The 112,893-nt window shown below is 65.5% G+C and carries 109 protein-coding genes, 1 other RNA gene, 1 pseudogene and 1 riboswitch (2 of these 112 only partly in view); of the genes and pseudogenes, 41 read left to right on the top strand and 70 right to left on the bottom strand.

All coding sequences use genetic code 11. The annotated features are described in order from the left end of the window. From murC to rsmI, 13 genes are all read right to left on the bottom strand, one after another. On the bottom strand, positions 1–108 hold the 5' end (the start) of the coding sequence (gene murC / locus AX284_RS02350; RefSeq protein WP_017640706.1) for a UDP-N-acetylmuramate--L-alanine ligase. The gene continues 1,308 nt to the left of window position 1, outside the view; the window shows 108 of its 1,416 coding nt (coding positions 1–108); its start codon is at positions 106–108; the stop codon falls past the left edge of the window. Between the two features lie 34 nt (positions 109–142). Then, positions 143–1,213: an undecaprenyldiphospho-muramoylpentapeptide beta-N-acetylglucosaminyltransferase gene (gene murG / locus AX284_RS02355; protein ID WP_017640707.1), complete on the bottom strand. Its 1,071-nt coding sequence runs from the start codon at positions 1,211–1,213 to the stop codon at positions 143–145. Further along, positions 1,203–2,402 carry a putative lipid II flippase FtsW gene (ftsW, locus tag AX284_RS02360; protein WP_026083805.1) on the bottom strand — a complete coding sequence of 400 codons (1,200 nt, stop codon included), beginning with the start codon at positions 2,400–2,402 and terminating at the stop codon, positions 1,203–1,205. The genes murG and ftsW overlap by 11 nt, the downstream gene beginning before the upstream one ends. Next, positions 2,402–3,745 (bottom strand): UDP-N-acetylmuramoyl-L-alanine--D-glutamate ligase, encoded by a 1,344-nt coding sequence (gene murD, locus AX284_RS02365; protein ID WP_017640709.1) that lies wholly within the window; start codon positions 3,743–3,745, stop codon positions 2,402–2,404. Before murD ends, ftsW begins: the two co-directional genes overlap by 1 nt. Before the next feature lie 5 nt (positions 3,746–3,750). After that, positions 3,751–4,833 (bottom strand): phospho-N-acetylmuramoyl-pentapeptide-transferase, encoded by a 1,083-nt coding sequence (gene mraY / locus AX284_RS02370; RefSeq protein ID WP_017640710.1) that lies wholly within the window; start codon positions 4,831–4,833, stop codon positions 3,751–3,753. Beyond that, positions 4,833–6,200, bottom strand: a complete 1,368-nt coding sequence (locus AX284_RS02375) for a UDP-N-acetylmuramoyl-tripeptide--D-alanyl-D-alanine ligase (RefSeq protein WP_068383385.1) — start codon at positions 6,198–6,200, stop codon at positions 4,833–4,835. The genes mraY and AX284_RS02375 overlap by 1 nt, the downstream gene beginning before the upstream one ends. After that, complete coding sequence (locus AX284_RS02380; protein WP_068383387.1) at positions 6,193–7,662, bottom strand: UDP-N-acetylmuramoyl-L-alanyl-D-glutamate--2,6-diaminopimelate ligase; 1,470 nt, start codon at positions 7,660–7,662, stop codon at positions 6,193–6,195. The genes AX284_RS02375 and AX284_RS02380 overlap by 8 nt, the downstream gene beginning before the upstream one ends. After that, on the bottom strand, positions 7,659–9,353 hold the full coding sequence (locus AX284_RS02385) for a peptidoglycan D,D-transpeptidase FtsI family protein (protein ID WP_371099783.1): 1,695 nt from the start codon (positions 9,351–9,353) through the stop codon (positions 7,659–7,661). The genes AX284_RS02380 and AX284_RS02385 overlap by 4 nt, the downstream gene beginning before the upstream one ends. 59 nt (positions 9,354–9,412) lie before the next feature. Next, positions 9,413–9,706, bottom strand: a complete 294-nt coding sequence (ftsL, locus tag AX284_RS02390) for a cell division protein FtsL (RefSeq protein WP_017640714.1) — start codon at positions 9,704–9,706, stop codon at positions 9,413–9,415. Further along, positions 9,703–10,644 (bottom strand): 16S rRNA (cytosine(1402)-N(4))-methyltransferase RsmH, encoded by a 942-nt coding sequence (rsmH, locus tag AX284_RS02395; protein WP_017640715.1) that lies wholly within the window; start codon positions 10,642–10,644, stop codon positions 9,703–9,705. Before rsmH ends, ftsL begins: the two co-directional genes overlap by 4 nt. 2 nt (positions 10,645–10,646) lie before the next feature. Next, positions 10,647–11,102 (bottom strand): division/cell wall cluster transcriptional repressor MraZ, encoded by a 456-nt coding sequence (mraZ, locus tag AX284_RS02400; RefSeq protein ID WP_007162063.1) that lies wholly within the window; start codon positions 11,100–11,102, stop codon positions 10,647–10,649. A gap of 289 nt (positions 11,103–11,391) precedes the next feature. Continuing rightward, positions 11,392–11,747, bottom strand: an RNA gene (gene rnpB, locus AX284_RS02405) — RNase P RNA component class A. Between the two features lie 61 nt (positions 11,748–11,808). After that, positions 11,809–12,651 (bottom strand): 16S rRNA (cytidine(1402)-2'-O)-methyltransferase, encoded by an 843-nt coding sequence (gene rsmI / locus AX284_RS02410; RefSeq protein WP_371099784.1) that lies wholly within the window; start codon positions 12,649–12,651, stop codon positions 11,809–11,811. A 124-nt stretch (positions 12,652–12,775) separates the two neighbouring features. Here rsmI and AX284_RS02415 point away from each other — a divergent pair, with 124 nt between their 5' ends. From AX284_RS02415 to AX284_RS02430, 4 genes are read left to right on the top strand one after another with little or no spacing between them, the layout of a single operon-like run. Continuing rightward, positions 12,776–14,563, top strand: a complete 1,788-nt coding sequence (locus tag AX284_RS02415) for a penicillin-binding protein activator (protein WP_068383389.1) — start codon at positions 12,776–12,778, stop codon at positions 14,561–14,563. Continuing rightward, on the top strand, positions 14,560–14,934 hold the full coding sequence (locus AX284_RS02420) for a YraN family protein (RefSeq protein ID WP_017640719.1): 375 nt from the start codon (positions 14,560–14,562) through the stop codon (positions 14,932–14,934). The genes AX284_RS02415 and AX284_RS02420 overlap by 4 nt, the downstream gene beginning before the upstream one ends. A 32-nt stretch (positions 14,935–14,966) precedes the next feature. Continuing rightward, positions 14,967–15,560: a phosphoheptose isomerase gene (locus tag AX284_RS02425; RefSeq protein ID WP_007162067.1), complete on the top strand. Its 594-nt coding sequence runs from the start codon at positions 14,967–14,969 to the stop codon at positions 15,558–15,560. Beyond that, on the top strand, positions 15,557–16,129 hold the full coding sequence (locus AX284_RS02430) for a BON domain-containing protein (RefSeq protein WP_017640720.1): 573 nt from the start codon (positions 15,557–15,559) through the stop codon (positions 16,127–16,129). Before AX284_RS02425 ends, AX284_RS02430 begins: the two co-directional genes overlap by 4 nt. 61 nt (positions 16,130–16,190) lie before the next feature. Here the strand turns inward: AX284_RS02430 and AX284_RS02435 are convergent, their stop codons facing one another. Further along, positions 16,191–16,427, bottom strand: a complete 237-nt coding sequence (locus AX284_RS02435) for a DUF2171 domain-containing protein (RefSeq protein WP_017640721.1) — start codon at positions 16,425–16,427, stop codon at positions 16,191–16,193. A 148-nt stretch (positions 16,428–16,575) separates the two neighbouring features. On the opposite strand from AX284_RS02435, the gene AX284_RS02440 reads away from it, so the two are divergent. Continuing rightward, positions 16,576–17,232, top strand: coding sequence for a sulfite oxidase-like oxidoreductase (locus tag AX284_RS02440; RefSeq protein ID WP_064307901.1), 657 nt, complete (start codon positions 16,576–16,578; stop codon positions 17,230–17,232). A gap of 7 nt (positions 17,233–17,239) precedes the next feature. Here AX284_RS02440 and AX284_RS02445 read toward each other — a convergent pair whose 3' ends face one another. Then, positions 17,240–17,644, bottom strand: a complete 405-nt coding sequence (locus AX284_RS02445) for a hypothetical protein (protein WP_017640723.1) — start codon at positions 17,642–17,644, stop codon at positions 17,240–17,242. Further along, on the bottom strand, positions 17,641–18,861 hold the full coding sequence (locus AX284_RS02450; RefSeq protein ID WP_017640724.1) for an N-acetylmuramoyl-L-alanine amidase: 1,221 nt from the start codon (positions 18,859–18,861) through the stop codon (positions 17,641–17,643). Before AX284_RS02450 ends, AX284_RS02445 begins: the two co-directional genes overlap by 4 nt. Positions 18,862–19,139: 278 nt before the next feature. On the opposite strand from AX284_RS02450, the gene osmE reads away from it, so the two are divergent. From osmE to AX284_RS02500, 11 genes and pseudogenes are all read left to right on the top strand, one after another. After that, positions 19,140–19,478, top strand: a complete 339-nt coding sequence (gene osmE, locus AX284_RS02455; protein WP_017640725.1) for an osmotically-inducible lipoprotein OsmE — start codon at positions 19,140–19,142, stop codon at positions 19,476–19,478. A gap of 192 nt (positions 19,479–19,670) precedes the next feature. Next, a complete protein-coding gene (locus AX284_RS02460) occupies positions 19,671–20,192 on the top strand; it encodes a hypothetical protein (RefSeq protein WP_017640726.1) in 522 nt (173 codons plus the stop codon). 230 nt (positions 20,193–20,422) lie between these two features. Continuing rightward, on the top strand, positions 20,423–22,258 hold the full coding sequence (gene ilvD / locus AX284_RS02465) for a dihydroxy-acid dehydratase (protein WP_064307899.1): 1,836 nt from the start codon (positions 20,423–20,425) through the stop codon (positions 22,256–22,258). A gap of 473 nt (positions 22,259–22,731) precedes the next feature. Further along, positions 22,732–23,925, top strand: a complete 1,194-nt coding sequence (locus tag AX284_RS02470; RefSeq protein WP_231356057.1) for a maltoporin — start codon at positions 22,732–22,734, stop codon at positions 23,923–23,925. Positions 23,926–23,988: 63 nt separating this feature from the next. Continuing rightward, on the top strand, positions 23,989–25,017 hold the full coding sequence (locus AX284_RS02475; RefSeq protein ID WP_064307898.1) for a sugar ABC transporter substrate-binding protein: 1,029 nt from the start codon (positions 23,989–23,991) through the stop codon (positions 25,015–25,017). Positions 25,018–25,115: 98 nt separating this feature from the next. Then, the gene (locus AX284_RS02480) at positions 25,116–26,198 is read left to right on the top strand and encodes an ABC transporter permease (protein ID WP_064307897.1); all 1,083 of its coding nucleotides are present in this window, start codon (positions 25,116–25,118) and stop codon (positions 26,196–26,198) included. Continuing rightward, positions 26,198–26,965 (top strand): ATP-binding cassette domain-containing protein, encoded by a 768-nt coding sequence (locus tag AX284_RS02485; protein ID WP_085984308.1) that lies wholly within the window; start codon positions 26,198–26,200, stop codon positions 26,963–26,965. Before AX284_RS02480 ends, AX284_RS02485 begins: the two co-directional genes overlap by 1 nt. A 242-nt stretch (positions 26,966–27,207) precedes the next feature. Next, positions 27,208–28,176, top strand: a pseudogene (locus AX284_RS12220) (cache domain-containing protein); the annotation flags it as partial. 144 nt (positions 28,177–28,320) lie between these two features. Then, positions 28,321–29,034, top strand: coding sequence for a methyl-accepting chemotaxis protein (locus tag AX284_RS12225; protein ID WP_371099785.1), 714 nt, complete (start codon positions 28,321–28,323; stop codon positions 29,032–29,034). 113 nt (positions 29,035–29,147) lie between these two features. Continuing rightward, entirely contained in the window at positions 29,148–30,506 is a 1,359-nt protein-coding gene (locus tag AX284_RS02495; protein WP_064307895.1) for a nucleobase:cation symporter-2 family protein, read from the top strand. Between the two features lie 120 nt (positions 30,507–30,626). After that, positions 30,627–30,827, top strand: a complete 201-nt coding sequence (locus AX284_RS02500) for a hypothetical protein (RefSeq protein WP_068383394.1) — start codon at positions 30,627–30,629, stop codon at positions 30,825–30,827. On the opposite strand, the gene AX284_RS02505 is transcribed toward AX284_RS02500, so the two are convergent. Together AX284_RS02505 and AX284_RS02510 are read right to left on the bottom strand one after the other, a co-directional pair. Next, entirely contained in the window at positions 30,824–31,318 is a 495-nt protein-coding gene (locus AX284_RS02505) for a DUF523 domain-containing protein (RefSeq protein ID WP_068383397.1), read from the bottom strand. The two genes, AX284_RS02500 and AX284_RS02505, sit on opposite strands and share 4 nt — an antisense overlap. Before the next feature lie 220 nt (positions 31,319–31,538). Next, positions 31,539–32,171, bottom strand: coding sequence for a 2OG-Fe(II) oxygenase (locus tag AX284_RS02510; protein WP_064307892.1), 633 nt, complete (start codon positions 32,169–32,171; stop codon positions 31,539–31,541). A 178-nt stretch (positions 32,172–32,349) separates the two neighbouring features. On the opposite strand from AX284_RS02510, the gene AX284_RS02515 reads away from it, so the two are divergent. After that, positions 32,350–33,087, top strand: coding sequence for a DUF2059 domain-containing protein (locus tag AX284_RS02515; RefSeq protein ID WP_017640739.1), 738 nt, complete (start codon positions 32,350–32,352; stop codon positions 33,085–33,087). Positions 33,088–33,093: 6 nt separating this feature from the next. On the opposite strand, the gene AX284_RS02520 is transcribed toward AX284_RS02515, so the two are convergent. Beyond that, the gene (locus tag AX284_RS02520; protein WP_017640740.1) at positions 33,094–34,032 is read right to left on the bottom strand and encodes an alpha/beta hydrolase; all 939 of its coding nucleotides are present in this window, start codon (positions 34,030–34,032) and stop codon (positions 33,094–33,096) included. A 182-nt stretch (positions 34,033–34,214) separates the two neighbouring features. Here AX284_RS02520 and AX284_RS02525 point away from each other — a divergent pair, with 182 nt between their 5' ends. From AX284_RS02525 to AX284_RS02540, 4 genes are read left to right on the top strand one after another with little or no spacing between them, the layout of a single operon-like run. Further along, positions 34,215–34,685: a MarR family transcriptional regulator gene (locus tag AX284_RS02525; RefSeq protein WP_017640741.1), complete on the top strand. Its 471-nt coding sequence runs from the start codon at positions 34,215–34,217 to the stop codon at positions 34,683–34,685. A gap of 3 nt (positions 34,686–34,688) precedes the next feature. Then, positions 34,689–36,143, top strand: a complete 1,455-nt coding sequence (locus AX284_RS02530; RefSeq protein WP_064307891.1) for an efflux transporter outer membrane subunit — start codon at positions 34,689–34,691, stop codon at positions 36,141–36,143. A 16-nt stretch (positions 36,144–36,159) separates the two neighbouring features. Further along, positions 36,160–37,371: an efflux RND transporter periplasmic adaptor subunit gene (locus tag AX284_RS02535; RefSeq protein ID WP_068383401.1), complete on the top strand. Its 1,212-nt coding sequence runs from the start codon at positions 36,160–36,162 to the stop codon at positions 37,369–37,371. A gap of 54 nt (positions 37,372–37,425) precedes the next feature. After that, positions 37,426–38,952 (top strand): DHA2 family efflux MFS transporter permease subunit, encoded by a 1,527-nt coding sequence (locus AX284_RS02540; protein WP_017640744.1) that lies wholly within the window; start codon positions 37,426–37,428, stop codon positions 38,950–38,952. Positions 38,953–38,960: 8 nt separating this feature from the next. Here the strand turns inward: AX284_RS02540 and AX284_RS02545 are convergent, their stop codons facing one another. The 3 genes from AX284_RS02545 to AX284_RS02555 form a co-directional block, all read right to left on the bottom strand. Next, the gene (locus tag AX284_RS02545; protein ID WP_017640745.1) at positions 38,961–39,335 is read right to left on the bottom strand and encodes a c-type cytochrome; all 375 of its coding nucleotides are present in this window, start codon (positions 39,333–39,335) and stop codon (positions 38,961–38,963) included. Next, positions 39,332–40,144, bottom strand: coding sequence for a bifunctional DNA-formamidopyrimidine glycosylase/DNA-(apurinic or apyrimidinic site) lyase (mutM, locus tag AX284_RS02550; RefSeq protein ID WP_068383403.1), 813 nt, complete (start codon positions 40,142–40,144; stop codon positions 39,332–39,334). The genes AX284_RS02545 and mutM overlap by 4 nt, the downstream gene beginning before the upstream one ends. 162 nt (positions 40,145–40,306) lie before the next feature. Continuing rightward, complete coding sequence (locus AX284_RS02555) at positions 40,307–41,131, bottom strand: HDOD domain-containing protein (RefSeq protein ID WP_173149192.1); 825 nt, start codon at positions 41,129–41,131, stop codon at positions 40,307–40,309. A 220-nt stretch (positions 41,132–41,351) separates the two neighbouring features. Here AX284_RS02555 and AX284_RS02560 point away from each other — a divergent pair, with 220 nt between their 5' ends. Beyond that, positions 41,352–41,891 (top strand): type 1 glutamine amidotransferase domain-containing protein, encoded by a 540-nt coding sequence (locus AX284_RS02560; RefSeq protein ID WP_064307887.1) that lies wholly within the window; start codon positions 41,352–41,354, stop codon positions 41,889–41,891. A 129-nt stretch (positions 41,892–42,020) separates the two neighbouring features. Here AX284_RS02560 and AX284_RS02565 read toward each other — a convergent pair whose 3' ends face one another. From AX284_RS02565 to AX284_RS02600, 8 genes are all read right to left on the bottom strand, one after another. Then, positions 42,021–42,611 (bottom strand): LON peptidase substrate-binding domain-containing protein, encoded by a 591-nt coding sequence (locus AX284_RS02565; RefSeq protein ID WP_064308565.1) that lies wholly within the window; start codon positions 42,609–42,611, stop codon positions 42,021–42,023. 88 nt (positions 42,612–42,699) lie between these two features. After that, positions 42,700–43,383, bottom strand: a complete 684-nt coding sequence (locus tag AX284_RS02570) for a PqiC family protein (RefSeq protein WP_236712132.1) — start codon at positions 43,381–43,383, stop codon at positions 42,700–42,702. Between the two features lie 109 nt (positions 43,384–43,492). Beyond that, on the bottom strand, positions 43,493–45,745 hold the full coding sequence (gene parC / locus AX284_RS02575; RefSeq protein WP_068383405.1) for a DNA topoisomerase IV subunit A: 2,253 nt from the start codon (positions 45,743–45,745) through the stop codon (positions 43,493–43,495). Between the two features lie 125 nt (positions 45,746–45,870). Beyond that, positions 45,871–47,769, bottom strand: a complete 1,899-nt coding sequence (gene parE / locus AX284_RS02580; protein ID WP_068383407.1) for a DNA topoisomerase IV subunit B — start codon at positions 47,767–47,769, stop codon at positions 45,871–45,873. Between the two features lie 7 nt (positions 47,770–47,776). Beyond that, a complete protein-coding gene (locus AX284_RS02585) occupies positions 47,777–48,385 on the bottom strand; it encodes a YqiA/YcfP family alpha/beta fold hydrolase (protein ID WP_068383409.1) in 609 nt (202 codons plus the stop codon). An 84-nt stretch (positions 48,386–48,469) separates the two neighbouring features. Further along, positions 48,470–49,276, bottom strand: a complete 807-nt coding sequence (gene cpdA / locus AX284_RS02590) for a 3',5'-cyclic-AMP phosphodiesterase (RefSeq protein ID WP_068383411.1) — start codon at positions 49,274–49,276, stop codon at positions 48,470–48,472. Positions 49,277–49,415: 139 nt separating this feature from the next. Further along, positions 49,416–49,871, bottom strand: a complete 456-nt coding sequence (locus AX284_RS02595) for a DUF1249 domain-containing protein (RefSeq protein WP_017640755.1) — start codon at positions 49,869–49,871, stop codon at positions 49,416–49,418. Next, complete coding sequence (locus AX284_RS02600) at positions 49,862–50,482, bottom strand: NUDIX domain-containing protein (RefSeq protein WP_068383416.1); 621 nt, start codon at positions 50,480–50,482, stop codon at positions 49,862–49,864. The genes AX284_RS02595 and AX284_RS02600 overlap by 10 nt, the downstream gene beginning before the upstream one ends. A 186-nt stretch (positions 50,483–50,668) precedes the next feature. Between AX284_RS02600 and AX284_RS02605 the strand changes: the two genes are divergently transcribed. Continuing rightward, entirely contained in the window at positions 50,669–51,418 is a 750-nt protein-coding gene (locus tag AX284_RS02605) for an RsiV family protein (protein ID WP_068383418.1), read from the top strand. A gap of 231 nt (positions 51,419–51,649) precedes the next feature. On the opposite strand, the gene cytX is transcribed toward AX284_RS02605, so the two are convergent. Next, positions 51,650–52,912 (bottom strand): putative hydroxymethylpyrimidine transporter CytX, encoded by a 1,263-nt coding sequence (gene cytX / locus AX284_RS02610; protein ID WP_068383420.1) that lies wholly within the window; start codon positions 52,910–52,912, stop codon positions 51,650–51,652. Positions 52,913–53,232: 320 nt separating this feature from the next. Then, complete coding sequence (thiC, locus tag AX284_RS02615) at positions 53,233–55,110, bottom strand: phosphomethylpyrimidine synthase ThiC (RefSeq protein WP_017640759.1); 1,878 nt, start codon at positions 55,108–55,110, stop codon at positions 53,233–53,235. A gap of 102 nt (positions 55,111–55,212) precedes the next feature. Then, a riboswitch (TPP riboswitch) is annotated at positions 55,213–55,339 on the bottom strand. A 109-nt stretch (positions 55,340–55,448) separates the two neighbouring features. Between thiC and AX284_RS02620 the strand changes: the two genes are divergently transcribed. Further along, positions 55,449–56,945, top strand: a complete 1,497-nt coding sequence (locus tag AX284_RS02620; RefSeq protein WP_068383422.1) for a TolC family outer membrane protein — start codon at positions 55,449–55,451, stop codon at positions 56,943–56,945. Here the strand turns inward: AX284_RS02620 and waaA are convergent. The 3 genes from waaA to AX284_RS02635 are packed head-to-tail and all read right to left on the bottom strand — an operon-like array spanning position 56,891 to position 61,203. Next, complete coding sequence (waaA, locus tag AX284_RS02625; protein WP_068383427.1) at positions 56,891–58,156, bottom strand: lipid IV(A) 3-deoxy-D-manno-octulosonic acid transferase; 1,266 nt, start codon at positions 58,154–58,156, stop codon at positions 56,891–56,893. The genes AX284_RS02620 and waaA overlap by 55 nt on opposite strands. A gap of 48 nt (positions 58,157–58,204) precedes the next feature. After that, positions 58,205–59,989, bottom strand: coding sequence for an IlvD/Edd family dehydratase (locus AX284_RS02630; protein WP_068383429.1), 1,785 nt, complete (start codon positions 59,987–59,989; stop codon positions 58,205–58,207). A 32-nt stretch (positions 59,990–60,021) separates the two neighbouring features. Then, on the bottom strand, positions 60,022–61,203 hold the full coding sequence (locus tag AX284_RS02635) for a fumarylacetoacetate hydrolase family protein (RefSeq protein WP_068383430.1): 1,182 nt from the start codon (positions 61,201–61,203) through the stop codon (positions 60,022–60,024). A 108-nt stretch (positions 61,204–61,311) separates the two neighbouring features. Between AX284_RS02635 and AX284_RS02640 the strand changes: the two genes are divergently transcribed. Further along, a complete protein-coding gene (locus AX284_RS02640; protein WP_068383434.1) occupies positions 61,312–62,259 on the top strand; it encodes a LysR family transcriptional regulator in 948 nt (315 codons plus the stop codon). 166 nt (positions 62,260–62,425) lie between these two features. Then, entirely contained in the window at positions 62,426–63,790 is a 1,365-nt protein-coding gene (locus AX284_RS02645) for an MFS transporter (RefSeq protein ID WP_068383436.1), read from the top strand. On the opposite strand, the gene AX284_RS02650 is transcribed toward AX284_RS02645, so the two are convergent. Together AX284_RS02650 and AX284_RS02655 are read right to left on the bottom strand one after the other, a co-directional pair. Further along, positions 63,787–65,073 carry an MFS transporter gene (locus AX284_RS02650; RefSeq protein ID WP_236712133.1) on the bottom strand — a complete coding sequence of 429 codons (1,287 nt, stop codon included), beginning with the start codon at positions 65,071–65,073 and terminating at the stop codon, positions 63,787–63,789. The two genes, AX284_RS02645 and AX284_RS02650, sit on opposite strands and share 4 nt — an antisense overlap. A 224-nt stretch (positions 65,074–65,297) precedes the next feature. Continuing rightward, on the bottom strand, positions 65,298–66,182 hold the full coding sequence (locus tag AX284_RS02655; RefSeq protein WP_068383439.1) for a LysR family transcriptional regulator: 885 nt from the start codon (positions 66,180–66,182) through the stop codon (positions 65,298–65,300). Between the two features lie 83 nt (positions 66,183–66,265). Here AX284_RS02655 and AX284_RS02660 point away from each other — a divergent pair, with 83 nt between their 5' ends. The 4 genes from AX284_RS02660 (at position 66,266) to AX284_RS02675 (ending at position 69,659) form a co-directional block, all read left to right on the top strand. Continuing rightward, positions 66,266–66,598 (top strand): DMT family transporter, encoded by a 333-nt coding sequence (locus tag AX284_RS02660; protein ID WP_068383440.1) that lies wholly within the window; start codon positions 66,266–66,268, stop codon positions 66,596–66,598. Between the two features lie 78 nt (positions 66,599–66,676). Continuing rightward, positions 66,677–67,852: an FAD-dependent oxidoreductase gene (locus AX284_RS02665; RefSeq protein WP_068383441.1), complete on the top strand. Its 1,176-nt coding sequence runs from the start codon at positions 66,677–66,679 to the stop codon at positions 67,850–67,852. Continuing rightward, a complete protein-coding gene (locus tag AX284_RS02670) occupies positions 67,849–68,664 on the top strand; it encodes an aldo/keto reductase (RefSeq protein ID WP_068383443.1) in 816 nt (271 codons plus the stop codon). Before AX284_RS02665 ends, AX284_RS02670 begins: the two co-directional genes overlap by 4 nt. A gap of 98 nt (positions 68,665–68,762) precedes the next feature. Next, the gene (locus tag AX284_RS02675) at positions 68,763–69,659 is read left to right on the top strand and encodes a metal ABC transporter ATPase (RefSeq protein ID WP_068383445.1); all 897 of its coding nucleotides are present in this window, start codon (positions 68,763–68,765) and stop codon (positions 69,657–69,659) included. A gap of 13 nt (positions 69,660–69,672) precedes the next feature. Here the strand turns inward: AX284_RS02675 and AX284_RS02680 are convergent, their stop codons facing one another. Beyond that, positions 69,673–70,416: a TIGR00266 family protein gene (locus tag AX284_RS02680; protein WP_017640772.1), complete on the bottom strand. Its 744-nt coding sequence runs from the start codon at positions 70,414–70,416 to the stop codon at positions 69,673–69,675. Positions 70,417–70,620: 204 nt separating this feature from the next. Between AX284_RS02680 and AX284_RS02685 the strand changes: the two genes are divergently transcribed. Further along, positions 70,621–72,981 (top strand): FdhF/YdeP family oxidoreductase, encoded by a 2,361-nt coding sequence (locus AX284_RS02685; protein ID WP_068383446.1) that lies wholly within the window; start codon positions 70,621–70,623, stop codon positions 72,979–72,981. Positions 72,982–73,428: 447 nt separating this feature from the next. On the opposite strand, the gene AX284_RS02690 is transcribed toward AX284_RS02685, so the two are convergent. The 3 genes from AX284_RS02690 to AX284_RS02700 form a co-directional block, all read right to left on the bottom strand. Then, complete coding sequence (locus tag AX284_RS02690; protein ID WP_017640774.1) at positions 73,429–74,016, bottom strand: hypothetical protein; 588 nt, start codon at positions 74,014–74,016, stop codon at positions 73,429–73,431. A 107-nt stretch (positions 74,017–74,123) separates the two neighbouring features. After that, a complete protein-coding gene (locus AX284_RS02695; protein WP_068383447.1) occupies positions 74,124–74,741 on the bottom strand; it encodes a LysE family translocator in 618 nt (205 codons plus the stop codon). Between the two features lie 49 nt (positions 74,742–74,790). After that, positions 74,791–75,576, bottom strand: coding sequence for a 2OG-Fe dioxygenase family protein (locus AX284_RS02700; protein ID WP_037063808.1), 786 nt, complete (start codon positions 75,574–75,576; stop codon positions 74,791–74,793). A 126-nt stretch (positions 75,577–75,702) separates the two neighbouring features. Between AX284_RS02700 and AX284_RS11655 the strand changes: the two genes are divergently transcribed. After that, a complete protein-coding gene (locus tag AX284_RS11655; protein ID WP_082731505.1) occupies positions 75,703–76,566 on the top strand; it encodes a LysR family transcriptional regulator in 864 nt (287 codons plus the stop codon). 363 nt (positions 76,567–76,929) lie between these two features. On the opposite strand, the gene AX284_RS02705 is transcribed toward AX284_RS11655, so the two are convergent. From AX284_RS02705 to AX284_RS02735, 7 genes are all read right to left on the bottom strand, one after another. Beyond that, entirely contained in the window at positions 76,930–77,238 is a 309-nt protein-coding gene (locus AX284_RS02705; protein WP_017640778.1) for a chaperone modulator CbpM, read from the bottom strand. Beyond that, positions 77,238–78,182, bottom strand: a complete 945-nt coding sequence (gene cbpA, locus AX284_RS02710; RefSeq protein WP_068383448.1) for a curved DNA-binding protein — start codon at positions 78,180–78,182, stop codon at positions 77,238–77,240. The genes AX284_RS02705 and cbpA overlap by 1 nt, the downstream gene beginning before the upstream one ends. Positions 78,183–78,246: 64 nt before the next feature. Continuing rightward, positions 78,247–79,254 carry a transporter gene (locus tag AX284_RS02715; protein ID WP_017640780.1) on the bottom strand — a complete coding sequence of 336 codons (1,008 nt, stop codon included), beginning with the start codon at positions 79,252–79,254 and terminating at the stop codon, positions 78,247–78,249. A 118-nt stretch (positions 79,255–79,372) separates the two neighbouring features. Then, positions 79,373–80,875: a lysine--tRNA ligase gene (lysS, locus tag AX284_RS02720; protein ID WP_068383451.1), complete on the bottom strand. Its 1,503-nt coding sequence runs from the start codon at positions 80,873–80,875 to the stop codon at positions 79,373–79,375. A 111-nt stretch (positions 80,876–80,986) separates the two neighbouring features. Next, positions 80,987–82,082 (bottom strand): peptide chain release factor 2 gene (prfB, locus tag AX284_RS11800; protein ID WP_153015305.1). Its coding sequence is split into 2 segments (ribosomal slippage): positions 80,987–82,009 and positions 82,011–82,082, totalling 1,095 coding nucleotides; the frame shifts between segments, so codons are not numbered across the junction. A gap of 100 nt (positions 82,083–82,182) precedes the next feature. Next, on the bottom strand, positions 82,183–83,805 hold the full coding sequence (locus tag AX284_RS02730; RefSeq protein ID WP_068383453.1) for an MFS transporter: 1,623 nt from the start codon (positions 83,803–83,805) through the stop codon (positions 82,183–82,185). A gap of 109 nt (positions 83,806–83,914) precedes the next feature. Then, complete coding sequence (locus AX284_RS02735) at positions 83,915–85,588, bottom strand: GMC family oxidoreductase (protein WP_068383455.1); 1,674 nt, start codon at positions 85,586–85,588, stop codon at positions 83,915–83,917. A 146-nt stretch (positions 85,589–85,734) separates the two neighbouring features. On the opposite strand from AX284_RS02735, the gene AX284_RS02740 reads away from it, so the two are divergent. Then, the gene (locus tag AX284_RS02740; RefSeq protein WP_017640785.1) at positions 85,735–86,637 is read left to right on the top strand and encodes a LysR family transcriptional regulator; all 903 of its coding nucleotides are present in this window, start codon (positions 85,735–85,737) and stop codon (positions 86,635–86,637) included. Positions 86,638–86,640: 3 nt separating this feature from the next. On the opposite strand, the gene AX284_RS02745 is transcribed toward AX284_RS02740, so the two are convergent. After that, complete coding sequence (locus AX284_RS02745) at positions 86,641–87,336, bottom strand: tellurite resistance TerB family protein (RefSeq protein WP_068383457.1); 696 nt, start codon at positions 87,334–87,336, stop codon at positions 86,641–86,643. Positions 87,337–87,527: 191 nt separating this feature from the next. Here AX284_RS02745 and AX284_RS02750 point away from each other — a divergent pair, with 191 nt between their 5' ends. Beyond that, the gene (locus AX284_RS02750) at positions 87,528–87,998 is read left to right on the top strand and encodes a nuclear transport factor 2 family protein (RefSeq protein WP_017640787.1); all 471 of its coding nucleotides are present in this window, start codon (positions 87,528–87,530) and stop codon (positions 87,996–87,998) included. A 39-nt stretch (positions 87,999–88,037) separates the two neighbouring features. On the opposite strand, the gene AX284_RS02755 is transcribed toward AX284_RS02750, so the two are convergent. The 14 genes from AX284_RS02755 to AX284_RS12230 all read right to left on the bottom strand — a co-directional run bounded on the left by AX284_RS02755 (position 88,038) and on the right by AX284_RS12230 (position 100,542). Next, a complete protein-coding gene (locus AX284_RS02755) occupies positions 88,038–89,141 on the bottom strand; it encodes an NADH:flavin oxidoreductase/NADH oxidase (RefSeq protein ID WP_017640788.1) in 1,104 nt (367 codons plus the stop codon). 68 nt (positions 89,142–89,209) lie between these two features. Then, positions 89,210–90,931, bottom strand: a complete 1,722-nt coding sequence (recJ, locus tag AX284_RS02760; protein ID WP_068383458.1) for a single-stranded-DNA-specific exonuclease RecJ — start codon at positions 90,929–90,931, stop codon at positions 89,210–89,212. Then, entirely contained in the window at positions 90,931–91,470 is a 540-nt protein-coding gene (locus tag AX284_RS02765) for a YaeQ family protein (RefSeq protein WP_007160963.1), read from the bottom strand. The genes recJ and AX284_RS02765 overlap by 1 nt, the downstream gene beginning before the upstream one ends. A gap of 275 nt (positions 91,471–91,745) precedes the next feature. Beyond that, the gene (thrC, locus tag AX284_RS02770; RefSeq protein ID WP_068383460.1) at positions 91,746–93,155 is read right to left on the bottom strand and encodes a threonine synthase; all 1,410 of its coding nucleotides are present in this window, start codon (positions 93,153–93,155) and stop codon (positions 91,746–91,748) included. A gap of 46 nt (positions 93,156–93,201) precedes the next feature. Then, entirely contained in the window at positions 93,202–94,506 is a 1,305-nt protein-coding gene (locus tag AX284_RS02775; protein WP_007160961.1) for a homoserine dehydrogenase, read from the bottom strand. A gap of 63 nt (positions 94,507–94,569) precedes the next feature. Further along, positions 94,570–95,295, bottom strand: coding sequence for a thioredoxin fold domain-containing protein (locus AX284_RS02780; protein WP_068383462.1), 726 nt, complete (start codon positions 95,293–95,295; stop codon positions 94,570–94,572). 62 nt (positions 95,296–95,357) lie between these two features. After that, complete coding sequence (gene xerD / locus AX284_RS02785) at positions 95,358–96,248, bottom strand: site-specific tyrosine recombinase XerD (RefSeq protein WP_068383463.1); 891 nt, start codon at positions 96,246–96,248, stop codon at positions 95,358–95,360. After that, on the bottom strand, positions 96,245–96,658 hold the full coding sequence (locus AX284_RS02790) for an acyl-CoA thioesterase (protein WP_007160958.1): 414 nt from the start codon (positions 96,656–96,658) through the stop codon (positions 96,245–96,247). Before AX284_RS02790 ends, xerD begins: the two co-directional genes overlap by 4 nt. A 65-nt stretch (positions 96,659–96,723) precedes the next feature. After that, positions 96,724–97,074, bottom strand: coding sequence for a 50S ribosomal protein L19 (rplS, locus tag AX284_RS02795; protein ID WP_068383465.1), 351 nt, complete (start codon positions 97,072–97,074; stop codon positions 96,724–96,726). A 42-nt stretch (positions 97,075–97,116) separates the two neighbouring features. After that, a complete protein-coding gene (trmD, locus tag AX284_RS02800) occupies positions 97,117–97,854 on the bottom strand; it encodes a tRNA (guanosine(37)-N1)-methyltransferase TrmD (RefSeq protein ID WP_068383467.1) in 738 nt (245 codons plus the stop codon). A 3-nt stretch (positions 97,855–97,857) separates the two neighbouring features. Beyond that, entirely contained in the window at positions 97,858–98,394 is a 537-nt protein-coding gene (gene rimM, locus AX284_RS02805; protein ID WP_064307868.1) for a ribosome maturation factor RimM, read from the bottom strand. A gap of 5 nt (positions 98,395–98,399) precedes the next feature. Next, positions 98,400–98,648 (bottom strand): 30S ribosomal protein S16, encoded by a 249-nt coding sequence (rpsP, locus tag AX284_RS02810; RefSeq protein ID WP_017640797.1) that lies wholly within the window; start codon positions 98,646–98,648, stop codon positions 98,400–98,402. 250 nt (positions 98,649–98,898) lie between these two features. Further along, positions 98,899–100,278 (bottom strand): signal recognition particle protein, encoded by a 1,380-nt coding sequence (gene ffh, locus AX284_RS02815; RefSeq protein WP_007160953.1) that lies wholly within the window; start codon positions 100,276–100,278, stop codon positions 98,899–98,901. Positions 100,279–100,455: 177 nt separating this feature from the next. Beyond that, on the bottom strand, positions 100,456–100,542 hold the full coding sequence (locus AX284_RS12230) for a hypothetical protein (RefSeq protein WP_108582491.1): 87 nt from the start codon (positions 100,540–100,542) through the stop codon (positions 100,456–100,458). Positions 100,543–100,699: 157 nt separating this feature from the next. Between AX284_RS12230 and AX284_RS02820 the strand changes: the two genes are divergently transcribed. Continuing rightward, positions 100,700–101,500, top strand: a complete 801-nt coding sequence (locus AX284_RS02820) for a cytochrome C assembly family protein (protein WP_017640798.1) — start codon at positions 100,700–100,702, stop codon at positions 101,498–101,500. Between the two features lie 188 nt (positions 101,501–101,688). Beyond that, complete coding sequence (locus AX284_RS02825; RefSeq protein ID WP_064307867.1) at positions 101,689–102,993, top strand: MFS transporter; 1,305 nt, start codon at positions 101,689–101,691, stop codon at positions 102,991–102,993. A gap of 58 nt (positions 102,994–103,051) precedes the next feature. Here AX284_RS02825 and purT read toward each other — a convergent pair whose 3' ends face one another. The 3 genes from purT to AX284_RS02840 form a co-directional block, all read right to left on the bottom strand. After that, entirely contained in the window at positions 103,052–104,233 is a 1,182-nt protein-coding gene (purT, locus tag AX284_RS02830; protein WP_068383469.1) for a formate-dependent phosphoribosylglycinamide formyltransferase, read from the bottom strand. A gap of 21 nt (positions 104,234–104,254) precedes the next feature. Further along, entirely contained in the window at positions 104,255–104,452 is a 198-nt protein-coding gene (locus AX284_RS02835; RefSeq protein WP_068383470.1) for a DUF1289 domain-containing protein, read from the bottom strand. A 265-nt stretch (positions 104,453–104,717) separates the two neighbouring features. Continuing rightward, a complete protein-coding gene (locus AX284_RS02840) occupies positions 104,718–105,305 on the bottom strand; it encodes a CoA pyrophosphatase (RefSeq protein WP_068383471.1) in 588 nt (195 codons plus the stop codon). A gap of 127 nt (positions 105,306–105,432) precedes the next feature. Here AX284_RS02840 and AX284_RS02845 point away from each other — a divergent pair, with 127 nt between their 5' ends. Together AX284_RS02845 and AX284_RS02850 are read left to right on the top strand one after the other, a co-directional pair. Beyond that, complete coding sequence (locus tag AX284_RS02845) at positions 105,433–105,987, top strand: NUDIX hydrolase (RefSeq protein ID WP_064307865.1); 555 nt, start codon at positions 105,433–105,435, stop codon at positions 105,985–105,987. 130 nt (positions 105,988–106,117) lie between these two features. Continuing rightward, positions 106,118–106,591: a L,D-transpeptidase family protein gene (locus AX284_RS02850; protein ID WP_371099786.1), complete on the top strand. Its 474-nt coding sequence runs from the start codon at positions 106,118–106,120 to the stop codon at positions 106,589–106,591. A gap of 163 nt (positions 106,592–106,754) precedes the next feature. Here AX284_RS02850 and AX284_RS02855 read toward each other — a convergent pair whose 3' ends face one another. Genes AX284_RS02855 through AX284_RS02870 form a run of 4 tightly spaced genes read right to left on the bottom strand, consistent with a single transcriptional unit; the run spans position 106,755 to position 110,206 of the window. Then, a complete protein-coding gene (locus AX284_RS02855) occupies positions 106,755–107,909 on the bottom strand; it encodes an ABC transporter ATP-binding protein (RefSeq protein WP_068383473.1) in 1,155 nt (384 codons plus the stop codon). Positions 107,910–107,919: 10 nt separating this feature from the next. Further along, positions 107,920–108,579, bottom strand: coding sequence for an ABC transporter permease (locus tag AX284_RS02860; protein ID WP_068383475.1), 660 nt, complete (start codon positions 108,577–108,579; stop codon positions 107,920–107,922). A 4-nt stretch (positions 108,580–108,583) separates the two neighbouring features. Next, the gene (locus AX284_RS02865; RefSeq protein ID WP_068383477.1) at positions 108,584–109,486 is read right to left on the bottom strand and encodes a glycine betaine ABC transporter substrate-binding protein; all 903 of its coding nucleotides are present in this window, start codon (positions 109,484–109,486) and stop codon (positions 108,584–108,586) included. 9 nt (positions 109,487–109,495) lie between these two features. Then, the gene (locus AX284_RS02870; protein ID WP_017640809.1) at positions 109,496–110,206 is read right to left on the bottom strand and encodes an ABC transporter permease; all 711 of its coding nucleotides are present in this window, start codon (positions 110,204–110,206) and stop codon (positions 109,496–109,498) included. A gap of 782 nt (positions 110,207–110,988) precedes the next feature. On the opposite strand from AX284_RS02870, the gene AX284_RS12125 reads away from it, so the two are divergent. The 3 genes from AX284_RS12125 to AX284_RS02880 form a co-directional block, all read left to right on the top strand. After that, entirely contained in the window at positions 110,989–111,120 is a 132-nt protein-coding gene (locus AX284_RS12125; RefSeq protein WP_017640810.1) for a hypothetical protein, read from the top strand. 319 nt (positions 111,121–111,439) lie between these two features. After that, positions 111,440–112,486, top strand: a complete 1,047-nt coding sequence (locus AX284_RS02875; RefSeq protein WP_068383478.1) for a glycoside hydrolase family 5 protein — start codon at positions 111,440–111,442, stop codon at positions 112,484–112,486. 294 nt (positions 112,487–112,780) lie between these two features. Continuing rightward, on the top strand, positions 112,781–112,893 hold the 5' end (the start) of the coding sequence (locus AX284_RS02880; protein ID WP_017640812.1) for an acyltransferase family protein. It continues 1,063 nt past the right edge of the window; the window shows 113 of its 1,176 coding nt (coding positions 1–113); its start codon is at positions 112,781–112,783; its stop codon lies beyond the right edge, outside the window.

Genomic DNA, 112,893 nt, shown 5'->3' on the forward strand with positions numbered 1-112,893 from the left:
GAGGTCCGAACCCGAGACTTCATAGCCCAGGTTCAGCAGCACCTCGGCGATGCCGCACATGCCGACGCCGCCGATACCGACGAAGTGGATGCGCCGGATGCTGCGCATGCGCCGAACCTCGGCCTGAATGGCACTTTGCGACTTAACCACGGGCAACCTCCAGACAGGCGTCGACGACTGCACGGGTGGCATCGGGTTTGGCCAGGGCACGGCTGCGAGCGGCCATGCCGGCAAGACGTTCGGGATGCATCAGGACCTCGGTAAGCTGCGCGGCGAGATCCGCCGGGCGGGTGGAATGTTGCGGCAGCACCACACCGGCACCGGCGCGCTCCAGGAAGCGCGCATTGCTGGTCTGGTGGTCGTCGATGGCGTGCGGCAGGGGGATCAGCAGCGCCGGCAGACCGGTGGCGGTCAGCTCGGCGACGGTCAGGGCACCGGCCCGGCAGATCACCAGATCGGCCCAGGCATAGGCGGCGGCCATGTCGGCGATGAAGGGCTGGACATCGGCCTCCACGGCGACGTTGGCGTAGCGCTCGGCGGTCACCTCGGCATGCTGGCGGCCGGCCTGGTGGCGCACATTGGGTCGCAGGCCCGCGGGGAGCTGGGCCAGGGCGTCGGGCAACAGCTTGTTGAGCGGCTCGGCGCCCAGGCTGCCGCCCAATACCAGCAGGTTGGCGGCGCGCTCTTCCAGCGGCGCACGGGTCACCGGAGCGAAGAGTTCGGCGCGCACCGGATTACCGGTGGACAGGCGTTTGGCGGACGCCGGAAAGGTGTCGGCAAAGCCTTCGCAGACGCGGGCGGCCATGGGCACCAGCAGGCGGTTGGCGGTGCCGGCATGGGCGTTCTGTTCATGGATCACCAGTGGGATGTTGCACAGCTTGGCGGCCAGGCCACCGGGACCGGTGACGAAGCCACCCAGGCCCAGCACGCAGACCGGCTTGAGCCGGCGCATGAGACCCATGGCCTGCATGAGGGCGCCACTGAGTTGCAGCGGTGCCTTCACCAGAGAACGCAAGCCCTTGCCGCGCAGTCCGGTGACCGGAATGTGGTGCAGGCTGATGCCGGCCTTGGGCACCACGTCGTTCTCGATGCCGCGCGGCGTACCCAGCCAATGCACGGTATAGCCGCGGGCTTCGAATTCACGGGCGCAGGCCAGGGCCGGGAAGACGTGCCCGCCGGTGCCGCCGGCCATGATGAGGACGTTAGCGGACATCGGCGAAATCCTCTTCGGTGAATTCCACATCCTCGGTATCGACCAGCGTTCGTCTCTCCCACTCGATGCGCAGCAGCAGACCCATGCTCACGCAACAGATCACCAGGGAGCTGCCGCCATAGCTGAGGAAGGGCAGCGTCAGCCCCTTGGTCGGCAGCAGGCCGACGTTCACGCCGATGTTGATCAGGAACTGGCCGATCCACAGCATGGACAGGCCATAGGCCACATAGGCCGAAAAGAACTGCTTGGACTGCTCGGCCCAGTGACCGATGAACAGACCGCGCACGCAGACGAAGAGGAACAGCCCGACCGTGGCCATGGCACCGATCAGCCCCAATTCCTCGGCCAGCACGGCGAAGAGGAAGTCGGTATGGGCCTCGGGCAGGTAGAACTGCTTCTGGATGCTGTTGCCCAGGCCGAGACCGGTCCAGCCGCCACGGCCGAAGGCGATCAGTGCCTGGGTCAGCTGGTAGCCGGAACCGAACTGGTCGGCCCAGGGATCGGTAAAGGTGATCAGTCGCTGCATCCGGTAGGACTGGGTCTGCACCAGGACGAACACCGCGAACACGGCCAGGGCGACCATCAGCATGAAGCGGAACAGGCCGACACCGCCGAGGAACAGCATGGCACCGGCGGCGCCCATCATCACCACGGTGGCGCCGAAGTCGGGCTCGCGCAGCAGCAGCATGGCCATCGGCAGCAGAACGATGAAGGGCTTGAAGAAGCCGGCCCAGGTGTGGCGCACCTCATGCTGACGACGGACCAGGTAACCAGCCAGATAGAGCACCACGAAGACCTTGGCGATCTCCGAGGGCTGCACGTTGAAGATGCCGAAGCCGATCCAGCGCAGGGAACCGTTCACCTCGCGACCGATGCCAGGCACCAGCACCGCTATCAGCAAGAGGAAAGCGATGATCAGCAACGGAAAACCGAAGCGCTGCCAGGTGGCCATGGGAATCAGCATCACCACGCCGCAGGCAACGAAGCCAATGGCCAGGTAGACCAGGTGGCGATACATGAAGTACAGCGGATTGCCGGACTGGGCCGCGGCCACTTCCGAGGAGGCCGAGGTCACCATCACCAGGCCGAGGCCGAGCAGCAACAGGCAGCCGGCCAGCAGCGGGAAATCCAGGTCGATGCCGTGGCGGCTGGCCAGCGGCGAGGGATAGGGACGCAGCAGGCTGAGGATCATGACAATGCTCCTACGGCCTGGGCGAACAACCGTCCGCGCTCTTCGAAATTGCGGAACATGTCGAGGCTGGCGCAGGCCGGCGACAGCAGCACGGCATCGCCCGGCTGGGCCAGCTGGCGGCTTTCATTCACCGCCTCGTCCAGGGTAGCGACGCGCACCTGTTGCACGGTGGCCGGCAGGATCTCGGCGATCCGCGCCGCATCGCGGCCCAGCAGCACCACGGCGCGGCAGTGGCGCGCGATGGGCTCGCGCAGGGCGCTGAAATCGGCCCCCTTGCCGTCGCCACCGGCGATCAGCACCAGTTGCCCGGCGATGTCGTCACCCAGGCCTTCGACCGCCGCCAGGGCAGCGCCGACGTTGGTGGCCTTGGAATCGTTGTAGTAGTTGACCCCCGCGACCTCGCCCACCCACTGGCAGCGATGCTCCAGCCCCGGGAAGGCGCGTAGCGCCTCCAGCATGGGCGCCAGCGGCAAGCCGGCAGCCTGACCCAGCGCCAGTGCGGCCAGGGCATTGCTGTGGTTGTGGGTGCCCCGGATCTTGAGTTCCTCGACATCCAGCAGGTTGTCGAAGGCCAGCGCCAGATAGCGATGGCCCTCCTCCTCGCGAATGCCGAAGGCACGGAAATCCGGACGTCCCAGGCCAAAGGTCAGGCAGGGCACGCCCTCGCCGATCAGCGGCCGCGACAGCGCATCGTCGCGATTGACCACCACCTGGCGGGCGCCGCGGAAGATGCGGTGCTTGGCCTGGTGATAGGCCGGCATGCCGCTGTAGCGATCCATATGGTCTTCGCTGAGGTTGAGCACCGTGGCCACCTCGGCGTCGAGCCGCTCGCAGGTCTCCAGTTGGAAGCTCGAAAGCTCCAGCACATAGAGTTCGACGTCGTCGGCCAGCAGATCCAGCGCCGGAGTGCCCAGGTTGCCGCCCACGGCGACGCGCTTGCCGGCGCGCCGGGCCATGTCGCCGACCAGTGTGGTGACGGTGCTCTTGGCGTTGGAGCCGGTGATGGCGACGAGGGGTGCCTTGGCGTGACGCACGAACAGATCGATGTCGCCGGACAGCCGCACGCCACGGGCAGCGGCCTCTCGCAGCGCCGGCGTTTCCAGGGCCAGACCGGGGCTCACATAGAGTTCGGCCGCGCGGCAGAGGAAGTCGGCATCCAGCTCACCGCAACGCACCTCGATCCCGGGATACTGGGTGCGCAGCGTTTCCAGTTCCGGCGGCTGTTCCCGCGTGTCGGCCACGGCAAAGGGCACGCCCCGGCGCGCGAGAAAGCGCACCAGCGACATGCCACTCTTGCCGAGGCCGACGACGATACGGAACTGGTCGGAAGCGATGAGCACTGCGATTACCTCAGTTTCAGGGTGGCGAGACCGAACAGCACCAGGATCACGGTGATGATCCAGAAGCGCACGATGACCCGCGGTTCGGGCCAGCCCTTCAATTCGAAATGGTGGTGGATCGGCGCCATGCGGAAGACGCGCTTGCCGGTCAGCTTGAAGGAGGCGACCTGGATGACCACCGAGAGGGTCTCCATGACGAAGACGCCACCCATGATGAACAGCACCACTTCCTGGCGGACGATCACGGCGATGGTGCCGAGAGCGGCGCCCAGCGCCAGGGCGCCGACGTCACCCATGAAGACCATGGCCGGATAGGTGTTGAACCAGAGGAAGCCCAGACCCGCCCCGATCAGGGCGCCGCAGAAGACGATCAGCTCGCCGGAGCCTTCCACATAGGGAATCAGCAGGTAGTCGGCGAATTTCACGTTGCCCGACAGGTAGCAGAAGATGCCCAGGGCGCCGCCGACCATTACGGTGGGCATGATCGCCAGGCCGTCGAGGCCATCGGTGAGGTTGACCGCGTTGCTGGAGCCGACGATGACGAAATAGGTCAGCACAACGAAGAAAATCCCCAGCGGGATTTCGATGTTCTTCAGCAGCGGCAGGATCAAGGTGGTTTCGATTGGGGCCTTGGCCGTCATGTAGAGGAAGATCGCCGCCCCCAGGCCGAACACCGATTGCCAGAAGTACTTCCAGCGACTGGGCAGGCCCCGGGAGTTCTTCTCGATCACCTTGCGATAGTCGTCGACCCAGCCGATGGCGCCGAACAGGAAGGTCACCCCCAGCACGGTCCAGACATAGCGGTTGTGCAGATCGGCCCACAGCAGGGTGCTGATGCCGATGGTGGTCAGGATCAGGGCGCCGCCCATGGTGGGAGTGCCGGATTTGGACAGGTGCGACTGGGGGCCATCGTTGCGTACGGCCTGGCCGATCTGGCGGATCTGCAGGGTGCGGATCATCCAGGGGCCGAGCCACAACGACAGCATCAGGGCGGTCAGAACGCCCAGAATGCCGCGCAGGCTGAGGTATTGGAAGACGGCGAAGCCCTTGTAGAACTGTTGCAGGAACTCCGCCAACAGCAGCAGCATCAGTGTTTCTCCTCGGTGTTGAGAGCGCAGAGCGCGGCGACGACCTTGTCCATCGCGGCGCTGCGGGATCCCTTGATCAGCAGGGTGGTTCCGGCCCGGTCCTCGTCCGCCAGGGCCTCGATCAGTTGTTCGCGATCGGCGAAATGTCGGGCCTCGGCGCCATAGGCGCGGGCCGCATGGGCCATCGAAGGACCGACGCTGTAGAAGGCGTCCACCTTGCCGCGGGCATGCTCGCCCACGTCGCGATGGCCCTGTTCGGTCCATTCGCCCAGCTCGGCGATGTCGCCCAGGACCACCACCCGACGGCCCGGCAAGGCAGCCAGCAGATCGATCCCGGCCTTCACCGAGGCGGGGTTGGCGTTGTAGCTGTCGTCGATGACCTGGGCGCCGCGCTGGCTGGTGCGGGTCAGGGTGCGACCCTGGACCGGTGCCGCTGTGGCCAGGCCACGGGCGACGGTGGTCAGGTCCAGGCCCAGGCTGAGGGCGGCCGCGGCGGCGGCCAGGGCATTGCCGACGTTGTGGGCACCCAGCAGTTGCAGGGTGATGCGTACGTCGTCTTGGGCAGTGTGCAGGGTGAAGCTCGGACGACCTTGGCTATCCAGGCTAACCTCGGTGGCGCGGACATCGGCGCGGGCATCCAGGCCGAAGGCGATGACTTGGCGCCCGGCCGCACGGCGTTGCCAGGTCTCGAAGGCGGCGTCATCGCGGTTGAGCACCACGGTGCCCGCCTCGCCCACGCCTTCGATGATCTCGCCCTTGGCCTCGACGATACGATCGACGCCGCCGAACTCGCCCACATGGGCCTGGCCGGCGTTGGTAATGATAACGACATCCGGGCGTGTCAGGCTCACGGTATAGGCGATGTCCCCGACGTGGGAAGCGCCCAGCTCGATGACGCCGAAGGCGTGCTCGGCGGCCAGTTGCAGCAGGGTCAGGGGTGCGCCGAGTTCGTTGTTCAGATTGCCTTGGGTGGCCAGCGTGGCACCCTGCTGACGCAGGATGGCGGCGAGCAGTTCCTTGACCGTGGTCTTGCCGCTGGAGCCGGTCACGGCGGCGAGCTTGCCTTGGAACAGATCACGATTGAAGGCGCCGAGGCGACCCAACGCCAGGCGGGTGTCGGCTACCACCAGTTGGGGCAGATGAACCTCGGGCACGGCGCGCTCCACCAGGGCTGCCGCGGCGCCCTGGGCGGCCACGTCGGCCAGATAGGCATGACCATCAAAGCGCGGCCCGCTCAGGGCAACGAAGAGTTGTCCGGCCACGGCCTTGCGACTGTCGGTGCCGACGCCATCGAACAGGGCATCGGCGCCCAGCAGGTTGCCGGTCAGGGCCTCGGCCACTTCGGTGAGGGTGAAGGATCTAAGCATGCTGTCGCTCCCAGGCGGTCAGGGCCCGCTCGGCCTGGTCGAGATCGGAAAAGGGATGGCGGACACCGGCGATTTCCTGGTAGGGCTCATGGCCCTTGCCGGCCAGCACCACGATGTCCTGGGCGGTCGCCGCGGCCACGGCCTGGGCGATTGCCACCTCGCGCCGGCCGGCGAAGCTCACCTGCTCAGGCTGCGCGAAGCCCGCGCGAATGTCGGCGACGATGGCGGCCGGATCCTCGGTACGGGGGTTGTCGTCGGTCACCACCACCTGGTCGGCCAGGCGCTCGGCCACCGCGGCCATCTCCGGCCGCTTGCCGCGATCGCGATCGCCGCCACAGCCGAACACGCAGACCAATCGACCCTGGGCACCGACATGGGGCCGCAGGGCAGTGAGCACCTTGTCCAAGGCGTCGGGGGTATGTGCATAGTCCACTACCACCAGCGGCCGCCCGGCGCCGCCCAGGCGCTGCATGCGTCCGGCCGGGCCCTGCAGCTGCGGGAGGATGGCAAGGATGGCGTCGAGGCCATGCCCCAAGCCCAGCAGCGCACCGATGGCGGCCAGCAGATTGCTCAGGTTGAAGAGTCCGATCAGCTGGCTGCGCAGCTCGCCGGTGCCCTGGGCGGTGGCCAGCTGGGCGCGCACGCCGTGGTCGTCGAACTGGACAGCCTGGCAATAGATGCTGGCAGCCGGATCGCTCAGGCTGTAGGTCAGGGTCGCTGCCGGGCTGGGGCGAGCTGCCAGCTCTCGGCCAAAGGCATCATCCAGATTGAGGACGCGGGTGCCGAGCCCGGGCCAGGCGAACAACTGGGCCTTGGCTTCGCCATAGGCGGCCATGGTGCCGTGGTAATCGAGGTGGTCACGGGATAGATTGGTGAAGACCGCGACCTTGAAGGCCAGCGCTGCCACCCGGCCCTGGACCAGGCCGTGGGAAGAGACCTCCATGGCCACGCTGGCGGCGCCACCGGCGGCCAGTTCGGCCAGGGTCGCCTGTAGCTTGAGGGGGTCCGGGGTGGTGTGGCGGCCTTCGGCGAGGGCGCCATGGAAGCCGTTGCCCAGGGTGCCGACGATGCCGCAACGCTGACCGAGCAGATCGCAGGCCTGGGCGATCAGCTGGCTGACACTGGTCTTGCCGTTGGTGCCGGTGATGCCGACCAGCGCCAGGCGCTGGCTGGGTTCGCCATGGAAACGACCAGCGATGGCGGAAAGCTTGCCGGCCAGACCTTCGACGGCGATCAGCGGGATGTCCAGGTTCGGCAGCGCGGGAGCGTCCTTCACCTCGTAGGCGATGGCTGCGGCACCCCGTTCGGCGGCACTGGCGATATGGGTACGGCCATCGCTGTGCAAGCCGGGAATGGCGAGGAACAGCGAGCCCGGCCGAACGTCGCGACTGTCCAGCGCCAGGCCGTCGATGTCGACGGCAGCGCTGGCCTCAGGCAGGAGTTCGGTCAGCAGACGGCTCATCGATCACGCTCCCCGACCAGCAGCGGCTTGGCGGCAGCCTGGGCCTGGGCCTGTTGCACCGGCAGCGGCTGCAGATTGTCCGGCTGGATGTTCATCAGGCGCAGAGCGCCGGACATCACGCGGCTGAACACCGGCGCCGACACCACACCACCGTAGTAGCCGCCCTTGCTGGGACGGTCGATCACCACTACCGCGGCCAGGCGCGGATTGCTGGTGGGGCCGAAGCCGGCGAACAGCGAGCGATAGGAATTTTCGGCATAGCCCCGGGTACCGGTGCTGGTCTTGCGCGCGGTGCCGCTCTTGCCGGCGACGTGGTAGCCCGGCACCTGGGCGCGGAAGGCACCACCGGGAGCTTCCACGACCTGTTGCAGCATGCCTTGCAGGGTCTTGGCGACGCGCTCGTCCACCGCCTGGTCGCTGGCCGGAGCCTTATCCAGGCGCACCATGGATAGCGGTACCGAGCGCCCGTCGTTGGCCAGCACCGAATAGGCATGGGCCAGCTGCACGGCGGTCACCGCCAGGCCGTAGCCATAGGACAGGGTCGCGGTCTCGGCCGGACGCCAGGTGCGGTGGTTGGGCAGATTGCCGACCCGCTCGCCGGGGAAGCCCAGACCGGTGTCCTGGCCGAGGCCGACGGCGCGCATGGCGTTGTAGATGTTCTCGCCACCGACATCGAAGGCGATCTTGCTCATGCCGACGTTGCTGGACTTGATGAGGATGCCGGTCAGGTCCAGGGCGCCATCGCTGTGGGAGACGTCCTTGATGGTGTAGCGACCGATCTGCAGCGAACCGGGATAGACGTTGACCTTGTCGGTGGGCTTCCAGCGACCGCTGGCGAGCGCCGCGGTCATGGAGATCGGCTTCATCACCGAGCCGGGCTCCATGACGTCGATCATCGCCCGGTTGCGCATAGCGGCCGGTTCGAGGCTGCGTCTGTTGTTGGGGTTGTAGGTGGGCATGTTGACCATCGCCAGGACTTCGCCGGTCTTGACGTCGACGATGGTGAGGCTGCCGGCCTCGGCTTCGAACTGGGTCAGGGCATTGCGCAGCTCGCGGGCAGCGAGATACTGCAGACGCAGGTCGATGGACAGCGCCAGGGTATTGCCCGGCTTGGCGTTCTTGGCGACCTGCACATCGCGGATCAGCCGACCGCGACGATCCTTGACCACCTGGCGACGACCCGGCACGCCGGACAGCCATTCGTTGAAGGCCAGTTCGATGCCTTCGCGGCCGTGATCGTCGATATCGGTGAAGCCGACCACATGGGCCGCCACCTCACCCGCCGGATAGAAACGCCGAAATTCCTCGATGTCGTAGACACCGGGAATCTTGTGCGCCTTGACCTGGCTCATCACCGCTTCGCCCTGCTCGGGCGTCAGGCCGCGGGCCAGGTAGAGAAATTCCTTGCTGGCGTTCTGCTCGATGCGTTTGGCCAGTTCCGCACGCGGCTGGCCGACGGCATCGGCCAGGGTCGGCCAGCGATCCTCGGCGCCCAGCAGCTCCTTGGGATTGATCCACAGGGTGGTGACCGGCGTACTCACGGCCAGGGGTTCGCCATTGCGATCGGTGATCAGGCCACGGTGCGCCGGGATAGGAATGGTGCGCACGCTGCGCGCATCCCCCTGCCCCTTGAGAAAGGCCCGGTCGATCACGTGCAGATCGACGATGCGCCAGATGATGGTGCCGACCATGACCAGCAACAGCCCGATAATCAGGCTGAAGCGCCAGGGCAGGCGCGCGATCAGGCCTTTCACGGATTGACCATCCGGATTTCGGTCGGATCGGGAATGCGCATCTGCAGCTGACCGCTGGCCAGGGCCTCGACGCGGCTGTGGGCGGTCCAGGTGCTCTGCTCCAGCAGCAGCCGACCGTACTCGGCCTGGGCCTTGTCGCGGATGGCCATCTCGCCATAGAGGGTATTGAGCAGCTGGCGATTCCAGTGGGCGCTATAGGCCACGGCTACCGCCGACAGCAGCACGCCAGCGAACAGCACCAGCATGACGCTGCTGCCCAGGGGCAGTTTCTTGACGAAGAGCCGGCTCATTTCAGCTTCTCGGCAACGCGCATCACGGCGCTGCGGGCGCGGGGATTGGCGGCCAGTTCGGCTTCGCTGGCATAGACCGGCTTGCCCAACAGGCGCAGCGAAGGCTCGAAGACCGTGGCGCGGATCGGCAGGTCGCGCGGCAGCTGGTCGGCCTCGCCCTTGGCCAGTCGGCGCATGAATTGCTTGACGATGCGATCTTCCAGGGAGTGGAAGCTGATCACCACCAGCCGGCCACCCACCGCCAACTGCTCGTAGGCGGCCTGCAGGCCCTGCTCCAGATCGCTCAGTTCGCGGTTGATGTAGATACGCAGCCCCTGGAAGGCGCGGGTGGCGGGATGTTTGCCCTTTTCCCAGGCCGGATTGGCCTCGGTGAGCACCTTGGCCAGATCACCGGTGCGTTCGAAGGGCTGGATCTCACGACGCTGCACCACGGCGCGCGCCATGCGCTTGGCGAAGCGCTCTTCGCCGAATTCCTTGAACACCTGGGCGATATCGGCCTCGGCAGCCGTGGCGATCCAGGCGGCGGCGCTCTGCCCCCGGCTCGGATCCATGCGCATGTCCAGGGGACCGTCCTGCATGAAGCTGAAACCGCGCTCGGGATCGTCGAGCTGGGGCGAGGAGACGCCCAGATCCAGCAACACGCCATCGACCTGGCCGGACCAGCCACGGCTGACGAGTTCATCGCCCAGCTCGGCGAAGCTGCGCTGGACGATCTCGAAACGCGGATCTTCCGCGGCCAGGGCCTGGCCGGCAGCGATCGCCTGGGGGTCCTTGTCGAAACCCAGCAACCGCCCTTCCCCACCCAGCAGGCGCAACGCGGCCCGGCTGTGTCCGCCGCGGCCGAAGGTGCCGTCCAGATAACGGCCGGCAGGCTGGATCGCCAATGCCTGTACGGCCTCGTCCAGGAGAACGGAGACGTGGTGGAAGACTGGGTTCATGGTCACAGGATCAAATCGCGCATTTCATCCGGCATACCGCCGGGTTCCTTAATCGCCAGGAGATCCGCGTCGCACACGGCACTCCAGGCATCCTCATCCCATAACTGGAACTTGTTGAGCTGCCCGACCAGCATCACGCGCCGGTCCAGCTTGGCGTATTCACGCAGGCGCGGCGGAACCAGGAAACGGCCACTGCCGTCGAGCTCCAGATCCACCGCATTGCCGATCAGCAAGCGCTGCAAGCGGCGAGTCTCCTCGCGTAGCGAGGGCAACTGCCGCAGCTTGCTTTCGATGATTTCCCATTCCGGGAGTGGATAGACGCAAAGGCAGGGGTCGACGGCATCGATCGTCACGATGAGCTGGCCGGCACAACGCTCCAGCAGCTCGTCACGATACCGGCTCGGCATCGCGGCGCGCCCCTTGGCGTCGAGACTGATGGCGTTCGCTCCCCGGAACAATTTCGCGTCCTCTAATAGGCTGTCCTTGCCATTAAATCCCACTTCGCCCCACTTCGTACCACCGGCCGCCACTATATTGAGGAGGGCCGCTTTCAGTCAAGGTAAGCGAGGGGGTTCCCAGGCCGCGTGGGACGCGGATTTCGAGCAAATTGCACGAGTTCACGACCAAGACGAACGACATCGATTTCCGACAAACGGAAATGAAGTCAATTGATTGGCTCAATTGATTAAAGTGATGTCTTAAGAAGAGGTCTCAGACCCCAGGCGTAGAGGCCCGGGAGGGAGGGAGTGCGAGAGCCGACCTGTAAGCCGGGTTCTGTCGAGGACAGTCATTCCTCTGGGACAACCATCGCTGATTGCCTCTAGCGACCTACCCGAATCCAGCGCGGGCCACGCCTATGGATTCCTATTTGGTCTTGCTCCAGGTGGGGTTTACCTAGCCACGAACTGTTGCCAGCCGTGCGGTGCGCTCTTACCGCACCTTTTCACCCTTACCGGCGCTTGCGCGCTTAGGCGGTTATTTTCTGTGGCACTTTCCGTAGGCTCACGCCTCCCAGGCGTTACCTGGCACCTCGCCCTATGGAGCCCGGACTTTCCTCCCTCGCGACCCTTGCGGATCACGACAGCGACTGCCCGGTCGGCTCTCGCGGCGCAAGGGTATAGAGACTGGGGGCGGATAACAAGGAAAGATGCCCACTAATTCGCCCTACTCGCCCTTGCGCTCCAGCGCTAGCTGGTAGAGCAGGTTCTTGCGCGCGCCGGTGATCTGGGCGGCCAGGGCGGCGGCGCGCTTGACCGGCAGCTCGGCCAGCAGCAGATCGAGGATGCGCAGGGTTTCGGCATCGACCTCGGCGTCTTCCGGCGCGGTCCAGCCGGCCACCAGCAACACGCATTCGCCGCGCTGCTGATCCAGATCCTCGCGAATCCAGGCCTGCAGCTCGCCCGCGGGCAGGCCGCGCAGGGTCTCGAAGGTCTTGGTCAGCTCGCGCCCCAGCACGATGTGCCGCTCGGGCCCGAAGATGCTCACCATGTCGGCCACGCAGTCGTCGAGGCGATGGGGCGCCTCGTAGAAGATCAGGGTGCGCGGGTCTTCGCGCAGGGCCGCCAGCCGCCCCTGCCGGCCCACCGCCTTGGCTGGCAGGAAGCCCTCGAAGCTGAAGCGGTCCGAAGGCAGCCCGGCCGCCGACAGCGCCGCGATCAGCGCGCAGGCACCGGGAATCGGCGAGACCCGGATGCCCTGGGCGCGCGCGGCGCGCACCAGGTGAAAGCCCGGATCGGAAATCAGCGGCGTGCCCGCATCGGAGATCAGGGCGACGTCCTCTCCCGCCAGCAAGCGGGTGATGAAGCGACCTCCGGCATCGCGCTCGTTGTGGTCGTGACAGGCGGCAAGTGGCGTTTCGATACCGAAATGGCGCAACAGGCGCGCCGAATGACGGGTGTCTTCGGCGGCGATCAGGGCCACGTCGCGCAGGACCTTGAGGGCACGGGTGGTGATGTCGTCCAGGTTGCCGATGGGGGTGGCAACCACATAAAGAGTACCCGGCGAAATCATGATGAAACCTGACGGACTGGAAATAGCCCAACAGTGTACGCCGCTCTCGCCCTCGGCGTTCGCAGCGCCTGGGTGCTGTGAGACAATCGCCCCTTTCCGAACTCTGCTCAGGAACCACCGCATGAAGTTCCGCCTGCGTCCGCTGATCTGCGCCACCGCCTTCGCCCTGCTCGCCGCCTGCAGCAGCTCGCCCACCACGAGCAGCCTCGGGGCATTGCCTCAGCCCAGCCAGGCCAGCATCGAGCAACTGCTGAACCAGGCCGGCTCCAGTCAGTCCGAGCAGGCCAATCTGCTGCGTCTGACCGCCGCGGACAAGGCCTATGCCCAGCAGAACGCCCGCGAAGCGCGGCAGATCCTGGGCTCCATCAATCTGGAAGGCTTGAAGCCGGCGCAGCAGATGTTCGCCCAGACCTTGCTGGCCCAGCTCGATCTGCTCGACAAGCAGCCGGCCCAGGCGCTCAAGCGTTTCGACCATCCCAGCTTCGCCCAACTGGGCGAATTGCCGGCTCAGCAGCAGATCCGCAGCGGCCTGACCAAGGCCGAGGCCCAGGCCGCCAATGGCCAGCCGCTCGCCGCCGCCCAGGAGCGCATCTTCCTGGGGCCGCTGCTCGAAGGCGATGCCGCCCACGACAACCGCGAGCAGATCTGGCAGCTGGTGACCAGCCTGTCGGATGCGCAACTGCGCCAGAGCGTGAAGGATGCCGATCTCAATGGCTGGCTGGCCCTGGCCGCCATCACCCGCGGCAACCTGGCGCTGGACCAGCAATTGTCGGCCATCGAGGAATGGCAGCAGCAGCACCCCGGCCATCCCGCCGCGCGCAATCTGCCCGATGACCTGGAACGCCTGAAGACCCTAGCGCGCGAGCCACTCAATCGCGTCGCCCTGCTGCTGCCCCTGCAGGGCCAGCTCGCCGGCGTCTCCCGCGCGCTGCAGGACGGCTTCATGGCCGCCCGTTACGAGGCCCTGGCTGCGGGCCAGACCGCCCCGGCCGTGACCGTCTACGACAGTACCCAGATGGGCTCGCTGGACGCCTTCTACCGCCAGGCCCAGGCCGCCGGCATCCAGCTGGTGGTCGGCCCGTTGGAAAAGAATCTGGTCAAGCAGCTGAGCGATCGCCCGCAATTGCCGCTCAACACCCTGGCGCTGAACTATGGCGACAGCCAGGGCGCCCAGCCGCCGCAGCTCTTCCAGTTCGGCCTGGCCGCCGAGGACGAGGCCCGTGAAGCCGCCCGCCGTGCCTGGGCCGATGGCAAGCGCAGCGCCGGTGCCATGGTGCCCCAGGGCGACTGGGGTACCCGCGTGCTGGCCGCCTTCCAGAACGAGTGGCAGCAGTTGGGTGGTCGCCTGGTCGCCGCCGAGCGCATCGGCCAGCCGGTCGAGATCGCCAACCGCATCACCAGCCTCCTGCAGATGCGCCAGGGCATGGACTTCATCTTCCTCGCCTCGACGCCGGCGCAGGCCCGCCAGATCAAGCCGATCCTGGTCTACCAGAACGCCCGCGATCTGCCGGTGTACGCCACCTCCAACCTCAACAGCGGGGTCAACGAACCCGGCGTCAACCAGGATCTCAACGGCATCCTGTTCTGCGAAACGCCTTGGCTGCTGGACCCGAGCAATCCGCTGCGCGCCAAGATCACCGCCCAGTGGCCCCAGGCCGGCACCAGCATCGGTCGCCTCTATGCCATGGGCGCCGATGCCTACCTGCTGGCGCTGCACCTGCAGCAGCTCAAGGCCCTGCCCAACTCCGAGCTGCCCGGCCTGTCCGGCAATCTGAGCGTGGCGCCCGATCAGCGTGTAATGCGTCACCTGCCCTGGGCGGAATTCCGCAACGGCGTGGCCCAGCCGCTGCCAGCCAACAATGCACCGCTGCCCACCACCAGCGTGCCGGCCTCGCTCAGCACGCCGTGAAGCAGGCCCCGCACCTCCAGCGCGGCAAGCAAGGCGAGGACCGTGCGCTGCAGTTCCTGCAGACGCACGGTCTGCGCCTGATCGCCCGTAACTGGCGCTGGCGTGGCGGTGAGCTCGATCTGGTCATGCTCGACGGCGATACAGTAGTATTCGTCGAGGTACGCGCCCGCAGGCACACCGCCTGGGGCGGCGCCGCGGAAAGCATAGATGCCCGCAAGCGGCAGCGACTGGTCAACAGCGCCGCCCTCTTTCTGCAATCCGAAGCGCGCTGGGCCAAGCGGCCCTGTCGTTTCGACGTGATCGCGATCGGCCCCGGGGCCGACGCATCCCCTCAGGCACTCGAATGGATCAAACAGGCCTTCGAGGCCTGAGGCCCTCCACAGCACAGGTCAAAGATATCGCGATGGACACCCACGCCCGCATCCAGAAACTCTTCCGGGACAGCATCGAAACCAAGCGTCAGGCCATGGAAGTCCTGATTCCGCATATCGATCTGGCCAGCCAGGTCATGGTCGCGGCCCTGCTCAACGAAGGCAAGATTCTCACCTGTGGCAATGGCGGTTCCGCCGGCGACGCCCAGCATTTCTCCTCGGAACTGCTGAATCGCTTCGAGCGCGAGCGGCCCAGCCTGCCGGCCCTGGCCTTGACCACCGACACCTCGACGCTGACTTCCATCGCCAACGACTACAGCTACAACGAGGTGTTCTCCAAGCAGATCCGCGCTCTCGGTCAGCCCGGCGACATCCTCCTGGCCATCTCCACCAGCGGCAACTCGGCCAACGTGATCCAGGCGATCCAGGCCGCTCACGACCGCGAGATGACCGTGGTCGCGCTCACCGGCCGCGATGGCGGCGGCATGGCCTCGCTGCTGCTGCCCGAGGACGTCGAGATCCGCGTACCCGCCAAGGTCACCGCCCGCATCCAGGAAGTGCACCTGCTGGTGATCCACTGCCTGTGCGACCAGATCGATCAGCAACTGTTTGGAAGCGAAGAATGAAGAAGGCTCCTCTGCTCGCCATCCTGGCGCTGTCCTTTGCGGTCGCCGGCTGCAGCAACGTGGTCACCGCCAGCCGCGACAAGCCCATCGACGACAACCGCGGCACCCGTACCCTGGGCAGCACCGTCGACGACGCCCTGATCGAGACCAAGGCCGCGGTCAACATCTCCAAGGCCAATGCCGACCTGGCCAGCTCGCACATCGTGGTGGTGAGCTACAACGGCGTGGTACTGATCGCCGGCCAGACACCGCGCGCCGATCTCAAGGCCCAGGCCGAACAGGCGGTGCGCAGCGTGCAACGGGTCAAGACGGTGCACAACGAACTGCAGGTGACCGGTAACTCCTCGCTGCTGGCGCGTAGTAACGATTCCTGGCTGACCACCCGCATCAAGACCCAGATGTTCGCCGACCAGGACATCCCAGGCTCGCGCATCAAGGTGGTCACGGAAAACGGCATCGTCTATCTCCTGGGCCTGGTGACCCAGCAGGAAGCCGCCCATGCCGTGCAGCTGATCCAGAGCGTCTCGGGTGTGCAGCGCATCGTCAAGCTGTTCGAATACATCAACTGATCCCTATTCGCCGCCCAACAAAAAGCCCCGCAATGCGGGGCTTTTTGTTGGGCGGCGTGCCTTAGGCGGCCTGCCACTCGCTTTCGGCTTCGTCGCGGGTCTTGGACAGGCGTACCTGGCTGCCTTCCACGGACTGGACCCAGCTCAGCGGAATGTAGTGATGCTTGCCATCGGCGTCCTGATCGCGCTTGGTCAGCTTGATGCGATCGGCGCCCTCCATGTGGTCGACGGTGCCCACGTGCTGGCCGTCCGAACCGACAACTTCCGCATGCTCTTTGATCTGGGTTGCATCTACCATGGTGGTTCTCCGGCAGGTTAAGAAAAAGGAGGCGCCTCTCTGAGTGCCTGCAGGATAGGAGGCGTGAGCAGCCGTCTGGGTTCGGCCTGTGCCGACGAAAGGCCATCATTGAGGTCAGAAGCCCGAGAACGGCGAAGAGGATCCACCGATGAGCGACGAGCCAAGCAAGCTGACCCGTTCCAAGGAACGCTGGGCCCAGGAAGGCCGCTTCCTCACCGGCCAGGGCGCACGCCCGGACAGCGAACGCCTGCCGCCCGGCCAGCATCGGGTCAGCAACTGGCCGGTCCTGGATCTAGGGGTACGCCCGGAAGTCAGCCAGGAACGCTGGCAACTGGCGGTGACCGGCGCGGTCGGCAAGACGCTGCGCTGGAACTGGGAGACCTTCGCGGCGCGGGCGACCACCCAGGCCATCAGCGACATGCACTGCGTCACCACCTGGTCACGCTATGACAATCACTGGATCGGCCTGCCGGTAAGCGAACTGCTGGACGAGGTACAGCCGCGGGACGAAGCGACCCATGTGCTCCTGCACAGCTACGACGGCTACATCACCAACCTGCCGCTGGCCGATTTCGCCGCACCTGGCGCCATGCTGGTGCACAGCTGGGAAGGCCAGCCGCTGACCGCCGAGCACGGGGGCCCGGTGCGGGCGCTGATCCCGCACCTCTATCTGTGGAAGAGCGCCAAGTGGCTCAGGCGTATCGACTTCCGGGTCGGCGACACGCCTGGCTTCTGGGAGATGCGCGGCTATCACGACCGGGGCGACCCCTGGCAGGAGCAGCGCTACTCCGACGACGACGCCTGAGGCTCTCTCAGCGTGCGGCGGGGGCCAACTGCAGCTCCACCGGATCGCCGGGGTTGAGACTGCGGATACGGAATTCGTCGCGGGTGAGACCGAGGATTTCCGTGGGATAGGTGATGCCTTCCTCGATCAGATTCAGGCCCTTCTCGGTGCGCGTCCAGCGGCCCAGGGAGGGCTGGCTGCTCGGCGAGGCCATCACCAGGGTGCCATCGCTGAGAAAGACATAGAGCATTCCCGGCTCGATGCTGTTGCTGGTCTTGATCTGCCAGACCTTGTTGACGAAGCCTTCCTGGGCACTGCCCTGCTTGTCGCCACCGCCCTGCCCGTAGCCGATCAGCCCGGCCACGACACAGAGCGCGCCTATCACCAGCACCACCACGCGCCAGTAACGACGCGCCTTGTCTTGCAAACTCATGTCACTCCTTGGGTGTTCTTGAGGCTGGCCAGGTAGGTGCCCAACGGCGGGCGCTCCTGGAAATAGCCATGCAGTCCGGCAAAGATCGAATCGGCCAGCTGCTTCTGGTGGCGACTGTCGAGCAAGCGCCGGCAGTCGCGATCATTGGAAATGAAGCCCGTCTCGACCAGGATTGAGGGGATGTCCGGCGATTTGAGCACAGCGAAGCCCGCCTGCTCCACCCGTTTCTGGTGCAGGTTGGTGATGTTCGCCAATTGCCCCAGCACCTTGTGGCCCAGGTCCAGGCTCGAGGAGATGGTGGCGTTCATCGACATGTCCAGCAGCACGCCGGCCAGCATGGGATCGCGGCCCTTGAGAATCTCGTTGGCACCGATCAGGTCGACGTTGTTCTCGCTGTCGGCCAGGAAGCGCGCCGTGGTGGAGGTCGCGCCTCGCTCCGACAGGGCATAGACCGAGGCCCCATAGGCCGTACGTCGCGGTGCGGCATCGGCGTGCACCGAGACGAACATGTCGGCGTTGTAGCTGCGGGCGACCTCGACCCGCTTGCGCAGCGGCACGAAGAAGTCGTCGTTGCGCACCAGCTTGGCCTTGAAGCCCTTCTGCAGGTTGATGCGCCGCGCCAGATTCTGCGCCACGATCAGGGCGATGTCCTTTTCCCGATCACCGCGGGCGCTCAGCGCACCGGGATCCTTGCCACCATGCCCGGCATCGACCACCACCATGATGTCGCGCCCCGTGGCCAGGCCCTTGCCACGCTTGACCTCCAGCGGCGGCTCGGCGTCGACCGGCTTGCGTGCGGCCACTGCCGGCGTCCCGGCGCGCTTGAGATCGAGCACCAGGCGGTTGGACGCGCCCTCGCCCGGGCCGAGGATGAAGCTCTCCATCTCCACCGGATGGGCCAGCTCCAGCACCACCCGGGTGTCCTGGGCGCCATAGCGGGCGCTGCGCACGGCGCGCACCGGCGACCCCTGCAGGGCGAGGTGGTTGAGCACCGCGGGCGCCTGGGTATCGGCGAGATCGAGAATGATGCGATCCGGCGCCACCAGGGTAAAGGTCTTGTAGCGCACCGGTCCGGTGAGATCGAAGACCAGGCGGAGCTTCTCAGCGTCCTGCCAGGCCCGGGCACCCTTGAGTTGCTGCCGGGCGGCAAACGCCGGCAACCCGACGGGCAAAGTCATGCCAGCCAGGATCAGATTGAGCAGACGACGGCGATTCATGGGGTCCTCGCGAGAAACGAGAAACGGCTAGGAAGTTACAACATAACGCTAAAGATCGCCTGCCGACTGGCCCCTGTCAACTGCCATTCGGACAAAATATTCCTTAGAAAACGAGGGCATAGCGTTCGTTTGCAGAATCAGCTTTAGATACAGTCACTTGCCGCTCTCGCGAGCCGACCGTCAAAGGCGCGAACGGCGAGAAGTGCGACGGAGAGCGAATTTATCGGCGCCGTCATCGTCGAAGTGTCAGGCACTTCCGCCTTTGAAGGGATCACACCATGAACAAGAAGATTGCAGTCGCGACCGCCCTGCTGGCCGGCACCGTGCTGGCGGGCTGTTCCTCGGTCAAGAACACCGCCGACTACACCGTGGGTCGCGTGGAATTTCGCGAGCAGCCGCTGGTGAAGCAGGTGGAAAAGGGGATGGCCAAGGCTGACGTCCTGCGTATCGGCGGCACCCCGTCGAGCACCTACACCCGCAAGTATCGTCCGGGTACCTGCAACAACTATGTGCTCAACAAGGACGGCAAGGAGCAGGTCTATTCGATCGGCTTCGACAGCATGAACCGCGTCGACAGCAAGGACTTCGAGACCTGCGAAAGCGCCGACCGCGCCTGATCGGGGATCTGACCGGCCAGCCAGGCCGGGTGTCCTGACGGACGCTGGCGGCGTCTGATGGACAGGATCGGCGAGCGGCAGCACCCTAAGCCCTCGCCATCCATGAACGTTGCGCCGACGTCCTGCACTGCGGATCGACGCAGGCACGGCCAGCGCCGCCAGGCTCTACCCATCGTTCCAAGGAATTCAGGCATGTCCAGACGTCACCTCATACTCACAGCTGCGGTGCTTTCCCTGACTGGCTGCGGTGGCTATGACTACAGTTGCGATGCGGCCAAGACCGCCGAACTGGTTCGTCAGCAATACGCCCAGACCATCAACGAGATCTATGCGGACGACATCGCCGCTGGCCAGCCCGCGCTGGAGGCCAACCAGATCTCGCTGGTCGACATCAAGACCCAGGAAGAACCCTCAGACAGTGGCGAAGCAGGCTTCTATACCTGCAATGCGACCGTCGAGGCCACCTGGCCCAAGGCCGCTCTCGAACGCCTGGCTCCGGCCGCCGCTCAATTGGCCAGCGTGGGTGCCATCCTCGAAAACGGCCACCTGCGCCATGCGCTCAGCTACGAGTCCTCGCTGGAAGGCAGCGACAAGCAGCGCGTCGACATCACCCTGCCCGAAGCCGTGGACCTGAGTCTCAAGACCCTGGCCGGCCAGGAACCGATGGACGAATACCTGGAAGACGCTCCCGACGGCGAACAGGAAGCGCCCTGATCCACCGGCGCCCGCGCTGCTGTGCAGTGCTGGCGCCCGGGTGTATGATCCGGATTCCCCTCCGCCAGCATCCTCCGGCGGGTTCGTGAGCCCCGGCACCCCTGTGGAGATCCCGCATGGCGTCGTTGCCCTCCGGCCCGGCAATCGTCACTTCGCGTTTGCACCGTGCCTCGTCCGCGCTCACGATGACCAGAACCGTGACCTAGAAAGCCGCCTCGGAGAGACGCTTCATGCCTGACTATCGCTCGAAAACCTCCACCCAGGGCCGCAACATGGCGGGCGCCCGAGCGCTCTGGCGCGCCACCGGGATGAAGGACGAAGACTTCAAGAAACCCATCATCGCCATCGCCAACTCCTTTACCCAGTTCGTGCCGGGCCATGTCCATCTCAAGGACTTGGGCCAGCTGGTCGCCCGCGAGATCGAGAAGGCTGGCGGCGTGGCCAAGGAATTCAACACCATCGCCGTGGACGACGGCATCGCCATGGGCCACGACGGCATGCTCTATTCGCTGCCGAGTCGCGAGATCATCGCCGACGCCGTGGAGTACATGGTCAATGCCCACTGCGCCGACGCCCTGGTGTGCATCTCCAACTGCGACAAGATCACCCCCGGCATGCTGATGGCCGCTCTGCGCCTGAACATCCCGGTGGTGTTCGTCTCCGGCGGTCCCATGGAAGCCGGCAAGACCAAGCTGGCCAGCCACGGCCTGGACCTGGTCGACGCCATGGTCATCGCCGCCGACAGCTCGGCCAGCGACGAGAAGGTCGCCGAATACGAACGCAGCGCCTGCCCCACCTGTGGCAGCTGCTCGGGCATGTTCACCGCCAACTCCATGAACTGCCTGGTCGAGGCCCTCGGCCTGGCCCTGCCCGGCAATGGCTCGACCCTGGCTACCCACGCTGACCGCAAGGAACTGTTCCTGCAGGCCGGCCGCACCATCGTCGACCTCTGCCGTCGCTACTATCAGGAAAACGACGAGTCGGCGCTGCCGCGCAACATCGCCTGCCATGCGGCCTTCGAGAACGCCATGACCCTGGACATCGCCATGGGCGGCTCGACCAACACCATCCTGCACCTGCTGGCCGCCGCCCAGGAAGCCGAGGTGGACTTCGATCTGCGCGACATCGATGCCCTGTCGCGCAAGGTGCCGCAGCTGTGCAAAGTGGCGCCGAACATCCAGAAGTACCACATGGAAGACGTGCATCGCGCCGGGGGCATCTTCAGCATCCTGGGCGAACTGGCCCGTGGCGGTCTGCTGCACACCAACCTGCCCACCGTGCACAGCCGGACCCTGGGCGAAGCCATCGAGCAGTGGGACATCACCCTGACCCAGGACGAGGCGGTGAAGACCTTCTTCCGCGCCGGTCCCGCCGGCATCCCGACCCAGGAAGCCTTCAGCCAGGCGACTCGCTACGACACCCTGGACGATGACCGCGCCGAGGGCTGCATCCGCAGTGTCGCGCACGCCTATTCCCAGGAAGGTGGTCTGGCCGTGCTCTACGGCAACATCGCCCTGGACGGCTGCGTGGTGAAGACCGCCGGCGTGGATGAATCCATCCATGTGTTCGAGGGCAATGCCAAGGTCTTCGAGAGCCAGGACGCCGCGGTGCGCGGCATCCTCGCCGACGAGGTCAAGGCCGGCGACATCGTCATCATCCGCTACGAAGGGCCCAAGGGCGGTCCGGGCATGCAGGAGATGCTCTACCCCACCAGCTACCTGAAGTCCAAGGGCCTGGGCAAGCAGTGCGCCCTGCTCACCGACGGTCGCTTCTCCGGTGGCACCTCGGGCCTGTCCATCGGCCACGCCTCTCCGGAAGCTGCAGCCGGTGGTGCCATCGGCCTGGTGCGGGATGGCGACAAGGTGCTCATCGACATTCCCCAGCGCAGCATCAACCTGCTGGTGAGCGACGAAGAGCTGTCCCACCGCCGCATCGAGCAGGACAAGCTGGGCTGGAAGCCGGCACAACCCCGTGCCCGCCGCGTGACCACGGCGCTCAAGGCCTATGCGCTGCTGGCCACCAGCGCCGACAAGGGCGGCGTGCGCGACAAGGCGCTGCTGGGCTGACCGTTACTGCGAGGCGATGGCAGCTGCCGTCGCCTCGCAGCACTGCTCCATCACTCCCCTCTACTCTCCACGCTCTATTTCACCCCTCTAGCTACGCTCTCTCCTCGCCACTCCGCCTGCCCCTGCCTTCCTTACAGCCTCCGCGCGGGTAACCCCCATTCCAGAGGGGTTCCACAGTTGCTTGGCTTGCTAATTTTGTAGAAGCGCAACCTGTGATTCAGCTCACACCTCGCGATTAGCGAGCCGCTAGGCCGTTGAGTGATCAAAGGCTACCCTCCGTCTGCCGCTGAATTGATTCAGCGATAAGTTTGTAGTCAGGTTGAGCCCCAATGGTCACACCTATGCTGATCTTCCGCTGGAGCACGGCGGGTCAGGTGTAGGCCAGGCACGCGTCACACAACAACAATAAACAGGGAACATAAATGAATAAGAAAAAGGCTATGCCCTTGGCCAGGGTTTCGGTCGCCTCCTTGATGAGCACCCTCCTGCTGATTCCTTCGGCACACGCCCTGGAAACGATCGGGTACTTCCGTACCGGGCTCGGCGATTCCTCCGGTTCCGATTCCATGCGCTGCTTCAAGCTGCAGGGCGCGCAGTCCAAGTACCGCCTGGGCAACGAGTGCGAACAGTACGGCGAACTGGCACTCAAGCAGGACGTCCTGACCCTCAACGACGGCTCGGCAGTCGGCGTATACGGCATGGGCAGCTTCTTCAACCGCTACGACCGCACCCCGACCTTCAACGGGGACAATGGCGAGATCCGTGCCGTCCAGGCCTATGCCTACTGGAACAACATCGCCGCGCTGAACGGCGGTAATCTCTGGGCCGGCCGCCGTTACTACAAGCGGAACGACATCCACATCTCCGACTTCTTCTACTGGAACCAGAGCGCCACCGGCGGCGGTATCGAGGACGTCAACATCGGCGGTCTCAAGTACAGCCTGGCCTTCTCGCGCAAGGACAACCAGAACCAGAAGGACTTCCAGAACCGCCTCGACTTCAACGTCGCCGGTTTCAACACCAACCCCAATGGCTCGCTGGAGATCGGCGTCAGCTACCTGGACAAACCCACCAACCAGCCCAACGCCAACAGTGGTGTAGCCGTGACGCTGCAGCACAAGCAGGCCAACTTCATGGGCTGGGGCGGCGTGAACACCTTTGCCGTACAGCGCGGCCAGGGCCCGGGCACGGCGCTGGGCAGCACCGGCGATCCGACCCTGAGCAGCGCCGACGTCTCCTATCGCGTCGTCGACTTCTTCGACTGGCAGATCAGCCGCTACTGGGGTGGCCAGATCGCCGCGGTCTACCAGAAGGACGAACGTCCCAACGGCAATGACCTGCGCTGGACCTCGCTGGGTGGCCGTCTGGTGTACGGCATCACCGACCAATTCAAGTTCTCCACCGAACTGGGCCATGATCAGGTGCAGGCTCCCGGCGGCACCCGCAAGCTGACCAAGCTGACCCTGGCGCCTACCTGGTCGCCCAAGGGCCCGGAATTCAAGACCCGTCCCGAATTCCGCCTGTTCTACACCTATGCCGCCTGGAACCGGGCAGCTCAACAAGCGGCCGACGACTTCGACGCCGGCTCCGCGCTGTCGAGCACCGGCACCTTCGGCAACGATCTGCACGGCTCCAACATCGGCTTCCAGATCGAGCAATGGTGGTAACAGCTTCACCGCGACCGGCGTGCTGCCGGTCGCGTTCCTGTCTCCCAACCTGAGCGCACAACAATGAAAAGAACCGTCTCCCTCGCGTCCTTCGCTGGTTGCCTGTTGGCTGCCGCCCTCGCCAGCGGCACCGCCCAGGCAGCACCCGTTTCCGCCTGCCTCATCACCAAGACCGATACCAATCCCTTCTTCGTGAAGATGAAGGAAGGCGCCAGCGCCAAGGCCAAGGAGCTGGGGATGACGCTCAAGGCCTATGCCGGCAAGATCGACGGCGACAGCGAAAGCCAGGTCGCCGCCATCGAGACCTGCATCGCCGACGGTGCCAAGGGCATCCTCATCACCGCGTCGGACACCAAGGGCATCGTGCCCAACCTGCAGAAGGCGCGTGAGGCCGGCCTGCTGGTGATCGCCCTGGACACCCCGCTGGATCCGGTGAGCGCGGCCGACATGACCTTCGCCACCGACAACCTCCTGGCCGGCAAGCTGATCGGCCAGTGGGCGCGGGAGACCCTGGGTGACAAGGCCAAGGACGCCCGGGTGGCCTTTCTCGACCTGAACGCCTCCCAGCCCTCGGTGGACGTCCTGCGCGACCAGGGCTTCATGCTCGGTTTCGGCATCGATCCCAAGGATCAGAGCCGCATCGGCGACGAGACCGATCCACGCATCGTCGGCCACGACGTGACCAACGGCAACGAGGAAGGCGGCCGCGCAGCGATGGAAAACCTGCTGCAGAAGGACCCGACCATCAACGTGGTGCACACCATCAACGAACCGGCCGCCGCCGGCGCCTACGAGGCGCTCAAGGCCGTGGGTCGCGAGAAGGACGTGCTGATCGTCTCCATCGACGGCGGCTGCCCGGGCGTGCACAACGTCGCCGACGGCGTCATCGGCGCCACCTCCCAGCAGTACCCGCTGCAGATGGCCGCGCTGGGCATCGAGGCGATCAAGACCTTTGCCGACAGCGGCAAGAAGCCCACGCCCACCGAAGGCAAGAGCTTCGTCGACACCGGCGTGAAACTGGTGACGGACAAGCCGGTGCCCGGCATCCAGTCCATCGACAGCAAGACCGCCCTGCAGAAATGCTGGGGCTGATGGCCCCTCGTCTACGCTAGAGCAGACCGATCGCCCCGCCAGCCGCGCCGGCGCGGGCGATCGCCTCTCGGCCGCTTTCCCGCTCTCAGGAGATTGCCATGAGCGATCCGACCTCGCCCTCCTCGTCCGGCCAGCCCTTCGAACAGGTGCTCAAGCACAGCGCCACGGAAGTCGCCTCCTTCGCCCGTGACGAGCGCAGCCCACTCGTCAAATTCCGTCACTTCCTGCATTCGCGCCCCTCGGCGGTCTCGCTGCTGGTGCTGCTGCTGTCGCTGGGTATCTTTGGCGCCCTGCTGGGCGGCAAGTTCTTTTCCGCCTTCGCCCTCACCCTGATCCTGCAACAGGTCGCCATCACCGGCATCGTCGGCGCGGCCCAGACCCTGGTGGTGGTCACCGCCGGCATCGACCTTTCGGTAGGCGCCATCATGGTGCTGTCCTCGGTGGTCATGGGCCAGTTCACCTTTCGCTACGGCCTGCCGGTGGAGTTGGCGATCCTCTGCGGCCTGGTGGTGGGCACCCTGTGCGGCATGGCCAACGGCTGGCTGATCGCCCGCATCAAGCTGCCGCCCTTCATCGTCACCCTGGGCATGTGGCAGATCGTGCTCGCGGCCAACTTCCTCTATTCGCGCAACGAGACCATCCGCGCCCAGGAAATCGGCGCGACCGCGCCGCTGCTGCAGGTGTTCGGCGACAATTTCCGCCTGGGGGGCGCGGTCTTCACCTACGGCGTGATCGCCCTGGTGGTGCTGGTCGCCCTGCTCTGGTACGTGCTCAACCACACCGCCTGGGGGCGTCATCTCTATGCCGTAGGCGACGATCCCGAGGCCGCGGCGCTGGCCGGGGTCAACGTCCGCCGCATGCTGATCACCGTGTACGGCCTGTCGGGGCTCATCTGCGCCTTCGCCGGCTGGGTGCTGATCGGCCGCATCGGCTCGGTCTCGCCCACCGCCGGCCAGTTCGCCAACATCGAGTCCATCACCGCCGTGGTGATCGGCGGCATCTCGCTGTTCGGCGGCCGTGGCTCCATCCTCGGCATGCTGTTTGGCGCCCTGATCGTCGGCGTCTTCGCCCTCGGCCTGCGGCTGCTGGGCACCGACGTGCAATGGACCTATCTGCTGATCGGCACGCTCATCATCGCGGCCGTGGCTATCGACCAATGGATCAGAAAGGCGGCCAGCTGATGACTACCGAACCCCTGCTGATGGCGCGCGGCCTAGTGAAGCGCTATGGCCGCGTTACCGCCCTCGACCACGCCGACTTCGACCTGCTGCCCGGCGAGATCCTCGCCGTGATCGGCGACAACGGCGCCGGCAAGTCCTCCTTGATCAAGGCCATCTCCGGTGCCCTGCGCCCGGACGAGGGCGAGATCCGCTTCGAGGGCCAGCCAGTGCAGTTCGCCTCGCCCATCGCCGCGCGGCGCGCCGGCATCGAGACGGTCTACCAGAACCTGGCGCTGTCGCCGGCGCTGTCCATCGCCGATAACCTCTTTCTCGGTCGCGAACTGCGCAAGCCGGGGCTGCTGGGCACCCTCTGCCGGACCCTGGACCGCAAGGAAATGGAGCGCATCGCCCGGGAAAAACTCTCCGAGCTAGGGTTGATGACTATCCAGAACATCAACCAGGCGGTGGAAACCCTGTCCGGTGGCCAGCGCCAGGGCGTCGCCGTGGCCCGGGCGGCGGCCTTCGGTTCCAAGGTGATCATCCTCGACGAACCCACCGCGGCGCTGGGGGTGAAGGAGTCGCGCAAGGTGCTGGAGCTGATCCTCGACGTGCGGGCCCGCGGCATCGCCATCGTGCTGATCTCCCACAACATGCCCCATGTGTTCGAGATCGCCGATCGCATCCACATCCACCGGCTGGGTCGCCGGTTGACGGTGATCGATCCGCGCGAGCATTCCATGGCCGACGCCGTGGCCCTGATGACCGGTGCCCAGACGGTGGCCGCCTAGTCGACTTCGACTGACCAGGCACCCTCCCGGGTCTTCCAGCCGGCAGTCGCCTTGGAAGACCCGGGTGGGGCCGCCTACCCAGAAGCGGATCGTCGCTTCTGCGACGAAAATCTGACCGAACGCTCAAGTTATCGCGCACTTGCACCGATAAAGCCTGAACAATTATTTCGGAGCTACACAACGTGCCTGCCTTGTCGTTGAAACAGAAACTCTCGTTGTCTGCCACCGCGGCCGTGCTAGTGGTGGGTGTAGGTCTGACGACAATCAACTTCTTCAACACCCGTGCGGCCCTCGAAGCCTCCACGATCGAACAGCTGAAGACCGTCAGCTTCGTCTTCAACGGCGGTGTCCGCCAGTGGTTCGACGGCAAGGCCGCAGCGTTGCGCGCCCTGGCGGCGGACACCCAGGAGACGAACCTTCCGGCTGCTCTCAATCAGGTCAAGCGTTCCGGCGGCTTCGACAACGTCTTCTATGCCCGCGGCGATGGCAGCCAGGTCAATGCCAATGGCGTCCAGCTGCCGCCGGACAACAACGATCCGCGCCAATGGCTGTGGTACCAGCAGGCGCAGCAGAATCCCGGCAAGGTGTTCTTCTCCATACCCACGGTGGCGGCGGCGACCAAGCAGAACGTGCTGTCCCTGGGCTGGGCGTTGCAGTCCGGTGGCAAGACCAGCGCCATCCTCGGCGCCGACGTCAGCATCGGCGACATCCTCGATCAGCTCAAGCGGGTGCAGCTGCCGGGTGCCGGTAGCGCCGTACTGGTCAACGGCCAGAACATCGTGCTGGGGCATGAAAACACCGCCCTGTTGGCCAAACCGCTCACCGAGCTCTATCCCCAGCTCACCGCGGACACCCTCCAGCGGCTGGCCCAGGCGCCCGGCGAGCGCTATGTCGAGACCGCCGCCGGCCAGCGGCTCTATGCCGCGCCCATGAATCGCGACGGCGAGACCCTGGTGATGGTGGTCGACAGTGGCGTCCTGCTGGCACCGCTACAGCGGCAACTCTGGATCAGCATCGTCATCCTGGCCGTGGTGCTGGGGGGCTCGCTGCTGCTCATCAACCTGCTGTGCAGCTATCTGCTGCGGCCGCTGGGTGTGGTCTCGAACGGTCTGCAGGTGATCGCCGACGGCCAAGGCGACCTGACCCGGCGCATTGCCGTACAGAGCAACGATGAAGTCGGCGGCCTGGCCGGCCACTTCAACCAGTTCGTGGCCAGCCTGCACGGCCTGATCGGTGGCGTGCGCCAGCATGCCCAGAGCGTGGACGCCGAATCGCAAAAGGTCCTGCAGCGCAGCGCCGCGGCTACCCAGGAGCTGGGACGTCTGCAGCAGGAGATCACCCTGGTGGCCACCGCCGTGACGGAGATGTCCTCGGCCACCCAGGAGATCGCCCGCAATGCCGAGCAGACCGCCGCGGCCATTCGCCAGTCCTCCGATAGCACCGCCCAGGGTCTGACGCTGGTGCAGACCAGCAAGGAATCCATCAACAGCCTGGCCCGGGAAGTCGACGACGCCACCCGGGTGATCGGCGAGCTGGATCACCACTCCCAGGCCATCGCCAAGGTGCTGGACAGCATCCAGAGCATCGCCGAGCAGACCAACCTGCTGGCGCTCAACGCGGCCATCGAGGCGGCCCGCGCCGGCGAACATGGTCGCGGCTTCGCGGTGGTCGCTGACGAGGTGCGGACGCTGTCGCAGCGGACCCAGGCCTCGACCCGGGAGATCAACGAGACCATCGGCACCCTGCAGCAGATGACCCGCCAGGCGGTGCAGCGCATGGACAGCAGCATGGCCATCGCCGAGCGCAGCGTCGCCGACGTGGAACGCGCCTCCAGCGCCCTGGAAGAGATCGCCCAGAGCGCCGGCGTCATCTCCGAAATGTCCCTGCAGATCGCCACGGCGGCCGAGGAGCAGACCTCGGTCACCGAGGAGATCACCCGCAACGTCATCACCATCAAGGGCCTCGGCGACACCCTGGCCAGCGGCGCCGAGGATTCGGAACGTCAGTCGCGCTCCCTGCAGCATCACGCCGCCGATCTCAATCGCGACGTGGCCCGCTTCATCCTGTAAGACGCAAGGCATAGCCGCCGCCCCCCAGGTCGGCGGCTTTCTCCAGGCCGAAGACCCTGCGCCACGGGGCGGGCATCCGGTAAGATCGACGCTTTTTCCGCGACGACTCCGCCATGTCCCAGCCTTCCCGCTCCGAACTGCTCTACGGTCCCCAGGACCGACCGCGCCCGCTGATCGCCCTGCTCGCCGCCATCCAGCACCTGCTGGCGATCATCGTGCCCATCGTCACCCCCGGTCTGCTGATCTGCCAGGCCCTCGGCGTCTCGCCGCGCGACACCAACCTGATCGTGTCCATGTCGCTGGTGATCTCGGGGATCGCCACCTTCGTCCAGTGTCGCCGCTTCGGGCCCTTCGGTGCCGGGTTGCTGATCGTCCAGGGCACCAGCTTCAACTTCGTCGGCCCGCTGATCGCCGGTGGCGCGCTGATGGTCAAGAACGGCACCCCGGTGGAAGCCGTGATGGCGGCCATCTTCGGCGTGGTCATGGCCGGTTCCTTCGTCGAGATGGGGGTGTCGCGGGTGCTGCCCTTCGTCAAGCGCCTCATCACCCCGCTGGTGACCGGCATCGTGGTGCTGATGATCGGCCTGACGCTGATCAAGGTCGGCCTGATCAGCATGGGCGGCGGCTTCGCGGCGCTGGGCAACGGTACCTTCGCCAATGGCGAGAACCTGCTGCTGTCGGGCACCGTGCTGGCCACCATCGTGGTGCTCAATCGCCTGCCGCTCCGTGGCCTGCGCAGCAGCGCCATCGTCGTCGCCCTGCTGCTGGGCTATGCCCTGGCGGCCTGGCTGGGCCGGCTGAATTTCACTGGCATGCACGAGGCCGCCTGGGTGCAGATCCCCATGCCACTGCACTTCGGCCTGGGCTTTTCCTGGTCGCTGTTCGTGCCCCTGCTGGTGATCTATCTGGTGACCTCGCTGGAGGCCATCGGCGACATCACCGCCACCAGCAAGGTCTCCCGCGAACCGGTGGAAGGTCCGCTGTGGATGCAGCGGATCAAGGGTGGCGTCTTGGTCAACGGCGCCAACTCGCTGCTGGCCGGGCTCTTCAACACCTTTCCCAGTTCGGTGTTCGCCCAGAACAACGGAGTGATCCAGTTGACCGGCATCGCCAGTCGCCATGTCGGCCTGTGGATCGCCGCCATCCTGGTCCTGCTGGGGCTGTTCCCAGCGGTGGCCGGGGTGATCCAGGCGGTGCCCGAGCCGGTGCTCGGCGGCGCGGCCATGGTGATGTTCGGCGCGGTCGCCGCCTCGGGGATCAACATCCTCGCCAGCGTCGAACTGGACAGACGCGCGCTGCTGATCATCGCCGTGTCCCTGGCCCTGGGCCTGGGCATTTCCCAGGTGCCGGAATTTCTCGCCCATATGCCTGCGGGCCTGAGAGCGGTGCTGGAATCCGGCGTCGCCACCGGCGGCCTGTGCGCCCTGCTGATGAACTGGTTCCTGCCGGAGACGCCCAAAGCCGCTGGCTAGACCGATTTTTCATCCGCGGGCTGAAGTTCCACGCGGGGGTGCCGATAGCCTGGGCAAGTCACCTGTGGACTCGCCACGATCGTCGTTTCGATCGTGAGCGACCCACCCAGCAGAGCGCCCATGATCAGCCCGGATGTTCCTGTCGTTAAGGTCCCGCTGCGCGAATATGCTGCCTTGGCGCGCGCCATGGGCGCCACCGTCTTTGCCCAGAACCTCGAGAAGCAGCCGGGCGAACTGGTCGGCTGGCGCTTTCCCAAGGGCTGCTTCGTGCAGAAGGCGTACTTCCAGATGCTGCTGGGCCGCCAGCCGGAAACGCTCTAGGGGTTACCGTCCAGCGCCGCGAGAAAGCGCTGCGCCTCGGCCAGTTCGGTCTCGTTGAAGACGGCGACCCCGGCGCGCTTCAGCGCCGCCGCAGTGACGCCCTCACCGGCTACCCGGGTGCCGCTGAAGCGGCCATCGTAGTTTTCCACATTGCCGCACGAGGGACTGCGGGCCTTGAGCACCGCCACGCGGATGCCATGGCGCGCGATCAGTTCGAGGGCGACCATGGCACCGGCGACAAAGGCGGCGCTGACGTCCTCTCCTGTCTCGGTCATGACTGGTAGCCGACCGTCCAGCACCGCCCCGCCCTGGCCGCCGGGGATCTCCGCGGGCGGACGCGGCGTGGGCAGGCCACCGGCCACCTCCGGGCAGAGGGGCACGATGCGCCCTTCCGCCTGCCAGACGCCCAGCAGATCGAAGGGGCCATGGGCACCGCCGTCATAGCGCACCCGATGCCCCAGCAGGCAGCGACTCACCAGTATCTTTTCCATGCACCCTCCCGGTCCGCCGCCAGTCTACGCCCTGGGCTTTGTCTGAAAAGTGCCTGCGCTCGGCCATGCTGCGTTAAAAATCCGCTGGGTCGCCAGCCCGGCCTAGGCGGCCCCGTCGCAATGCTCATTTACCACTCGTAAACTCGAGCGCGAGTCCGATCCGTATCCTCACGGATTTTTGCCTTGCCTAGCCTTCGCTCGGCGACTTTTCAGACAAGCCCTAAGCCTGCAGCGGATTCTCGCCACGGCGGCGGAACCAGCCGGTCAGCGACAGCCGTTCGCGAGTGGCCGGCAGCACCTCGTGGGGCAACTGGCCGGAGAGAAAGCACACCAGGCTGCCCCCCAGGGGCAGGACATCCTGCTGGCGCTGCTCATCCAGATAAAGGCGCAGCTCGCCGCCCTGCTCCGGCAACCAGGCGTCGTTGAGATAGAGCACCAGGGAGACCATGCGCCGGTCGTCGTCGCGGAAGCGATCCAGATGCCGGGCATAGAAGGCACCGGGCGGATAGAGGGCGAAGTGGCTCTCGTAGTCTTCCAGGCCCAGGAACAGGGTGCGGTTGAAGGCCTCGCGCAGGGTATCCATCAGGTGCAGGTAGCGCTGCACGCCCGGATGGGCATCGTCCGGTTCCAACCAGGCGATGTGATCGCCACGCACGCCCTCACGGATCAGCGGGCTGTCGCCACGGCCGATGCCGGCGCGCTCCAGTTCGCCGCGGGCATGGCGCAGCCGGCATTCGGCGGCCAGCTCGGCGGTGAGGTCCGGCGGCAGGAAGATGCTCTGCCGCGACCAGCCATGGCTGGCGAGATCGTCGACGATACGTTGCAGCAGGGGATGCTCGGGGTGCAGAGCCATCGCGGGAACCGTAGGAACCGGACCAGGCCGGCGGGATGCCGAGTGTAAGAGAAGTCGGCCACGGCTGCGCGCCTGCCTTGACCAGGCGACGAATGCCCGGGATGAGCGCCTCGACAGCCAGCCTGGGGTTGCCGACAATGGCGGACTTTCCGGCTCCGTGCCGCTGCCCGAGGTGTCCATGCGCGTTCTGTTCGCTTCCCTGCTTTTCGCCATCAGCCTGCCCGCCCTGGCCGACGATACGGTCAGCCTCTATCAGGCCGCAGGTTGGCCCGAGCAGCGCGGCCACTTCCGCGACGCCCTGCAGGCCGCCCAGCAGCGCTATCAGAACAGCCTGCCGCCGGCGCTCTACCAGAGCCTGGTGGACAACAGCAACAAGCGTTATACCGCCGCGGCCATCGACCAGCGGGCCCTGGCCGCGCTGCGCCAGAGTCTGCCCGCCGAAGGCCCCGCACTGCAGTTCTTCCAGTCGCCCGTCGGGCGCAAGGTGGTCGCCGCGGAAATCGCCGCCACCCGCAGCGATCAGCTGGCCAAGCATGCCAACGGCGTCCCCCAGGTGCAGGCCAGCCCGGCCCGGCGCGCCCAGGCCAAGCGCCTGGCCACTGCCCTGCCCGTGCGTGAAGCCGGCGCCGAGGTCAGCGTGGCCCTGGCGGGCCTCGCCGCCGACAGCCTGAGCTCGATGCTGCCGGGCCTGATGGGGCAGCAGCAGTCCGGCGGCATGATCGAGCAGCAGCGCCAGCGTTTCATCCAGCAGATGAATGCCGGTGACCTGGAGAACACCCTGCTCTATGTCTACCGCACTCTGAACGACAACGAACTCGGTCAGTTCGCCGACTTCGCCAGTTCGCCCAACGGCAGTGCCTACTACCGGGCCGCCGTGGCCGCGCTGCGCGCCGGTCTGGGCAGCGGCGGGCAGTAAGACGGCTCAGGCGAGACGCTCGTCCAGCCAGCGAAAGTAGCGCTGGCGCAGGGCCTCGGTCTCGTTGACCAGATGGTGCCGCGCCTCCGGCAGGCGCAAGACCTCGGGCCGGGTGAACTTGGCCTCCAGCACCCCCAGGTTGTGCCGCCAGTCGACGGTGAAATCCTGCTCGCCCTGGATCACCAGCGGGCTACGGGTACTGGCCGGCGCCCCTTCCAGTTGCGGAATCCAACGCGCCAGGGCGCCGACCCATAGGGCCGGCAGTTCCCTGGGCTGCAGGCTGTCCTGCTGCAGAAAATCGAGAAAGGCCGGATCGCCGGAATTCACCGAAAAGCGCCGCGGCAGGGCCCGCACGAAGGGCTTCACCAGCCGATAGGTCCACAGGCTCTGGCGCCAGGCGTGGGGCCTGACCAGAGGCGCCAGCAAGATCGTCTCGCCCAGCTCGGGGGCAGGCTCGCCGCGCAGCAGATAGTCCAGCAGGATGGCGCCGCCGGTGCTCTGGCCCAGCAGGTGCCAGGGCCGGGGCAGGTCCAGGCGCCGGGCCTCGGCGATCAGCGCCGTCAGGGCGGTCTGGTATTCGGCGAAGTCGTTGATGCTGGCGCGGGCGCCACTGGACAACCCATGCCCAGGCAGGTCGCAGGCCAGCACCGCCAGCTGCCGCGACAGGGCCCAGTCCACCACATGGCCATAGAGGCCCATGTGATCGTAGTAGCCGTGCAGCATCAGCAGGCTGCCCCGCGGCTCGCGCGGCCACCAGCCCTGGATGGCGAGCTGATAGCCACCGGCCGCGAGCGCGCCCAAGGCCACCGTCACCTCGGGTCGCGTCCGGCTGTCCGCCAGGCGGTAATGGGCGCGATAACCCAGGTGGTCGTCAGCCGCGGGCAGGTCGCGGTGCAGGGGCACCAGGGTCCCGCGCAGTCGGTCTAGATCGAAGGAAGAGATCATGGGTCGGTTCAAGGTGAAGTTGCCACCATGATCAGCGTCCAGACCGCCACGGGACAAGGGGCCGTCAACAGACTTTTCCAATTGTTTCAAAATGCGCAACTCTCCCCTGCGCAAAGGTGTCTGAATATTTCACTGCCTAGGCAGTATTCTGGATGCGCTTGATTGCCTGGGCAGATACTGCAATGTCACATTTCGACCGTAGCAACTTTCCATTGCGCAACTCCGTAGGTCATCTGATCCACCTGGCGAACCAATACAAGGATCGCGTGCTGGACAGCCACCTGGCGCCTTACGACATCACCGCTGCCCAGTTCAAGGTGCTGCTGCTGCTCGCTCGCGACCAGACCGACACCCCGGCCGAACTCAGCCGCTGCCTGTCCCTCGACAGCGGCGCCATGACCCGCATGCTCGATCGCCTGGAAGCCAAGGGCCTGCTGCGCCGGGTGCGCAGCCTGAGCGATCGCCGCCAGGTGCGGCTGGAGTTGACCGCCCAGGGTCAGGCCCTGAGCAGTGAACTCATGCAGATCGGCGTGGATGCCCTCAATGACCTCACCCACTGCCTGGATCGCCAGGAGCTGGATGACCTCGAACGCCTGCTGCGCCGCCTGCTCAGCCCCTCCGGCCTGCTGCCGGAGACCTCTGGAGACCTCTGACCCATGACCTTTCGCCTGCCGTTGACCGCCCTCTGCGCCGCCCTGCTGCTGGCCGGCTGCGTGTCGTCCGAAGGGCTGAACACCCAGGGGCACGCCGTGGATCCGGCCACCCTCAAGGGCGACGCCACCTTTGCCGGCGATCGCCTCTCCCCTGTCCAGTGGCCGAGCGCCGACTGGTGGACGCGGCTGGGCGATCCGCAGCTCGACAACCTGATCCGCGAGGCCCTGCGCGACAGCCCTTCGCTGCAGGAAGCCGATGCGCGCAGCCGCCAAGCCGATGCCGCGGTGCTCGCCGCCGATGCCAATCGCTATCCACAGATCGACGCCAATGCGGGCGTGACCCGCTCGCGTCTGGCGCGGCCAGACGATCCGGTCGGCCAGGGTGACCGTTACAGCACCTTGCGCCAACTCAATGTGAGCGGCAGCTACAGCTTCGACCTCTGGGGTGGCCAGCGCGCCGCCTGGGAGGCCGCACTCGGTCGCGCCCGCGCCGGTGAAGTGGATCGCCAGGCCGCACGCCTGACACTGGCCGCCGACGTCAGCCGCGCCTACAACCAGCTGGGTCTGGCCTATGCCAATATGGACGTGGCTCAGCAGGACCTGGAGCGTACCCGTGGCATGCTCGACCTGGCCCAGCGCCGGGTGGACGCCGGCCTCGACAGCGACTACCAGCTGCAGCAGACCCAGAGCCTGGAGGCCAGCGCGGCGGCGTCCCATACCGCAGCTGAACAGCAGGTGCGAACGGCCCAGATCCGTCTCGCCGTGCTGTTGGGCAAGGGGCCAGACCGTGGCGCCGAGATTCCACGGCCCAAGCTGATCGCCCCCGCCGCGGTGAACCTGCCTGCCCAGTTGCCGGTCGAGCTGGCCGGGCGTCGTCCGGACCTGATCGCCGCCCGCTGGCGGGTGGAGGCCGCGAGCAAGGACATCGTCGCCAGCAAGACCAACTTCTATCCCAACCTGGACCTGACGGTGGCCGCCGGCAGCAAGGCCATCCTCGGCGACGCCTTGCTCGGCGGTCCGGCGCGCTTTTTCAACGTCGGCCCGGCGCTGTCGCTGCCGATCTTCGATGCCGGTCGTCGCCGCGCCGATCTCGCCAGCCGCGATGCCGACTATGACCTCGCGGTGGCCCAGTACAACCGGACCCTGGTGCAGGCACTGGGCGACATCGCCGACGCCATCACCCGCCAGCGCTCGCTGGACCAGCAGATCGTCGAGCAGCAACGGGCACGGGACATCGCCAAGAGCTCCTTCGACATCGCCATGCAGCGCTATGGCGCCGGCATCGGCAACTACCTCGATGCCCTGACCGTGGAGCAGCAACTGCTGCAGACCGAACGTCAGCTGGCCAGCCTCCAGGCCGACCGCGTCGACAGCGGCGTGCTGCTGATGCAGGCCCTGGGTGGCGGCTTCCAACCGTCCAAACTGCCGCCGGCGCCCGCCGCCGCGGCCACACACTGATACCGAGAGCCCGACCATGGCCGATTCCGCCGCAACCCCCAACGACAATGCCCAGGAGCAGAAGCCGCAGCGCTCCGGCAAACGCAAATTCCTCCTGCTGCTCCTGCTGCTGATGGTGATCCTGGCCGGCGTGGGTGTCTACTGCTACCACCTGTTCTATGGCCGCTTCCATGCCGATACCGACGATGCCTACGTCAACGGCAACCTGGTGCAGATCACGCCCCAGGTCGTCGGCACCGTGACCCGCATCGCCGTGGATGATGGCGACTACGTCCGCCAAGGCCAGCCGCTGGTGGAATTCGATCCCAGCGACACCGCCGTCGCCCAGCAGAGCGCCGAGGCCAACCTGGCCAAGACCGTGCGCCAGGTGCGCGGCCTGTACAGCAACGTCGACAGCTACAAGGCCCAGGTGGCCGCCCGGCGCGTCGAGGTCGAACGGGCCCGCGCCGACTACGCCCGCCGCCAGCAACTGGCCAAGGGCGGCGCCATCTCCAAGGAAGAACTGGCCCACGCCCGCGACACCCTGGTGTCGGCGCAGAGCTCCCTGACCTCCGCCCAGCAGCAACTGGACACCAACCAGGCACTGGTGGACGACACCGAGATCGCCTCGCACCCGGACGTCAAGGCCGCCGCCGCCCAGCTGCGCCAGGCCTACCTCAACCATGCCCGCAGCACCCTGGTGGCGCCGGTCAGCGGCTATGTCGCCAAGCGCTCGGTACAGGTCGGCAGCCGCGTGCAACCCGGCGCGGCCTTGATGGCCGTGGTGCCGCTGGACCAGATCTGGATCGATGCCAACTTCAAGGAAACCCAGCTCGCCGAGATGCGCATCGGCCAGCCGGTGGAGATCCACTCCGACCTCTATGGCGACGACGTGCGCTATCGCGGCGTGGTGGAAAGCCTGGGCGTGGGCACCGGCAGCGCCTTCTCGCTCCTGCCGGCGCAGAACGCCACCGGTAACTGGATCAAGATCGTCCAGCGACTGCCAGTGCGTATCCGCCTGGAAGGCGACAACCTGGACAAGCATCCGCTGCGCATCGGCCTGTCGACCGTCGTCGATGTCGACCTGCACGACCAGGACGGCGCCCGCCTGCCCACCACCACGCCGCAGCAGCCGCGCTACAGCACCGATGTCTACGATCACCAGCTGGCCGAGGCCGATCAGCTGATCCAGCAGATCGTCCACAACAACGGTCCGGCCGCCCGCGCCGCCGGTGTCGCCAAGCGCTGACAGCCAAGGAGGCTCCCAGCGAGCCTCCCCGTCCACCCCTTCTGGTAATCCGTCATGAGCGATAACGCCTTTCGCCCGGCGAGCCTGCTGCTCGCTACGGTGGGCCTGTCCCTGGCCACCTTCATGCAGGTGCTCGACACCACCATCGCCAACGTCGCCCTGACCACCATTTCCGGCAACCTCGGGGTGAGTTCGGAACAGGGCACCTGGGTCATCACCGCCTTTGCCGTGAGCAACGCCATCGCCCTGCCGCTGACCGGCTGGATGGCGCGCCGCTTCGGTGAGGTGAAGCTGTTCATGGCCGCCGTGGTGCTCTTCGTCATCACCTCGTTCCTGTGCGGCATCGCCACCTCCATGCCGGAGCTGGTGATCTTCCGCGCCATGCAGGGTTTCGTCGCCGGCCCGCTCTACCCCATGGCCCAGACCCTGCTGCTGGCGATCTTTCCGGCGGCCAAGCGCGGCATGGCCCTGGCGCTGCTGGCCATGGTGACGGTGGTGGCGCCCATCATCGGGCCCATCGCCGGCGGCTGGATCACCGACAACTACAGCTGGCCGTGGATCTTCTTCATCAACATTCCCATCGGCATCTTCGCCACCCTGGTGGTCTGGAGCCAGCTGGGCAAGAAGCCGGAAAAGCTGGTGCACCAGCCCATCGACTACGTCGGGCTGATCCTCCTGGTGCTGGGTGTGGGCGTATTGCAGGTGGTGCTGGACAAGGGCAACGACCTGGACTGGTTCGAATCCAACCTGATCTGCCTGGGCGCGGCCTTTTCCGCCGTGGCCCTCACCGCCCTGGTGATCTGGGAGCTGACCGACAAGCATCCCATCGTCAACCTGCGGCTGTTCCGCTATCGCAACTTCAGCTTCGGCACCCTGGCGCTGGTGCTGGGCTATTCGGGCTTCTTCGGCATCAACCTGCTGCTGCCCCAGTGGCTGCAGACCCAGCTCGGCTACACCCCGGTGTGGGCGGGCCTGGCCGCGGCGCCCATCGGCATCCTGCCGGTCATCCTCTCGCCGCTGGTAGGGAAGTTCGCGCACAAGACCGACCTGCGCCTGCTGGCCGGGGGCTCCTTCCTGGTGATCGGGGCCTCGTGCTTCATGCGCGCCACCTTCAACAACGAGGTGGACTATCGCCACATCGCCGAGGTACAGACCTTCATGGGCCTGGGCGTGGCGCTGTTCTTCATGCCCACTACCAGCATCCTGCTGTCCAGCCTCAAGCCGTCGGAGCTGGCGGACGGCGGCGGTCTGGCGACCTTCCTGCGGGTGTTGGGTGGCAGCTTCGCCTCCTCCCTGACCACCTGGTTGTGGCAGCGTCGCGCCATCCATCACCATGCCCAGCTGACCGAGGACGTCACCGTCTACAGCCCGGCCACACAGCATTACCTGGACGCCCTCGGCGGGCCGTCGCAGCAGGCCTATGCCCAGCTGGACAAGGTGGTGGAAGGCCAGGCCTATATGCTCTCCACGGTGGACTACTTCACCCTGCTCGGCTGGATCTTCATGGGGCTGTTCCTGATCATCTGGCTGGCCAAGCCGCCCTTTGCGGCCAAGCCGGGGGCCGGCGGTGGCGACCACTAGGACAGGGTCTAGGGCGCGTGATGCTGGGTCTGCAGGTAGTCGGCGATGTCGCCTAGATCCTCGGCGTCACCGATGCCCCAGAATCTCATCTTGGTGCCTGGCACCTTCTGCTCGGGATCACGCAGAAAGGCCGCCAGGGCCTCGCGATCCCAGGCGAAACCGGCCTGGCGCATGGCTTCGGAGTAGTTGTAGCCGGCCAGACTGCCGGCCTGGCGGCCGAAGAGGTCGTTGAGCTGGGGGCCGAAGCCGGACTGGGCGCCGGGCCCCACCGAATGGCAGTTGTGGCAGCGCCGCAGGAAGAGATTGCGGCCGTTGTCGGCATCGGCCCAGGCCAATTCACCACTGAGCAATGCCAGCACGGCCAGCCCAGCCAGGCCCTTCATCGCTGGCACTTCCGGCAATAGACGCTGGCGCGCTGGCCCAGGCGGATCTCTTGCAGGCCCGTCCCGCAGACCTTGCAGAATTCGCCCTTGCGGCCGTAAACGAACAGCTCCTGCTTGAAATAGCCCGGCGCGCCGTCGCCGCCGATGAAGTCGCGCAGGGTGGTGCCGCCACTCTCGATGGAGCGCGCCAACACCTTCTTGATCTCGACGGCCAGGCGCTCGTAGCGCGCCCGGGAAACGCTGCCAGCGGCCCGGCGGGGATCGATGCCGGCAGCGAACAGTGCCTCGGCGGCGTAGATGTTGCCCACCCCCACCACCACGGCGTTGTCCATGATGAAGGGCTTGACCGCCATGCTGCGTCCACGCGACAGCTCGAACAGCCGACCGCCGTCGAAGGCCTCGGTCAGGGGCTCAGGGCCCAGCTTGCTGAGCAGCACATGGGCGTGGGGATCCTGGGTCCAGAGCAACGCACCGAAGCGCCGGGGATCGGTGTAGCGCAGCGACAGCCCGGATTCCAGCTCGATGTCGACGTGCTCGTGCTTGGCCGGCGGCTGGTCGGCCGGCACCAGGCGCAGGCTGCCGGACATGCCCAGGTGACCGATCAGGGTGCCGCTCTCGGCGCGGATCAGCAGGTACTTGGCCCGTCGCTCGACGGCCTCGATGCGCTGCCCGGACAGACGCACGTCCAGGTCCTCGGGTACCGGCCAGCGCAGCCGGCCATCGCGGACGATGACCCGGCGCACGCGCTGACCGACGACATGGGGCGCGATGCCCCGGCGAGTGGTTTCGACTTCAGGTAGTTCGGGCATGAGGATCCAGGAGGCTTATTCCAGAGATTTGGCTTAAAAGGCGCCGAGCGAAGGTCAGGCAAGGCGAAAAACAGCGAGGAAGCGGAGTTTACAAAGGGTAAATGAGCATTCCGAGCTGGTTTTCAACGCCGCATGGCCGAGCGCAGGCCCTTTTAACCAAATCTAGTAATTGATCCGACCGCTGCCCATCTCAAGGATGGTCTCCTTGAGCGACTCGAAGTCGTACTCGGACAGGCCGACGTGATCCAGCACCCGCGGGGCGATGGCCTGCCACTCGTGATCCTCGTCCTGGCCGCCCAGGGCGCGATAGCAGCCACAGATGTGCTCGGCCATCTTCAGCAGGGCCAACAGATTCTTGATCTGGATATCGGTGGTCGAGTCCTCGTCGAAGACCGACTGGGCGTTGTGGTGATTGGCGATGGCCTGGCCGACGTGCTCCGGCAGGCGCCAGGAGCGGGAGATGAAATAGCCCACCACGGCGTGGTTGGTGTTGAATATCCGGTTCTCCACGTCCACCACCCGCACCTGCTCGTTGACGCTGGCATAGGCCTCTTCCAGCACCGCCATGTAGTTGGGGAAGCGCTTGAGCATCAGCGGGATGCCACAGTTGTGGAACAGGCCCAGGGCATAGGCCTCGTCCGGGGTCGGGTAGCCGGTCTTCTTGGCCAGGCTCAGGCAGGTCTCGGCCACGTCTTGGGCGGTGTCCCAGAAGCGGTTGAGGATGACGATGGTCTCGTCGGTGAGCTCGCCCTTGATCGACTGGGCGTTGATCAGGTTGATGACCGACTGGCTGCCCAGCAGATTGACCGCGCGCTGGATCGAGGTGATGCGATTGCTGAGGCCGAAATACGGCGAGTTTACCAGCTTGAGCAGGGCGCCCGACAGCCCCGGGTCCTGGCCGATCAAGCGGGAGATGACCTTGAGATCGGGGCTGGGCATGAGTTGTTCGAGCTGCAGATCCACCATGATCTGCGGCTGCGGAGGAATGCTGATGCCTTGCAGAGCCTGACGGATCTGCTCCTCGGTCAGCTGAGGGGACGCTTGGGACATGGGGACTACTCTGCGATGGATGTCGCAAATTTACTCCGCGCCGTGCGCCGATGCCATCGGGCGCGACGAAGGAACTTCAGAGGGGTAAAGCGAGACGGATTTAGGAGCGCTGGCAAAAGGCTAGCCCGACCGAATTCCAACCGAGGTATCCGCAACCATGGCTACATCCCTGAACGGCAAGAAAATCGCCATCCTGGTCACCGACGGCTTCGAACAGGCCGAGCTCACCGGCCCCAAGCAGGCCCTGGAACAGGCCGGCGCCCAGACCCACATCATCTCCGCCGAGAGCGGTGAGGTGCGCGGCTGGGACGGCACCGAGCCGGCCGACAGCTTTCCGGTTGACCTCACCTTCGCCGCAGCCAATGCCGGTGACTACGACGCCGTGCTGCTGCCCGGTGGTGTGGTCAATGCCGACACCATCCGCATCGACGCGCAGGCCCAGCAGCTGACCAAACAGATCGCCGATGCCGGCAAGCCGGTGGCCGTCATCTGCCATGGCGCCTGGCTGCTGATCTCCGCGGGCCTGGTGCAGGGCAAGACCCTGACCAGTTGGCCCTCGCTGACCGACGACCTCAAGAACGCTGGCGCCACCTGGCAGAACCAGGAGGTCATCGTCGACGGTCAACTGGTGAGCAGCCGCAAGCCGGACGACATTCCAGCCTTCAATCGCGAGTTCATCAAGCTGCTGGCAGGCTGACCCTCGGAGAATGGCACTTTGATCTCATAAGACTGAACTTATGGCAAAGTGCCAGGGTCTTATCGAGTGCCCCCAAAGCACTTTTAGCCCGCCCTGCCCGGCGGGCTTTCTTTTGCCTGGCGTTTGGCCTCAAGCCTGGAAGTCACCTTGCAGATCCACCAGATGGCGGTCGATAGCGGCCAGGCGCTGACCCTGATCGCCCATGCCCAGCCATTCCAGCTTGAGGTGGGCCTCGAACGGCAGCAGGTAGGCCAACTGGTAGCCCAGGGCCTGGCGGTCGGCGACTTCACCGCCCATGTCCAGGCTGGCGACCATGGGATGCTGGGCCAGGGCCACCAGCAGCGCCATGAGATCGGCGTCGCCATCGCGCAATGGCTGGGGCTCGCTTTCGGGGAGCCACTCCACCTCTCCCACCACCAGGTGATCGGGCTGTTCTTCCTGGCTCAGCAGGCGAAAGCGCCGGCCACCTTCGATGCGGATGCCCAAGAGGCCGTTGCTCTGCTGCTGCCAATCGCGGATCAGCGCCTCGCAGCCGTAGGCGCCCAGACGATTGGGCGCCGCACCGGTCTCGCGGCCTTCGAGGATGGTCACCACGCCAAAGCTGCTGCCCCGCTTGAGGCAACGACCGAGCATGTCCAGATAACGGGCTTCGAACAGCTGCAGATCGAGGCGGCAACCGGGAAACAGGGTGGTGTTCAGGGGAAACAGGGGCAGCGTCATGCAACCTCCAGGGCTTGAGGGTCCTGCTGGATAGAACATCGAGCGCCGCCGAAGGCTCCCGCGCGGCGACGCGCGGAACCCGGCCGGATCAGAAGCGATAGACCTCGGCGCCGGTGCGAATGGGCACCACGGCTGGCAGCGTCGGCCGGGCCTGGGCCTCTTCGACGAGTTTTTTCGGCTCCTTGCGCGCCACCTCGGCCCCACGCCGGCCGCGCTGGGCGACCTTGGTGAGATCGGTGGCCAGGCGTGCGGCCAGTTGCTGCAGCAGCTCGCTCTGGGCCCGCACCTGGGCTGCGCGGTCGCCGGCATGACGCGCCTGCAGATGGACCACTTCGCTATCCAGCAGGCGGCCCTGGCCATCGCGCAGCTGCCAGCTGGCATCTAGCGCCGCAGGTGCCTGATCGCCCGCATCGAGGCGGGTCACCACCAGCTCCACGCGATACTGGGGATCGAAGCCCGCGGGTTGCTCACCCACCACCACCCGGCCGCTGTTCAGGCGACTGGCGAGTTGGCGCTGCAGCAGTTGCCGCACATTGGCATTCAGCGGTCCGGCCCAGTGATCGCCCGTGGTCTTGAGACTGCCATCGGGCTGGCGTTCCAGCAGCACGTCGCGCTGCAGATAGTCGGCCAGTTGCAGGCTTTCGATCCACACCGCAAGCCCACGCTCGCTGCTCGCCGGCGCGCGGGCGTTGCCGCCGTCGAGCTGGTAGTAGTGGCTGGGGCCGAGGCTGGCACAGCCACCCAGGCCGGCCAGCAGGCCAACGAGCGCCAACCTGGCGAGACATATCCGTTTCATCGAGGCTCTCTCTCGACGGGCACCATGGCCCGGCGAGTCCTGGTCGAAAAAATCCGGGCTATGCTAGCGGCTGACTGCAGACGGCTCAAGTTTCCACCTGCAGCGAGTCCACCCGCTGGAAGCCACGCGGCAGCTTGTTGCCGCGCCGGCCGCGCTCGGCGCGGTAGTGCTCCAGGTCGCTGCCCTTGAGGGTATAGGGTCGCTTGCCGGCCTGCAGGGTCAGGGAAGCGCCGGCCGGCACCACGGCCAGATCGACCACGTATTCCTCGCGCTTGGCGACTCGCTCGCCAGGGATGGAGATCAGCTTGTTGCCCTTGCCCTTGGCCAGTTGCGGCAGCTCGGTGATGGCGAACACCAGCAGCCGTCCCTCGTTGGTGACCACCGCGATGGAGGTGTCCTCCAGGGAAGCCACCGGCTTCGGGGCCAGCACCTTGGCGCCATTGGGCAGGCTGATCAGCGCCTTGCCGGCCTTGTTCTTGGCCTGCAGGTCCTCGCCCTTGACCACGAAGCCGTAGCCGGCATCCGACGCCAGGACATAGAGACCGCTGTCGTCCGGCAGCAACAGGCATTCGAAGCTGGCCCCCGGCGGCGGCGTCAGGCGCCCGGTCAGGGGTTCGCCCTGGCCACGCGCCGACGGTAGCGAATGGGCGGCCACCGAATAGCTGCGGCCGGTGGAATCGATGAAGACGGCGAACTGATTGGAGCGACCCAGGGCCGCCGCCTTGAAGCCATCACCGGCCTTGTAGGACAGCCCGGTCGGGTCGACGTCGTGGCCCTTGGCCTGGCGCACCCAGCCCTTCTCGGAAAGCACCACGGTCACCGGCTCGGTGGGCATGAGCTCGGTTTCGGACAGGGCCTTGGCCTCGGCACGGGCGACGATGGGCGAGCGGCGGGCGTCGCCATAGGTCTCGGCATCCTTGATCAGTTCGTCGCGGACCAGGTTGCGCAGCTTCTTGTCGCTGCCCAGCAGGGTCTGCAGGCGCTTCTGCTCCTTGAGCAGTTCGGCCTGTTCGCCGCGGATCTTCATCTCTTCCAGCCGCGCCAACTGACGCAGGCGGGTTTCGAGGATGTAGTCGGCCTGGTCCTCGGAGAGCTCGAAGCGGGCCATCAGCGCCTGCCTGGGATGCTCTTCGGTGCGGATGATGTGGATCACCTCGTCCAGGTTGAGGAAGGCGATCAGCAGGCCGTCCAGCAGGTGCAGGCGGCGCTCGACCTTGTCCAGGCGGAACTGCAGGCGACGGCGCACGGTGCCGATGCGGTAGAGCAGCCACTCCTGGAGGATCTGCCTGAGGTCCTTGACCTGGGGTTTGCCGTCCAGGCCGATGACGTTGAGGTTGACCCGGTAGCTGGATTCGAGATCGGTAGTGGCGAACAGGTGCTGCATCAGCTCGTCGGCATCGATGCGGTTGGAGCGCGGCACGATGACGATGCGGGTCGGATTCTCGTGGTCCGACTCGTCGCGCAGGTCGGCCACCATGGGCAGCTTCTTGGCCTGCATCTGGGCGGCGATCTGCTCCAGCACCTTGGAACCCGAGACCTGGTGCGGCAGTGCGGTGATGACCACGTCGCCGTCTTCGCGGCGGTAGACGGCGCGCATGCGCACCGAGCCGCGCCCGGTCTCGTAGATTTTGCGCAGGTCGGCGTGCGGGGTGATGATCTCGGCTTCGGTGGGGAAGTCCGGACCCGGCACATGCTCCAGGAGTTCGGGAATCCCGGCGATGGGATCGTCCAGCAGGCGCACGCAGGCGGCCGCCACCTCGCGCAGGTTGTGCGGCGGGATGTCGGTGGCCATGCCCACGGCGATCCCGGTGGTGCCGTTGAGCAGCAGGTTGGGCAGGCGTGCCGGCAGCACCGCCGGCTCGTTCAGGGTGCCGTCGAAGTTGGGCACCCAGTCCACGGTGCCCTGCCCCAGTTCATTGAGCAGCACCTCGGAATAGCGCGACAGCCGCGCCTCGGTGTATCTCATGGCGGCAAAGGACTTGGGGTCGTCGGGCGCGCCCCAGTTGCCCTGGCCATCCACCAGCGGATAGCGATAGGAGAACGGCTGGGCCATGAGCACCATGGCCTCGTAGCAGGCCGAGTCGCCGTGGGGGTGGTACTTACCGAGGACGTCACCCACGGTACGGGCGGATTTCTTGTGCTTGGCGTCGGCGTCCAGGCCCAGTTCGCTCATGGCGTAGATGATGCGGCGCTGGACCGGCTTGAGACCGTCGCCGATGTGCGGCAGGGCGCGGTCCATGATGACGTACATGGAGTAGTCCAGATACGCCTTCTCGGTGAAGTCGGCCAGCGAACGGCGTTCGACGCCATCCAGGCTCAGGTCGAGGGGTGCACTCATGGGAGTCCTTTGGTGTTACGTCTTTGATCGGGGGGCCCGGTCCATCGCGGTCATGGACCGCTCCTACAGGCGCTCGATACACCTGTAGGAGCAGCCCATGGCCGCGACAAGCGCAGCCAACATATTTAGAGCAGCACTTCGGCGCGATCGCCCTTGGATTCCAGCCAGCTCTTGCGATCGGCGGATCTTTTCTTGGCCAGCAGCATGTCCATCATCTCGAGGGTGGCGGGCACGTCGTCGAGGGTCAGCTGCACCAGGCGCCGGGTGTTGGGATCCATGGTGGTCTCGCGCAATTGCAGCGGATTCATCTCGCCCAGGCCCTTGAAGCGGGTCACCTGAGGCTTGCCGCGTTTCTTCTCCGCCGCCAGGCGATCCAGAATGCCATCCCGCTCGGCGGGATCGAGCGCATAGTGAACCTCCTTGCCGAGGTCGATGCGGTACAGCGGCGGCATGGCCACATAGACGTGGCCGGCGTCCACCAGCGGGCGGAAGTGCTGCACGAACAGGGCGCACAGCAGGGTGGCGATGTGCAGGCCGTCGGAGTCGGCGTCGGCGAGGATGCAGATCTTGCCGTATCTCAGGCCGCTCAGGTCGGCGCTGCCCGGGTCGATGCCGATGGCCACGGCGATGTCGTGCACCTCCTGGCTGCCCAGCACCTCGCTGCCGTCCACCTCCCAGGTGTTCAGGATCTTGCCGCGCAGCGGCATGATGGCCTGGAATTCCTTGCTGCGCGCCTGCTTGGCGCTGCCACCGGCGGAGTCACCCTCCACCAGGAACAGCTCGGATCTCATAGGATCCTGGCCGGCGCAATCGGCCAGCTTGCCGGGCAGCGCCGGACCCTGGGTGATCTTCTTGCGCTCGACCTTCTTGCCCGCCTTGAGGCGGCGGCCGGCGTTGTTGATGGCCAGTTCGGCGATCTGCTGACCCAGCTCCGGATGGGCATTGAGCCAGAGGCTGAAGGCGTCCTTGACCACCCCGGCGACAAAGGCGGCCGCCTCGCGGGAGGACAGCCGCTCCTTGGTCTGGCCGGAGAATTGCGGCTCCTGCATTTTCATCGAGAGGACGAAGGCGATGCGCTCCCAGACGTCTTCCGGGGCCAGCTTGAGGCCACGCGGCAAGAGGTTGCGGAACTCGCAGAATTCGCGGATGGCATCCAGCAAACCTTGGCGCAGGCCGTTTACATGGGTGCCGCCTTGGGCGGTGGGAATCAGGTTGACGTAGCTTTCCTGCACCGACTCGCCGCCCTCGGGCAGCCAGAACAGCGCCCAGTCCACCGCTTCCCGGGCCGAGGCCAGGCTGCCGTGGAAGGGGGCCTCGGGCAGCCGCAGGGCATCGCCCACGGTGTCGATCAGATAGGATCTCAGGCCGTCTTCGTAATGCCACTCGCTGCGCTCGCCGCTCGCTTCGTCGAGGAAGCTCACCGCCAGGCCTGGGCAAAGCACCGCCTTGGCCTTGAGCACGTGCTTCAGACGGCTGACGGAAAACTTGGGCGAATCGAAGTACTTGGGATCTGGCCAGAAGTGCACGCTGGTGCCGGTATTGCGCTTGCCGACGCTGCCGACCACGGCCAGCTCACTGGCCTTGAAGCCGTCGGCGAAGGCCATGCCGTATTCGTTGCCGTCGCGCTTGACGCGCACCTCGACGCGGGTCGACAGGGCATTCACCACCGAGATGCCCACCCCGTGCAGGCCACCGGAGAACTGGTAGTTCTTGTTGGAGAACTTGCCGCCGGCGTGCAGCTTGGTCAGGATCAGCTCGACGCCGGAGACGCCCTCTTCCGGATGGATGTCCACCGGCATGCCGCGCCCGTCGTCGAGCACCTCGAGGGAGTTGTCGGCATGCAGGATCACCTGCACCTGGCGCGCATGACCGGCCAGGGCCTCGTCCACGCTGTTGTCGATGACTTCCTGGGCCAGGTGGTTGGGCCGGGAGGTGTCGGTGTACATGCCAGGGCGCTTGCGCACCGGATCGAGTCCGGAGAGGACTTCGATGGCGTCGGCGTTATAGGCGTTCTGCGTGGCCATGGGGTCTCTATTCGAAGGTGTTGAAATCCAGCTCGCGCCAGAGCGCCGGATCGAAGCCGGCCAGCTCCAGCAGCAGCGGCAGCTGGCGATGGAAGCCCTGGAAGCCATGGTCGCCGCCCTGCTCGATACGCAGGGTGCAGGCGCCGTAGTAGCGTTCGGCGTCGCGGTAGTCGAGGGTCTCGTCGCCGGTCTGCAGCCAGACGTGGAAGCGCTCGGGATCCGCCGGCGCCGCGACTTCCAGCGCACGCATGGCCTCGACGTGGGCCTCGGTGAGGATCCAGGTCTCGCCGGTATGGTGATTGCGCTGAAGCCCCAGGTAATGCTCCATGAAGCGCCAGGGCCGGACCGCGGGGTTGATCAGCACGGCCTTGAGCCCGTGGCGCTCGGCCAGGACGGTGGCATAGTAGCCGCCCAGGGAGCTGCCGACCAGCAAGGGGGCGTCCAGCTCGGCCAGTTCGTGCTCCAGGAGCGCGAAGGCGGCATCGGCATCGTTGGGCAGCGCCGGGGCGCGCAGGCGGTCCGCCAGGCCGAGTCGGGTCATGCAGGCGGTCAGCTGCCGCGCCTTCAAAGACGCGGGTGAGCTGTTGAAACCATGGATATAGAGGATAGACGGCATCGGGCCGCTCCTACTGGATAAAAAAACAGGTAAAGAGTAACCCGTTTCGACCCGCGCGACCAAGGCAGCCGACCGGCGTCGGCGTCAGTAGCCGGCCGCGCTGTGATCCACAGTGAAGGCATGCTGTTGCAGACGCGAGACACCGGTTTCCAGGGTGCCATCGGGCAACAGGCGCAACCAGCGATAGCCCGGGGCCTGGTCGCCCGCCTTGAAATCCTCGCTGCCCGGCTCGAATTGCAGACCGGTGGACGGCGAGGCCAGCAGGCGCACGCCGTTGCGCAGCTGATCGAATTCCTGGTGGATGTGACCCCAGAGCACGACCTTGACCTGAGGATGGCGATCCAGCACGGCGAACAGCTCGTCCGGCCGGTGCAGCCCCAGGGGTTCCATCCAGCCACAGCCCACCGGGACCGGGTGATGGTGCAGGCAGATCAGCGCGGGGCGTTCGGGCGCGGCGCTCAGGGCCTCGTCCAGGGCCAGCAGCTGCGCCTGCTCCAGCTCACCGAACACGCAGCCGCGCACGGTGCTGTCGAGCAGGATGAGACGCCAGGCGCCCAGGTCGGTGACGGATTCCAAAAAATCGCGATCGCCACAGGCCTTGGCCATGGGCGCGTTCTCGTCATGGTTGCCGGCCAGCCAGCGCATGGGCGCGTCCAGCGGCCTGGTCAGCGCGCAAAAGCGCTGATAGGACGCCACGGAACCATCCTGGGAGAGGTCACCGCTGGCCAGCAGCAGATCGATGCGTGGCTGCTCCCGTACCACCTGGGCGACCACCTGTTGCAGGCTGGCCGCCGTATCGATGCCCAACAGCCGGCCATTGGCACGAGCAAACAGATGGCTGTCGGTCAGTTGGACGACGAGGGGAGCGTTGACACTATCCGGCAAACTCACCAAAGCCTCCTAGGCATAAGGGGACAACGAGCGCAGGCAGGGTGCAGAAAAGTTCCCGGGAACTTGCGTGCATGCATCACATTTTCGCAGCTTGGCGAGCGAGAGGGAAGCCGCGGCTGTCAGCGTTGCGCCCTGGTACTCATCGCTGCAGGATGGGTTCAGCCTCGTGGCCACAGGCCAGGCAGTGACTCAGCCACTCGCCGAGAAACAGATTGAGCTGGTTCTTTTCGTCAGGCTGATGCATCGCCTGGTTGGGATAGGGATAGCGTCCGAGCAGGTGCCGGGAGGCCCCGGCCGACACCACTTCCGCCATCCGCGCATCGTGATAGACCCGCACTTCCAGCTCGGGAACCGGCAGCCAGGGCAGCCCCAGTTCCTGGCGGACCCGCAGCACCGTCGTATAGGGACAGGCCTCGGTGACCTCCAGCGCCAGCACCCCCAAGGGGCGCTCGCCTTGCGACAACATGACGCGGCGCGATACCACGGCTTCGCGCATCTTGGGCAGAAGCCGCATCAGCCGCACGTAGTTGGCCTCGCACGTGGCCTGCAGGCCCGGCAGGTCAACTCGATAGCGATCTCGCAGTTTCAGCCCCATAACCCCCGTACCTCGGCGCGATTGAGCGCCAACCATTGCAGGGCGATGATTGCCGCTGCGTTATTGATTCGACCGTCGCGCACCCCTGCCAGTGCCTCGTCCAGCGACCAGACATGGACGCGAATGTCCTCGCCCTCCTCCTCCAGACCATGGACGCCACCGGCGTCCGCGGAGCTGCAGCGGCCCAGGTAGAGATAGACCTGTTCGTCACTGCCGCCGGGCGAGGGGAAGTAGGTGGAGATGGGCCAGAGCGATTGCAAGGTCAGCCCGGCTTCTTCCTCGGCTTCCCGATGAGCGACCGCCTCGACGGCCTCGCCCTGCTTGTCCACCAAGCCCGCCACCGGCTCAAGCAGCCAGGGATGAGCGGTCTTTTCCATGACGCCGACGCGAAACTGCTCGATCAGCACCACCTCGTCGCGCACCGCATCGTAGGGCAGCACGCAGACGGCATCGGGACGCACGAAGACCTCGCGCTCCAGTTCCGGGCCCAAATCACCGGAGAACTGGCGATGGCGCAGCCGGAAACGGGCCATGCGGTAGAAGCCCTGAAAGCAGATCTCGCGGCTCAGGATTTCAATGGCGGGCGCCTGGGATTCATTGGCTTCGGTCATGGGCGCTCCAGCGCTGATTGCAGGTAATCAGATCATCGTAGCGTGCCGCCTGCGTGCGTGCAGCCCCCGGCGCGCCAAGTCGCGAAAAGGACAACAAGCCGGGAAACCTGCGCCCACCCCTGGCAAACTTATGGGGCCAGACGGGTTCGAAAGCCGTCGTTCTCTGTTTCCAGGACAAGGAATCCCATGCGTATCCGCCCGCTCCTCCTGCTCGCCGGCCTGCTGCTCGGTGGTTGCCAAAGCGTCTTCGGCCCCAACCTCGACAAACCCCTCACGCCTCGCCACCAGGCCTGGGAGCACCGCCCCGCCGGCTGCCAGGGCGAAGACTGCCCACTGATCAACATCGACTACGTGGAGTTCGGCGAACCGGCGCTGGACGCCCTGGTGCAACGCCACCTGCTGGGCCTGGCCCGTGCCGAGCCGGGCGCGCCCATCCCCGCCTCGCTGGCCAGCTACGAGCGGGATTTCCTCGCCAAGGCCCAGCCGCGCTGGAGCAGCTATCTGCAGGCCAAGGTGCGCGAACAGCATGACGGTCTGGTGATCATCGAATTCTCCAGCTACCTGGCCAACGGCGGCGCCCATGGCCTGGCCGGCCGCGACTTCGTCACCTGGGATCGCCATCTCGATCGGCAGATCACCCTGGGCGACATGTTGGTGCCGGGGCAGGAAGCCGAGTTCTGGCGCCTGGCGCAGCTGTCGCGGGAGGCCTGGATGCTCAGCAACGGTGTCGGCGATGCCGAATTCCGTCAGCAGTGGCCCTTCCTCAAGACCAACAACGTGGCCCTGGACTTCGGCGCCCTGACGCTCAAGTACGACATCGGCAGCATCGCCCCCTATGCCATGGGCCATCCGGAGCTGAAGATCCCCTATCCCAAGCTCAACGGCATCCTCAAGGGCGAGTATTTCCCAGGGCGCGGGAAGAGTCGCCAGCCGTAGTCCGCTGTGTTGGGCTTCGACGGTGGAGCCGTCTCAGCCCAACCTACGGTGTCACCTCGGACCGCAACCGACGTAGGTTGGGTTGAGCGCAGCGAAGCCAACAGGCCCTATTTAGCAGCGCACCGTTGGGCTTCGACGATGGAGCCGTCTCAGCCCACCCTACGCCTGCTAGGCCAGCACACTGTTCCCGTAGGTTGGCGCTGAGCGCAGCGAAGCCCAACAGGCCGGCCCCTAAACTCGCTTCAACCCCAGCAGCGCCTGTGCGGTACCGGCCACCACGATGGCCGGCAGGGTCGCGCCCCAGGCTGGCAGCAGGGTCGGCAGCAGGTGGTAGACAGCCACGCCCAGGGCCCAGGCGATCAGGGATTCCAGGCGCAACGCCCGTACCCGCTGCGGAGCCTTGCGGCGGCGCAGCAGGAAGTGATCCACCAGCACCACGCCGAACAGCGGCGCGAACACCGAGCCGATCAGCAGCAGGAAGTGCTCGTACTGGGCCAGGGGCACCAGCAGCGCCAGCAGGGTGCAGAGGATGCCGATGGCCAGGGTCAGCTGCCAGATTTTCACCTGGGCCAGGAAACCCGTGGCCACCGCCGCCGAATGATAGGCGGCGAAGGCGTTTTCCGATTCGTCCAGCAGGATCAGCAGCAGTGGCAGGCCCAGGCCGGCCACGGCCAGGGCGCGTAGCAGAGCGTCGGCTTCACCGCCGCTGGCGAAGGCCAGGGTGTAGGCGAAGCCCAGGCCCATCAGCCAGAGGTTGCCGCAGAAATAGCCCAGCATGACGCCTCGCCCGGCGCTACGCCCGGTGCGGGCGAAGCGGGTGTAGTCGGCGATCACCGGTAGCCACGACAGCGGCATGGCCACCACCAGGTCGAAGCCCAGGGCCTGGGTCAGGGAGCCATCGCCCGGACGCTGCCAGAGCGCGGCCAGGTCGGCGCGCAGGAACAGGTCCAGGGTCAACCAGCCGCAGGCGCCCAACAGCAGCCAGATACCCCAGCGGCTGAGGAAACGGCGCACGAAGGTCAGGGGACCGGCCACCGCCAGGGCCGTGGCCAGGGCGCCGAAGACCAGGGTCCAGAGCACCGGCGAGGCCCAGCTCTGCAGGCCCCAGCTGCCCAGCAGCACACTGGCCGCCTCGCGCATCACCACCAGTTCGAAGGCACCCCAGCCGATCAGCTGGGTGATGTTGAGCACCGCCGGCAGCAGCGCGCCGCGCTGGCCGAGGCTCTGGCCCAGGGCGGTCATGCCGGCCAGGCCGGTATCGCTGCCCACCAGGCCGGCGGCCGCCAGCAGCAGCACCCCGACCCCGGTGCCGAGCACCAGCACCAGCAGGCCATCGGCCAGGCCGAGGCCGGGTGCCAGCAACGCGCCGGCCTGGGCCACCATGAGACCGATGCCGAGGGAGAACCAGAGAGTGAAGAGGTCGCGCCCGCCAAGGATGCGGCGGTCCGCCGGAACGGGGACGGTGGGGGTATAGAGGCCGGGGGCCTGGGCCATGATGGGTCTCGTGAACAAGGGGTTGAGGGCGCCCAACGTCGTTGGGTGACGCCGGGTATTGTTGGGCTTCGCTACGCTCAGCGCCAACCTACGGTGGTTTGTCTGGAACCGTAGGTTGGGTTGAGCGGCTCCATCGCCGAAGCCCAACGGTCCGGGCTCGATTTCGGCACCGTTGGGCTTCGCTGCGCTCAGCGCCAACCTACGGTGGTTTGTCTGGAACCGTAGGTTGGGCTGAGACGGTTCCATCGTCGAAGCCCAACGGTGCGGGGTCGATCTGGACAACGTTGGGCTTCGCTGCGCTCAGCGCCAACCTACGGGTGTCAGACCTGCTTGTAGATCACCCCTCCTTCGTCCTTGAAGCGCGCGGCCTGTTCCTGGAAGCCGGCCTCGATGGCCTTCTGCTCGTCGGTCAGGCCGTTCTCCTTGGCGTAGTCGCGGACCTCCTGGGTGATCTTCATGGAGCAGAACTTGGGTCCGCACATGGAGCAGAAGTGCGCCACCTTGGCCGAGTCCTTGGGCAGGGTCTCGTCATGGAAGGCGCGCGCCGTGTCCGGGTCCAGGCCCAGGTTGAACTGGTCTTCCCAGCGGAATTCGAAACGCGCCTTGCTTAGTGCGTTGTCGCGGATCTGAGCGCCGGGATGCCCCTTGGCCAGGTCGGCGGCATGGGCGGCGATCTTGTAGGTGATGATGCCGGTCTTGACGTCGTCCTTGTTGGGCAGGCCAAGGTGCTCCTTGGGCGTCACGTAGCAGAGCATGGCGCAGCCGAACCAGCCGATCATGGCGGCGCCGATGCCGCTGGTGATGTGGTCGTAGCCGGGGGCGATGTCGGTGGTCAGCGGGCCGAGGGTATAGAACGGCGCCTCGTCGCAGCACTCCAGCTGCTTGTCCATGTTCTCCTTGATCAGCTGCATGGGCACGTGGCCCGGGCCTTCGATCATGGTCTGGACGTCGTGCTTCCAGGCGATCTTGGTCAGCTCGCCGAGGGTTTCCAGTTCGCCGAACTGGGCGGCGTCGTTGGCGTCGGCGATGGAGCCCGGGCGCAGGCCGTCACCCAGGGAGAAGCTCACGTCGTAGGCCTGCATGATCTCGCAGATGTCTTCGAAGTGGGTGTAGAGGAAGTTTTCCTTGTGATGGGCCAGGCACCACTTGGCCATGATGGAGCCGCCGCGGGAGACGATGCCGGTGACGCGCTTGGCGGTCAGGGGCACGTAGTGCAGGCGCACCCCGGCATGGATGGTGAAGTAGTCCACGCCCTGCTCCGCTTGCTCGATGAGGGTGTCGCGGAACAGCTCCCAGGTCAGTTCTTCGGCGACGCCATCGACCTTTTCCAGGGCCTGGTAGATGGGCACGGTGCCGATGGGGACCGGCGAGTTGCGGATGATCCACTCGCGGGTCTCGTGGATGTGCTTGCCGGTGGACAGGTCCATCACGGTGTCGGCGCCCCAGCGGATGCCCCAGGTCAGCTTTTCCACCTCTTCCTCGATGGAAGAGCCCAGTGCGCTGTTGCCGATGTTGCCGTTGATCTTCACCAGGAAGTTGCGGCCGATGATCATCGGCTCCAGCTCCAGGTGGTTGATGTTGGCCGGGATGATGGCGCGGCCGCGGGCCACCTCGTCGCGGACGAACTCAGGCGTGATCTCCTGGGGAATGCTGGCGCCGAAGCTCTGGCCGCGGTGCTGGTTGCCGAGCAGGCCGGCGGCGCGGGCCTCCTGCAGCTTCATGTTCTCGCGGATGGCGATGTATTCCATCTCCGGGGTGACGATGCCCTGGCGGGCATAGTGCATCTGGGAGACATTGCGCCCGGCCTTGGCCCGGCGCGGCTGGCGCGCCAGGTCGAATCTCAGGGCGGCGAGGCTCGGATCGGCGAGCCGCGCCTGACCGAATTCGGACGAGAGCCCGGCCAGCAGTTCGGTGTCGCCACGCTCTTCGATCCAGCGCGAACGCACGTCCGGCAGGCCCTTGCGCAGGTCGATGCGGGCGGTCGGGTCGGTGTAGGGACCGGAGGTGTCGTAGACGAACACCGGAGCGTTCTTTTCACCGCCAAAGGCGGTGGGGGTATCGGCGAGGGAGATTTCCCGCACCGGCACGCGAATGTCGGGACGCGAGCCAGTCAGATAGACCTTGCGCGAATTGGGCAACGGCTGGGTGGACTGGCGGTCGACGCGGGTAAAGTCGGTGACGTTGTTCTGCTTGTTCATCGAGGCTCTCCTGGTGGGCGCGTTGCCGAGGGAAGAACCTGGACGAAGGGGTGGGCACGCAGGAAGACGCAAGCCCGGACGGATGGCGACCACGGAGACGAATGCGGACGCCCTCTTGTTCCCTACGCAGGTTGACGCACCGCCATGCGGCGCGCCTAGCCTGATCAGGTTCAACGGGATCCGGGACTACCCGATCTCAGCGCCTCGTAGCGCACCCCGACAAGAACGCGGTCAGTGTAAACCCAGACCGGCAGAAACTTCGACCGCTATTTCCTCTCCTATGGCGGATTCGGACGAAGTCACTACACTGGCCCGGTCCCTCAAGGAAGGCTCCCAGAATGCGAAGATTCCTGCTGCTCGCGGCACTCTGCACCACGGCCGGTCTGGCCCAGGCCCAGGTGGCCGGCAGTGGCCTGCTCGACGTCTACCGCGAGGCGCTGGACAACAACGCCGACCTGGCCGCCGAGCGCGCCGGTCTCGGCGCCCAGCGCGAAGCGGTGCCCCAGGCGCGGGCCGGTCTGTTGCCGCAACTCGGCCTTGGCGCCCAGTTCAACGACACCCACACCAGCCTGGAGCTGAAGGACAATCCCGCGCTGGGCGTCCAGGGTGGCCGCTACAGCAGCGATCGCAGCAGCCAGCTGATCCAGGCCACCCTCAGCCAGCCACTGTTCCGCGCCGACCGCTGGTTCCAGCTCAAGGCGGCCCAGGCCGCCACCGAGCAGGCCGAGCTGCAGTTTTCCGCCGCCCAGCAGCAACTCATCCTGCAGACCGCCGAGGGCTATTTCAGCGCCCTGCGCGCCCAGGACGCCCTGGCCACCGCCCGAGCCGAGGAAAAGGCGCTGTACCGCCAGCTGGACCAGTCCCGCGAGCGCTACAAGGTCGGCCTGACCGACGACACCGACGTGCTCCAGGCCCAGGCCAGCTTCGACAATGCCCAGGCCAACCGCTCGCAGAGCGAGCAGCAGGTGGCGGACGCCTTCCAGGCTCTGACCCGTCTGACCGATCGTGACTACGGCAGCATCGCCGGCATTCGCCACGACCTGCCGATCCTGCCGCCGCAGCCCAACGATGCTCGCCAGTGGGTGGACACCGCCATGCGCCAGAATCTGCAGCTGCTGGCCGCCGGCCAGGGCGTGAACGCGGCGCAGGAAACCCTGCGCCAGCGTCGCGCCGGGCACCTGCCGACGGTGGATGCGGTGGCGCGCTATAGCCACAGCGACAACGATGCGGTGAATCTGCCCAACGCCGAGCAGCTGGCGCTGTTCGGCAGCCCGGTCAACAGCCGCAGCATCGGTATCCAGGTGGAGCTACCGCTGTACAGCGGCGGCGCCACCAGCTCCCAGGCGCGTCAGGCCTACCAGCAGCTGGACCGGAGCGAACAGCAGCAGGAAAGCCTGCGCCGCCAGGTGGTGCAGAACACCCGCAATGCCCATCGGGCGATCAACACCGACATCGAGCAGGTGCGGGCCCGACGGCTGTCCATCGCCTCCAGCCAGCGCGCCCTGCGCGCCACCGAGATCGCCTACCAGGTGGGCAGCCGCACCATCGTCGACGTGCTCGACGCCCAGCGGCTGCTGTACAACGCCGTGCGCCAGTACAACGATGCCCGCTACAACTACATCCTGGATACCCTGAGACTCAAGCAGGCGGCCGGCACCCTGGCGCCCAACGACCTGCTGGCGCTGTCGGGCTATCTCGACCCCCACTACGACCCGGATCGCGACTTCCTGCCGCCGGACCTGGCCAAGACCCGCGCCGACGTCCTGCCGGCGCGCTCGGCTCAGGGCGTGAGCAATTTATCCAGTCCGGAGAGCAGGCGCTCCAGCGCGCCCTGATTGGCGGCCAACACCGCCAGACCCGCCTGCCGGCGCCGCTCGGCTTCCGCCGGTTCGGCCCAGAGTCGGGCCACGGCGGCGGCGATGGCCGAGGCTTCCGCTACTGTTTCCAGGGCGCCGGCGTCGCGCAACTGGGCAACGATGTCGAGGAAGTTGAATACGTGCGGACCGCTGAGCACCGGCACCCCCAGGGCCGCCGGCTCCAGCGGATTGTGGCCGCCACGCTCGATCAGGCTGCCACCGACGAAGGCCACGTCGGCCAGGGCGTAGAGAAACAGCAACTCGCCCATGGTGTCGCCCAGCAGGACCTGGGTCTGCGGCTGCACCGCCTCCCCCGTCGAGCGCTGGATCACGCTGAAGCCTTCGCGGCGCACCTCGGCCAGCACCTCGGGAAAGCGTTCGGGATGACGCGGCACCAGGATCAGCAGGGCATCGGGGCGGGTGGCCAGCAGTTGGCGCTGGGCCTGGAGCAGGATTTGATCTTCGCCGGCGTGGGTACTGGCGGCGATCCACACCGGGCGACGGCCCCAGCCCTGGCGCAGCGCAGCCGCGCGGGCCGGCAGCTCAGGATCGATGCGCAGGTCGAACTTGATGGAACCGGTCACCATGACCCGCTCGGCACGGGCACCGAGGGCGCGAAAGCGCTCGGCTTCCACCGGTGTCTGCACCGCCAGCCAGGCCAGTTCCGCCAGCATCGGTCCGGTCACCCCGCCCAGTTTCCCGTAGCCACGGGCGGAACGCGCGGACAGCCGGCCATTGGCCAGAGCGATGGGAATGTCGCGGCGCGCCGCCTGGTGGATGAGGTTGGGCCAGAGCTCGGTTTCCATCACCACCCCCAGGCTAGGCCGCAGGCGATCGAGGAAGCGCCCGGCCAGCCCCGGCAGGTCGTAGGGCAGATAGCAGTGGTGGACGTCGCTGCCGAACAGGGCGCGAATGCGCTCCGAGCCGGTGGGCGTCATGCAGGTCACGGTGATCGGCAGATCGGGATGGCGCTGGCGCAGGGTGCGGATCACCGGTGCGGCGGCGATGCTCTCCCCCACCGACACCGCATGCACCCAGATGCCGCCGGGCGGCACCTTTGGCAAGCCCAACGCCAGGCGCTCGCCAATGCGTTGCCGATAGGCGGGCGCCTTGCGGCCGCGCCAGAGCAGGCGCAGCAGGATGAAGGGCAAGGCCAGGGTGAAGATCAGGCTATAGAGGGTACGGTTCATGGCGGCAGAGCTTAATGAAGCCCGGTCGCCAGTGCGAGCCTGTTCACTCTAGTGCGAATGCCGCGGCACCCCGCCTTCGCGGGCGATCACCTTGAGATGCAGGGTGGCCGGTTCCAGGCAGCCGCCGGTGGAAAGTTGGCCCACCAGTTGCCGATAGAGCTCCTGCCAGGGGGTCTGGGCCGGCGGCAGATTGGGCGTCCACTCAGCGCGACGGCGCTCCAGTTCGGCATCATCCAGCAGCACATCGACGCTGCGGGCATTGAGGTCCACGCGCAACCGGTCGTTGGTCTTGAGCAGCGCCAGGCCACCGCCCACCGCCGCTTCCGGCGACATGTTGAGGATCGACGGACTGGCCGAGGTACCGCTTTGACGACCGTCGCCCAGGCACGGCAGGGAGTCGATGCCCTTCTTGATCAGCGCTGCCGGCGGGGCCATGTTGACCACCTCGGCGCTGCCCGGATAACCCACCGGCCCGGCGCCGCGGATCACCAGGATGCAGCGCTCGTCGATGTCCAGGGCCGGGTCATCGATGCGCGCGTGGTAGTCCTCCGGCCCCTCGAAGACGATGGCCCGCGCCTCGAAGCTGTTTTCCTTGCCGGGTTCGGCCAGGTAGGTCTGGCGAAAGGCCTCGCCCACCACCGACATCTTCATGATGGCACTGTCGAAGAAATTGCCGCTGAGCACGATGAAGCCGGCGCGGTGCTTGAGCGGCGCTTCGTAGGGCTGGATCACCGCGGGATCCAAGCTGGCCGCACCTTCGGCGATGGCACCGATGGTGCGCCCGGATACCGTCAGGCAGTCGCCGTGCAGGCGCCCCGCCTTGAGCAGTTCGTGGAGCACCGCCGGCACCCCGCCGGCGCGGTGGAAGCCCTCGCCCAGGTACTTGCCGGCCGGCATGCAGTTGGCCAGCAGCGGGATGTCCTCGCCCAGGCGCTGCCAGTCGTCCAGCGACAGCTCGATGCCCATGTGCCGGGCGATGGCGATCAGGTGCGGCGGGCAGTTGCTGGAAGCGCCCAGGGCCGAGGCCACCACGATGGCGTTCTCGAAGGCCTCGCGGGTCATGATCTGCGAGGGGCGGACGTCGTCCAGCACCAGCTGGCAGATGCGCTTGCCGGTGGCATAGGCCATCTGCCCGCGCTCGCGATAGGGCGCGGGGATGCTGGCGCAACCGGGCAGCGACATGCCCAGGGTCTCGGCCAGGGCATTCATCGACAGGGCCGTGCCCATGGTGTTGCAGTGGCCCACCGAAGGCGAGGCGGCGGTGGTCAGGGCCATGAAGCCCTCGTAGTCGATCTCGCCGGTCGCCAGCAGGTTGCGCGCGTGCCAGAGCACGGTGCCGGAGCCGATCAGCTCACCCTTGAAATGCCCGTCCAGCATGGGCCCACCGGACAGCACGATGGCCGGCAGGTCGGTGGTGGCCGCGGCCATCAGGCAGGCCGGCGTGGTCTTGTCGCAACCGGTGGTGAGCACCACGCCGTCCAAGGGAAAGCCGTGGAGGATCTCCACCAGGCCGAGGTAGGCCAGGTTGCGATCCAGGGCCGCGGTGGGGCGGCGACTCTGCTCGGCGATGGGATGCACCGGGAATTCCATGGGGATGCCGCCCGCATCGCGGATACCGGCCTTGACCCGCTGGGCCAGCTCCAGGTGATGACGATTGCAGGGGGTGAGGTCGCTACCGGTCTGGGCGATGCCGATGATGGGGCGACCGGACTGGAGTTCGTCGCGGGTCAGGCCGTAGTTCATGTAGCGCTCGACATAGAGCGCGGTCATGTCGGCGTGGGCAGGATCATCGAACCATTGCTGGCTGCGCAGCGGGCGTTTGGCGGAAGTCATGATGGTCTCTAGTTGTTATTAGGAAAGAGCGGTTAGCGACCCAGCAGGCCGCGGGCGGCCAGGTTGTGCATCAGAGCACCGAGGCCGAAGCGCCAGGCCGGGGCCTGGTCGCTGGTGGTCACCCTATTGTGCAGGGTTCCCAGCAGCGGGCTGGCGATGCTCACCACGTCCCCTACCTTGTGGGTGAAGCCACCGCCCGGGGCGTCGCGATCCTGGGTCGGGGCGAATAGGGTGCCGAGAAACAGCACGAAACCGTCGGGATACTGGTGGTTGGCATTGAGGGTCTGGGCGGCGAGGTCGGTGGGATCACGACTGATCTGCGCCATGGAGCTGCTGCCATTGAGGTGAAAGCCGTCTTCGCCCTGGACTTCCAGGGTCACCACACACTGGCGGACCTGGTCGAGATCGAAGGTCTCGTCGAACAGGCGGATGAAGGGCCCCAGGGCGCAGGAGGCGTTGTTGTCCTTGGCCTTGCTCAGCAGCAGGGCGCTGCGGCCCTCGATGTCGCGCAGGTTGACGTCATTGCCTAGGGTGGCGCCATGCAGGCGGCCGCGGCTGTCCGCCACCAGCACCACCTCGGGTTCGGGATTGTTCCATTGGGACACGGGGTGGATGCCGATGGCGCTGCCGCTGCCGACCGCGGCCAGCACCGGCGCCTTGGTGAAGATCTCGGCGTCCGGCCCGATACCCACCTCCAGGTATTGCGACCACATGCCCTTCTCGATCAGCAGCGCTTTGAGCGCCTGGGCGCGCGGACTGCCCGGTTCCAGGCCCTGCAGATCCGCGCCGATCACCGCCTGCACCTGCTCGCGGATGGCCACGGCGCGCCCGGCATCGCCACCGGCTTGCTCCTCGATCACCCGCTCCAGCATGCTGGCGGCAAAGGTCACTCCGGCGGCCTTGATCACCTGCAGGTCGGCCGGCGGCAGCAGGTGCAGACGTGCGGGATCGGCCTGCTCGCCACTGTTAGCCAGCAGCTCCTCAAGGCTGCCGAGGTAGCGCCCAGGAGTATCGCGCAGGGCCTGCAGCGGCGCCTCTTCCTCGAACAGGGCGCTCAGCGTAGCGAAGCGTGCCGAGATATCGAAGACGCCGTCTTCGCGCAGTACCACGGGCGAGGGACCGGCCAGCGGACCGGGCACCCAGGCACGGCCCACCAGGGTGCCGGCCAGGCCATCGGCGGGAAGGGTATTGGCAGGCGAAAGACGAAGGGGCATGGGCAGGACTCCAGGGCTGATGGGTCCAAGCTAGGCAGCCAGACTGATAAACTCAAATGGGCTTATTTCATCATTCGATAACCTGCACTTATCGCCTGGGAGGTATACGTGTCCGAGCCGTCGTTCAGCCAGATCAGCCACTGGCTCAAGTTTCGCCACCTGCTGCTGATCGACACCCTGGGGCGCACCCGCAACATGCACCTGGCGGCGCAGCAGATGAATCTCAGCCAGCCGGCCATCAGCAAGATGCTCAAGGAGCTCGAGCATCTGCTGGGCTTCGCCCTGTTCGAGCGCCAGCCACGCAGCATGCCGCCCACCGCCCTGGGCGAGCACGTGCTGCGTTACGCCCGAGTGGCGCTCAACGATGCCCGCGACTTCGCCGAGCAGATCGACAGCCTGAGACGCGGCGGTCACGGCCAGCTCAAGGTCGGTGGCATCTTCGCCGCCACGGCGGTGGCCCTGCCGCAGGCCATCGTCGCGATCAAGCAGCGCTGGCCGCTGCTGGCCATCGAGGTGGTGGAGCAGACCAGCGATCACCTGATGGAGATGCTCGACGACAAACTGCTGCACCTGGCGGTGGCACGCTTCACCGACGAAGCCCAGGCCCAGCGTTTCGACTTCCAGCCCCTGGCACCGGAGCCCTTCCGTTTCGTGGTCAACGCCGATCATCCACTGGTGGGCAGCGGCCCCGTGGGCCTCGACCAGGTGCTGGCCTGGCCCTGGATCCTCTATCCCAAGGGCACGCCCATCCGCGGGCGCATGGAGCGGGCCTTCGCCGCCGCCGGCCTGCCGGTGCCGAACAACACCATCGACACCATCTCCATGCAGACCTTTCTCCAGGTGCTGCGCGCCGGCCCCATGATCGGCATGCTGCCGGAGGCCATGGTCGAGCCCTATCTCGCCAGCGGCGCGCTCAGTGCGCTGGAGCTGCCGCTGCACCTGCCGGCGCAGGACTACGGCATCCTCACCCGCAAGGGCGAACCCCTCGGCGAGGCGGCCCAGGAGTTCGCCGCCATCCTGCTGAGCCATGCCGGTCGCGAGGAGTCCGCAGCCTAGACAGCTCGATAACGCGCCGTTATCGAATGATCCGCAAATGCCATTGGGAAAGAATCGCTCCCGCTCCTAGAGTGGCCAGGCGATCCAGACGGCCACCCTGCATCCCTGGCCGCCTTCGACCTCTTCAATAACAACAACGGGCCCCAAGGCCCCGAAGGTCATTCCCATGTTCGAGACCACCGCTCCCCAGGGCGCCGCTGGCGACGCCTTCGAAGAACGCACCTACCGAAAAGTGGTGCTGCGTATCCTGCCGATCCTGCTGCTGTGCTACATCGCCGCCTACCTGGACCGGGTCAACGTCGGCTTCGCCAAGCTGGACATGCTCGACGACCTGGGCTTCAGCAACACCGTCTATGCCCTCGGCGCCAGCATGTTCTTCTGGGGCTACTTTCTCTTCGAGGTCCCCAGCAACCTGCTGCTGCATCGCTACGGCGCGCGCTTCTGGATCGCCCGCATCATGCTGACCTGGGCGATCATCTCCATGGCGGTGGCCTTCACCCAGCCGCTGGCGCAATTCTTCGGTCTGCAGTCGAGCACCCTCTTCTATGTGCTGCGCTTCCTGCTGGGCGTCTGCGAGGCGGGCTTCTTTCCCGGGGTGATCCTCTATCTCAACTACTGGTTTCCGACCCGCCGGCAGAGTCGGGTGATGTCGGGCTTTCTCATCGCCCTGCCCTTCAGTCTGAGCTTTGGCGGCGTGCTTTCCGGCTGGCTGATGAGCAGCCTGCACAACTGGCACGGCCTGGCCGGCTGGCAGTGGATGCTGCTGGTGGAAGGGGTGCCTTCGATCATCATGGCGGTGGTGGTGTTCTGCTGCCTGAGCGACAACATTGACAAGGCGCCCTGGCTGGACGCCCGGGAAAAGGCCCTGCTCAAGCGCAACCTGGAGCAGCAGAACGCCGGCAAGGCGTCGCGCCTCAGCGAGGTGTTCTTCAATCCGCGGGTCTGGCTGCTGGTGTTCATCCTGCTGACCTTCAACACCGGCTTCTATGGCCTGGCCTTCTGGATGCCCTCGATCATCAAGAACGCCGGGGTCAGCGGCAGCCTGCAGATCGGTCTGCTCACCGCCATCCCCTACAGCGTCGCCCTGGTGGTCATGCTGCTCAACGCCCGTCATTCGGCGCGCACTGGTGAGCAGCGCATGCATGCGGCGGTACCGGCCTTCGTCGGCGCCCTGGGGCTGGTGCTGAGTGCCTGGTTCATCCACAACATCGTGCTGTCGATCTTCTTCCTCACCGTGGCCGCCTCGGGGCTGCTGGCGCTGATGCCGATCTTCTGGTCGCTGCCCGGCACCCTGCTCTCCGGCGTCGCGGCGGCGGCGGGCATCGGCATGATCAACGCCATCGGCAACCTCTCCGGCTTCACCGGCTCCATGATCACCGCGACCATGGAAACCCTCACCGGCGACATCAACAACGGCACCTATGTGCTCGGCGCCTGCCTGTTCGTCAGCGGTCTGCTGATCCTGGCGATCCCGGCGTCGATGCTGCAGCGCACGCCGACCGCCGTACCGCTCGACCTCAAGCCCGCCTAGCCCGCCTCGGGCACGGCCGCGCGCCCGGCACCCGCGGCGCGCGGTCGCCCGATCCCCAGCGCCATTACCGCCGCGACGATGCCGGTCAGCCCAGCCAATACCAGGGCCTCCTGATAGGAGCCGAAGTGCTCGCGCAGGGCGCCGGCGAGAAAGGCCGCGCAGGCGGCGCCGAGCATGTGGCCGCAGAACACCCAGCCGAACACCACCGGCGCGCTCCTTTCACCAAAGCTCTGGTTGGTCAGCTTGACCGTGGGCGGCACCGTGGCGATCCAGTCCAGCCCATAGAAGATGCCGAACAGCAGCAGCTGCTCGGGGGCGAAACCGGAGAATGGCAGGTAGATCAGCGAAAGCCCGCGCAGGCTGTAGTAGACGAACAGCAGGCGGCGCGGATCGTATCTGTCGGTCAGCCAGCCGGAGGCGGTGGTGCCCACCAGATCGAAGATGCCCATCAGCGCGAGGATCCCGGCGGCCTGCACCTGGGACAGCCCGTGGTCATGGCCCATGGCGATGAAGTGGGTGCCGATCAGGCCATTGGTGGTGAAGCCGCAGACGAAGAAGGTCAGGAACAGCAGCCAGAAATCGCGCCGGCGGCTGGCCATGGCCAGGGTGCCGAGGGTCACGCGAAACAGATTGCCCGGTGCGGTGGCGACCGGCGCCTGATAGTCCGCCGGGGCGCCATGGGGTCGCAGGCCAACATCCGCCGGCCGCTCGGGCAGCAGCCAGGCCACCAGCGGGATTAGGGCAGCGCTGGCCACGGCCACGGTCAACACCACGGTCTGCCAGCCCTCGTGACTGGCGAGATGGGCCAGCAACGGCAGGAACACCAGGTTGCCGGTGGCGGTGCTGGCCGCTAGCAGGCCCATCATCAGGCCCCGGCGGGCGACGAACCAGCGATTGACGATGGCGGCGCCCAGCACCATGGCCACGCAGCCCGTGCCCAGGCCGCTGAGCACGCCCCAGGTGGCCACCAGGTGCCAAGGTTCGCGCATCAGGGTGCTCAGGGCGGTGGCGAGGCTGATCAGGGTGAGGCCGCCGAGCAGGGTGCGGCGGATGCCGAGGGTCTGCATCAGGGCGGCGGCGAAGGGCCCGACCAGGCCGTAGAGGAAGATGCCCACGGCGGCGGCGAAGGACACGCTTTCGCGGCTCCAGCCAAAGGTCTCCTGCAACGGCAGCAGCAGTACACCAGGGGTGGACCTAACCCCGGCCGAGACCAGCAGGGCGAGAAAGATCAGCGCCAGGACGACGAAGACATAGCGCTGGCCGAGGGCGGGAGGTGTGGTCATGGCGATCATCCCGGATCGAGGAGGAATGACCTGAGTATCGCAGCGCTCGCGCCTAGGCGCTGGTCAAGCTGCCCCACGGATTCGGCCAGAATACGACTGTCATGGGAAGAGGCCATGGGCAAGCGCTGAGGCTCCGTCATGTTGGGCTTCGCTTTCGCTCAGCGCCAACCTACGGCGCTCCGCGTAGGTTGGCGCTGAGCGCAGCGAAGCCCAACACATCGATTTCAACCAATCGCCCGCAACTCTTCGGCCAGCCGTTGCGCCAGCCAGCGCGCCGCCGGCCCCGGTGCGGCGTTGCGGCGCCAGGCCAGCTCCACCACCAAGGCCGGCGGCACCCAGTCGCAGGCCAGTTCGGCGAGCAAGCCCTGGTAGGAGGGATAGCGCGCCACGTGCCGCGGCAACCAGCCCCAGCCCAGGCCGCGCATCAGCAATTCGGCGAGCAGATAGAAGCTGTCGGCGCGCCAGACCTGGGGCGCGATCTGCTCGCCACCGGGATAGGGGTTCTCCAGCGGCGCGATCAGCAGCTGACGGTGGCGGGCCAGTTCGCGCCGCCCTACCCCGCGCTGGCTGGCCAGGGGATGCTGGGCGCCGCAGGCGGTGACCTGGGCGACATCACCCAGGGCCTGGCGCTCCAGGGCCTGGGGCATGTGCTCGTGGCGAAACAGCAGGCCGAGGTCGGCCTGGTCGGTGAGCAGCTTGCGCGCCACATCGCCCTGGGCGCCGCTGGTGAGCTGGACTTCCAGGTGCGGGAAGGCCGCGGCCAGAGCGTCCAGGGCATCGAGCACTGGCTGGTAAGGCATGGCTTCGTCCAGCGCCAGGCGCAACAAGGGTTCCTGGCCGGCGCAGAGGGCCTGGGCGCGACTGTCCAGCCGCTGGCACTGGCGCAAGACCTCACGCGCCTCCTCCAGCAGCGCCAGACCGGCCGCGGTGATGACCGGCGTGCGACCATTGCTGCGCGCGAACAGCGCGACGCCCAGATCGGTCTCCAGCAGGGCGATGGCAGTGCTCACCGCCGATTGCGCCCGTCCCAGACGGCGTGCCATGGCCGAGAAACTCGCGCCCTCGGCGATGCCGACGAAGATCTCCAGCTGCTCCAGATTCCACTGCACGACCCATCTCCTCAACGGATAGGTATCAACTTTCACCTATCGCCGCACAAGGCACAATGAAGCATTCGACAGGAGAAATCATCATGAGCGGATACATCTACCTGGCCATCGCCATCGCCGCCGAAGTCGTCGCCACCACCTCCATGAAGGCCATCAGCGGCTTCAGCAAGCCACTGCCGCTGTTTCTGGTCATCACCGGCTACGGCCTGGCCTTCTGGATGCTGACCCTGGTGGTGCGCAGCATTCCCGTGGGTATCGCCTACGCCATCTGGGCCGGCCTGGGCATCGTGCTGGTCAGCATTGCCGCGGCGGTGCTCTACGATCAGAAGCTGGACCTGCCGGCCATGCTGGGCATGGGGCTGATCGTCGCCGGCGTGGTGGTGATCCAGCTGTTTTCCGGCAGCACTGGGCATTGATGAGGGGCAGGACATTACACGTAGCGTGTAAAATTCCACGTAATGTGTAATGTCCTCGCTTTCTACTAGGTCTCGTTCATGTCCCAACCCTGCTCCACCGATATCCTCATCGTCGGCGGCGGCGTCGCCGGCCTCTGGCTCAACGCCCGTCTCAGACGCGCCGGCTACGCCACCGTGCTGGTGGAGACCGGTGCTCTGGGCGGCGGCCAGAGTGGCAAGTCCCAGGGCATCATCCACGGCGGCACCAAGTACGCCCTGACCGGGATGCTCACCGGCGCCTCCGAGGCCATCGCCGACATGCCGCGGCGCTGGCGCGAGAGCCTGGCCGGCAGTGGCGAGCTGGATCTGTCCGGCGTGCACCTGCTCTCCGAGGCCCACTACCTCTGGTCGCCCGGCAGCCTGGCCGGCAACCTCACCAGCTTCTTCGCCAGCAAGGCGGTGCGCGGCCGGGTGGATGCGGTCAAGGGCGACGAACTGCCCCCGGCCCTGCGCGACCGCGCCTTCAAGGGCAAGGTCTATCGTCTGGCCGAACTGGTGCTGGACGTACCCAGCCTCGTCGCGCGCCTGGCCGAGCTGGCCGGCGACAGCCTGCTGGCCGGGCATGACCTCCAGCCCCTGCGCGAAGACGGCGAACTGACCGGCCTGGTGGTGGACGGCCAGGCCATCCGCGCCCGCCGCATCGTGCTCACCGCCGGCGCCGGCATGGCCGATCTGCTCCAGGCACTCCATCTGGAACAGCCGGCCATGCAGCGCCGACCGCTGCACATGGTGGTGGTCAAGGGCCCCATGCTCAAACCCCTCTATGCGCACTGTCTGGGTGGCGGCCCCAAGCCGCGGGTGACCATCACCAGCCACCCCACCGCCGACGGCCAGTGGCTGTGGTACCTGGGCGGCGATCTGGCCGAGGCCGAGGGCGTGGCCCGTGAGCCAGCGGCGCAGATCGCCACGGCGCGCGAGGAATTGCAGCGCCTGCTGCCCTGGATCGACTTCGACGGCGCCCGCTGGGCAACCCTGCGCGTGGATCGCGCCGAGCCGGCGCAATCCGGACTGGTGCGGCCGGACAACGCCTTTCTCGCAGAGGAAGGCCGTCTGCTGGTGGGCTGGCCGACCAAGCTGGCGCTGTCGCCGGACCTGGCCGACCGTGTCCTCGCCAATCTCGCCCGCGACGGCATCGCCCCCGGACAACACCCCACCCTGCCCGCCCATCCGCAACCGCCGGTGGCCGCGCCCTTCTGGGAGGAACTGCTGCCATGAGCCTGCGCACCCTGCACGGCCTGCACCGCCCCCTGGGTAGCACCGGCCTGGAGATTTCCCCCCTGGGCCTGGGCACGGTCAAGTTCGGCCGCGACCAGGGCGTGAAGTATCCCAATGGCTTCACCATCCCCGACGATCGCACCGCCGCCGACCTGCTCAGCCTGGCTCGCGAGCTGGGCATCAACCTGCTGGATACCGCCCCGGCCTATGGCCGCAGCGAAGAGCGTCTGGGTCCGCTGCTGCGTGGCCAGCGCCAGCACTGGGTGATCGCCAGCAAGGTCGGTGAGGAATTCGAAGGCGGACTGTCCAGCTTCGACTTCAGCCCGGCCCATACCCGCCGCTCGGTGGAACGCAGCCTGAAGCGTCTGGAAACCGACTGGCTGGACCTGGTGCTGGTGCACTCCGACGGCAACGACCTGAGCATTCTCGAAGACAGCGGCTGCTACGAGACCCTGGCCGAACTCAAGCGCGAAGGCCTGATCCGCGCCTTCGGCTTTTCCGGCAAGACCGCCGCCGGCGGCCTCAAGGCTCTGGAAACCGGCGATTGCGCCATGGTCACCTTCAACCTCAACGAAGACGCCGAGATCCCGGTGATCCAGGCCGCCGCCGCCCAGGGCAAGGGCATCCTGATCAAGAAGGCCCTGGCCAGCGGTCACGCCGTACTCGGCGCCGGCCAGGATCCGGTGCGGGCCAGCTTCGCCCGGGTGTTCGGCGAGCCCGGGGTGAGCAGTGCGATAGTCGGCACTATCGATCCCCTGCACCTGTCACATAATGTCCGTACCCTGGCCGAAGTGATCACCGCTCGGCCCTGATCCAGAGCGTTTCGCTGAACCCTTGCCTTCGTCCACTGGACGCCCTGCCCGATCGCCCGGGACGGCGCGTCCGCGGCACACTACAACAGGAGTCGGCCATGCCCCAGCTCATCGCCCGCCACAATCCCAAGGCGTTCAAGACCCTGCCCCTTTCGGTCGAGGCCAATCATGACGGCCTCACCTACCAGGCCCTCGGCCAACCGCTGAATTTCAGCGAGATGCTGGAGCGGCGCCAGCCGATCGAGATCGAGGATGCCCAGCACTTCAGTGCGAAGCTCGCCAACCTGGGCGTCTCGGTGCGCCTGACGTTGAACTGGCAGGGCCAGGACCACTGGCTGCTGGTGCGCCAGCGCCGGCCCGATCGGGGCGACGTGGTGCTCAAGCTGATCTCCGGCTATATCCCGACCCACGAACTGGCCCTGCCGCTGCTCACCGCCGTGCAGGAGGTGGCCGAGGAGTGCCTGATCGAGACGCCGCGCGGCTGGCTGGCCGGGCGCTTCGCCGACACCTGGCTACCGACGCCCTATGCCCCGGCCCTGCCCTATCGCGAGGACGTGGCCTTTCGCCTGAGCCCGCGTTCGGGGGCGGCACGGCCGGTGCGCTGCGGCAGCCTGGCGCTGCTGGAGCGTCCGCGCGCCTATGTGCACACCCCCACCGCCTCGCTGCAACTGGTCTATGACCTGCTGCTGGAGCTGCCCAAAGAGTGCAAGGCGCCAAGTCTGTTCCACGTCGACGAGAAGATCGAGAACGGCCAGCTGCTGGCGCGCCTGGCCCGCCAGCGCCCGGATCTCTATCTGGTCGCTCTGGACGACGGCAAGCCCACCGGCGAGCTCTATACCCTGTCGGTCGGCCAGCGCCTGCCGGTGTCGACCCGCGGCCTCTGGCTGTCGGAAAGCTTCGCCCGCCAGGACGGCTGGCTGGTCCACGACAGCCGCGTGCGCTGGCGCGACTGGCTGGAGCGCATGGCGCCCCAGAGCGCCCTGCAACGGGCCTAGGACACAGGGAGAACTAGTCGCCACCCGCGCGGCGTTCGCCGACACCGCCGCCGGCCGCGGCCTGAACCCGGCCGGCTAATCGCGAAAAGGGCAGCGTCTGAATCCACACGGTGCCGTGACCGCTCAGGGTCGCTAGCACCAGGCCTTCGCCGCCGAACAGCATGCTGCGCAGGCCACCGGCCAGCTTGATGTTGTAGTCGATGCCACTGGTGAAGCCCACCAGGCAGCCAGTGTCCAGGCGCAGCGTTTCGCCCCTGAGTTCCTTGCGGATCACCGTGCCCCCGGCGTGCACGAAGGCCATGCCATCGCCTTCCAGCCGCTGCAGGATGAAGCCTTCGCCGCCAAAGAAGCCGGCGCCCAGGCGCCGGGTGAAGGCAACGCCGATACGGGTGCCCTTGGCCGCGCAGAGAAAGGAGTCGCGCTGGCAGAACAGGGTGCCGCCCAGGGCTGCCAGATCCAGGGGGATCACCTGACCCGGATAGGGCGCGGCAAAGGCGACGTGGCGCTTCTCCCGGCCCTCGTTGGTGAAATGGGTCATGAACAGCGACTCACCGCCGAGCATCCGCTTGCCGGCACCCCAGAGCTTGCCGAGCAGTCCGTCGGACCCATCGCCCATACGTGCGGTGAAATCGATGTCGGCCTCCATGTAGGTCATGGCACCGGCCTCGGCGATCACCGTCTCGCCGGGATCGAGACCGATCTCCACCGCCTGCAGGGATTCGCCGAGGATACGATGGTCGAGGATATGGCTGGCCATGGTGAGCTTTCTCGGTAGCTGCGGAAGCGTCCAGCCTAGCAGTCACCGGCCGCCTTGGCGCGCCCCTTCAGGCGGGTGAACGGCGCTTCGCTGTCCGCTCGCACTCGTCGGCCCGGCAGCCAGACGGTGGAACGCCAGCCCGCTTCCAGGGTTCCCCTCTAGGTACCCGCCGGCTTCCTGTCCGGCTCAGTTCCAGAGGTGAACATGACCAAGCAATCCGCCCATTCCCCCGCTCAACCCCTGCACGGCACCCAGGAGCACGGCAGCGCCGGGGGCTGGGGTGCGCTCAATGCCGTGACCCAGCACCTGAGCCGCCAGAAGGTGTTGATGCGCGGCAACAAGGCATTGCTGACCATGAACAAGCCGGGTGGCTTCGACTGCCCGAGCTGCGCCTGGCCCGATCCGAAGACCCCGCATACCTTCGAATACTGCGAGAACGGCGCCAAGGCAGTGGCCTGGGAGGCCACCCGCAAACGCACCACCCCGGAATTCTTCGCCGCCCATACCCTGAGCGAATTGCGCACCTGGACCGACCATGACCTGGAAGACCAGGGCCGTCTCACCCACCCCCTGCGCTACGACGCCGCCAGCGACACCTACCGCCCGGTGAGCTGGGCGGACGCCTTCGCCGAGATCGGCGCCGAGCTGCGCGCCCTGGACGATCCCTGGAAGCTGGAGCTCTACACCTCGGGCCGCTCGTCCAACGAGTCGGCCTTTCTCTATCAGCTGTTCGGTCGTCTCTACGGCATGAATAATTTCCCCGACTGTTCCAACATGTGCCACGAGACCACCACCACCGCCATGCCAGAGAGCATTGGCGTCGGCAAGGGCACCCTGGACCTGGAGGATTTCGCCCAGGCCGATGCCATCTTCATCATCGGCCAGAATCCTGGTACCAACAGTCCGCGAATGATGAGCGAACTGCACGACGCCGTGCACCGCGGCGTGCCCATCGTCACCTTCAATCCGCTGCGGGAAAAGGCCCTGGTGCGCTTCGCCTCGCCCCAGGCCGTGCGCGATATGGCCTTGCCGGGCGGCGGCGTGGCCATCAGCTCCCAGTACCACCAGGTGCGTATCGGCGGCGACATGGCGGCCATGCAGGGGCTGTGCAAGGTCGTCATCGAGGCTGACGACGAAGCGCGCCGCAGCGGCGCCCCGCGCATCCTCGACGTGGCATTCATCGAACAGCATTGCGTCGGCCTGGAAGCCTTCGCCGAACACTGCCGGGGGCTGAGCTGGGAGCGTCTGGAGCGCTATTCCGGCCTGACCCAGGCGGCCATGCGGGACGCGGCTCAGGTCTACATGAAGGCCGAGCGGGTGATCGCCTGCTGGGGCATGGGCGTGACCCAACACCGCCGCGGCGGCGATGTCCTGCAGCAGATCATCAATCTGTTGCTGCTGCTGCGCGGCAACGTCGGCAAGCCTGGTGCCGGCCCCTGTCCCATACGCGGCCACTCCAACGTCCAGGGCGACCGCACCGTGGGCATCTACCAGAAGCCCAAGGAACCCTTCCTGGCGAGGCTGGACCAGGCGTTCGATTTCCAGGCGCCCCGCGAGGGCGGCGACGACGTGGTGGAGTGCTGCGAAGCCCTGCTGCGCGACGAACCCCAGGCCTTCATCGGCCTGGGCGGCAATTTCTTCCGCGCCATTCCCGACATCGACCGGGTAGCGCCCCATGTCGCCAACCTGCGCCTGACGGTGCAGATCGCCACCAAGCTCAACTGGAGCCATACCCTGCACGGTCGCAGCACCTTCCTGCTGCCCTGCCTGGGCCGCACCGAACGCGATGTCCAGGCCAGCGGAGTGCAAACCATCACCGTGGAAGACTCCATGTCCATGGTGCACGGCTCAACCGGTAGCCTGGAACCGGCCTCGCCGGAACTGCTGTCGGAGATCGCCATCGTCGCCGGCATCGCCAAGGCGACCCTGGGCGAGCGCTATCCCCATATCGATTGGGACGCCCTGGTTGGCAATTACGCGCTCATCCGCGACAAGATCGAGGCGGTGCTGCCCGAACAATTCGCCGACTACAACGCCCGTATCGAACAGCCTGGCGGCTTCCGCCTGCCCAATGCGGCCCGTGAACGGAAATGGGATACCCCCACCGGCAAGGCCAACTTCCTCTTTCCCGGCGACGTGCTGGACGAGGACGACAGCCCGCCGGATGCCGAGCATCTGCAACTGATGACGATCCGCAGCCACGACCAATTCAACACCACCATCTATTCCAATCGCGATCGCTATCGCGACATCGACGAACGCATGGTGGCCATGCTCAGCCCGGAGGACATGCGCCGCCACGAGGTGCAGGAGGGTGACTTCATCGACTTCGTCGGTGATGCCCTGGACGGCTATCCGCGTCGGGCCGGGCCCTTCAAGGTCATCGCCTTCGACGTACCGGCCGGTTGTTGCGCCGCCTACTATCCCGAGACCAACAGCCTGGCCCCGCTGGCCAACCACGACACCCGCAGCCATACCCCGGCGTCGAAGTCCTTGCCGGTAAGAATTGAAAGGCTGAGTCAGGAACAGGCGATGCAACGGCGGGGGTTGATTGCGGCGGGATAGTCCTACGCGGCTACAGATCAACTCACGGAGTTCTCTTCACGCCGCCAGAGACTCAAGGCTTCCAGAGACTTGGTAGTCCTGAGCTGATTGGTTAAGTCAACTGCACTGCCTGGCAAAAGACCAACAAGATCCAGGCTGTGATTGCTGATCCTGGATAACCCTGGCGTAAGACGCCACATGCGGTGATAAGGAGGCCGCGGCCATGCGAGGCGCTTCCGTACGCCTGTAGTCCCCTGGCCATTGATTAAGGCTCAAGGGTAGGCGCAAATGAAGAGAGGGCGGGCTCTGGCGTTGTCGTGTCCAGAAAGGTCCCCATGCCTGCCTACGCTTCGCCTTGTTTGATCTCGAAAAACCTAGTGCGAATATGAGTTAGGGACCAATCACCTGGCTTCGGTCGGGAATGAATTTTCGCACACTTACATCAGGTCTTCTGCATATCTTGCCGGCCTAACCAGAGCCTTGTTCATAAGCTTGCGAAACAAGGAGCAACGCTCTGGATGCAACTGCGTAAACAATTGCCAAGCCTGTCATCATGAATGTTAAAAACCATGCCATCGTATTAATGGAATCAGGTGCCACCAAGTTAGTGACACCAATCATGAACGCCCCATAAAGCAGCGGGATTAATGAAAGGCAGAAGGCAATTTTAACCAGCCTCTTGAACTTTAAAATAGATTCGAATTTTTCACCGCACTGCGCCACTCTGCCAGCAGCATTCAGCTTTAGCAAAGCTCGAATCAAATCATAAATTGAAGCGGCGCCACCTATAAAGCAAACCCAAGCCATAGGGTCGTTCAGCATAAACTTAGACTGAGAGCCGAAGAAATACAAAACCAAGTAACCAATGGGTGCAACCAATAGGAAAAACACAACACCATACATATCGAAGGCGACATCGATGAATTGCTTCCTACTGTCTCCGCTCAGCTTTCGACTAATACGCCAGTACATAAGCGGCGTGATCAATATCACTATCACAAAGACAAAGGCTGTAGACACCTGAACCCATTCCTTGGCATAGAAGCTTTCGAACATCAGAACCTATCCTTACAGAAATACATAGAAATTAGCATCAGGAGGCACTATTGTTCTGATACAGCATGTGCTGTCTGCCTCTGACCTGTCCGTTCGCGAACCCCGTATCACCGGAGAGTAGTAGGCATTAAAAGCATGGCGCCGAGTATCATCAGCGCGGCGCCGATGACCCTGTCTAGTACGATTTGCTTGCTAAGCATCTTCTGACGGAGCATCTCTGCAGAGAAAAAGATAGCGACGAGACTGAACCAAGCCCAGTGAGAGAACGACATGAACAGACCGTAGGCGAAGTTTGTGACAAGAGAGCTGTCAGGCTTTACCACCTGAGTGTAGGTCGACACAACGAACAGCATTGTCTTCGGATTGAGGGCATTGGTAAGAAATCCTATCCGAAAGATCGACAGTAGGCGCTCAGATGTTCCAAAGCCAGCATTGAGGTCAACTCGGTTTTTGTTAGTGAATGATTTTATACCTATATATATCAGGTAGGCTGCCCCGAGCAGCTTCATAGCGAACAGTAGGCGAGGTGACTGCACAATCAACAGGGCGATACCGAATACTGTGTAGAAGACGTGTATCTGAACACCACAAGCAATACCCAAAGCTGCTGTCAGGCCGGCCTTTCGACCGTGCAGAAAGCTGTTACGGGTTACCATGGCAAAATCGGGGCCCGGGCTGATAACTGCCAATATGGTGATCAATGCTACAGCTAGAATTTCGTTCATGTCGATCCTTTATGATGGACGAGCCTGAATGGCCCGTCCATGAACGGCTCTACTTTTTATTGAAAGTAATGACCAAGACGTCTCGGTAGGCTTCTCGTTCGGTATCGAGCTGGATAATTGGCGTTACGCCGTGCATTACCCTTTCATCATTCACGATAGCAACGTCCATAGGGTTGGTGAGCGTGAAGGCAGTCAGCCGCCTCTTTTGCCTATCGTGTATAGATGTCTCACCGTTAACGACATTAACTCGATTGATCAACATCATGAATACGAAATTTACGCCGTCACGATGTACACCTTCGGGGGTGGGCGAGGAGCTCTGGCCTGGCTTGGCGTAGATCCGAAATTGATGAACCTCAATATGCCAAGAAAAAAACGGAGTGAGTTGTCCAAATGCTTCGCAGCACAGCCTCATTGAAGCGAGGAACGCTCGATTGTTGATCGTACCCGGATCAATTGGCGAAAAGTGCCGAGCGATATCGCCGTTGAGCTGATTGTAATCCAGGCTTTGATAGTGAGGCTGATGCGGAACAAGCTCGACCGATACGCCCAAAGGGTCAGCGTGAAAAGTTGCATGCCGACGATAGCGATAACTACCGCCGTCCCTCATGTAGCCATCCTGCTCCAAGAGATTCCAGCTTTCTTGAAACGCAGTCCATTCTTCCAAAAAGTCTTCATCCTGTTCAGCTAGCAGCTTGGACGTACGCCTTGCCGGCAGGTTTATAAAATCATTTTTGGCGATATTTTTGCACAGGTCCTCAACCCCTTTACGGACGCCGGCAAAGCTGTGACTGGAACGATTGGCAGATTGAGCAAAGCTAGAGGTGCTATCCATATCACTGTCCTAGATGTGTTCATAGAAGCTTTTTTTTCCGAGTGGCTGCTGGATGATGCCTTGTTGCTTACCGAGATAAAAACGATTTAAAATCGCCTAACCTGTTCCATTTCGTTGCCGATCGCCATGAAACTGCCACCACTGAATGCTTTGCGTTTTTTTGATGTTGCAGCCAGAACCGAAAGCTTTGTGGAGGCCGCGGCTGAGCTGCATGTCACGCACAGTGCCGTGAGTAGACAGGTACGACTATTAGAGGACGATCTGGGTGTTTCCCTGTTCGACAGAAGAGGGCGATCTATATATCTGAACAAGGCTGGACGTGAGCTGAGACAGGTCACTAGTAGAATGTTCGACGAGCTCGCGCAGGTGTCAGATCGAATCCGAAACTCGGCCATGGAGAATGTTTTGACCTTGTCCTGCGAGCCCACGATAGCGATGCGTTGGCTTATTCCTAAGCTAGGGTCATTTCAATCTGCATGTCCCGATATTACTTTGCATTTGGTGGCAGCAGGCGGGGCAATCGATTTTCGACGTACCAAGGTTGATATTGCGCTCCGCCGCAATGATTTCAAATGGGATGACAGTGTCGAAGCGCTATTCATCTGCAAAGAGCGCACAGGGCCGGTAGCGGCAGGAGCTCACGCATCAAGCATTGATAATGAAGATACAGTTTTTCTCCATACGAGCTCACGCCTCAATGCTTGGCCTACCTGGGCGTCGACGGCTGGCAGATCAATAAAAAGCAAACGTAACGTAACCTACGAACACTTTTATCTCTCCATTCAGGCTGCAACTGCTGGGCTGGGTGTGGCTATAGCTTCTTTTTTGATGGTACAAGAAGATGTTGCTGCGGGACAGTTGGTGGCGCCGCATGGATTTCTCGAAGACGGATCTGCTTATTATCTTTTGTCTCCAGAACCGATTTCCGGCTGTGACAGTCGTCAGCGCTTCGCGAACTGGCTGCTAAGAGAGATCAGGAACAACGAATAAGTAGTTAAAAGACTCTATCAGGCCTTAAATCAACGCTTTCAAATGAGGGGCTGATACCACCGGCACAGTAAACATCTCGGCAGCACCATCTCAGCCGACGTGTCACATATCAGTCCCAAGGACACTGCGGTTAAGAGTCTATCTTATGTAAGAAAGGCCCCATTAGAGGCGGCCTCTGGCAATGATCGAAACTTACCTAGGCGCTGGAAACCTTACATCCGGCGTCCTCGCCCGGCCTCCGGAGAAGAACTGGGCGCTTTATTTCTTGAAGTGAGCTGAATACAGCGAAGCCCAACAACCAGACGCGGCTCCGACTGTTGGGTTCGGACGATGATGCCGGCTCAATCCACCCTACGCGGCCGGTCAGACGTCCCGCAGCTCGCCAGCGAAGCGTTCCAGGCGCCGTCGCAGCCGTTGGTTCTCCCGCCGCAGTTCTTCCACCTCATCCAAGAGGTGCAGCGCTAGAGCGGTCGCGGACCAGTCCAGGTCCAGCTCGTGGCGCAGGCGTACAGCGCGGCGGGCGCGGTGCAGGGCACCGGTGTCGAAATGCCACTCGGCCGGGCGCTTGCCGCGCTGGGGCGCTAGGATGCCGTGTTCGACGATTTCCACCACCACGGGCTCGCTCACCTCGCAGAGCACGCAGAATTCCTGCAGGACGATCAGACTGCTCATCAGACTTTCCTCCAGTCTTGGCGGGGATTGAAGGCCGCCCGCTCGGCCAGTTGGCGCCACAGCGCCTGGGTTGCTTCATCACCTTTGGGCGGCATCACCACCTTGAGCAGGGCATGCAGATCGCCCTGCCCGTTCTTGCCGGCCAGGCCCTTGCCTCGTACCCGCAGCCGCGCACCGTTCTGGCTGCCGGGCGGAATGCTCAGCATGATCTGCCCATCCAGCGTCGGCACCTGCACCTTGGCGCCCAAGGCCGCCTCCCAGGGGGCGAGCGGCACGCTGACCACCAGGTCCTGGCCATCCACGTCGAACAGGGGATGGGGCGCCAGACGGATGACCAGGTAGAGGTCACCCGGCTCCGCGCCACCGATGCCCGGCTCGCCCTGGCCTTTCAGGCGAATGCGTTCACCTTCGGTGCTGCTGGCGGGAATCTTTACGTTGAGGGTCTTGGTGGTCTCGCCGACGCGCCGGCCCAGCTCATCGCGCTGCGGCAACGAAAAGCTCAGCGGCTTGGTACTGCCGGCCTGGCTCTCTTCGAGAAACAGTGGCAGCTCCAATTCGATGTCGCGACCACGGCGAGCGAAGCCACCCTGTTGCGAGCGTCCAGCGGCGCCGAACAGGGATTCGAAGAAGTCGGAATAATCCTGGCCGAAGCCGGCATGGGGATCACTGTAGTCGGCACCCGAGCCCGGCTGCCAATCCGGCGGCACCTGGAAGCGCTCGCCCTGTTGCTGATAGAGGCGCACCTGGTCGTATTCCGCACGCTTGTGCGGATCGCGCAGGACGTCATAGGCCTCCGCCACCTCTTTGAAGCGAGCTTCGGCGTCGGCCTCCTTGCTCACATCGGGGTGGTACTTGCGCGCCAGTTTGCGGTAGGTGGTCTTGAGGGTCTTGTCGTCGACGTCGGGGGCGACGCCGAGCACCTCGTAGTAGTCCTTGAAGTCCATTGCGGTCTCCAGTGGGGGTTCCCCTAGAGACCGCGCGGTGCCTGCAACGGTTGCATGACTCTGGTCAGTCGCCGCGCTTGCGGAAGGCCAGGCTACCGGCCAGCACGGTAAAGGTCGCCACCAACGCTACCAGGATCCAGAAGCCATGGGGCGAATCGGCAAGCGGAATGCCGCCGACGTTCATGCCGAAAAAGCCGGCGATGATGTTGATCGGCAGGGCCAGCACCGTGACCAGGGTCAGGGTGAACAGGGTGCGGTTGGTCTGCTCGGCGGAGGCGGCGGCGATCTCCTCCTGCAGCAGCTTGAGACGCTCCACCAGGGCGGCGAGGTCGTCCAGCACCCGGTCGAATTCCTCAGTGGCCTCGCGCAGGGTCTGGATGTCGTCGCGGCGCAGCCAGGCGGGCGGCCGGTTGAGCAGGCGCAGCAGCGAGCCCGGTTCCAGGGCCAGCAGGCGCTGCAAACGCACCAGGGCGCGTCTCAAACTACCCAGCTCGGCGCGACTGGCGGCCAGCCGCTGGGACAGCAGCCGATCCTCGATGGCATCCACCTTGACCGTGGTGTCGCGGATGATGCCGGTCAGCACATCGGCCTGGTCGCGCAGCAGATGCACCAGCAATTCCAGGGTCGAGCCGAAGCCCTCACCCCGGCGTACCGCGTGGCGCAGGCGATCCACCGAGCGCAGCGGCTGGGCCCGGGCGGTCACCAGCAGTCCCGGTCGGGCACAGGCCCAGAGGGTGGCGACGTCCACCGAGACCTGTCCGTAGGCCAGGGTCACGTCGTTCACCACCCCGAGCAGGGTATCGTCGGCTGGCTCCAGCCGGGTCGAATGGGAACCGGCGTGCAGGGATTCGAAGAATTCCTCCGGTAGCCCCAGGTGCTCGCGCATCCAGCGCTCGGCGGCGGCATGGGCCAGGTTGAAGTGCAGCCAGCGAAAGCCACCCTCTTCCGCGTCCCAGGGATCTTCCGGCGCCATGGTCAGGGCACGCCCCGGCTGACCGGAGGTGAAATGGTAGGCGTAGAGCAGCCCCAGCCGTTCGGCGGCCGGATGCAGGGGGATCAGGGTGTTGGTCATGGCTACCTGCGGAGGGAACGCGACATCAGGGCTCTGTTAGCAGGTCCGGATGAACCTTTGATGACAGAGCCCCGAGTCAGCAGGTGCCAGCGGCGCCCTCGAAAAGGAGGCGCGGCGCTTATTGCGGACGCATGTGCGGGAAGAGGATGACGTCGCGGATCGACGGCGAGTTGGTCAGCAGCATCACCAGGCGGTCGATGCCGATGCCTTCGCCGGCGGTGGGCGGCATGCCGTATTCCAAGGCGTTGATGAAGTCGGCGTCGTAGTGCATGGCCTCGTCGTCACCGGCGTCCTTTTCCTGGACCTGCAGCATGAAGCGCTCGGCCTGGTCTTCGGCGTCGTTGAGCTCGGAGTAGGCGTTGGCGATCTCGCGGCCACCGATGAACAGCTCGAAGCGGTCGGTGACGCTGGGATTGTCGTCGTTGCGCCGGGCCAGCGGCGAGACCTCGAAGGGGTACTCGGTGATGAAGTGCGGCTGCTCCAGCTTGCTCTCCACCAGCTCCTCGAAAATCATCACCTGCAGCTTGCCCAGGCCTTCGTGGCCGAGGACCTTGGCGCCGGCCTGCTTGGCGATGGCGCGGGCCTTCTCGACGTCCTGCAGGTCTTCCGCAGTGATGTCCGGGTTGTACTTGAGGATGGAGTCGTACACCGACAGGCGCACGAAGGGCTCGCCGAAGTGGAAGACCTTGTCGCCATAGGGCACGTCGGTGGTGCCGAGCACGGCCATGGCCAGTTCGCGGAACAATTCCTCGGTGAGGTCCATGTTGTCGCGATAATCCGCATAGGCCTGGTAGAACTCGAGCATGGTGAACTCGGGATTGTGCCGGGTCGAGACGCCTTCGTTACGGAAGTTGCGGTTGATCTCGAAGACCTTCTCGAAGCCACCGACCACCAGCCGCTTGAGGTACAGCTCCGGCGCGATACGCAGGAACATGGCCATGTCCAGGGCGTTGTGGTGGGTTTCGAAGGGCTTGGCCGCCGCGCCGCCAGGAATGGTCTGCAGCATGGGCGTTTCCACTTCGAGGAAACCGCGCTCCATGAGGAAGCGGCGGATGTGGGCGATGACCTGGGAGCGCACGCGGAAGGTCTGGCGGACCTCCTCGTTGACGATCAGGTCGACATAGCGCTGGCGATAGCGCAGCTCGGTGTCGGTCAGGCCGTGGTGCTTGTCGGGCAGCGGGCGCAGCGACTTGGTCAGCAGGCGCACATCGCTCATGTTGACGTAGAGATCGCCCTTGCCGGAGCGGGCCAGGGTACCTTCGGTGGCGATGATGTCGCCCAGGTCCCAGGTCTTGACCGCTTCCAGGGTCTCGGCCGGTAGGGTCTTGCGGTCGACGTAGACCTGGATGCGCCCGCTGGTGTCCTGCAGCACCATGAAGGCGCCGCGGTTGAGCATGATGCGGCCGGCCACCTTGACCTTGATGCCCGCGGCTTCCAGCTCTTCCTTGGTCTTGTCGGCGTACTGCTGCTGCAGGTCACCGGCCAGGCTGTCACGGCGGAAGTCATTGGGGAAGGGAATGGCCTGCTGGTCACGCAGCGCGGAAAGCTTTTCCTTGCGCTGGGCGATCAGCTTGTTGTCTTCCTGTTCCTGGGCTTGGGGATCTAGGGGTTGTTCGCTCATGTCTGCTCTTTACCTGGGGTGCTGACCGTAGGAGCGGCCCATGGCCGCGATAGAGTTTTATCGCGGCCATGGCGGTGCGCCGATGCGACCGCTCCTACAGGAAATGATGGATTAAACGCCCTGCTTGAGGCTGGCTTCGAGGTATTCGTCCAGATCGCCGTCGAGCACCTTGTCGCAGTCGCTGCGTTCCACGCCGGTGCGCAGATCCTTGATCCGCGAGGCGTCGAGGACGTAGGAGCGGATCTGGTGGCCCCAGCCGATATCGGACTTGGAGTCTTCCAGGGCCTGGGAGGCGGCGTTGCGCTTCTGCATCTCCAACTCGTACAACTTGGCCCGCAGCATCTTCATGGCGGTGTCCTTGTTGGCGTGCTGGGAGCGCTCGTTCTGGCAGGCCACCACGGTGTTGGTGGGCACGTGGGTGATCCGCACCGCGGAGTCGGTGGTGTTCACGTGCTGGCCGCCGGCACCGGAGGAGCGGTAGGTGTCGACGCGCAAATCGGACGGGTTGATCTCGATGTCGATGTTGTCATCGATCTCGGGCGAGACGAACACCGCGGTAAAGGAGGTGTGGCGACGGTTGCCCGAGTCGAAGGGACTCTTGCGCACCAGGCGGTGCACGCCGATTTCGGTGCGCAGCCAGCCAAAGGCGTATTCGCCCTTGATGTGCACGGTGGCGCCCTTGATGCCGGCGACCTCGCCTTCCGACAACTCGACGATCTCGGCGCTGAAGCCGTGCTGGTCGGCCCAGCGCAGGTACATGCGCAAGAGCATGTTGGCCCAGTCCTGGGCCTCGGTGCCGCCGGAGCCGGCCTGGATGTCCAGGTAGCAGTTGTTGGGGTCCATCTCGCCGCTGAACATGCGGCGGAATTCCAGCTTCTCGAGGATGCCGCGCAGGCGCTCCACCTCGGCCGCCACGTCATCGACCGCGCTCTGGTCTTCCTCTTCGGCGGCCATTTCCAACAGGTCGTTGGCATCCGCCAGGCCGCCGTTCAGCTCGTCCAGGGTACCGACCACCTGGGCCAGCAGCGCGCGCTCGCGGCCAAGGTTCTGGGCGTATTCGGGCTTGTTCCAGACAGCGGGGTCTTCGAGCTCGCGCTCGACTTCGACGAGACGATCCTTTTTCAGATCGTAGTCAAAGATACCCCCGAATGGTCTCGGTGCGGCTGGAGAGGTCCTTGATGCTGGTGACGATCGGGTTGATTTCCATGGGGGAAACACTCGCGAGAAAAGCTGTGGAAAAGCTCGCGAGTATAACCCAATCGGCGGCGAAACTCAGAGTGCGACGGGGATTCGCCGCCTGCTGGGCCTCAATCGGCGTCGAGATCGCGGTGGCGGGTTTCCGGCAGACACAGCAGGCCTACCACCAGGCTGACGCCGGTCACCAGTACCGGGTACCAGAGGCCGTAGAAGATGTCGCCGGTATAGACCACCAGGGCAAAGGACACCGTGGGCAGGAAGCCGCCGAACCAGCCATTGCCGATGTGGTACGGCAGCGACATGGAGGTGTAGCGGATGCGGGTGGGAAACAGCTCCACCATCAGTGCCGCCAGGGGTCCGTAGCAGAGGGTGGCGATGAGGATCAGGGCGAAGATCACCGCCACCACCATAGGCTTGTTGACCTGCGCCGCATCGGCCTTGGCCGGGTAGCCGGCGGCCTGTACCGCGGCGCGCAGGGCTGGCTCGTCATAGCCGACGATGACCTTGTCGCCGACATTGACCTGCACCGCGTCCCCCGGCGCCGCCGCCACGCTGCGGTAGGGTAGTCCGCTCTTGGCCAGCAGGGTCTTGACCCGATCGCAGGGGCTGTCGAAGCGCGCCTTGCCCACCGGATCGAACTGGAAGGTGCAGGTGGCCGGGTCGGCGGTCACCACGATGGGCGCCTGCTGGCTGGCCTGGTAGATCTGTGGATTGGCGTAGTGGGTCAGGGCCTTGAACAGCGGGAAGTAGAGCACCGTGGCCAGCAGCAGGCCCAGCATCAGGATCGGCTTGCGGCCGACCTTGTCCGACAGCCAGCCGGCGATGACGAAGAAGGGGGCGCCCAGGATCACGCTGACGATCAGCAGGTTGTTGGCCAGCACCGGATCCAGCTTGAGGGTCTGGGTAAGAAAGAACATCACATAGAACTGCGACAGGTAGAAGGTCACCGCCTGGCCGCCGTTGATGCTGAACAGCGCGATCAGCACCACCTTGAGATTGCTCCAGTTGGTGAAGGAATCGCGGATCGGCGCCTTGCTCTGCTTGCCTTCGGCCTTCATGCGCAGGAAGGCCGGCGATTCGTGCATCGATAGGCGGATCCAGGTGGAGATGGCAAGCAGGAAGATCGACAGCAGGAACGGCAGGCGCCAGCCCCAGACCTCGAACTGGTCACCGGTCAGGTAGCGGCAGACCAGGATCACCACCAGCGACAGCAACAGCCCCAGGGTCGCGGTGGATTGCAGCCAGCTGGTGTGGGCACCGCGCTTGCCGGGCGGCGCGTGCTCGGCGATGTAGGTAGCGGCGCCGCCGTACTCACCGCCCAGGGCCAGGCCCTGCAGCAGGCGCAGCACCACCAGGATGATGGGTGCGGCCACGCCGATGCTGGCATAGGTGGGCAGCAGGCCGACGCCGAAGGTGGCGATGCCCATGAGGATGATGGTGGCGAGAAAGGTGTACTTGCGCCCGACCATGTCGCCCAGGCGGCCGAACACCAGGGCACCGAAGGGCCGCACCACGAAACCGGCGGCGAAGGCCAGCAGGGCGAAGATGAAGGCGGTGGTGTCGTTGACGCCGGCGAAGAACTGCTTGCTGATCACCGCCGCCAGGGCGCCGTAGAGAAAGAAGTCGTACCACTCGAAGACGGTTCCCAGGGACGAGGCGAAGATCACCTTGCGTTCTTCGCGGCGACTGCTGGCCGCGCTGGGTTGGACCCGGGGTTGGGCATAGTCGGACATCGCACGTTCTCCTGACCCGGGATCGCCGGGCTGATTGTTGTTATGGGCGACAGCTACTACGGTGGAAACGGCGGAAAACTCCGCCGTCGGTGGAACCGGATGGACGAGTTTAGGCAGCCGAGACGGCGCTGGCCCGGGCGACTGCGACGGGCAGCTCGTGGCTGCCCTGCTCCCGCGCCTCCGCCAGCATGAAAGTGGCCGCCTGTTCGGCGATCATCAGCGTCGGCGAACAGCTGTTGCCCGAGACCAGGGTCGGCATGATGGAGGCGTCGGCCACCCGCAGCCCGGGAATGCCATGCACCCGCAGGCGGGCGTCCACCACGGCGTCGGCGCCCTGCCCCATGCGGCAGGTGCCGGAAGGGTGGAAGATGGTGGTGCCTATGGCGCCCGCGGCCTGCTGCAGTTCTTCCTCGCTCTGATAGGCCGGGCCTGGCAGATACTCCTCGGGCCGGTAAGCGGCCAGTGCCGGCGCGGCGGCGATGCGCCGGGTCAGGCGGATGGCGTCGGCGGCCACCTTGAGATCCTCCGGCGCGCTGAGGTAGCGCGGCTGGATCAGCGGCGCGGCCAGCGGGTCGGCGCTGCGGATGGCCACCTGGCCACGACTGGCCGGGCGCAGGTTGCACACCGAGGCGGTAAAGGCGGGAAAGCCGTGCAGGGGCTCGCCGAAGCGCTCCAGCGACAGCGGCTGCACGTGATACTGCAGATTGGCCGAGGGCTGCCCGGGATCGGAATGGGCGAAGGCGCCCAGTTGGCTCGGCGCCATGGCTAGGGGACCACTGCGACTCCAGAGATACTCCAGGCCCATGCCCAGCTTGCCCCAGAGACTGCCGGCCAGGGCATTGAGGGTCGGCACGCCGTGCACCCGATAGATCAGCCGCAATTGCAGGTGATCCTGCAGGTTGCCGCCGACCCCTTCCAGCCGATGCTGGACACCGATGCCCAGCCCTTCGAGCAGGCCGCGCGGACCGATGCCGGAGCGCTGCAACAGGGTCGGCGAGCCAATGGCGCCGGCGCAGAGCACGATCTCCCGCCGCGCCACCAGGCGCTGGGGTTCGGCCTGGCCCGGCAGCCGCGCCAGCACCGCCCGTGCCCTGCCCTCCTCCAGCAGCACCCGCTCCACTTGCACCCCGGTCAGCACCTGCAGATTGGCACGCTGGCGGATGGGCTTGAGAAAGGCCTTGGCGGCATTCCAGCGCACGCCATTACGCTGATTGACCTGGAAGTAGCCGCAGCCTTCGTTGTCGCCGGTGTTGAAGTCTTCCACCGGCGCGATGCCGGTTTCACCCGCGGCACTGCGAAAGGCGTCGAGCAGGGTCCAGTGCAGGCGCTGCCGCTCGACCCGCCATTCACCCCCGGCACCATGAACGGCCGAGGCGCCGTCGCAATGATCTTCCATACGCTTGAACAGCGGCAGTACGTCCTGCCAGCTCCAGCCGGGGTTGCCAGCGGCGGCCCAGCCGTCATAGTCACGGGCCTGGCCGCGCATGTAGATCATGCCGTTGATGGACGAGCAGCCACCCAGCACCCGGCCACGCGGATAGTTGAGCGCGCGGCCACCCAGGCCCGCCTCCACCTCGGTCTTGAAGCACCAGTCGGTGCGCGGATTGCCGATGCAGAACAGATAGCCGACGGGGATGTGGATCCAGGGATGGTTGTCACGGCCGCCGGCTTCCAGCAGCAGCACGCTATGAGCCGGATCGGCGGACAGCCGGTTGGCCAGCAGGCAGCCGGCCGGACCGGCGCCGACGATGATGAAGTCATATTCCGCAGCAGGACCGGGCATGACGTTCCCTCGCTTTTTTGTTGTTGTGGTCCCTATCCTAGTGTCGTCATCCGCGAACAACAGTCGCAGAAAACGGGCACCGGCTGTGCATTTCTGAACAGTGACCAGCAAGCGGCCGGGCAGACAGGCCTAGACGAGGAAAAGGGATGTTCGACTGGAACGATCTGCGGGTTTTTCTGGAGGTCCAGCGCCATGGCCGCCTGCTTACCGCCGCCCGCAGCCTGGGCGTCAGTCATGCGACCGTCGCCCGTCACCTGGAGGCGCTGGAACGCGCCCTGGGCAGTCAGCTGCTGGTGCAACAGGCCAGCGGCTATCAGCTCACCCCCGCCGGCCAGGCCCTGCTGGCGCATGCCCAGGCGATGGAAGAAGCCGCACTGCTAGCCCAGGAGGCCGTGACCCAGCGACTCAATCCGCTGGGTCAGGTACGGGTCGGGGTGACCGAAGGCCTGGGCACCGGTTTTCTCGCCCAGCGCCTGGGGGCGCTGCTGCGCGATTATCCGGGTCTGGAAGTGGAGCTGGTCTCGGTGCCGCGCTTCGTCAGCGTCACCAACCGCGAAGCGGACATCGCCATCACCCTGGAAAGGCCCACCGCCGAAGGCCTGATCGGCCGGCGACTGACGCCCTATCGTCTGAGGTTCTATGCCAGTCGCGCCTACCTGGATCGAGCACCGGCGCTGGATGCCGAAGCCGACCTCGGCGAACAGACCTTCATCGGCTACGTCGACGACCTGCTGTACACCCGCGAACTGCAATTCATCCAGGGACTCTGTTCGGATCCGCGCATCGTCTTTCGCAGCACCAGTGTCATCGCCCAGCGCGAAGCGGCCTGCGCCGGCATCGGCATCGCCGTGCTGCCCTGCTATCTGGTAGGTCAGGGCACGCCGCTGGAGGGCGTGTTGCCAGAACGCTCCTTTACTCGGGAATACTGGATCTCGACGCACCGGGAACTGCACCGCTCCGCGCGCCTGCGCGTGGTCTGGGATTTCCTGCTGCACCTCTGCGCGGCGGAGCGGAGCGTCCTGCTGGGCGAGGAACGCCCGCTCGCCTAGCGGTCAGACCGCCGCGGCCTCACGCTCCAGCTCGGCGCGCAGGCCAGGCTCCAGGCGCAGCTGGCGCGCCAGCTCGTCCAGGTAGGCCTTTTCCATGTATTGCTGATCGTCGATCAGCATCAGGCTGGCCAGGTACATCTCGGCGCCCATCTCGGGCGTTTCCGCCGCCGCGGCGACCTTGGCCGGATCCAGCGGTTGTTCCAGTTCGCGCTGCAACCAGCTGCGCAACTCGGGATCGTTGTCCAGCTTGGCCATCTCGGCTTCGATGGCCTGGCGCTCCTGGTCATCGACATGACCATCGGCCTTGGCTGCCGCGATCAGGGCGATCAGCACCGCCCGGCCATGGGCCTCGGCTTCGTGCTCCGGTACCCGATCCACGGTACGGGGCTCGACGGCTGCCGTACCCTGGGCCTGATTGGCCTGCCAGGACTGATAGGCCTTGTAGGCCACCATGCCCAGCGCCGCCAGACCGCCATAGCCGACCGCCTTGCCACCCATGGCGCGACCGCGCTTGCTGCCCAGCAGCGCAGTCAGGGCCCCAGCCGCCAGGCCGCTGTTGCCCAGTCCGGAGAGCAGACCGCCCAGGGAATCCTTGCCGGTGGATGCCGTGCCGGGTCGGGGGGCCGAGTGACCGGTCTTCTTGGCCAGGGCCTGCTGGCCCGCCTTGAGCAGTTGATCAAGCAAACCGCGGGTGTTCATGGATGACCTCCACAGAGTCAGGATTCAGCTCTTTAGGACCGCTGAGCACACCGTCTGGCTCCCGGCACCTGCTTACCGAATGTTGCCGGGGTCGCCGTCGCGACCAGCCGGTTGATACAAAATATTGCTGACCGCGGGCCGCCCACGGCGCTACTCTTGCGCCTTTCCCTTGCAGTTGCCGGAGACACCCCATGCGCTCGCGTCTGGCTGTGCTGTTCGCGCTTTCGCTCGCCCTCATCGCCGGCCAGGTCCAGGCCGCCGCCGAGGATGCCCGCCTCATTGCCAATCGCTATCTCGATGCCTGGAACGATCACGATGCCGAGGCCGCCAGCGCCCTGCTCGACCCCAAGGTGCAGTATTTCGACAGCGGCGCCGCCACCACCGAGACCAGCCGCACCCAGGCCCGCGACCGCATCGTCAAGGTCACCCTCAAGGCCGTCCCGGATCTACAGGTAAAGATGGTGCACAAGCCGGTCATCGGCCCGCGCAGCATCGCCTTCGAATGGGAACTGACCGGCAACCGCGTCACCGCCACCGGCAAGCAACCGGTCAAGATCCGCGGCGCCAGCATCATGAAGATCCGCGACGGCCGCATCTGGTATCTGGGCGACTACTACGACAGCGACGCCCTGGAGGCGATGCTGCGCCCGGTCAAGCCCTGACTCGGGGAGCCATCCGCACGGATGGCTCCGTCCCGCGCCCTATTCCTCCCCGAACGGCTTGCGCAGCGGCGTATCCCGGTGCGCGGCGCGCACGTATTGTGGCGGCCAGGAGACCTTTTCCCGTAGGGCTTCGGCGGCATTCAGCGGCCAATAGGGATCGCGCAGCAGTTCGCGGGCCAGCAGCACCAGATCGGCCTGACCGGTACGCAGCACGTGCTCGGCCTGGGCCGCATCGGTGATCATGCCCACCGCGCCACTGGGAATCCCAGCCTCCTTGCGCACCCGCTCGGCGAACTGGGTCTGGTAGCCGGGCCCGGTGGGAATGTCGGCCTGGGCGGCGGTGCCGCCGGAGGAGACGTCGATCAGGTCGACGCCCAGGGTCTTCAATCGGCGTGCCAGCTCCACCGTCTCATCGACATCCCAGCCGTCTTCCACCCAGTCGGTGGCTGAAACCCGCACGAACAGCGGCAACGCTTCCGGCCAGACCGCGCGGACATCAGCGGTGACTTCCAGCAACAGGCGAATGCGATTCTCGAAATTGCCGCCGTAATCGTCCTCGCGGCGATTGGAGAGCGGCGAGAGGAACTGGTGCAGCAGATAGCCGTGGGCGGCATGGACCTCGGCCACCTTGAAGCCGGCCGCCAGGGCGCGCTCGGCGGTGTCCACGAAGGCCCGGCGGATGCTGGCGATATCGTCGCGATCCATGGCGGTGGGCCGGGTGTGCTGGGGATCGAAGGCGATGGCCGAGGGCGCCACCGGCACCCAGCCGCCTTCGGCGATGGGCACGCTGCCGTGCTTGCCGAGCCAGGGTTGCCAGGTACTGGCCTTACGGCCCGCATGGGCCAGTTGGATACCGGCTACGCTGCCCTGGCCTTCGATGAACTGGGTGATACGGCGCAGGGGCTCGATCTGCTCGTCCTTCCACAACCCCAGGTCCTGGGGCGTGATGCGCCCGTCGGCGGTGACCGCGGTAGCCTCGAAGATCACCAGGCCGGCGCCACCGGTGGCGCGACTGCCCAGGTGAACCAGGTGCCAGTCGTTGGCGAAGCCGTCTTCGCTGAAATACTGACACATCGGGGAGACCACCACGCGATTGGGCAGGGTCAGCTGACGCAGGGTCAGGGGCTGGAACAGGAGACTCATGGCGGACCTCGTCTAGTCGGGATTCACCGCATTGGAGTGTTCCCGAACAGAATAGGTCGCTGTTCCGACTAACGCGGTGCCAGGTGCACCACCAGCAACTGCACGCTCTCGTTGCCGCGGAATTCATTCACGTCCAGCCGATAGGCCAGCTCGGCCCAGCGGATGTTGGGATCGGGCCAGGTGTCACGGTCGATGTTGAAGGCGATGCCGTCCAGCTCCGGGCCGCCCTGCTCGCTGCGCAGGGTCAGCTTGAGGTGCCGTTCCTTGAGCAAGCGCTGGGAGAGGATCTCGAAGGTGCCGTGAAACAGCGGCTCGGGGAACTGCTGCCCCCAGGGGCCGGCCTGGCGCAGGGCCTGGGCCAGATCGAGCTGGAATTCGCTCGGAGCGAGGCAGCCATCGGTCTGCAGGCGCCCACTGAGGTCGTCGGCCTGCAGATGGCGACGGACCTCGGCGTCGAAGGCGCTGGCAAAGGTCTCATAATGCGCCTGGGGCAGACTGAGGCCGGCGGCCATGGCGTGGCCGCCGAACTTGGTGATGAGCCCCGGATGACGGGTCGCCACGGCGTCCAGGGCATCGCGGATGTGCAGCCCGGGTACCGAACGCGCCGAGCCCTTGAGCATGCCGCTGCCACTGCCGTCGTCGGCGAAGGCCAGCGCCGGGCGGTGATACTTTTCCTTGAGGCGCGAGGCGAGGATGCCGATCACGCCCTGGTGCCACTCCGGGTCGAACAGACAGAGACCGAAGGGCAGATTGTCTTCCGGCAATTCCTTGAGCTGCTTGAGCGCCTCGCGCTGCATGCCCTGCTCGATGCTCTTGCGATCCTTGTTGAAGTCGTCCAGCTGCTGGGCATACTCCTGCGCCAGTTGCGGGTCTTCGCAGAGCAGCAATTCGATGCCGATGGACATATCGTCCAGGCGCCCCGCCGCATTGAGCCGCGGGCCGAGAATGAAACCGAGGTCGCTGGAGGCCACCTTGCCCGGTTGGCGCCCGGCCACTTCCAGCAGCGCCTTGAGCCCCGGGCGCGCCCGACCGGCGCGGATACGCATCAGTCCCTGGTGCACCAGGATGCGGTTGTTGGCATCAAGCGGCACGACGTCGGCGACGCTGCCGAGGGCGACCAGATCCAGCAACTCGGCTAGGTTGGGCTCGGCCAGGCCCTGACGGGCGAACCAGCCGTTCTCGCGCAGGCGACTGCGCAGGGCCAGCATCACATAGAAGATCACCCCGACCCCGGCGATGCACTTGCTGGGGAAGGCACAGGCCGGCTGATTCGGATTGACGATGGCATCGGCGGCGGGCAATTCGGCGCCCGGCAGGTGGTGGTCGGTGATGACCACCTGCAACCCGGCCGCCTTGGCCGCGGCCACGCCGTCCAGGCTGGAGATGCCGTTGTCGACGGTGAGCAGCACCTCGGGTTCGCGCTGCAGGGCCACGGCGACGATCTCGGGCGTCAGGCCGTAGCCGTATTCGAAGCGATTGGGCACCAGGTAGTCGACCCAAGCCGCGCCCAGGCGACGCAGGGCCAGCACGCCCACGGCGCTGGCGGTAGCGCCATCGGCATCGAAATCGCCGACAATGAGGATGCGCCGGCGCTCTTCCAGAGCGCGCGCCAGCAGCTCCACCGCCGCCTCGATGCCCTTGAGCTGGTGATAGGGCACCAGCCGCGCCAGCCCCTTGTCCAGTTCTTCCGGCAGGGTCACGCCGCGCGCGGCATAGAGCCGGGTGAGCAGCGGCGGCAAGTCGCCCAGGTCGGGCAATACTGCCGGTAGCGGACGGGGCTCCAGGCGCATCAACGTTCGCCCAGCAGCCATTCCAGCTGCAATTCGTGCTGACCGCGGTCGTCGGTGACGAACAGGGTGCCTTCGCTGATCATCACCTGCCAGGAAATGCTGCGCGGCAGATCGCGGGCCAGTTCGGCCAGGGGCTCGGCGGGAACCGCGGCGATGTGCAGATTCTTCAGCGTCCTGACCGCGTCCACCACCTTGGTCTGCCAGACGCGCAGGTTGCCGTAGGCCAGCAGGCTGGTGCGCTCGGTACGACGGCTGCACCAGGTCAGGCGCTCGGCATCGGGCTGGCCGACTTCGATCCAGTGCAGCACCCGGCCATCGAGACTCTTCTCCCACAGCGCCGGCTCGTCGACGTCGGACAGGCCACGACCGAAGGCCAGCTGCTCGTTGTACCAGAGCACATAGGCCAGCAACCGCACCGCCATGCGCTCCTCGGTCTCGGAGGGATGCCGCGCCACGGTCAGGCGCAGATTCTCGTAGACCCCGCGATCCAGATCGGTGAGGTTGAGTTCGACTTTGTAGGGCGTGGCTTGCAGAGCCATGGGCGGGTCACCGGCAGGGAAAGCCGGGCATTGTACCGGAAAAGGCCGAGGGGCTTGGGACCGTGGATCCGTAGGTTGGGCTGAGCGTAGCAGCGACGGTTGGAGTCTGCCTTGTTGGGCTTCGACGATGGAGCCGTCTCAACCCAACCTACAGGTCAGCGTAGGTTGGGTTGAGCGCAGCGAAGCCCAACAAAGACGGTTGGAGTCCGCCGTGTTGGGCTTCGACGAGGGAGCCGTCTCAGCCCAACCTACAGTCGCAGGTTGGACGAACCCCCTTACAGCGGCTGACCACGCTTGCCGTGGCGGCTGACGAAGGCCTGGACGGCGGCCAGGTCGTTGGGCAGCACGGTGCAGCGCTCTTCGCGCTGCAGCAGATCGGCCAGGTGGGTCGGCAGGCTGAGGGTCGCGCCGATGCCGGCCTTTTCCACCGCTTCGGGGAATTTCACCGGATGGGCGGTACCCAGCACCACCATGGGTGTGGCCAGGCTGCGGCGGCATTCGCGAGCGGCGCGCACGCCGATGGCGGTGTGCGGATCCAGTACCTCGCCGGTGGCGGCAAAGACCTCGGCGATGGTGGCGCAGGTCTCCTCATCGTTCACGGCCAGGGAATCGAACAGCTTGCGCGCTTCGGTCCAGCGATCGTCCGCCACCGTCAGGGTGCCGCTGCTGCGGAAGTTCGCCATCAGCTCGGCCAGGGCCAGGCCGTCGCGACCGTGCAGGTCGAACAGCAGGCGCTCGAAGTTGGACGAGACCATGATGTCCATGGACGGCGACAGGGTGGCTTCCAGCTGCTGCTTGTCGTAGCGATTGCCGGACATGAAGCGGTGCAGAATATCGTTGCGGTTGGTGGCCACCACCAGCTGGCTCACCGGCAGGCCCATGTTGCGCGCCAGGTAGCCGGCGAAGATGTCGCCGAAGTTGCCGGTGGGCACCGAGAAGGCGATGGAGCGCGCCGGCCCGCCCAGCTGCAGGGCCGCGTGGAAGTAGTAGACGATCTGGGCCATGATCCGCGCCCAGTTGATCGAGTTGACCGCCACCAGCGGGGTGCCCTTGAGGAAGCCCTGGTCGGCGAAGCTGGCCTTGACCATCTCCTGGCAGTCGTCGAAGTTGCCTTCAATGGCGATGTTGTGGATGTTGTCGCCCAGCAGCGTGGTCATCTGCCGGCGCTGCACTTCCGACACCCGCTGGTGCGGATGGAGGATGAAGATGTCCACGTTCTCGCAGCGCTTGCAGCCTTCGATGGCCGCCGAGCCGGTGTCGCCGGAGGTGGCGCCCATGATCACCACGCGCTCGCCGCGCTTGGCCAGCACATGGTCGAGCAGCCGCCCCAGGAGTTGCAGGGCGAAGTCCTTGAAGGCCAGGGTCGGGCCGTGGAACAGCTCCAGTACCCACTCGTTGGCGTCCAGCTGGCGCAGCGGCGCGATCGAGCTATGGGCGAAACCGGCGTAGGTCTCTTCCAGGATGGCCTTGAATTCGGCATCGGCGATGGAGCCGGCGACGAAGGGCTTCATCACCCGAAAGGCCAGCTCGTGGTAGGGCAGACCGGCCCAGGAGGCGATCTCTTCCAGGGAAAAACGCGGCAGGTTCTCCGGTACATAGAGACCACCATCGCTGGCGAGACCCGCCAGCAGCACTTCTTCGAAATTCAGCGCGGGCGCCTGGCCGCGGGTACTGATGTAACGCATGACTCGACCTCGGGAAAGACGGCGGCGCCGGGCGCCGCCAGGCTGCTCAGTTCAGGTGCTCGACGCGGATGCGGACGACATCGCCGACGACATCGTCCAGGGCCTCCAGGGCGGTGATGGCCTCGACCATATGGCGCTCGGTCACGCGATGGGTCAGCAGGATCATGGGCACCAGGCCGTCATGTTCCTCGGCTTCCTTCTGCATGATGGACTCGATGTTGATGCCGCGCGCCGAGAGGATGCTCGCCACCTGGGCCAGCACGCCCGGGTGATCCTTGGCCTGGATACGCAGATAGTAGGCGCTCTCGCAGGCCTCGATCGACAGCACCGGATGGTCGGACAGCGCATCGGGCTGGAAGGCCAGGTGCGGCACGCGATTCTCGGGATCCGAGGTCATGGCACGCACCACGTCCACCAGGTCGGCCACCACCGCCGAGGCGGTCGGCTCCTGCCCGGCACCGGCGCCGTAGAACAGCGTCGAGCCGACGGCGTCGCCATTGACCATCACCGCGTTCATCACGCCGTTGACGTTGGCGATCAGGCGATCGGCCGGGATCAGCGTCGGGTGCACCCGCAGCTCGATGCCCTGGTCGGTGCTGCGCGCCACGCCCAGGTGCTTGATGCGATAGCCCAGCGCCTCGGCGTAGCCGACATCGGCGGTGGTCAGGCGGGTGATGCCCTCGGTGTAGGCCTTGTCGAATTGCAGCGGAATGCCAAAGGCGATGGAGGCCAGGATGGTCAGCTTGTGGGCAGCATCGATGCCTTCGACGTCAAAGGTCGGATCGGCCTCGGCATAGCCCAGCGCCTGGGCTTCGGCCAGGACATCGGGAAAGGTGCGACCCTTCTCGCGCATCTCGGAGAGGATGAAGTTGCCGGTGCCGTTGATGATGCCGGCCACCCAGTTGATGCGGTTGGCGGCCAGGCCTTCGCGCAGTGCCTTGATCACCGGGATGCCGCCGGCCACCGAGGCTTCGAAGGCGACGATCACGCCCTGCTCGCGCGCCTTGGCGAAGATCTCGTTGCCGTGCACGGCGATCAGCGCCTTGTTGGCGGTGACCACGTGCTTGCCGTTGGCGATGGCGCGCAGCACCAGTTCGCGGGCCAGGGTGTAGCCACCGATCAGCTCCACCACCACGTCGATCTCGGGATTGTCGGCCACCGCCAGGACCTCGGCGGTGATCGGCGTGCTGCCGGTGTCGCACTGAGGATTGGGCCGGCGCTGGGCGATCTGCGCCACCTCGATACCCCGACCGGCGCGCCGGGCGATTTCCTCGGCGTTGCGCTTGAGTACGTTGAAGGTCCCGCTGCCCACGGTACCCAGACCACAGATGCCTACTTTGACCGGCTTCACACCCTTATCCCCATGTCGTGTGGGACCGCTCCGCGGCCCCGTTCATAACTCTGATTGAGGCGCCTAGCGGGCGCCGATTGCCGCTTCCGCCAGCTGGTCGGCCGGCTGGTAGCCCGGGATCATCTGGCCATCGGCGAGAATGATCGCCGGGGTACCCTGGATGCCCATGTTCTGCCCCAGCGCGAATTGCTGGGCGACCGGATTCTGGCAGCTCTCGGACTTGACCTCACGGCCGGTGAACATCTGGTTCAGCGCCGCCGGCTTGTCCTTGGCGCACCACACCGATTCCAGCTGCTTGGAGCCCGGTGAGCCCATGCCCTGCCGCGGGAAGGCCAGGTAGCGCACCTCGATGCCACGCTTGTTCAGCTCGGGCACCTCGGCGTGCAGCTTCTGGCAATAGGGGCAGGTGGTGTCGGTGAAGACGGTGATGTGCGCCTTGGTCTCGCCCTGGGCGGGATAGATGATCATCTGGTTACGGTCGAGGCCGTTGATCTGCCGCGCCACGGCGACGTTCTCGGCCTTCTCGGTCAGGTTGGAGGCCTTGCCGTCCTTGACCTGGTATAGATAGCCCTGCATGACGAACTGGCCGTCGCCGCTGGCATAGAGCACCCGGCCGCCCTTGAGCTGGACCTGGTAGAGACCTTCCAGCGGGCTCTTGGCGATGGACTCGATGGCGAGATTGGGCTGCAGCGCGGTCAGGCTCTGGCGAATGGCCTGCTCAGGTTCGGCCTGAGCCAGTTGCACGCCGAGCCCCAGGCAAGCGGCGAGCAACAGTTGGGAAATACGCATGTTTGACTCCTGTTGAGACGCCGGCAAGCCTACCACAGACCTGCCGACTACGGCGGTGGGCCCTAGCCGCGCGGATGGTGCTGGGCGTGCAGTTGCTGCAGCCGCACGCGGGCGACGTGGGTGTAGATCTGGGTGGTGGACAGACTGGTATGGCCGAGCAGCATCTGCACCGTGCGCAGATCCGCGCCGTGGTTGAGCAAATGGGTGGCGAAGGCGTGCCTCAGGGTATGCGGTGACAGCGAGGTGCGGATGCCCGCCACCTGGGCATGCAGCTTGATGCGGTGCCAGAAGGTCTGCCGGGTCATGGGCGTGCCCCGCTGGCTGGGAAAGAGGATATCGCCGGGCTGGCCGCCCAGCAGCAGCGGGCGCGCGGTCTTCAGATAGCTTTCCAGCCAGGCGATGGCCTCTTCGCCCAAGGGGATCAGCCGCTCCTTGCTGCCCTTGCCGAAGACCCGCAGCGAGCCCTCGCGCAGGTTGATCTCGTCCAGGGTCAGGCTGATCAGCTCGGTCACCCGCAACCCGGTGGCATAGAGCACCTCGAGCATGGTGCGATCGCGCAGGCCCAGGGTGTCTTCGGTATCTGGTGCGGCCAGCAGGGCTTCCACGTCCGCCTCTGACAGGCTCTTGGGCAGCGGTGCGCCCAGTTGCGGCATGCTCACCAGCAGCGTCGGGTCCTCGGCGACCCGCCCCTCGCGCACGGCATACTTGTAGAAGCTGCGCAGACCGGAGAGAAAGCGCGCCGTGGAGCGCGCCTGGTAGCCCTCGCTCAGGCGCCAGCCGAGATGATCGAGCACGGCGTCGCGACCCAGGTTCTCCAGGGTCAGCCCCCTGCCCTCCAGCCAGCGGGCGAAGGCCAGCAGATCGGTGCGATAGGCGCTGCGGGTATGGGGCGACAGTCCCTTTTCCAGCCACAGGGCGTCGAGGAATTCCTCGATCAGCCGTTCGGCGCTCACGCGGCGAAGCCTGGCAGCACCGGCGTCGGCTTGCCCTCGTCATCGACCGCGACAAAGCTGAAGGCGCCGTTGATGGCGCGCTCGCGCCCTTCCGCCAGCATGCCTTCGACGAAGACCTCCACCTGCACCTTGATGCTGGTGTTGCCAACCTTCACCACCCGGCCGATCAGCTCGACGATGGAGCCGGCGGGGATGGGGTGGTTGAAATCGATCCGGTCGGTGGAGACGGTGACCAGCGGCTTGCGACAGAAGCGCGTCGCGGTGATGAAGGACACCTCGTCCATCCAGGCCAGGGCGGTGCCGCCGAACAGGGTGTCGTGATGATTGGTGGTGGGCGGGAAGACCGCCTTGGCCACCCGGGTTTCCGACAGCGCGGTACGCCGCTGGATTTCCGCTTCGCGGGTCGTCATTGCTTACCTCGAACCTCAGAAACGAAAAAAGCAGCCGAAGCTGCTTTTTTCTGGTCACTCCGCGATCAGGAAAGCTTTTCCTTGATGCGGGCAGCCTTGCCGGACAGTTCGCGCAGGTAGTACAGCTTGGCCTTGCGCACGTCACCGCGACGCTTGACGCTCAGGCTGTCGACCAGCGGGCTGTAGGTCTGGAAGGTACGCTCGACGCCAACGCCGTTGGAGATCTTGCGCACGGTGAAGGCGCTGTTCAGGCCGCGGTTACGCTTGCCGATCACTACGCCTTCGAAGGCCTGCAGACGCTGACGGTCGCCTTCCTTCACCTTAACCTGGACAATCACGGTGTCGCCGGGGGCGAACGCCGGGATTTCTTTGCTCATCTGCTCAGCTTCGATCTGGGCAATGATTTTGTTGGTCATGTCACTCTGCTCCTAAGACAGGCCGCGGCCCGCCATCGATACCTAACTATCGTTCCGCTGACGAAGGTATTCCGCCAACAGGTTCTGCTCTTCCCCAGAAAGCGAGCGGCTATCCAGAAGATCGGCGCGTCGCTCCGCAGTGCGTCCCAGGGACTGCTGCAGGCGCCAGCGCCGGATATGCTCGTGATTACCACTGAGCAACACGTCGGGTACGCGACGGCCCTCGTACACCTCGGGTCGGGTGTAGTGCGGGCAATCGAGCAGGCCGTCGGTAAACGAATCCTGCTCGGCGGAATCCACATGCCCCAAGGCTCCGGGCAGCAGTCGCGTAACCCCATCGATCAGCACCATGGCCGGCAATTCACCGCCGGACAGCACATAGTCGCCAATCGACCATTCTTCATCCACGTGCGTCTCGATGAAACGCTCGTCGATGCCTTCGTAACGCCCGGCGATGAGGATCAGATGCTCCTCCTGCGCCAGTTCCCGTACCGCCGCCTGGTCGAGCTTGCGACCCTGGGGGGACAGGTAGATCACCTTCGCCGCCGAATCACCCCGGGCATCGGCCAGGGCGCGCTCCAGCGGCTGGATCTTCATGACCATGCCGGGACCGCCGCCAAAGGGCCGGTCGTCCACGGTCTGGTGGCGATCCTCGGTATAGTTGCGCGGGTTGTAGCAGGTCAGCTCCAGGAGCCCCTGCTTCATCGCGCGACCGCTCACGCCATAGGCGCTCACGGCTTCGAACATCTCGGGAAAGATGCTGATGACATCGATACGCATGGATCAGAAATCCGCATCCCAGTCGACCTGCATCTCGCCCTTGGCCAGATCCACCGCCAGCACGTACTGGTCGGGCAGATAGGGCAACAGACGCTCACGATCGTCGAGGCTGCCAGCACAGGGCATGACCACCATGACGTCGTTGGCCCCGGTCTCCAGCAGATGATCCACCACACCCAGCCACTGGCCTTCGCGATTGATCACCTTGAGACCTTCCAACTGATGCCAGTAATAGTCGCCGGCGCCCAGCTGGGGTAATTCACTACGCGGCACGCAGATCTCGAAACCGGCCATCAGCCGGGCTTCTTCACGATCGTCCAGGCCCTGCAGCCGTACCGTCAGGACCTTGCCGTGCAACCGACCGCCGAGCACCTTGACCTGCCGGGTCTCGCCTTCGCGCCGCAGCGTCCAGGTCCGATAGTCCAGCAGATTGTCGAGCGGATCGGTAAAGGAGTAGATCTTGAGCTCACCACGTACGCCAAAGACCGAAACTATCTTGCCCAGGACCACCAGGTCGGGGGCGGAGGTCGGCGTACTCATGGTCTTCAGGCGGTAGCCTGAGCGCTCTTCAGCAACTGAGCGACGCGCTCGGACGGCTGGGCGCCCTGCGACAGCCAGTAGCTGGCACGCTCTTGGTCCACCGACAGACGGATTTCTGCGCCGCTGGCCACCGGGTTGAAGAAACCGATGCGCTCGACGAAACGACCATCACGCGCATTGCGGCTGTTGGTCACGGTCAGGTGGTAGAAGGGGCGCTTCTTGGAGCCGCCACGGGCTAGACGGATGGTTACCATTGAACTTCGTTCCTGTAGTCGGTGCTTGTAGCTGTGGGCACACTGGGCCACATGGCCCGAAAGGCCGCATATTCTAAGGGCTGTCACCCGGTTTGCCAATGGCTTTAAACGGTGCCCTCGGCATTGCGGCAGCCTGGAGACTCCAGCAGCGGAGCCTCGTCGCTCGCGAAGGTGCATCAGCACTGGTGCCGACGCCCCACGCAGAGCCCTTTCCAATGCCGGCCATCTGGCGACGGGCGGCACCGGAAAATCACATCTTGGGCATGCCGCCGCCAGGGAACATGCTGCCCATGCCGCGCATCATCTTGGCCATGCCGCCCTTGGCGGTGACCTTCTTCATCATCTTCTGCATCTGCTTGTGCTGCTTGATGAGGCGGCCGACGTCCTGCACCTGGGTACCGGAGCCCAGGGCGATGCGCTTCTTGCGCGAGCCGCTGATCAGTTCCGGATCGCGGCGCTCGGCCGGGGTCATGGAGTCGATGATGGCTTCCATCTGCTTGAAGTGCTTTTCCGCCGCGCCCTGGGCGTTGCCCATCTGCTGGATGTTCATGCCACCCATCATGGTCGGCAGCTTGTCCATCAGCGAACCCAGGCCGCCCATGTTCTTCATTTGGCGCAGCTGATCGCGGAAGTCCTCGAGATCGAAGCCCTTGCCCTTCTTGAGCTTCTTGGCCAGCTTGTCGGCCTTTTCGCGATCCAGGGTCTGTTCGGCCTGCTCGATCAGCGAGAGGACGTCGCCCATGCCGAGGATGCGCGAAGCGACACGGTCCGGGTGGAAGGGATCGAGGGCTTCGCTCTTCTCGCCCATGCCGATGAACTTGATCGGCTTGCCGGTGATGTGGCGGACCGACAGGGCGGCACCGCCCCGGGCATCACCGTCGACCTTGGTCAGGATCACGCCGGTCAGCGGCAGGGCGTCGTTGAAGGCCTTGGCGGTGTTGGCGGCGTCCTGACCGGTCATGGCGTCGACCACGAACAGGGTCTCGGCAGGCTTGGTGGCGGCGTGGACCTGCTGGATCTCCGCCATCATCTCGCTGTCGATGTGCAAACGACCGGCGGTGTCGACGATCACCACATCGATGAATTTGAGCTTGGCTTCGCGAATGGCGGCCTGGGCGATCTCTACCGGCTTCTGGCTGATGTCGGAGGGGAAGAAGGTGACCCCCACCTCCCCGGCCAGTGTTTCCAGCTGCTTGATGGCAGCCGGACGATAGACGTCGGCGGATACGACCATGACGGTCTTCTTCTTGCGCTCCTTGAGGAAGCGCGCCAGCTTGCCCGCAGTGGTGGTCTTGCCCGCGCCCTGCAAGCCGGCCATGAGGATGACCGCCGGCGGCGCCACGTTGAGCGCCAGGTCTTCGTTGGCCGCGCCCATGATGGCTTCGAGTTCGGCGCGCACGATCTTCACGAAGGCCTGGCCCGGGGTCAGGCTCTTGGACACCTCGGTGCCGACCGCCCGCTCCTTGACCCGGTTGACGAATTCCTTGACCACCGGCAGGGCGACGTCCGCCTCGAGCAGCGCCATGCGCACCTCGCGCAGGGTGTCCTTGATGTTGTCTTCGGTGAGCTTGGCCTTGCCGGTAATGTGGCGCAGGCTTTGGGACAGGCGGTCTGTGAGATTCTCGAACATGCGGACATCCAGGGCAGAAACGGCGGCTGACCGACAAGTATAACGAAAGAGCGCCTGACCAGGGATAGCCGCTGGGGCCGGTTACCACGTGAATCCGTCAGCGGCGCCCGCTTTGGCGAGCAGCTGAGGAAGCAAGGACAGGCACCGGCATCAGGGCCGGTGCCCGAGGGGACGGGATCAGAAAATCAGCGAGAAGATGCCGATCACCACCACGAGGCCGATCAGAAAGATGATGCCCATGGTACCGCCGAGAAATTTAAGCATGGTCGCGACCTCTTCTAGATATGTACTTCATGGGACCACCCGACAGCGGCCAGGGTTCGCCCGATTCAACCAGCCAGCATCAGGGCGTGGCTCGGACTTTCTGTACCGCCCTGTCTGTGCCACACTCGCCTGCTTTCCGCTCTGCTGAAACCGGACCATGCACGCCCTGCTGCCCACCCTCCTGGCCGCTGCCCTCTATCTGCTCGCGACCCTCTACCAGGGCAGTTGCCTGCTGCGTAAACAGCCGTCGAGCAAGCCCCTGGTCCTAGGCGCCGGCATCCTGGCCCTGCTGCCCCACGCCCTGGCCGTCTATCTGCAGCTGATCCTCGAACCGACCCTCAGCCTGGACTTCTTCGACGCCTCCAGTCTGATCTCGGCGACCGCCATCGCCCTGATGCTGATCGGCTGCCTGCGCATGCCGCTGCAACCCTTGCTGGTGCTGATCTATCCCCTCGGCGCCATCACCGCGCTGCTGGCCGAATTCGTACCGCCCGGCACCGTGACCCCGCTGGACGTCTCGCCCAAGATCGTCGTGCACGTGCTGCTGTCGATCATCGCCTACGGCCTCTTCACCCTGGCGGTGCTGCAGTCGCTGCTGCTGCTGATCCAGGATCGCCAGCTCAAGAACAAGCATCCATCTGGCCTGATCCGCAGCTTTCCCCCGCTGCAGACCATGGAAAGCCTGCTGTTCGGCTTTCTCTGGGCCGGCTGGGTGGTGCTGTCGCTGTCGCTGATCTCCGGCTGGTTCTTTGTCGAGGACATGTTCGCCCAGCACCTGGTGCACAAGACGGTGCTCTCCTGCATCGCCTGGGTGGTGTTCGGCATCCTGCTGTGGGGGCGCAATCGGCTGGGCTGGCGCGGCCACCGGGCGATCCGCTGGACCCTGCTGGGCTTCATCCTGCTGATGCTGGCCTACTTCGGGAGCAAGCTGGTGCGGGAATTCATCCTGCATCGTTGACAGTCGTCATTCCACTACCCGCATAATCAGGCGACCGAACCACGTTCGGCGCGACCCGGCCAACAGCCAGGTCGCGCCCGGCACGTCATAACAGGTCGTCACGCCCGTCCTCATCCTCGGACAGCCGCTGCCCCATCAGGCCGCTCCGGCAGACGCCTCCTACAAGAACGACTGCCCGGTATCTCTGCATGTCCACAACCGCTGCCGCCTTCGACGCGCCCACTTCCGTGCCGCGCAATTCCCCCACCCGCGTGGCCACCGCCAGCTTCATCGGCACCGCCATCGAGTTCTACGATTTCTATGTCTATGCCACGGCCGCGGCCCTGGTGATCGGCCCGGTGTTCTTTCCCCAGGGCTCGGGCATGGCCCAGACCCTCAGCGCCTTCATCACCTTTGGCATCGCCTTCCTGGCGCGCCCCCTGGGTTCGCTGCTGTTCGGCCACTTCGGCGACCGCATCGGCCGCAAGTCCACCCTGGTGGCCTCGCTGCTGCTGATGGGTATCTCCACCACCCTGATCGGCCTCCTGCCCGGCTACGCCAGCATCGGCGTCTGGGCGCCCATCCTGCTGTGTCTGCTGAGATTCGGCCAGGGCCTGGGACTGGGTGGCGAATGGGGTGGTGCGGCGCTGCTGGCCACCGAGAACGCCCCGCCCGGCAAGCGCGCCTGGTTCGGCATGTTCCCCCAGCTCGGCCCCTCCATCGGCTTCCTCATGGCCAACGGCCTGTTCCTGGCTCTGGCGCTGCTGCTGGACGACGAGCAATTCCGCGCCTGGGGCTGGCGCATTCCCTTCCTGCTCAGCGCGCTGCTGGTGGTGGTCGGCCTCTATGTGCGGCTGTCGCTGCACGAGACACCGGTGTTCGCCGAGGCCATGGCCCGCCGCGAGAAACTGCGCCTACCCATGGTCGAAACCTTCGGCAAGCACGGCAAGGCGGTGCTGCTGGGCGCCCTGAGCATGGTGGTGTGCTACGCCCTCTTCTACATCTCCACGGTGTTCTCGCTGAGCTACGGGGTGAAGAATCTTGGTTACAGCCGGCAGGAATTCCTCGGCCTGCTGTGCATCGCGGTGCTGTTCATGGCCCTGGCCACGCCGCTGTCGGCCTGGCTGGCGGATCGCTTCGGCCGCAAGCCAGTGCTGGCGGTGAGCGCCATCGCCGCCCTGCTGTCGGGCTTCGCCATGGAGCCGCTGCTGACCCATGGCTCCAGCCAGGCGGTCGGCCTGTTCCTGGCGCTGGAGTTGTTTCTCATGGGCATGACCTTCGGCCCCATGGGTGCCCTGCTGCCGGAAATCTTCCCGACCCAGGTGCGCTACACCGGCGCCTCGGCGGCCTACAACCTGGGCGGCATCCTTGGCGCCTCCCTGGCGCCCTATGCCGCGCAGCAACTGGTGGAAGCCGGCGGCCTGAGCTGGGTGGGCGGCTACGTCTCGGCGGCGGCGGCCATCAGCCTGGTGGCGGTGCTCTGCATGCGCGAGACCCGCGATCAGTCACTGTAGATTCTTCAGCGCATGAAAAAGGGCCCCGCAGGGCCCTTTTTCTTGGTGCGAGACGGCGTTACAGCTCGACCTTCACCGCCTGGGAAGCACGCACGGCCTTGGCGCGCGCCGTCTCGATGCTTTCGTCGCGAGCCAGGGCCACGCCCATGCGCCGCTGCCCCTTGACCTCCGGCTTGCCGAACAGGCGCAGCGCGGTGTCGGGTTCGGCCAGCGCCGCGCCGAGGTTGCCGAAGGCGGTCTGGCGCGACTCGCCGTCCACCAGGATCACCGCCGAGGCCGAGGGGCCGAACTGGCGGATGGTAGGGATCGGCAGACCGAGGATAGCGCGGGCGTGCAGGGCGAATTCGGACAGGTCCTGGGAGATCAGGGTCACCAGACCGGTGTCATGGGGACGTGGCGAGACTTCGCTGAACCAGACCTGGTCGCCCTTGACGAACAGCTCCACGCCGAACAGACCGCGACCGCCCAGGGCCTCGGTGACGGCGCGAGCGACCCGCTCGGATTCGGCCAGGGCCTTGTCGCTCATGGCCTGGGGCTGCCAGGACTCGTGGTAGTCGCCCTTGACCTGACGATGCCCGACCGGTGCGCAGAAGGCGGTGCCGCCGACATGGCGCACGGTCAGCAGGGTGATCTCGTAGTCGAAGTCGACGAAGCCCTCGACGATCACCCGGCCCTTGCCGGCGCGACCGCCTTCCTGGGCGTACTGCCAGGCGGCCTGCAGCTCATCGGCGCTGCGCAGCAGGCTCTGGCCCTTGCCTGAGGAACTCATGATCGGCTTGACCACGCAGGGATAGCCCAGCGCCTCGGCGGCGGCGGCGTAGTCTTCGTAGGTATCGGCGAAGTGATAGGGCGAGGTGGGCAGGCCCAGCTCCTCGGCGGCGAGGCGACGGATGCCTTCGCGATTCATGGTCAGCTGGGCCGCGCGGGCAGTGGGCACCACGGTGTAACCCTCGCCTTCCAGCTCCACCAGGGTGGCGGTGGCAATGGCTTCGATTTCCGGCACGATGAAGTGCGGCTGCTCGCGCTCGATCACCGCGCGCAGGGCGGCGCCGTCGAGCATGTCGATGACGTGGCTGCGGTGGGCGACCTGCATGGCCGGGGCATCGGCGTAGCGATCCACGGCGATGACCTCGACGCCCAGACGTTGCAGCTCGATGACGACTTCCTTGCCCAGTTCGCCGGAGCCGCAGAGCAGCACGCGGGTGGCGCTGGGGGACAGGGGGGTACCGATACGGGGCATGACAGATCTCTCCGGCTGATATCAGGTCAGGAAGGCCGCACCGCCCGCCCGCGCCCGCTCGTCGCAGCGCACCAGCACCTCGCGGCGCTCGCTGTCGCTCATGGACATCCAGCGGGTGATCTCGGCGGCGCTGCGTTGGCAACCGATGCAGATGTCCTGTTCGTCCAGGGCACAGACATGGACGCAGGGCGAACGCACGGGTGAATTGGCGGTGGTCATGCGGCTTCCCTCGAATGGCCGCGCATTGTGCCCGTTAACGTCCGACTTGGCATGTGCCTTTACCTTGTCGCTAGGCTCTGCACGAAAAGGCCTGCGCTCGGTGATGCTTCGTTGAAAAACGCCTGGATCGCCAGCCCGGCCTGGGCGGCCCCGTCGCAATGCTCATCTACCACTCGTAAACTCGTTCGCGAGCCCGGTCCGCTTCCTCAGCGCTTTTCTCCTCGCCTGACCTTCGCTCGGCGACTTTTCGTACAGAGCCTACCGCTCAATCCCGCCTAGGCGGTGCCTTGAGCACGATACCGGCGTCGTACAGCAGGTTGACCAGCTCGACGATGATCACTGCCGTCAGCCCCCAGATGCGGTGCTCGCCATACTGATAGCTGGGCACCTGCCAACGCAGGCCGTCGTGGTCGACCCTGAGGGTGTAATCCGGCGGCACCTCGCAGAAGAACTGCAGGGGCACGGTAAAGATCGCGGCGATCTCGGCTTCGCTGGGGACGTATTCGAGCTGATCGGGAATCAGGGCGACGATGGGCGTCACCGCCAGGCCGTAGCGTGACACCAGCGGACTCAGGGGCGCGATCACCTCCACCAGGCCTGGCGGCAGCCCGACCTCTTCCTCGGCCTCGCGCAGGGCGGTGGCGATCAGATCGACGTCCTCGGGATCGCGCCGGCCGCCCGGCAGGGCCACCTCGCCGCCATGGGTGGACAGGTTGCTGGCCCTCAGGGTGAGCAGCAACTCGGGATGCTCGCCACGAATGATGGGCACCAGCACCGCCGCTTCCTGATGGCTCTCGGTGCCGCTCAGGGTGCGCGGCCGATAGTGACGCAGGCGCTGGAGCAACTCATCCACGCCGGAATTCTCCCTTGCTCATCGTATCCCCTGGATCATGGCACGCCCGCCGGGCAATCCCAAGCCCAGCCATCGCTTGCGAGGCCCGCGATCGCCCCGGCACACTGCAGCAAAACGAGGATGAATCATGAAGCATTGCAACCACTGTGGCGGCCTGCTGGAAGAACGCATTCCCGCGGGCGACAACCGCATGCGCCTGGTCTGCAGCCAGTGCGGCGCGGTGCATTACCAGAACCCACGGGTGGTGGCCGGCTGTCTGGCAACCTGGGAAGGCCGGGTGCTGCTCTGCCAGCGCGCCATCGAGCCGCGCAAGGGCTACTGGACGCTGCCGGCAGGCTTCATGGAAAACGGCGAGACCACCACCGAGGCCGCCGCCCGCGAGACCTTCGAGGAAGCCGGCGCGCAGGTGCAGGACCTGGAGCTCTATACGCTCTTCGATCTGCCGCACATCGACCAGATCTACATGCTGTTCCGCGGCGAGCTGGTCGACGGACGCTTTGGCGTCGGCGAGGAAAGCCTGGACGTGCGCCTTCTGGACGAAGCCGACATCCCCTGGTCGTCTCTGGCTTTTCCGACCATCAAGCGAACACTAGAATGCTTTTTCGCTGACCGCCGCCGCGGCGAGTTTTCACTGCGCCATGAGGGCATGGCGCCCATGGTGGTCGCACCCAAGCCTGCCTAAGGGCCTGTTCAACGTCTGCTCGCGAGACCTTGAACAGGCTCTGAGCTCTTCCGAGGATCTTCTCGACATGCGTCCGTTGCACCTGTTGTTGGCGCTCTGCTATGTGCTGTGCGGTTCGTTGCTTCCCCAGCTGGCCCAGGCCAGTACCAGCGTCACGGTGATCCGCCAGCCGGCCGCGCCGCTGATCGACAAGGTGCTGGTCATCAAGTCGCGCAATCAGCTGCAACTGCTCAGCGGCGACACCGTGATGAAGTCCTACCGCATCTCGCTGGGCAAGAATCCCCGCGGCCCCAAGCTGCGCGAGGGCGACAAGCGCACCCCGGAAGGCTTCTATTGGATCGACTGGCGCAAGACCAGCGACAAATTCAACCTGGCCATGCACATTTCCTATCCCAATCGTGAGGACCTGGCGCGCGCCAGCCAGGCCGGCGTGCGTCCCGGCAGCATGATCATGCTGCACGGCACCCCCATCGACGAGGAGTACCCGGAGTGGTACTTCAACTCGCTGAACTGGACCGAGGGCTGCATCGCCATGACCAACCACGACATGCGCGAGGTCTGGGGGCTGGTCAAGGACGGCACTATGATCGAGATCCGCCCCTGAGAGCCTATCCAAAGGCTGCTGCGCGTCGGCCAGACTGCGTTGAAAAGGCCTTTGGAATGCTCATTTACAATTCGTAAACTCCGCTTCCTCAGGCCTTTTCGCCTTGTTTGGCTCTAGCTCGCGAGCCTTTGAACAGCCTCTGCGCCGAGAGGCTTCCCGTGCCCTACCCCGCCACCTGCTCCGCGGGCGAGACGATGGTGGTCTTGCCCCGCGAACGACCGCTGCTGAGGTAGTCGGCGATGGATTCCTGGGTGACCTCGCCAAGGAAGTCGTTGTCGGCGCTGAGCACCGGCAGCCAGGACGTGTTGAACTGGTACATGCGCGACAAGAGGATGCGCAGGTGCTCGTCGAAGGCCGCGGTGGCCTTGAACGGGGTGATGAAGGGCGCCACCGGGCCGCTCTGCCCGCGCAGGTCACGCCGACGCACGTAGCCCAGGCCCTTGTTGGCGGTATCCGTCACCACCACATGGCGGCGATCGTGCTCTTCCATCAATTCCACGGCATCGCCGATCAGCGTCTCGGCCTGGATCGCGGGCGCGTTGTCGGCGGCGTCCTCGGCGCGAATCAGCAGCAGGCGCTTGAGGGTGCTATCCTGGCCGACGAAGTTGCTGACGAACTCATCCTTGGGATGGGCCAGCAGGGTGTCCGGATGATCGAACTGCACCAGGCGCCCACCGCGGAACACGGCGATCTTGTCGCCCAGGCGGATGGCCTCGTCGATGTCATGGCTGACCATGATCACCGTCTTGTTCAGCGCGCGCTGCATCTGGAAGAACTCGTTCTGGATGGCGTCGCGGTTGATCGGGTCCACCGCGCCGAAGGGTTCGTCCATCAGCAACAGCGGCGCCTCGGCCGCCAGGGCACGGATCACCCCGATGCGCTGCTGCTGGCCACCGGACAGTTCGCGTGGATAGCGCGACAGGTACTGCTTGGGCTCCAGCTGCACCATGCTCATCAGCTCGGTGGCGCGCTCGCGGCACCTCTTCTTGTCCCAGCCCAGCAGCTTGGGTACCACGGTGATGTTTTCCTCGATGGTCATGTTGGGAAACAGACCGATCTGCTGGATCACATAGCCGATATGGCGTCTGAGGGTCACCTCGTCGATGCCGGTGGTGTCCTCGCCGTTGATCAGCACCCGACCCGAGGTGGGCTCGATGAGGCGGTTGATCATCTTCAGGGTGGTGGTCTTGCCGCAGCCGGAGGGGCCGAGGAAGACGCAGATCTGGCCCTCCTCCACGGTGAGGCTCACGGCATCCACCGCGGTCACGTCCTTGCCGTGCTGCTTGAAGGTCTTGGTCAGGCGGTCGAGTTCGATCATCTGGGGCTCCTTAAAGGGCGCTGCGCAGGCCGCGCGGGGTGAGGCGGCGTTGCAGCCACTGCAGGACGAGGTCGGCGACGATGGCCAGCAGGCTGACCAGCACGGCGCCGACGATGAGGGTGGCCATGTCACTGCGGCTGATGGCGGTGAGGATGAGCACGCCCAGGCCGCCGGCGCCGATGGTGGCGGCGATGGTCATGACACCGATGTTCATGACCACGGCGGTGCGTACTCCGGCGAGGATCACCGGCAAGGCGATGGGCAGTTCGACCATGCGCAGGCGCTGCCAGAAGGTCATGCCGATGCCGGCGCCCGCCTCGCGGATGCCGGGCTCGACGCTGGTCAGCGCCAGGTAGGTGTTTCTCAGGATCGGCAGCAGCGAATAGAGGAACACCGCGGTGATGGCCGGCAGCGGACCGAGGCCCTGGCCGAACTTGGAGTAGAAGGGCAGCAGGAGGCCGAACAGGGCGATCGAAGGCAGCGTCATGACCACCGTGGCCACCGCCTGCAGTGGTCCGGCCAGCGCGGGGTAGCGGGTCATGAGGATGCCCAGGGGCACGCCCACCAGAATCGCCAGGGTCACGGCGATGCCCACCAGGGTGATGTGCTGGCGGGTCAAGTCGAGGACCTGCAGCCAGTCGATGTGATTGAAGGAGGTGACGAAATCCATGGGGTCATTGCCCTCCGCTTAGGGGGTACTGGGCGAGAAAGTCGCGGGCCACCTGGGCCGGCGTCTGCCGCTCGATGTCCACCTTGGCGTTGAGCTGGCGCATGGTGGCCTGATCCAGGCTTTCCGCCAGGGGCCTCAGCAACGCGGCGAGATCCGGGTGTTTGGCCAGGTACCCGGCGTTCACCACCGGCGCGGCGGTGTAGTCGGGGAAATAGCCTTTGTCGTCTTCCAGCACCTTGAGCTTGAAGGCATCCAGGCGGCCGTCGGTGGTGTAGACCAGTCCGGTGAACACCTGGCCGTTGCGCAGCGCGGTATAGACCAGTCCCGGATCCATCTGGCGGATGTCGTCACGGGTGTAGTTCAGGCCATAGGCCTTGACCAGGCCGGCGAGGCCGTCGGAACGGTTGGCGAATTCGATGTCCAGCGCGGTCAGGTGGCGCTTGCCGGCCTCGGCCTTGAGCAGCCGGGCCAGGTCGCTGATGCTGTTCAGCTCGGGATGCTGCTGGGCGACCTTTTCCGGCAGCGCCAGGGCATAGGTGTTGTTGAAGCGGGTGGGCGCCAGCCAGGCCAGCCCGGCCTTGGCGTCCAGTTCCTTGACCCGCTGGTAGGAGGCGTCCTTGTCCAGCCGCTCGGTGACATGGTTGTAGGCCACCAGCGAGGTACCGGTGTATTCCCAGGTGAGGTCGAGCTGGGCGTTCTTCACGCCGTTCCAGGCGATGGTGCTGCCCAGGCCGCCGACGATCTCCGGCTGGTAGCCGTGCCTGGACAGGTACTGCCCGGTGAGCTCGGCGAGAATGGCCTGCTCGGTAAAGACCTTGGCACCGATGCGGATGGGCTCGGCCTGGGCACCACTGGCCAGCGCCAGTCCGAACCAGGCGGCGCCCAGGGCGATAAGCAACTTCTTCATCTCGTCTCCTTAGCGGGCCAGGCCGCGTTCCAGCCAGAGGCGACTGGCGAGCAGCACCAGGCCATCCAGCAGCAGCGCCAAGAGCGCTGTGGCGGCCGCGCCCAGCAGCAGCTGTGACTGGTTCTCCAGGGCGATGGCAGGAAAGATCAGACTGCCCAGGCTGTTGGCGCCGATGAGAAACACCAGCGGAGTGGTGCCGACGTTGATCGCCAGGGCCACCCGCACCCCACCGACGATGATGGGCACGGCATTGGGCAACTCTACCTTGGTCAGCACCTGGGTGGGGGTCATGCCGATACCGGTGGCCGCTTCCTTGAGCGAGCCCGGCACGTTCTTCAGCCCCTCGTAGGTGTTGCGCACGATGGGCAGCAGCGAAGCGAGAAACAGCGCCAGGATCGCCGGCCCGTCACCGATGCCGACGACGCCCAGGGCGATGGCCAGCACCGCAAGCGGCGGCACGGTATTGCCGATGTTGAACACCTGCATGAAGCGCTCGGCACTGCGGGCGAACCGCGGCCTGCTGAGCAATACCCCGGCGGGAATGCCCACCAGCAGCGCCAGGACCATGGAGACGGCCACCAGGTAGAGGTGGGCCTGGAGATAGAACAGCAGATCCGCGCGATAGGTACTGAGGGTATCCCTACCGATCCAGTGCACCAGCAGTGCCAGGATCACCACTCCCACGGCCGAGCCGAGCAGGAGGGTCTTGAACTTCGCCATGTCAGGCTCCTTCAACGGGCGGACAGGCCGCATGCCTTCCGAGTGCGGACCTCGCGACAGGGGCGAGGCGCAGGACGGCTGTCCGGGTTCAGGGTCGAGACACAGCAGGGCATGGCGGGTATGCCGGCTGGACCAACGGGGCGGTGCGGATCTCGGGATCTGCCTAGCCCTTGGGTGTCGCTCTCTCGTAGCGACATGGCGCTTTGCCTCGACCGAAGAGATTGACGTCCATCGCAGTCGATAGTTCGTCAGCTCCTTTTCAGGCTAACCCAATAGACTCGCTCAATGCCAACCCAATCGCGGAAAGCGACACACCTTGACAGGGTGAAAGGCCCAGGCGAGAGGCTCGGATACCCGAAGAAAAGCGAGAATCGCGTGCTAGAGCAGTCGGCGAATATGTGACGATAAATTTAATACCTTTACTGTTAGCTGCTCTGCAGACTCGACGCGACATCTGTCACAGATGCGATGGCAGACCGGCTCGGTTTCGTGGAGCGTGACACAGCTCAGCTGACGTACGGTCATAACTGAAACATCTTTGTGTGAGCCAGTGCGATGCCGATGTTTTGGCACCTCTTTATCATGCCGACGAGTGGCTGACGCTTTGAGGGATCATTCAGCCATAACACGGTCAATAGGTGGCCCAGTGATAGCACCAAGCGCCGTTTCTGGAACCGCTATAAAAACAGACTATTCACCGAGCTAACTTCAAAGGGAACGTTATGAATGACATGACGGCTTGTGCATCGTTGGACTCCGCTGTTCTATCCTCTACCCCCGTAATGCTGCTGCAACCCAAGGTGGAAAACTGGGTGGTGGTGTATGCGCACGGTGGCCTGATCGCCGACTTCGATGACGAGGCCTCAGCCCGCCGCGAAGCCGAGCAGTGGGCTGGAATCTGCCTGCGTCGCTAAAGACCGCTTTCGAATGATCTGCCTGCGCCATGGAAAGATGGAAAGCAGTCACAGGCAGTTCATTGCTCGCTCCAATGCCCTTTCCCTCCGTTCGGCTGATCGTCCCTCCCGGATCTAGACCCCGCGTCGTCCTGGCACAGGCTAACCTCCAGCCCTACCTAGCTCGCATTTCTGCGGCTTTCGCCTGGCATTAACGTCGCCTGGCGCACCTTCTGAGCAATACAGCGCAACTTCCTGACGTCTCTTCGGGCCTCATGGCGAATCGGGTCACCGCGACCCGTGCTCCTACCGTCTTCCGTCACTGTCCGGGACCTTGCCGATGACGCTACGCCTGAAAACCGCTCTCACGACCCTGCTCACTCTCCTCTGCCTGACCATCGTGCCGGCCACCCGTGCCGATACGCGTGACTTCCCCACCGATCTGGTCGGACTGAACTTCTCCGGTGCCGGCTTCGCTCCTCATGTATTGCCGGGCAAGCCCGGCACCAACTACTTCTTTCCCGACGCCGGTCACTACCGACGCTGGGCGGCCAAAGGCATCCGCGTGATCCGCTTCCCGGTCATCTGGGAACGCCTGCAGCCCCGCCTGGGGCAGCCGCTGGATCCTGCCTATGCCAAGCTGATCGATAAGACCCTGGACAACGCCAAGCGCTATCGCATGCACGTGATCCTGGATCTGCACAATTACATGAGATACCGCGGGCAGATCATCGGCAGCGCGGCAGTGCCCTACCCGGCCTATGCCGATGTCCTGCGGCGGATCGCCCAGCGCTGGCACGAGCACCCCGCCCTCGCCGCCTACGACATCATGAACGAGCCCCACGATGCGGTTGAGCAATGGCCGATCGCGGCGCAGCACGGCATCGATGCGGTACGCGACGTGGACCGGGCGCGCCCGATCCTGATCGAGGGTAATGGCTGGTCCAGCAGCTATCTCTGGCCGCGCTACAACGCCAAGCTGCTCGGCCTCAAGGACCCGGCCGACAACCTGATCTATTCGGCGCACGTCTATTTCGACAACGACGGTGGCGGCAAATACCTCAAGAAGGACATGACCGACTTCGACCCGGACGTCGGCATCCGCCGGGTCGAGCCCTTCATCGCCTGGCTCAAGCAGCACGGCAAGCGTGGCCATATCGGCGAATTCGGCGTGCCGGACAACGATCCCCGCTGGCTGGCCGCCATGGACCGGCTGTTGGCACGGCTGCGCAAGGAATGTATTCCGGCCATGTACTGGGCGGCCGGGCCCAATTGGGGCGACTATCCGCTGGCGATCGAGCCGGTCAAGGGCAAACCCCGACCGCAATGGACCGTGCTGCAGAAGTACGTGAAGCCGGCCGACTGCACCGACCTGGGTCCTCGCTGAGACAAGGGCGCCACGGCCGAAGCCGAACGGCGCCCACTGCCACCCGTCAGCGATTTGCCTGAAAACAGGTGATTGCCGTCACAAAAGCCAGGGCCATGGACGGCCAGGCAAGAACTTGCTGGCTTTATGCGATCAAATTGTTACAGCAAGTAATAGTTCGACTATTAAAACGCTTGCACGACCACAAGAGCTAGGATGCCATGCCACCGTTCACCTCTCCGCTCCCTTCTCTTTCCCCCTAGCGGCTGCGCTGCCTCCGCTTGCCTCGTCCTGCTGCACCGTCAGGGAATTCCCATGGAAAGATTCGTCGCTCTGGATAGCTTTCGCGGTCTATTGGCCGTCGCCGTTGTCCTCTTCCACACCTATGTCGCTCAGGCTGCCTCGGAAAATCCGCTGATAGCCAATGC

The sequence above is a fragment of the Pseudomonas sp. HUK17 genome, from assembly GCF_001566765.1.

Excerpts from the sequence above, each read along its gene's own strand:
- osmE (WP_017640725.1), top strand. The coding sequence starts at position 19,140 with ATGAACAAGAAGATTGCAGTCGCGACCGCCCTGCTGGCCGGCACCGTG.
- AX284_RS02765 (WP_007160963.1), bottom strand. The coding sequence starts at position 91,470 with ATGGCTCTGCAAGCCACGCCCTACAAAGTCGAACTCAACCTCACCGAT.
- AX284_RS02480 (WP_064307897.1), top strand. The coding sequence starts at position 25,116 with ATGAGCGATCCGACCTCGCCCTCCTCGTCCGGCCAGCCCTTCGAACAG.
- AX284_RS02530 (WP_064307891.1), top strand. The coding sequence starts at position 34,689 with ATGACCTTTCGCCTGCCGTTGACCGCCCTCTGCGCCGCCCTGCTGCTG.
- murG (WP_017640707.1), bottom strand. The coding sequence starts at position 1,213 with ATGTCCGCTAACGTCCTCATCATGGCCGGCGGCACCGGCGGGCACGTC.
- recJ (WP_068383458.1), bottom strand. The coding sequence starts at position 90,931 with ATGCGCCTGGAGCCCCGTCCGCTACCGGCAGTATTGCCCGACCTGGGC.
- AX284_RS02510 (WP_064307892.1), bottom strand. The coding sequence starts at position 32,171 with ATGGCTCTGCACCCCGAGCATCCCCTGCTGCAACGTATCGTCGACGAT.
- parE (WP_068383407.1), bottom strand. The coding sequence starts at position 47,769 with ATGGCCACGCAGAACGCCTATAACGCCGACGCCATCGAAGTCCTCTCC.
- AX284_RS02665 (WP_068383441.1), top strand. The coding sequence starts at position 66,677 with ATGTCCCAACCCTGCTCCACCGATATCCTCATCGTCGGCGGCGGCGTC.
- AX284_RS02380 (WP_068383387.1), bottom strand. The coding sequence starts at position 7,662 with ATGAGCCGTCTGCTGACCGAACTCCTGCCTGAGGCCAGCGCTGCCGTC.
- thrC (WP_068383460.1), bottom strand. The coding sequence starts at position 93,155 with ATGCGTTACATCAGTACCCGCGGCCAGGCGCCCGCGCTGAATTTCGAA.
- AX284_RS02435 (WP_017640721.1), bottom strand. The coding sequence starts at position 16,427 with ATGGTAGATGCAACCCAGATCAAAGAGCATGCGGAAGTTGTCGGTTCG.
- ilvD (WP_064307899.1), top strand. The coding sequence starts at position 20,423 with ATGCCTGACTATCGCTCGAAAACCTCCACCCAGGGCCGCAACATGGCG.
- AX284_RS02695 (WP_068383447.1), bottom strand. The coding sequence starts at position 74,741 with ATGAACGAAATTCTAGCTGTAGCATTGATCACCATATTGGCAGTTATC.
- AX284_RS02500 (WP_068383394.1), top strand. The coding sequence starts at position 30,627 with ATGATCAGCCCGGATGTTCCTGTCGTTAAGGTCCCGCTGCGCGAATAT.
- AX284_RS02375 (WP_068383385.1), bottom strand. The coding sequence starts at position 6,200 with ATGCTTAGATCCTTCACCCTCACCGAAGTGGCCGAGGCCCTGACCGGC.
- AX284_RS02835 (WP_068383470.1), bottom strand. The coding sequence starts at position 104,452 with ATGACCACCGCCAATTCACCCGTGCGTTCGCCCTGCGTCCATGTCTGT.
- rimM (WP_064307868.1), bottom strand. The coding sequence starts at position 98,394 with ATGAGTACGCCGACCTCCGCCCCCGACCTGGTGGTCCTGGGCAAGATA.
- trmD (WP_068383467.1), bottom strand. The coding sequence starts at position 97,854 with ATGCGTATCGATGTCATCAGCATCTTTCCCGAGATGTTCGAAGCCGTG.
- AX284_RS02565 (WP_064308565.1), bottom strand. The coding sequence starts at position 42,611 with ATGACGCTGCCCCTGTTTCCCCTGAACACCACCCTGTTTCCCGGTTGC.
- AX284_RS02825 (WP_064307867.1), top strand. The coding sequence starts at position 101,689 with ATGTCCACAACCGCTGCCGCCTTCGACGCGCCCACTTCCGTGCCGCGC.
- AX284_RS02415 (WP_068383389.1), top strand. The coding sequence starts at position 12,776 with ATGAAGTTCCGCCTGCGTCCGCTGATCTGCGCCACCGCCTTCGCCCTG.
- AX284_RS02635 (WP_068383430.1), bottom strand. The coding sequence starts at position 61,203 with ATGCCCCTTCGTCTTTCGCCTGCCAATACCCTTCCCGCCGATGGCCTG.
- AX284_RS02790 (WP_007160958.1), bottom strand. The coding sequence starts at position 96,658 with ATGACGACCCGCGAAGCGGAAATCCAGCGGCGTACCGCGCTGTCGGAA.
- AX284_RS02705 (WP_017640778.1), bottom strand. The coding sequence starts at position 77,238 with ATGAGCAGTCTGATCGTCCTGCAGGAATTCTGCGTGCTCTGCGAGGTG.
- AX284_RS02865 (WP_068383477.1), bottom strand. The coding sequence starts at position 109,486 with ATGAAGAAGTTGCTTATCGCCCTGGGCGCCGCCTGGTTCGGACTGGCG.
- mutM (WP_068383403.1), bottom strand. The coding sequence starts at position 40,144 with ATGCCCGAACTACCTGAAGTCGAAACCACTCGCCGGGGCATCGCGCCC.
- AX284_RS02470 (WP_231356057.1), top strand. The coding sequence starts at position 22,732 with ATGAGCACCCTCCTGCTGATTCCTTCGGCACACGCCCTGGAAACGATC.
- AX284_RS02660 (WP_068383440.1), top strand. The coding sequence starts at position 66,266 with ATGAGCGGATACATCTACCTGGCCATCGCCATCGCCGCCGAAGTCGTC.
- AX284_RS02645 (WP_068383436.1), top strand. The coding sequence starts at position 62,426 with ATGTTCGAGACCACCGCTCCCCAGGGCGCCGCTGGCGACGCCTTCGAA.
- AX284_RS02650 (WP_236712133.1), bottom strand. The coding sequence starts at position 65,073 with ATGACCACACCTCCCGCCCTCGGCCAGCGCTATGTCTTCGTCGTCCTG.
- AX284_RS02540 (WP_017640744.1), top strand. The coding sequence starts at position 37,426 with ATGAGCGATAACGCCTTTCGCCCGGCGAGCCTGCTGCTCGCTACGGTG.
- AX284_RS12125 (WP_017640810.1), top strand. The coding sequence starts at position 110,989 with ATGCTGCTGCAACCCAAGGTGGAAAACTGGGTGGTGGTGTATGCGCAC.
- AX284_RS02385 (WP_371099783.1), bottom strand. The coding sequence starts at position 9,353 with ATGGTCGGCACCATCATCTGGCGCATCGTCGATCTGCACGTGATCGAC.
- AX284_RS02670 (WP_068383443.1), top strand. The coding sequence starts at position 67,849 with ATGAGCCTGCGCACCCTGCACGGCCTGCACCGCCCCCTGGGTAGCACC.
- AX284_RS02440 (WP_064307901.1), top strand. The coding sequence starts at position 16,576 with ATGAGCGACGAGCCAAGCAAGCTGACCCGTTCCAAGGAACGCTGGGCC.
- AX284_RS02755 (WP_017640788.1), bottom strand. The coding sequence starts at position 89,141 with ATGAGTCTCCTGTTCCAGCCCCTGACCCTGCGTCAGCTGACCCTGCCC.
- AX284_RS02685 (WP_068383446.1), top strand. The coding sequence starts at position 70,621 with ATGACCAAGCAATCCGCCCATTCCCCCGCTCAACCCCTGCACGGCACC.
- AX284_RS02450 (WP_017640724.1), bottom strand. The coding sequence starts at position 18,861 with ATGAATCGCCGTCGTCTGCTCAATCTGATCCTGGCTGGCATGACTTTG.
- AX284_RS02525 (WP_017640741.1), top strand. The coding sequence starts at position 34,215 with ATGTCACATTTCGACCGTAGCAACTTTCCATTGCGCAACTCCGTAGGT.
- AX284_RS02875 (WP_068383478.1), top strand. The coding sequence starts at position 111,440 with ATGACGCTACGCCTGAAAACCGCTCTCACGACCCTGCTCACTCTCCTC.
- waaA (WP_068383427.1), bottom strand. The coding sequence starts at position 58,156 with ATGAACCGTACCCTCTATAGCCTGATCTTCACCCTGGCCTTGCCCTTC.
- AX284_RS02870 (WP_017640809.1), bottom strand. The coding sequence starts at position 110,206 with ATGGCGAAGTTCAAGACCCTCCTGCTCGGCTCGGCCGTGGGAGTGGTG.
- AX284_RS02675 (WP_068383445.1), top strand. The coding sequence starts at position 68,763 with ATGCCCCAGCTCATCGCCCGCCACAATCCCAAGGCGTTCAAGACCCTG.
- AX284_RS02520 (WP_017640740.1), bottom strand. The coding sequence starts at position 34,032 with ATGATCTCTTCCTTCGATCTAGACCGACTGCGCGGGACCCTGGTGCCC.
- AX284_RS02845 (WP_064307865.1), top strand. The coding sequence starts at position 105,433 with ATGAAGCATTGCAACCACTGTGGCGGCCTGCTGGAAGAACGCATTCCC.
- AX284_RS02585 (WP_068383409.1), bottom strand. The coding sequence starts at position 48,385 with ATGCCGTCTATCCTCTATATCCATGGTTTCAACAGCTCACCCGCGTCT.
- mraY (WP_017640710.1), bottom strand. The coding sequence starts at position 4,833 with ATGCTGCTGCTGTTGGCGGAGTTCCTGCAACAGTTCTACAAGGGCTTC.
- AX284_RS02730 (WP_068383453.1), bottom strand. The coding sequence starts at position 83,805 with ATGTCCGACTATGCCCAACCCCGGGTCCAACCCAGCGCGGCCAGCAGT.
- AX284_RS02430 (WP_017640720.1), top strand. The coding sequence starts at position 15,557 with ATGAAGAAGGCTCCTCTGCTCGCCATCCTGGCGCTGTCCTTTGCGGTC.
- ffh (WP_007160953.1), bottom strand. The coding sequence starts at position 100,278 with ATGTTCGAGAATCTCACAGACCGCCTGTCCCAAAGCCTGCGCCACATT.
- AX284_RS02460 (WP_017640726.1), top strand. The coding sequence starts at position 19,671 with ATGTCCAGACGTCACCTCATACTCACAGCTGCGGTGCTTTCCCTGACT.
- AX284_RS02780 (WP_068383462.1), bottom strand. The coding sequence starts at position 95,295 with ATGCGTATTTCCCAACTGTTGCTCGCCGCTTGCCTGGGGCTCGGCGTG.
- AX284_RS02820 (WP_017640798.1), top strand. The coding sequence starts at position 100,700 with ATGCACGCCCTGCTGCCCACCCTCCTGGCCGCTGCCCTCTATCTGCTC.
- AX284_RS02485 (WP_085984308.1), top strand. The coding sequence starts at position 26,198 with ATGACTACCGAACCCCTGCTGATGGCGCGCGGCCTAGTGAAGCGCTAT.
- cytX (WP_068383420.1), bottom strand. The coding sequence starts at position 52,912 with ATGGCCCAGGCCCCCGGCCTCTATACCCCCACCGTCCCCGTTCCGGCG.
- AX284_RS02630 (WP_068383429.1), bottom strand. The coding sequence starts at position 59,989 with ATGACTTCCGCCAAACGCCCGCTGCGCAGCCAGCAATGGTTCGATGAT.
- AX284_RS02425 (WP_007162067.1), top strand. The coding sequence starts at position 14,967 with ATGGACACCCACGCCCGCATCCAGAAACTCTTCCGGGACAGCATCGAA.
- purT (WP_068383469.1), bottom strand. The coding sequence starts at position 104,233 with ATGCCCCGTATCGGTACCCCCCTGTCCCCCAGCGCCACCCGCGTGCTG.
- AX284_RS12230 (WP_108582491.1), bottom strand. The coding sequence starts at position 100,542 with ATGCTTAAATTTCTCGGCGGTACCATGGGCATCATCTTTCTGATCGGC.
- AX284_RS02855 (WP_068383473.1), bottom strand. The coding sequence starts at position 107,909 with ATGATCGAACTCGACCGCCTGACCAAGACCTTCAAGCAGCACGGCAAG.
- AX284_RS02740 (WP_017640785.1), top strand. The coding sequence starts at position 85,735 with ATGTTCGACTGGAACGATCTGCGGGTTTTTCTGGAGGTCCAGCGCCAT.
- cbpA (WP_068383448.1), bottom strand. The coding sequence starts at position 78,182 with ATGGACTTCAAGGACTACTACGAGGTGCTCGGCGTCGCCCCCGACGTC.
- rsmH (WP_017640715.1), bottom strand. The coding sequence starts at position 10,644 with ATGAACCCAGTCTTCCACCACGTCTCCGTTCTCCTGGACGAGGCCGTA.
- AX284_RS02505 (WP_068383397.1), bottom strand. The coding sequence starts at position 31,318 with ATGGAAAAGATACTGGTGAGTCGCTGCCTGCTGGGGCATCGGGTGCGC.
- AX284_RS02445 (WP_017640723.1), bottom strand. The coding sequence starts at position 17,644 with ATGAGTTTGCAAGACAAGGCGCGTCGTTACTGGCGCGTGGTGGTGCTG.
- parC (WP_068383405.1), bottom strand. The coding sequence starts at position 45,745 with ATGAGTGCACCCCTCGACCTGAGCCTGGATGGCGTCGAACGCCGTTCG.
- AX284_RS02515 (WP_017640739.1), top strand. The coding sequence starts at position 32,350 with ATGCGCGTTCTGTTCGCTTCCCTGCTTTTCGCCATCAGCCTGCCCGCC.
- AX284_RS02700 (WP_037063808.1), bottom strand. The coding sequence starts at position 75,576 with ATGGATAGCACCTCTAGCTTTGCTCAATCTGCCAATCGTTCCAGTCAC.
- AX284_RS02860 (WP_068383475.1), bottom strand. The coding sequence starts at position 108,579 with ATGGATTTCGTCACCTCCTTCAATCACATCGACTGGCTGCAGGTCCTC.
- AX284_RS02620 (WP_068383422.1), top strand. The coding sequence starts at position 55,449 with ATGCGAAGATTCCTGCTGCTCGCGGCACTCTGCACCACGGCCGGTCTG.
- AX284_RS02745 (WP_068383457.1), bottom strand. The coding sequence starts at position 87,336 with ATGAACACCCGCGGTTTGCTTGATCAACTGCTCAAGGCGGGCCAGCAG.
- AX284_RS02560 (WP_064307887.1), top strand. The coding sequence starts at position 41,352 with ATGGCTACATCCCTGAACGGCAAGAAAATCGCCATCCTGGTCACCGAC.
- thiC (WP_017640759.1), bottom strand. The coding sequence starts at position 55,110 with ATGAACAAGCAGAACAACGTCACCGACTTTACCCGCGTCGACCGCCAG.
- AX284_RS02495 (WP_064307895.1), top strand. The coding sequence starts at position 29,148 with ATGTCCCAGCCTTCCCGCTCCGAACTGCTCTACGGTCCCCAGGACCGA.
- AX284_RS02595 (WP_017640755.1), bottom strand. The coding sequence starts at position 49,871 with ATGGGGCTGAAACTGCGAGATCGCTATCGAGTTGACCTGCCGGGCCTG.
- AX284_RS02600 (WP_068383416.1), bottom strand. The coding sequence starts at position 50,482 with ATGACCGAAGCCAATGAATCCCAGGCGCCCGCCATTGAAATCCTGAGC.
- AX284_RS02690 (WP_017640774.1), bottom strand. The coding sequence starts at position 74,016 with ATGTTCGAAAGCTTCTATGCCAAGGAATGGGTTCAGGTGTCTACAGCC.
- ftsL (WP_017640714.1), bottom strand. The coding sequence starts at position 9,706 with ATGAGCCGGCTCTTCGTCAAGAAACTGCCCCTGGGCAGCAGCGTCATG.
- AX284_RS02545 (WP_017640745.1), bottom strand. The coding sequence starts at position 39,335 with ATGAAGGGCCTGGCTGGGCTGGCCGTGCTGGCATTGCTCAGTGGTGAA.
- AX284_RS02715 (WP_017640780.1), bottom strand. The coding sequence starts at position 79,254 with ATGACCAACACCCTGATCCCCCTGCATCCGGCCGCCGAACGGCTGGGG.
- lysS (WP_068383451.1), bottom strand. The coding sequence starts at position 80,875 with ATGAGCGAACAACCCCTAGATCCCCAAGCCCAGGAACAGGAAGACAAC.
- AX284_RS11655 (WP_082731505.1), top strand. The coding sequence starts at position 75,703 with ATGAAACTGCCACCACTGAATGCTTTGCGTTTTTTTGATGTTGCAGCC.
- AX284_RS02605 (WP_068383418.1), top strand. The coding sequence starts at position 50,669 with ATGCGTATCCGCCCGCTCCTCCTGCTCGCCGGCCTGCTGCTCGGTGGT.
- rpsP (WP_017640797.1), bottom strand. The coding sequence starts at position 98,648 with ATGGTAACCATCCGTCTAGCCCGTGGCGGCTCCAAGAAGCGCCCCTTC.
- AX284_RS02535 (WP_068383401.1), top strand. The coding sequence starts at position 36,160 with ATGGCCGATTCCGCCGCAACCCCCAACGACAATGCCCAGGAGCAGAAG.
- AX284_RS02475 (WP_064307898.1), top strand. The coding sequence starts at position 23,989 with ATGAAAAGAACCGTCTCCCTCGCGTCCTTCGCTGGTTGCCTGTTGGCT.
- rplS (WP_068383465.1), bottom strand. The coding sequence starts at position 97,074 with ATGACCAACAAAATCATTGCCCAGATCGAAGCTGAGCAGATGAGCAAA.
- AX284_RS02750 (WP_017640787.1), top strand. The coding sequence starts at position 87,528 with ATGCGCTCGCGTCTGGCTGTGCTGTTCGCGCTTTCGCTCGCCCTCATC.
- AX284_RS02680 (WP_017640772.1), bottom strand. The coding sequence starts at position 70,416 with ATGGCCAGCCATATCCTCGACCATCGTATCCTCGGCGAATCCCTGCAG.
- AX284_RS02735 (WP_068383455.1), bottom strand. The coding sequence starts at position 85,588 with ATGCCCGGTCCTGCTGCGGAATATGACTTCATCATCGTCGGCGCCGGT.